General features: G+C 71.5%; 98 protein-coding genes and 4 pseudogenes. 54 read left to right on the forward strand and 48 right to left on the reverse strand.

All coding sequences use genetic code 11. From position 1 onward, the window contains the following. Positions 1 to 347: 347 nt before the first annotated feature. Complete coding sequence (locus IPQ09_22975) at positions 348 to 1,013, forward strand: hypothetical protein (GenBank protein MBL0197038.1); 666 nt, start codon at positions 348 to 350, stop codon at positions 1,011 to 1,013. 1,442 nt (positions 1,014 to 2,455) lie between these two features. Here the strand turns inward: IPQ09_22975 and IPQ09_22980 are convergent. The 3 genes and pseudogenes from IPQ09_22980 to IPQ09_22990 form a co-directional block, all read right to left on the reverse strand. Beyond that, positions 2,456 to 2,831: pseudogene (locus tag IPQ09_22980) on the reverse strand (AAA family ATPase). Positions 2,832 to 3,129: 298 nt separating this feature from the next. Then, positions 3,130 to 3,600 (reverse strand): annotated as a pseudogene (locus IPQ09_22985) (hypothetical protein). Next, positions 3,536 to 3,757: a hypothetical protein gene (locus IPQ09_22990; protein MBL0197039.1), complete on the reverse strand. Its 222-nt coding sequence runs from the start codon at positions 3,755 to 3,757 to the stop codon at positions 3,536 to 3,538. The pseudogene IPQ09_22985 and the gene IPQ09_22990 overlap by 65 nt, the downstream one beginning before the upstream one ends. Positions 3,758 to 5,451: 1,694 nt before the next feature. Here IPQ09_22990 and IPQ09_22995 point away from each other — a divergent pair. The 12 genes from IPQ09_22995 (at position 5,452) to IPQ09_23050 (ending at position 12,027) form a co-directional block, all read left to right on the forward strand. Next, entirely contained in the window at positions 5,452 to 6,207 is a 756-nt protein-coding gene (locus IPQ09_22995; GenBank protein MBL0197040.1) for a hypothetical protein, read from the forward strand. Beyond that, positions 6,188 to 6,691: a hypothetical protein gene (locus tag IPQ09_23000; protein ID MBL0197041.1), complete on the forward strand. Its 504-nt coding sequence runs from the start codon at positions 6,188 to 6,190 to the stop codon at positions 6,689 to 6,691. Before IPQ09_22995 ends, IPQ09_23000 begins: the two co-directional genes overlap by 20 nt. A 60-nt stretch (positions 6,692 to 6,751) precedes the next feature. Beyond that, the gene (locus IPQ09_23005; GenBank protein MBL0197042.1) at positions 6,752 to 7,468 is read left to right on the forward strand and encodes an efflux RND transporter permease subunit; all 717 of its coding nucleotides are present in this window, start codon (positions 6,752 to 6,754) and stop codon (positions 7,466 to 7,468) included. A 117-nt stretch (positions 7,469 to 7,585) separates the two neighbouring features. Then, positions 7,586 to 7,771 (forward strand): efflux RND transporter permease subunit, encoded by a 186-nt coding sequence (locus IPQ09_23010; GenBank protein ID MBL0197043.1) that lies wholly within the window; start codon positions 7,586 to 7,588, stop codon positions 7,769 to 7,771. Between the two features lie 45 nt (positions 7,772 to 7,816). Next, entirely contained in the window at positions 7,817 to 8,515 is a 699-nt protein-coding gene (locus IPQ09_23015; protein ID MBL0197044.1) for an efflux RND transporter permease subunit, read from the forward strand. Further along, positions 8,484 to 8,711, forward strand: a complete 228-nt coding sequence (locus IPQ09_23020) for a hypothetical protein (protein MBL0197045.1) — start codon at positions 8,484 to 8,486, stop codon at positions 8,709 to 8,711. The genes IPQ09_23015 and IPQ09_23020 overlap by 32 nt, the downstream gene beginning before the upstream one ends. A gap of 40 nt (positions 8,712 to 8,751) precedes the next feature. Beyond that, the gene (locus IPQ09_23025) at positions 8,752 to 9,012 is read left to right on the forward strand and encodes a hypothetical protein (GenBank protein ID MBL0197046.1); all 261 of its coding nucleotides are present in this window, start codon (positions 8,752 to 8,754) and stop codon (positions 9,010 to 9,012) included. Between the two features lie 266 nt (positions 9,013 to 9,278). Further along, entirely contained in the window at positions 9,279 to 9,563 is a 285-nt protein-coding gene (locus IPQ09_23030) for an efflux RND transporter permease subunit (protein MBL0197047.1), read from the forward strand. Between the two features lie 21 nt (positions 9,564 to 9,584). After that, on the forward strand, positions 9,585 to 9,803 hold the full coding sequence (locus tag IPQ09_23035; GenBank protein MBL0197048.1) for an efflux RND transporter permease subunit: 219 nt from the start codon (positions 9,585 to 9,587) through the stop codon (positions 9,801 to 9,803). A gap of 66 nt (positions 9,804 to 9,869) precedes the next feature. Then, positions 9,870 to 10,838, forward strand: a complete 969-nt coding sequence (locus tag IPQ09_23040) for a hypothetical protein (GenBank protein MBL0197049.1) — start codon at positions 9,870 to 9,872, stop codon at positions 10,836 to 10,838. A gap of 281 nt (positions 10,839 to 11,119) precedes the next feature. After that, entirely contained in the window at positions 11,120 to 11,359 is a 240-nt protein-coding gene (locus IPQ09_23045; protein MBL0197050.1) for a sigma 54-interacting transcriptional regulator, read from the forward strand. 50 nt (positions 11,360 to 11,409) lie between these two features. Then, positions 11,410 to 12,027 (forward strand): sigma 54-interacting transcriptional regulator, encoded by a 618-nt coding sequence (locus IPQ09_23050; protein ID MBL0197051.1) that lies wholly within the window; start codon positions 11,410 to 11,412, stop codon positions 12,025 to 12,027. Positions 12,028 to 12,251: 224 nt separating this feature from the next. Here IPQ09_23050 and IPQ09_23055 read toward each other — a convergent pair whose 3' ends face one another. The 3 genes and pseudogenes from IPQ09_23055 to IPQ09_23065 all read right to left on the reverse strand — a co-directional run bounded on the left by IPQ09_23055 (position 12,252) and on the right by IPQ09_23065 (position 14,624). Then, a complete protein-coding gene (locus tag IPQ09_23055) occupies positions 12,252 to 12,464 on the reverse strand; it encodes a hypothetical protein (GenBank protein ID MBL0197052.1) in 213 nt (70 codons plus the stop codon). A gap of 253 nt (positions 12,465 to 12,717) precedes the next feature. Continuing rightward, positions 12,718 to 12,948 carry a hypothetical protein gene (locus IPQ09_23060; GenBank protein MBL0197053.1) on the reverse strand — a complete coding sequence of 77 codons (231 nt, stop codon included), beginning with the start codon at positions 12,946 to 12,948 and terminating at the stop codon, positions 12,718 to 12,720. 401 nt (positions 12,949 to 13,349) lie between these two features. Beyond that, positions 13,350 to 14,624, reverse strand: a pseudogene (locus IPQ09_23065) (acyl-CoA carboxylase subunit beta). A 466-nt stretch (positions 14,625 to 15,090) separates the two neighbouring features. Here IPQ09_23065 and IPQ09_23070 point away from each other — a divergent pair. From IPQ09_23070 to lspA, 7 genes are all read left to right on the forward strand, one after another. Further along, positions 15,091 to 15,447, forward strand: a complete 357-nt coding sequence (locus IPQ09_23070; protein MBL0197054.1) for a hypothetical protein — start codon at positions 15,091 to 15,093, stop codon at positions 15,445 to 15,447. A 738-nt stretch (positions 15,448 to 16,185) separates the two neighbouring features. Next, positions 16,186 to 16,404: a hypothetical protein gene (locus tag IPQ09_23075; GenBank protein MBL0197055.1), complete on the forward strand. Its 219-nt coding sequence runs from the start codon at positions 16,186 to 16,188 to the stop codon at positions 16,402 to 16,404. Positions 16,405 to 16,689: 285 nt separating this feature from the next. Then, a complete protein-coding gene (locus IPQ09_23080; GenBank protein MBL0197056.1) occupies positions 16,690 to 17,340 on the forward strand; it encodes a hypothetical protein in 651 nt (216 codons plus the stop codon). Then, on the forward strand, positions 17,337 to 18,524 hold the full coding sequence (locus IPQ09_23085) for a PEGA domain-containing protein (GenBank protein ID MBL0197057.1): 1,188 nt from the start codon (positions 17,337 to 17,339) through the stop codon (positions 18,522 to 18,524). Before IPQ09_23080 ends, IPQ09_23085 begins: the two co-directional genes overlap by 4 nt. Before the next feature lie 82 nt (positions 18,525 to 18,606). Further along, entirely contained in the window at positions 18,607 to 19,545 is a 939-nt protein-coding gene (locus IPQ09_23090) for a hypothetical protein (protein MBL0197058.1), read from the forward strand. 355 nt (positions 19,546 to 19,900) lie between these two features. Continuing rightward, positions 19,901 to 20,953, forward strand: a complete 1,053-nt coding sequence (tsaD, locus tag IPQ09_23095) for a tRNA (adenosine(37)-N6)-threonylcarbamoyltransferase complex transferase subunit TsaD (GenBank protein MBL0197059.1) — start codon at positions 19,901 to 19,903, stop codon at positions 20,951 to 20,953. Positions 20,954 to 21,017: 64 nt separating this feature from the next. Then, positions 21,018 to 21,530 (forward strand): signal peptidase II, encoded by a 513-nt coding sequence (gene lspA / locus IPQ09_23100; protein MBL0197060.1) that lies wholly within the window; start codon positions 21,018 to 21,020, stop codon positions 21,528 to 21,530. Positions 21,531 to 21,547: 17 nt separating this feature from the next. Here the strand turns inward: lspA and IPQ09_23105 are convergent, their stop codons facing one another. The 3 genes from IPQ09_23105 to IPQ09_23115 form a co-directional block, all read right to left on the reverse strand. After that, positions 21,548 to 23,371: a PilZ domain-containing protein gene (locus IPQ09_23105; GenBank protein ID MBL0197061.1), complete on the reverse strand. Its 1,824-nt coding sequence runs from the start codon at positions 23,369 to 23,371 to the stop codon at positions 21,548 to 21,550. Positions 23,372 to 23,599: 228 nt separating this feature from the next. Next, positions 23,600 to 24,064: a hypothetical protein gene (locus tag IPQ09_23110; protein ID MBL0197062.1), complete on the reverse strand. Its 465-nt coding sequence runs from the start codon at positions 24,062 to 24,064 to the stop codon at positions 23,600 to 23,602. Positions 24,065 to 24,117: 53 nt separating this feature from the next. After that, on the reverse strand, positions 24,118 to 24,546 hold the full coding sequence (locus tag IPQ09_23115; protein MBL0197063.1) for a hypothetical protein: 429 nt from the start codon (positions 24,544 to 24,546) through the stop codon (positions 24,118 to 24,120). Between the two features lie 75 nt (positions 24,547 to 24,621). Between IPQ09_23115 and IPQ09_23120 the strand changes: the two genes are divergently transcribed. Together IPQ09_23120 and IPQ09_23125 are read left to right on the forward strand one after the other, a co-directional pair. Next, positions 24,622 to 24,870, forward strand: coding sequence for a hypothetical protein (locus IPQ09_23120; protein ID MBL0197064.1), 249 nt, complete (start codon positions 24,622 to 24,624; stop codon positions 24,868 to 24,870). A gap of 163 nt (positions 24,871 to 25,033) precedes the next feature. Continuing rightward, a complete protein-coding gene (locus IPQ09_23125; GenBank protein ID MBL0197065.1) occupies positions 25,034 to 25,177 on the forward strand; it encodes a hypothetical protein in 144 nt (47 codons plus the stop codon). Here the strand turns inward: IPQ09_23125 and IPQ09_23130 are convergent. Continuing rightward, positions 25,161 to 25,991: an OmpA family protein gene (locus IPQ09_23130; GenBank protein ID MBL0197066.1), complete on the reverse strand. Its 831-nt coding sequence runs from the start codon at positions 25,989 to 25,991 to the stop codon at positions 25,161 to 25,163. The two genes, IPQ09_23125 and IPQ09_23130, sit on opposite strands and share 17 nt — an antisense overlap. Positions 25,992 to 26,379: 388 nt before the next feature. On the opposite strand from IPQ09_23130, the gene IPQ09_23135 reads away from it, so the two are divergent. Then, positions 26,380 to 26,739 (forward strand): hypothetical protein, encoded by a 360-nt coding sequence (locus IPQ09_23135; GenBank protein MBL0197067.1) that lies wholly within the window; start codon positions 26,380 to 26,382, stop codon positions 26,737 to 26,739. A 199-nt stretch (positions 26,740 to 26,938) separates the two neighbouring features. Here IPQ09_23135 and IPQ09_23140 read toward each other — a convergent pair whose 3' ends face one another. The 3 genes from IPQ09_23140 to IPQ09_23150 form a co-directional block, all read right to left on the reverse strand. Beyond that, positions 26,939 to 28,522, reverse strand: coding sequence for a hypothetical protein (locus tag IPQ09_23140; protein ID MBL0197068.1), 1,584 nt, complete (start codon positions 28,520 to 28,522; stop codon positions 26,939 to 26,941). Further along, on the reverse strand, positions 28,522 to 29,334 hold the full coding sequence (locus tag IPQ09_23145; GenBank protein ID MBL0197069.1) for a TrmB family transcriptional regulator: 813 nt from the start codon (positions 29,332 to 29,334) through the stop codon (positions 28,522 to 28,524). The genes IPQ09_23140 and IPQ09_23145 overlap by 1 nt, the downstream gene beginning before the upstream one ends. A 97-nt stretch (positions 29,335 to 29,431) precedes the next feature. Then, positions 29,432 to 30,769: a replication-associated recombination protein A gene (locus IPQ09_23150; GenBank protein MBL0197070.1), complete on the reverse strand. Its 1,338-nt coding sequence runs from the start codon at positions 30,767 to 30,769 to the stop codon at positions 29,432 to 29,434. Between the two features lie 100 nt (positions 30,770 to 30,869). Here IPQ09_23150 and IPQ09_23155 point away from each other — a divergent pair, with 100 nt between their 5' ends. Further along, on the forward strand, positions 30,870 to 32,819 hold the full coding sequence (locus IPQ09_23155) for a tetratricopeptide repeat protein (protein ID MBL0197071.1): 1,950 nt from the start codon (positions 30,870 to 30,872) through the stop codon (positions 32,817 to 32,819). A gap of 26 nt (positions 32,820 to 32,845) precedes the next feature. On the opposite strand, the gene pcnB is transcribed toward IPQ09_23155, so the two are convergent. Then, entirely contained in the window at positions 32,846 to 34,171 is a 1,326-nt protein-coding gene (pcnB, locus tag IPQ09_23160) for a polynucleotide adenylyltransferase PcnB (GenBank protein MBL0197072.1), read from the reverse strand. 384 nt (positions 34,172 to 34,555) lie between these two features. Between pcnB and dnaK the strand changes: the two genes are divergently transcribed. From dnaK to IPQ09_23185, 5 genes are all read left to right on the forward strand, one after another. After that, complete coding sequence (gene dnaK, locus IPQ09_23165; protein MBL0197073.1) at positions 34,556 to 36,460, forward strand: molecular chaperone DnaK; 1,905 nt, start codon at positions 34,556 to 34,558, stop codon at positions 36,458 to 36,460. 672 nt (positions 36,461 to 37,132) lie between these two features. Beyond that, a complete protein-coding gene (locus tag IPQ09_23170) occupies positions 37,133 to 38,206 on the forward strand; it encodes a 23S rRNA (adenine(2503)-C(2))-methyltransferase RlmN (GenBank protein MBL0197074.1) in 1,074 nt (357 codons plus the stop codon). Positions 38,207 to 38,274: 68 nt separating this feature from the next. Continuing rightward, positions 38,275 to 39,837 (forward strand): sulfatase-like hydrolase/transferase, encoded by a 1,563-nt coding sequence (locus IPQ09_23175; GenBank protein MBL0197075.1) that lies wholly within the window; start codon positions 38,275 to 38,277, stop codon positions 39,835 to 39,837. Positions 39,838 to 39,886: 49 nt separating this feature from the next. Further along, positions 39,887 to 41,455 (forward strand): sulfatase-like hydrolase/transferase, encoded by a 1,569-nt coding sequence (locus IPQ09_23180; GenBank protein ID MBL0197076.1) that lies wholly within the window; start codon positions 39,887 to 39,889, stop codon positions 41,453 to 41,455. A 124-nt stretch (positions 41,456 to 41,579) separates the two neighbouring features. Further along, positions 41,580 to 42,854: a hypothetical protein gene (locus IPQ09_23185; GenBank protein ID MBL0197077.1), complete on the forward strand. Its 1,275-nt coding sequence runs from the start codon at positions 41,580 to 41,582 to the stop codon at positions 42,852 to 42,854. Positions 42,855 to 42,875: 21 nt separating this feature from the next. Here the strand turns inward: IPQ09_23185 and IPQ09_23190 are convergent, their stop codons facing one another. From IPQ09_23190 to IPQ09_23205, 4 genes are all read right to left on the reverse strand, one after another. Further along, entirely contained in the window at positions 42,876 to 43,589 is a 714-nt protein-coding gene (locus tag IPQ09_23190) for an SCO family protein (protein MBL0197078.1), read from the reverse strand. Then, positions 43,579 to 43,737, reverse strand: a complete 159-nt coding sequence (locus tag IPQ09_23195) for a hypothetical protein (GenBank protein MBL0197079.1) — start codon at positions 43,735 to 43,737, stop codon at positions 43,579 to 43,581. Before IPQ09_23195 ends, IPQ09_23190 begins: the two co-directional genes overlap by 11 nt. 81 nt (positions 43,738 to 43,818) lie before the next feature. After that, positions 43,819 to 44,127, reverse strand: a complete 309-nt coding sequence (locus tag IPQ09_23200) for a hypothetical protein (GenBank protein MBL0197080.1) — start codon at positions 44,125 to 44,127, stop codon at positions 43,819 to 43,821. Between the two features lie 5 nt (positions 44,128 to 44,132). Further along, positions 44,133 to 45,020 carry a YHYH protein gene (locus IPQ09_23205; protein MBL0197081.1) on the reverse strand — a complete coding sequence of 296 codons (888 nt, stop codon included), beginning with the start codon at positions 45,018 to 45,020 and terminating at the stop codon, positions 44,133 to 44,135. Positions 45,021 to 45,300: 280 nt separating this feature from the next. On the opposite strand from IPQ09_23205, the gene IPQ09_23210 reads away from it, so the two are divergent. Further along, complete coding sequence (locus IPQ09_23210; protein MBL0197082.1) at positions 45,301 to 46,071, forward strand: Uma2 family endonuclease; 771 nt, start codon at positions 45,301 to 45,303, stop codon at positions 46,069 to 46,071. Positions 46,072 to 46,300: 229 nt separating this feature from the next. On the opposite strand, the gene IPQ09_23215 is transcribed toward IPQ09_23210, so the two are convergent. The 4 genes from IPQ09_23215 to IPQ09_23230 all read right to left on the reverse strand — a co-directional run bounded on the left by IPQ09_23215 (position 46,301) and on the right by IPQ09_23230 (position 52,020). After that, positions 46,301 to 47,173: a hypothetical protein gene (locus IPQ09_23215; protein ID MBL0197083.1), complete on the reverse strand. Its 873-nt coding sequence runs from the start codon at positions 47,171 to 47,173 to the stop codon at positions 46,301 to 46,303. Further along, a complete protein-coding gene (locus tag IPQ09_23220; protein ID MBL0197084.1) occupies positions 47,170 to 48,807 on the reverse strand; it encodes a hypothetical protein in 1,638 nt (545 codons plus the stop codon). The genes IPQ09_23215 and IPQ09_23220 overlap by 4 nt, the downstream gene beginning before the upstream one ends. A gap of 79 nt (positions 48,808 to 48,886) precedes the next feature. Next, positions 48,887 to 49,468, reverse strand: a complete 582-nt coding sequence (locus IPQ09_23225; protein MBL0197085.1) for a hypothetical protein — start codon at positions 49,466 to 49,468, stop codon at positions 48,887 to 48,889. An 89-nt stretch (positions 49,469 to 49,557) separates the two neighbouring features. Next, entirely contained in the window at positions 49,558 to 52,020 is a 2,463-nt protein-coding gene (locus tag IPQ09_23230; protein ID MBL0197086.1) for a TonB-dependent receptor plug domain-containing protein, read from the reverse strand. 134 nt (positions 52,021 to 52,154) lie between these two features. Here IPQ09_23230 and IPQ09_23235 point away from each other — a divergent pair, with 134 nt between their 5' ends. Then, positions 52,155 to 52,310 (forward strand): hypothetical protein, encoded by a 156-nt coding sequence (locus IPQ09_23235; protein ID MBL0197087.1) that lies wholly within the window; start codon positions 52,155 to 52,157, stop codon positions 52,308 to 52,310. 104 nt (positions 52,311 to 52,414) lie between these two features. On the opposite strand, the gene IPQ09_23240 is transcribed toward IPQ09_23235, so the two are convergent. Further along, positions 52,415 to 52,705, reverse strand: coding sequence for an Rrf2 family transcriptional regulator (locus tag IPQ09_23240; GenBank protein MBL0197088.1), 291 nt, complete (start codon positions 52,703 to 52,705; stop codon positions 52,415 to 52,417). Between the two features lie 242 nt (positions 52,706 to 52,947). Between IPQ09_23240 and IPQ09_23245 the strand changes: the two genes are divergently transcribed. From IPQ09_23245 to IPQ09_23255, 3 genes are read left to right on the forward strand one after another with little or no spacing between them, the layout of a single operon-like run. After that, complete coding sequence (locus IPQ09_23245; protein ID MBL0197089.1) at positions 52,948 to 54,189, forward strand: HlyD family efflux transporter periplasmic adaptor subunit; 1,242 nt, start codon at positions 52,948 to 52,950, stop codon at positions 54,187 to 54,189. Beyond that, the gene (locus IPQ09_23250; GenBank protein MBL0197090.1) at positions 54,189 to 56,903 is read left to right on the forward strand and encodes an ATP-binding cassette domain-containing protein; all 2,715 of its coding nucleotides are present in this window, start codon (positions 54,189 to 54,191) and stop codon (positions 56,901 to 56,903) included. The genes IPQ09_23245 and IPQ09_23250 overlap by 1 nt, the downstream gene beginning before the upstream one ends. Further along, the gene (locus IPQ09_23255; GenBank protein MBL0197091.1) at positions 56,900 to 59,044 is read left to right on the forward strand and encodes an ABC transporter ATP-binding protein; all 2,145 of its coding nucleotides are present in this window, start codon (positions 56,900 to 56,902) and stop codon (positions 59,042 to 59,044) included. Before IPQ09_23250 ends, IPQ09_23255 begins: the two co-directional genes overlap by 4 nt. A gap of 162 nt (positions 59,045 to 59,206) precedes the next feature. On the opposite strand, the gene IPQ09_23260 is transcribed toward IPQ09_23255, so the two are convergent. The 8 genes from IPQ09_23260 to IPQ09_23295 form a co-directional block, all read right to left on the reverse strand. Continuing rightward, the gene (locus tag IPQ09_23260; protein MBL0197092.1) at positions 59,207 to 59,911 is read right to left on the reverse strand and encodes an ABC transporter ATP-binding protein; all 705 of its coding nucleotides are present in this window, start codon (positions 59,909 to 59,911) and stop codon (positions 59,207 to 59,209) included. Positions 59,912 to 59,919: 8 nt separating this feature from the next. Further along, positions 59,920 to 61,131 carry an ABC transporter permease gene (locus IPQ09_23265; protein ID MBL0197093.1) on the reverse strand — a complete coding sequence of 404 codons (1,212 nt, stop codon included), beginning with the start codon at positions 61,129 to 61,131 and terminating at the stop codon, positions 59,920 to 59,922. After that, positions 61,128 to 62,309 (reverse strand): efflux RND transporter periplasmic adaptor subunit, encoded by a 1,182-nt coding sequence (locus IPQ09_23270; protein MBL0197094.1) that lies wholly within the window; start codon positions 62,307 to 62,309, stop codon positions 61,128 to 61,130. The genes IPQ09_23265 and IPQ09_23270 overlap by 4 nt, the downstream gene beginning before the upstream one ends. Before the next feature lie 3 nt (positions 62,310 to 62,312). Then, positions 62,313 to 62,894, reverse strand: a complete 582-nt coding sequence (locus IPQ09_23275; GenBank protein MBL0197095.1) for a cytochrome b/b6 domain-containing protein — start codon at positions 62,892 to 62,894, stop codon at positions 62,313 to 62,315. Further along, positions 62,891 to 63,520, reverse strand: coding sequence for a TetR/AcrR family transcriptional regulator (locus IPQ09_23280; protein MBL0197096.1), 630 nt, complete (start codon positions 63,518 to 63,520; stop codon positions 62,891 to 62,893). Before IPQ09_23280 ends, IPQ09_23275 begins: the two co-directional genes overlap by 4 nt. 165 nt (positions 63,521 to 63,685) lie before the next feature. Next, the gene (locus IPQ09_23285; protein MBL0197097.1) at positions 63,686 to 64,195 is read right to left on the reverse strand and encodes a DUF2202 domain-containing protein; all 510 of its coding nucleotides are present in this window, start codon (positions 64,193 to 64,195) and stop codon (positions 63,686 to 63,688) included. 325 nt (positions 64,196 to 64,520) lie between these two features. Next, positions 64,521 to 65,450 (reverse strand): TolC family protein, encoded by a 930-nt coding sequence (locus IPQ09_23290; GenBank protein ID MBL0197098.1) that lies wholly within the window; start codon positions 65,448 to 65,450, stop codon positions 64,521 to 64,523. Between the two features lie 629 nt (positions 65,451 to 66,079). Further along, positions 66,080 to 66,505, reverse strand: a complete 426-nt coding sequence (locus IPQ09_23295) for a chalcone isomerase family protein (protein MBL0197099.1) — start codon at positions 66,503 to 66,505, stop codon at positions 66,080 to 66,082. 232 nt (positions 66,506 to 66,737) lie between these two features. Here IPQ09_23295 and IPQ09_23300 point away from each other — a divergent pair, with 232 nt between their 5' ends. From IPQ09_23300 to IPQ09_23310, 3 genes are read left to right on the forward strand one after another with little or no spacing between them, the layout of a single operon-like run. Further along, a complete protein-coding gene (locus IPQ09_23300; protein MBL0197100.1) occupies positions 66,738 to 67,166 on the forward strand; it encodes a hypothetical protein in 429 nt (142 codons plus the stop codon). A 20-nt stretch (positions 67,167 to 67,186) separates the two neighbouring features. Further along, positions 67,187 to 68,329, forward strand: a complete 1,143-nt coding sequence (locus IPQ09_23305) for an efflux RND transporter periplasmic adaptor subunit (GenBank protein ID MBL0197101.1) — start codon at positions 67,187 to 67,189, stop codon at positions 68,327 to 68,329. Continuing rightward, positions 68,326 to 71,844, forward strand: coding sequence for an efflux RND transporter permease subunit (locus IPQ09_23310; protein ID MBL0197102.1), 3,519 nt, complete (start codon positions 68,326 to 68,328; stop codon positions 71,842 to 71,844). Before IPQ09_23305 ends, IPQ09_23310 begins: the two co-directional genes overlap by 4 nt. A 101-nt stretch (positions 71,845 to 71,945) precedes the next feature. On the opposite strand, the gene IPQ09_23315 is transcribed toward IPQ09_23310, so the two are convergent. After that, the gene (locus IPQ09_23315; GenBank protein ID MBL0197103.1) at positions 71,946 to 73,151 is read right to left on the reverse strand and encodes an arginase family protein; all 1,206 of its coding nucleotides are present in this window, start codon (positions 73,149 to 73,151) and stop codon (positions 71,946 to 71,948) included. Between the two features lie 325 nt (positions 73,152 to 73,476). Here IPQ09_23315 and IPQ09_23320 point away from each other — a divergent pair, with 325 nt between their 5' ends. The 5 genes from IPQ09_23320 (at position 73,477) to IPQ09_23340 (ending at position 77,870) form a co-directional block, all read left to right on the forward strand. Beyond that, positions 73,477 to 74,187: a hypothetical protein gene (locus IPQ09_23320; protein MBL0197104.1), complete on the forward strand. Its 711-nt coding sequence runs from the start codon at positions 73,477 to 73,479 to the stop codon at positions 74,185 to 74,187. Positions 74,188 to 74,295: 108 nt separating this feature from the next. Continuing rightward, complete coding sequence (locus tag IPQ09_23325) at positions 74,296 to 74,724, forward strand: hypothetical protein (protein MBL0197105.1); 429 nt, start codon at positions 74,296 to 74,298, stop codon at positions 74,722 to 74,724. A 93-nt stretch (positions 74,725 to 74,817) separates the two neighbouring features. Next, complete coding sequence (locus IPQ09_23330) at positions 74,818 to 76,488, forward strand: acyl-CoA dehydrogenase family protein (GenBank protein ID MBL0197106.1); 1,671 nt, start codon at positions 74,818 to 74,820, stop codon at positions 76,486 to 76,488. 135 nt (positions 76,489 to 76,623) lie between these two features. Further along, positions 76,624 to 76,956: a DUF4398 domain-containing protein gene (locus IPQ09_23335; GenBank protein ID MBL0197107.1), complete on the forward strand. Its 333-nt coding sequence runs from the start codon at positions 76,624 to 76,626 to the stop codon at positions 76,954 to 76,956. An 11-nt stretch (positions 76,957 to 76,967) separates the two neighbouring features. Continuing rightward, complete coding sequence (locus tag IPQ09_23340; GenBank protein MBL0197108.1) at positions 76,968 to 77,870, forward strand: DUF4398 and OmpA-like domain-containing protein; 903 nt, start codon at positions 76,968 to 76,970, stop codon at positions 77,868 to 77,870. A gap of 110 nt (positions 77,871 to 77,980) precedes the next feature. Here IPQ09_23340 and coaD read toward each other — a convergent pair whose 3' ends face one another. The 6 genes from coaD to IPQ09_23370 form a co-directional block, all read right to left on the reverse strand. Further along, positions 77,981 to 78,460 carry a pantetheine-phosphate adenylyltransferase gene (gene coaD / locus IPQ09_23345; GenBank protein MBL0197109.1) on the reverse strand — a complete coding sequence of 160 codons (480 nt, stop codon included), beginning with the start codon at positions 78,458 to 78,460 and terminating at the stop codon, positions 77,981 to 77,983. Continuing rightward, positions 78,457 to 79,866: a hypothetical protein gene (locus IPQ09_23350; protein MBL0197110.1), complete on the reverse strand. Its 1,410-nt coding sequence runs from the start codon at positions 79,864 to 79,866 to the stop codon at positions 78,457 to 78,459. Before IPQ09_23350 ends, coaD begins: the two co-directional genes overlap by 4 nt. Next, positions 79,863 to 80,720, reverse strand: coding sequence for a 3'-5' exonuclease (locus IPQ09_23355; protein ID MBL0197111.1), 858 nt, complete (start codon positions 80,718 to 80,720; stop codon positions 79,863 to 79,865). The genes IPQ09_23350 and IPQ09_23355 overlap by 4 nt, the downstream gene beginning before the upstream one ends. Before the next feature lie 3 nt (positions 80,721 to 80,723). After that, positions 80,724 to 81,935, reverse strand: coding sequence for a thiolase family protein (locus IPQ09_23360; GenBank protein ID MBL0197112.1), 1,212 nt, complete (start codon positions 81,933 to 81,935; stop codon positions 80,724 to 80,726). A gap of 86 nt (positions 81,936 to 82,021) precedes the next feature. Continuing rightward, positions 82,022 to 83,095, reverse strand: a complete 1,074-nt coding sequence (locus IPQ09_23365; GenBank protein ID MBL0197113.1) for a polysaccharide deacetylase family protein — start codon at positions 83,093 to 83,095, stop codon at positions 82,022 to 82,024. Positions 83,096 to 83,326: 231 nt separating this feature from the next. After that, entirely contained in the window at positions 83,327 to 83,584 is a 258-nt protein-coding gene (locus IPQ09_23370; GenBank protein MBL0197114.1) for a hypothetical protein, read from the reverse strand. Between IPQ09_23370 and IPQ09_23375 the strand changes: the two genes are divergently transcribed. From IPQ09_23375 to IPQ09_23390, 4 genes are all read left to right on the forward strand, one after another. After that, positions 83,583 to 83,798 (forward strand): hypothetical protein, encoded by a 216-nt coding sequence (locus tag IPQ09_23375; GenBank protein MBL0197115.1) that lies wholly within the window; start codon positions 83,583 to 83,585, stop codon positions 83,796 to 83,798. The genes IPQ09_23370 and IPQ09_23375 overlap by 2 nt on opposite strands. Before the next feature lie 76 nt (positions 83,799 to 83,874). Further along, positions 83,875 to 84,837, forward strand: a complete 963-nt coding sequence (locus IPQ09_23380) for a LysR family transcriptional regulator (GenBank protein MBL0197116.1) — start codon at positions 83,875 to 83,877, stop codon at positions 84,835 to 84,837. 64 nt (positions 84,838 to 84,901) lie between these two features. Then, a complete protein-coding gene (locus IPQ09_23385) occupies positions 84,902 to 85,285 on the forward strand; it encodes a hypothetical protein (protein MBL0197117.1) in 384 nt (127 codons plus the stop codon). Positions 85,286 to 85,288: 3 nt separating this feature from the next. Further along, on the forward strand, positions 85,289 to 86,158 hold the full coding sequence (locus IPQ09_23390; GenBank protein ID MBL0197118.1) for a ferritin-like domain-containing protein: 870 nt from the start codon (positions 85,289 to 85,291) through the stop codon (positions 86,156 to 86,158). A 41-nt stretch (positions 86,159 to 86,199) separates the two neighbouring features. On the opposite strand, the gene IPQ09_23395 is transcribed toward IPQ09_23390, so the two are convergent. The 5 genes from IPQ09_23395 to IPQ09_23415 form a co-directional block, all read right to left on the reverse strand. Next, positions 86,200 to 87,348 (reverse strand): metallophosphoesterase, encoded by a 1,149-nt coding sequence (locus IPQ09_23395; protein ID MBL0197119.1) that lies wholly within the window; start codon positions 87,346 to 87,348, stop codon positions 86,200 to 86,202. Further along, positions 87,345 to 89,471 (reverse strand): serine/threonine protein kinase, encoded by a 2,127-nt coding sequence (locus tag IPQ09_23400; GenBank protein ID MBL0197120.1) that lies wholly within the window; start codon positions 89,469 to 89,471, stop codon positions 87,345 to 87,347. Before IPQ09_23400 ends, IPQ09_23395 begins: the two co-directional genes overlap by 4 nt. 141 nt (positions 89,472 to 89,612) lie before the next feature. Beyond that, on the reverse strand, positions 89,613 to 89,936 hold the full coding sequence (gene trxA, locus IPQ09_23405) for a thioredoxin (GenBank protein ID MBL0197121.1): 324 nt from the start codon (positions 89,934 to 89,936) through the stop codon (positions 89,613 to 89,615). A 156-nt stretch (positions 89,937 to 90,092) separates the two neighbouring features. Next, positions 90,093 to 91,457, reverse strand: a complete 1,365-nt coding sequence (locus tag IPQ09_23410) for a hypothetical protein (GenBank protein ID MBL0197122.1) — start codon at positions 91,455 to 91,457, stop codon at positions 90,093 to 90,095. A 71-nt stretch (positions 91,458 to 91,528) separates the two neighbouring features. Further along, positions 91,529 to 93,799 carry a M3 family metallopeptidase gene (locus IPQ09_23415; protein MBL0197123.1) on the reverse strand — a complete coding sequence of 757 codons (2,271 nt, stop codon included), beginning with the start codon at positions 93,797 to 93,799 and terminating at the stop codon, positions 91,529 to 91,531. 181 nt (positions 93,800 to 93,980) lie between these two features. On the opposite strand from IPQ09_23415, the gene IPQ09_23420 reads away from it, so the two are divergent. The 4 genes from IPQ09_23420 to IPQ09_23435 are packed head-to-tail and all read left to right on the forward strand — an operon-like array spanning position 93,981 to position 98,215. Then, the gene (locus IPQ09_23420) at positions 93,981 to 96,071 is read left to right on the forward strand and encodes an SDR family NAD(P)-dependent oxidoreductase (protein ID MBL0197124.1); all 2,091 of its coding nucleotides are present in this window, start codon (positions 93,981 to 93,983) and stop codon (positions 96,069 to 96,071) included. After that, entirely contained in the window at positions 96,068 to 96,304 is a 237-nt protein-coding gene (locus IPQ09_23425) for an SCP2 sterol-binding domain-containing protein (protein ID MBL0197125.1), read from the forward strand. The genes IPQ09_23420 and IPQ09_23425 overlap by 4 nt, the downstream gene beginning before the upstream one ends. Next, on the forward strand, positions 96,301 to 97,002 hold the full coding sequence (locus tag IPQ09_23430) for an SCP2 sterol-binding domain-containing protein (protein ID MBL0197126.1): 702 nt from the start codon (positions 96,301 to 96,303) through the stop codon (positions 97,000 to 97,002). The genes IPQ09_23425 and IPQ09_23430 overlap by 4 nt, the downstream gene beginning before the upstream one ends. 34 nt (positions 97,003 to 97,036) lie before the next feature. Next, positions 97,037 to 98,215 (forward strand): lipid-transfer protein, encoded by a 1,179-nt coding sequence (locus IPQ09_23435; protein ID MBL0197127.1) that lies wholly within the window; start codon positions 97,037 to 97,039, stop codon positions 98,213 to 98,215. Positions 98,216 to 99,372: 1,157 nt separating this feature from the next. Here the strand turns inward: IPQ09_23435 and IPQ09_23440 are convergent. From IPQ09_23440 to IPQ09_23450, 3 genes are read right to left on the reverse strand one after another with little or no spacing between them, the layout of a single operon-like run. Further along, complete coding sequence (locus tag IPQ09_23440; protein MBL0197128.1) at positions 99,373 to 100,191, reverse strand: glycosyltransferase; 819 nt, start codon at positions 100,189 to 100,191, stop codon at positions 99,373 to 99,375. Next, positions 100,136 to 102,226: a glycosyltransferase family 2 protein gene (locus tag IPQ09_23445; protein MBL0197129.1), complete on the reverse strand. Its 2,091-nt coding sequence runs from the start codon at positions 102,224 to 102,226 to the stop codon at positions 100,136 to 100,138. Before IPQ09_23445 ends, IPQ09_23440 begins: the two co-directional genes overlap by 56 nt. After that, on the reverse strand, positions 102,226 to 102,864 hold the full coding sequence (locus IPQ09_23450) for a hypothetical protein (GenBank protein MBL0197130.1): 639 nt from the start codon (positions 102,862 to 102,864) through the stop codon (positions 102,226 to 102,228). Before IPQ09_23450 ends, IPQ09_23445 begins: the two co-directional genes overlap by 1 nt. Positions 102,865 to 103,152: 288 nt before the next feature. Between IPQ09_23450 and IPQ09_23455 the strand changes: the two are divergent. From IPQ09_23455 to IPQ09_23470, 4 genes and pseudogenes are all read left to right on the forward strand, one after another. After that, positions 103,153 to 103,739: pseudogene (locus IPQ09_23455) on the forward strand (Uma2 family endonuclease). 106 nt (positions 103,740 to 103,845) lie between these two features. Further along, the gene (locus IPQ09_23460) at positions 103,846 to 104,421 is read left to right on the forward strand and encodes a DUF2269 family protein (GenBank protein MBL0197131.1); all 576 of its coding nucleotides are present in this window, start codon (positions 103,846 to 103,848) and stop codon (positions 104,419 to 104,421) included. Between the two features lie 349 nt (positions 104,422 to 104,770). Further along, a complete protein-coding gene (locus IPQ09_23465; GenBank protein MBL0197132.1) occupies positions 104,771 to 105,145 on the forward strand; it encodes a hypothetical protein in 375 nt (124 codons plus the stop codon). 215 nt (positions 105,146 to 105,360) lie between these two features. Further along, positions 105,361 to 106,191, forward strand: a complete 831-nt coding sequence (locus tag IPQ09_23470) for a hypothetical protein (protein ID MBL0197133.1) — start codon at positions 105,361 to 105,363, stop codon at positions 106,189 to 106,191. A gap of 29 nt (positions 106,192 to 106,220) precedes the next feature. On the opposite strand, the gene IPQ09_23475 is transcribed toward IPQ09_23470, so the two are convergent. Further along, complete coding sequence (locus tag IPQ09_23475) at positions 106,221 to 107,141, reverse strand: hypothetical protein (protein MBL0197134.1); 921 nt, start codon at positions 107,139 to 107,141, stop codon at positions 106,221 to 106,223. Positions 107,142 to 107,225: 84 nt separating this feature from the next. Continuing rightward, positions 107,226 to 108,074, reverse strand: a complete 849-nt coding sequence (locus IPQ09_23480) for a hypothetical protein (protein MBL0197135.1) — start codon at positions 108,072 to 108,074, stop codon at positions 107,226 to 107,228. Positions 108,075 to 108,871: the final 797 nt, after the last annotated feature.

A 108,871-nucleotide genomic window follows, 5' to 3' on the forward strand; every position in this document is an offset into this window, starting at 1 on the left:
TCGCGTCGGAGGGCACCCTCCGTCGCTGATGTGCTGTTGCGCAAGGGGCGACATCGTCACCGCCGCCTCGAGCCTGGAGGAAGAGTCGCTGGTGGCCTTCCTGAACCAAGCGGGGGCTGAGCTGCCCCGTGACGTCGCCCGCGGCTTCGGCCCAAGCTGCCTCCCTACGGCCGCCACCCGAGGCGGCGCTAATTGTACGCACGGCCACCTCGTGCAGGACCAACTCTGGCCCGGTAGCCCCCCGCCGCCGAGAGTGGGGTCTTGGCGGCGTGCCTGCGTGTGGCGGGTGGCACCCGCGACGCTGGAGTCGAGCTCACGGGGCGTTTGGGGGCTAAGGCCCAACGTGATTGGCGGCGCCCAGCGTCGCGACATTCGTCGAGGCGGTCCGCAGCGTCTTCGATCCGCGGTGGCGGCGGGAGCGCCTCGGCGTGGACGTGAAGCTCGCCGACGGGCCCAACGCGAAGCTCGTCGTCGAGGCCCACCTCGCCCCGACGACCCGCGGGCGCTGGACGCGGCGAAGGGCCGCACCGTGGCCGAGGTCCTCCGGGTCGAACGCCGACGCGCTCCCCATCGCCTTCGCCCTCGTGCTGCTAGCCGCGCTCGTCGTCGTGCGCGCTCAGCTACACTGCGCCGCGTCGGCGCAAATCGAGAGAGCGGCTCGAGCGCGACCGCGCCCGCGAGCGCGACCGCAGACGACGTCCCCGAAGGCGATATCCTCGCCACTCGACGAGGAGGCCATCCGCGCCCGCGTGCGCTCGAATGCGCCGGTCGAAGACGGCGACTACTTCGCGGTGCTCGGCCTCGGCGGTCACGACGCGACGGGCTACGGTGCGGCGCGCTTTACCTCGCGCTACGCCGCGAGTTCAGGCCCCTCTCGCATGCTCACGGCAGCCACGGCCGACCTCCGCAGACGTCAGGCACATGCCCGCGGTGCTCGGGGAAACCTGCCGAAATCCTTCCGGATCCCGCTCGTCGCGAGGCGCTACCAGCGCGCCATCACGCTCGCCCCTTGAGGGTCGGGCTGGCGAGACCAGAATTCGCATCTGGGCGACTTCAGGAGCACAAGCTCAGGGGAACGGGGGGCAGCCGCGGGCGCAGGCGGCAATGCGGCGTTCGCAGCCCTGGATGCCGCACGGGTAGCAGCACTCCAGAAGCCGCCCGCGCACTCGCTCGTGTCGGCGCAGGTGTCGCCGTCTGGCGCCCCGCCCTCGACCGGCGCGACCGCTTGCACGCCGGCGGTAGTACTGGAGTCGCGGTGAGCTGCAGCCCGTCTTGCGGGGATGTTCGTCCCGACGGCGAAGCACGGCCGAGGTGGTGCCGACGCCGCCGCGCGGTGCTGCGCCGCGGTGCCCGGCGCCGGAAGATCGAGCACCGTGAGGCTCGTCAGGCGGGCGGTCGAGTTTATTGCCCTGCCGGAGGCTGGGGCGGGGCGCGCACCCACCCACGACGCCGGACGCCTCGACGCGATAGGACGTGCCCGCCGACGTCGATGGATCGTCGACCGTGTCGGCGTCGGGGCTCCACACCTCCGGTCGCCTGGAAGACGCTGAAGCGGCCGATGCCCGGAGTAGGTCTTGGTGCCGATCTTGCCCGCGGTAGAGCGCCTGCGCCGTGGGGACCTCGGCCGCACGTCCGCGGGGAGCCTGGTCTCCGGGACGCGCACTCGGCCTGGCAGGTGCCGTCGGAGCAGCGGGTGGAGGGGTGAGTCACGCGTCGGACCCACGCGCCGCCGCCTTAGGGCGAGGCGCAGCGGCGATCGTCGTGGCGCGCGAAATAGAACGTGGACCGGCCGTCCGCCTGGGGCGTCCTCCGTTCCGGCCGTGACTCGTCGCTGACCTCGCCTCCGGTCGGGACACCGCTGGTCGAGCCACAGGCGAGGAGCAAGAGCAGGGACCCAAAGAGCGGAAACAAGTGCAGCGTCCATGGAGCGGCCGTCTAGCGCACACCAGAGCACCCCGCAACACCTCGGCAGCACGCGTCGCGTGCGCCCGAACGCACAGCGGCGCCAAACGCGGGGTGGCGGGCGCCGGCGGAGCCGAGGTCGCGCTACAGGGAGATCGAGAGCGGCGCGTCGCGGGGCGCAGGTTCGCGGCGCGTGCAGAACAACATGCGGTCGCGCTCGAGCCGGTCTGGGCCGCGTCGCCCCGCGCGTGAGGTCGCCGCGGAGGAGAGCATCTCGGCCACGGCGCCTCGACGAGGCGTCCCGAGGGTACGCCTGGCTGGCCTCGCGCCGAGCGTACGGTCGAAGCCGCCCGCGTCGAGGAGCACCTCGATCGCGTCCTCGGAGATCGTGGAGCGACACCCCTCGCGCTGCCGCCCGAGGTCGCCCGAGGCCCCGACATGCGCTGCGCGACCCGGCCACGTCGGCTCGAGGGCGCGAACGCGAGCACCTCGTCGAGGCTGTATAGCCTGCTTCAGGCGGCGCCTGGCGCGCGCGGCCTCGGCCATCGCCTCTTCATGGCGTGTGGCGTCCCGAGGGGTCGAGCCGCGCTTGCCGAAGCCGATCCGGCCGCGCTCGCGGGTCTCGTCGTCGGAGACGTGCGCGCCGATTTCGAGGTGAGGAGGAGAGCACCGTGTTGGTGAAATCGACGCGTGCGCCCGGGCGCCCGTCGGTGAGGCGACCCTCGTCGAAGACCTGCAGGAAGGCCTCGAGCACGTCGCGGTGGGCCTTCTCGATCTCGTCGAGCAAGATCACCTGATAGGGCCTGCGGCGAACCGCCTCGGTGAGCTGGCCCCCGAAGCTCTGGCCACGTACCCGGGCGGCGCGGCGCCGACGAGCCGGGCGACCGCGTGCGCCTCCGCGTACTCGCGCTCATGTCGATGCGGGTCATCGCGCTCTCGCTGAAGAACAGGCACTCCGCGACCGCCTTCGCCGTCTCGGTCTTGCCCACGCCGGTCCCGGCCGAGCAGCAGGAGGAAGGTGCCCACCGGGCGTTCCCGCAGGAAACCCGGAGGCGTTGCGGCGGAGCACCGTGGCGACCTTCGCGAGGGCCGACGAGTGGCCCACGATCGCTCGGCGAGCAGCTGCTCCAAGCGGAGCAGCCGGTCGCCGTCGGCCCCGGGCAGGCGCCGCTCTCGGGCACGCCCGACAGGCTCCGCCACCACCTCGACGCCCTCGGCGTGATCTCGTGGCTGCCGCGCCCGCGCGGCGCGCGCGCCCGCCAGATCGAGGATGGAGATGGCCTTGTCCGGGAGCGCGCGGCCCGGCAGGTAGCGCACGCTCAGGTCACCGCCCGCGCGAGCGTCCTTCGGCTGGTACTTCGCCGCGTGGTGCGCCTCGTAGAGCGGCGCGACCTGCTCGACCGCGAGGAACGTTCTCCTCCGGGCCGGCTCGACGACCTCGACCGGGGTGATCTCCGCGCGAGCGCGGATCCGTCGATGAACCGGCGGTACTCCCCCGGTCGGTCGCGCCAATGCACGGCAGCTCCCCCGCGCGTGAACGCGAGCTTCGAGCCGGCCTGGGCCTCGTCGCCGGCGTCGGGCCCGAACAGCGTGTGCACCTCGTCGAAAAACACCACGACCTTGCCTGCGCGCTTCACCTCCGCGCGGAGCTGCCGAGGCGCTTCGCGGCGAGGCGGCCTGTACGCCCGTGCCGGCCAAGGGCTAGGGCTGGCTCGATTTCGATGACCAGCCGGTCATCGAGCGACGCCACACCCTCGCCCGCGGCGATGCGCTGGGCCAGCCCGCGCACGACGCTGGTCTGCCGACGCCCGCCTGGCCGATGAGGCAGGTTGTTGGCGGTGCGGTTGGCGAGCACGTCGAGCGTACGCTCCGACCTCCTCGTCGCGCCCGACGACCGGGTCGGAAGCGCCCTCGCGGGAAGCTTGAGAGGTCCGACCAAGGCGTAAGGCATGGAAACTGCTTTGGATCCCAGCCCGTGCGCGGGGCAGCGCTGTGCGCTTCGGCCCGCCGCGGCGTGGGGCGCCCGCGTCCCCACGACGGGCCGGGCCCTCCTGGCAGCGAGGTGGGGCCGGCTGAGGCCCGGGGCTCCGCCGGAGAGCGCGGCGCCGGGCGGGTGGGGGCCGCGGTCCTCGTGAGCGGCGCTGGAGCACGCTGGAGCTGGGTCGTCGGGCTGGGGGTTGGGCGCTGGGGGGCTGGGGGCGGCAGCGTAAGGCCTCGGGGCAGGCTCGCCCGTCGCGAGCTGGAGCGCCGGGGGCGCACCTTCGAGACGTCGGTGCCGCACTGGACCATCGCGCGGTACGCGGCCGACGTGGTGTCTTGGCAGAGCGCGAACAGGATGCAGCGCGTTCGGCGCCCGGCCGGTTCTTTCTCGCCGCGCGAGCGAGCAAGGCGCGCTGGACCGCCCGCTGCGCGAAGTCTTGCGCGCGGGTCACGGCGCGGAGGAGCGCGTCGGGCGAGCCGTCGGTCGCGCGCGCGGCCCGCAGCAGCGGCGTGCCGTCGAGCCGCCTGTCGGCCAGGGCTGCGATACGTCCCCGGCCTGGCCGAGAGCGCCGCGACGCACGTGCGCGGTCGAGAAGCGCTCGCCTCGCCCCTTCGCGAGGCTCCTCGCGGCGCCTTGCGGATCAACGAAGGCTCCGGGTGCGGCACGACTGGTCATCGGAGTAGGTGGTCGCACGCGCCCGCCGGGGTGGGCCAAAAGAGAGGGCGACGAATGTGTCGCCCTGGCGCCTCCGCCCCGGAAGCGTGCCTATAACTGACCAGCCGGTCACAATGTCTCGCGTCGCCGATCCGACCGCCGCATCTCGCTGCTCCGCGCCGCCGAGGAGGTCTTCGCCAAGAAGGGCCTCCCGAGTCCGCGAAGGTCGAAGAGATCGCGCCTCGCGGGCGTCTCGAAGGGGCGTTCTATCTGCACTTCTCCGGGAAGGAGGAGGCGTTCCTCCAGGTGGTGGAGGCGTTCCTCGCGTACGGTTACGCGGCAGTTGCCGCGCAGCCCTTCGGCTGAGCTGCTCGACAGCAAGCAAAGACAAGACATCGCGGAGTGTGGCGTCGACGAGAACGTCGGCTCTTCGAGTTCTTGTGGCAAATCAGCGATTTTGGCCATTTCGCACACCTGCAAGGGGCGACTACGCCTACCCCTTCGAGGCGTGTTTCACCGCGATCTCCTCAAGCAGACGCGAAGGGCTGGGTCAACGCGAGCTCTTCATGCGCTGCGGCCTCTACCGGGCCGACCTCGACCCCTGCTCGTCGCGACGCTGATCGTGGGCGCCCACGGGAGGATCTCCAAGGCCATGCTCGCGAGCGAGCGGGAAGCCTCCGCTGCGCCGACTGGATGCTTTCGCCACGCACCGCGCGATCTTCGCGCTGGGGCTCACCGCCGACCACAACGCGAGCGCACGATCCCGAGGGCCCACGCTTCCCGGGTGACCCTGCCGACCTCAGAGTCCAGGCCACGCGCGCGGCAGGCGCGCAGCGGGCGCCGCGCGGCCGAGCACCGTCGAGCTGAGGCCCCCCAGTCACCACCGCCACAAGCACGAAACTACACAGAAAACCATGCACAGGCAGCCCCAGTTGGAGCCCGGACACTCTTACCCCACCACCTCGTCCGAGGCGCCCGCGCCCTCGAAGAGCGGCGGCCGCGTCGTGCTCATCGTCGGTCTCCTGGCCGGGCTCGGCCTCGCGGGGATCGTGGGCCTCCAGGTGACGCAGGCCCTCCAGAAGCGGAAGGACACCTCGGAGGAGCGGCACCGTCGCGGCCGCCGCGCTGGCCAAGCGCCCGCCGGTCTCGTCGTGTCGCCCACCCCCATGCGCTGGAAGCCGCGGGTCGAGCCTCACGGGCACGCCTTGAAGCCCTGGCGAGAGGCCGAGATCGGCTTCCGAGACCCCGGGACGTTTGGTGAAGCTTTCAACGTCGCCACCGGCGACACGGTGAAGGCCGGCGCGCTGCTCGCGGTGCTCGACGCCTCGCGCGCGGGCGCACAGGTGAACCAGGCCGTCGCGCAGACCAAGGCCGCGGAGGCGAACCTCGCCATCGCGGAAGACAACCTCCGCCGCACCGACGCGCTCATCGCCACCAAGTCGATCCCCGAGGCCCAGGCCGAGCAGGCGCGGCAGCAGGTCGCGCTCGCGCGGGCCCAGCTCGAGGGCGCGCGCGCGACGACGAACCTCGCGCAGCAGGGCGCCGGCATGCACTCCATCGTCGCTCCCTTCGCGGGCGTCGTCACGCGGGCCCCGACGGCGATCGGCAGTGTGGTGAACCCGGGGCGTCCCGCTGATTCACCTCGAGGACGTGACGCGCTTTCCGCCTGAGCGCCACGCTGAGCGAGCAAGACGTGGGCACGTCGCCCGGCTGACCGTCACGGTCGCCTACCAGGGGCGCAAGGTGGTGGGGAAGGTCATCGCGCTCGTGCCCTCGCTCGACCAGGCCACGCGCCGCGCGCCCGTCGAGATCGAGGTCCCCACCGACGCGAGCACGAAGCTGTCGCCGGCTACCGGCTTCGTGCGCGCAGACCGACGGCAATTCGAAGTGGCCTTACGCGTGCCAGCCGCCGCGCGGCGGGTCGGCCCGCAGAACGAGGGTGGTGCAAGTCGTGGGCGGGAAGGCGCAGCGCGTGCGGGTGATCCAGCTTCAGGACACCGACGGCTCGTGGATCGTGACGGGCGGCCTCGCGCCGACCGACCAGCTGGTGCTGACCCCTGGACGACCTGCAACGAGGGTGACCCGGTGGAGATCGCCGCGCCCTCGCCCGAGAAAGTGACGCGCCAGACCACGCCTCTGGAGATCTGCCCGTGAACATATCATCGATCGCCATCAATCGCCCGGTCTTCACCGTGATGGTCACCCTGGCCCCTCATGGTGCTCGGGGTGATGGGCTACACCCCAGCTCGGGACCGATTCTTCCCGGACGTGGCGTTCCCCGTCGTCGCCGTGACCGTGCCGTACCCCGGCGCAGCGCCCGGCGCGGTCGAGCAGCTCGTCACCCGGCCGCTCGAGGAGGCCGTCGTCTCGCTGAACGGCATCGACCGCGTGAAGACCTACTCGCGCGAGGCGCGTCGCAGGTCATCGTCCTCTTCAAGCTCGACGTCGACATCCAGCAGGCCGCCACCGAGGTGCGCGAGCGCGTCGCGCAGACCCGGCAAGCTCCCCACCAAGACCAAAGAGCCCATCATCAGCCGCATCGATGTGGGTGCAGCTCCGGTCATCACCTACACGCTCGAGGGCGGCGGGCGCTCGCTCTCGGAGACCGCGAAATTCGCACGCGACGTCATCAAGCCTTCGCTCGAGCAGGTCGACGGCGTCGCCGCGGTGAACGTGCTCGGCGGCGCGGAGCGCGAGGTGCACGTCGACCTCGACCTGGCCCGCATCGACGCGCTCCACCTCTCGCCGATCGCCATCCTCCAGCAGCTGCGCGCGCAGAACCTGAACGTTCCGGCCGGTCACTCGACGAGGGCGCTAGGAGATCAGCGTCCGCACCGTGGGCGAGCCTTCCACACGGTGGAGGCGATGCGCGACACGATCGTGGCGACCACGAAGGACGGTGCTGGAGCGTGCGCTCTCCGACATCGCTAAGGTGGAGGACGGCTACGAAGAAGGCTCCGCATGCGCATCCGCGCGAACGGCTCGCAGGCGTGTCGTTCGAGGTGGTGAAGCAGTCGGGCAAGAACACCGTCGCGGGTCGCCGACGGCGTGCAGGCGAAGCTCTCGGGGGCTGGAGCGCACCTTCCCCGAGGGGTACAAGGGGCCTCGGTCATCGTCGACCAGTCGAAGGTCATCCGCGAGAACGCCCACGAGGTGGAGGTCGCCATCCTCTTCGGCGGCGCGATGGCCATCCTGGTCATCCTCTTGTTCATGCTCGACCTGCGCTCGACCTGATCAGCCGGTCGCGCTGCCGACCAGCGGGTCTCCACGTTCTTCGTGATGTGGTCGCTGCACTTCACGCTCAACACGATGACGCTGCTGGCGCTCTCGCTGGCGATCGGGCTCCTCATCGACGACGCGGTGGTCGTGCGCGAGAACATCTCGAAGCGCCTGGAGCGGGGAGGAGCCCGGCGCGCGGCGCAGGAGGGCACCGCGAGATCTCGCTCGGCGTGCTCGCGACCACGCTTCACGATCGTCGCCGTGTTCGTGCCCGTCGCGCTTCATGAGCGGCATCTGGGCCAGTTCTTCTCGCCAGTTCGGGCTCACCGTCACCGCGGCGGTGCTGGTGTCGCTCTTCGTGGCGTTCACGCTCGACCCCATGCTCTCGAGCCGCTTCTCCCGAAGGCGCACGCGGCCGGCGCGAAGGACCCGTTCATGCCCCCCACGCGGCCGTTCCTGGCCGTCTTCGAGGGGATCGAGGGCGTCTACCGCCGCGTGCTCGGGTTCGCGCTCCGGAACAAGATCGTCGTCGGGCTCGGGGCGTTCCTGGCGCTGTTCTCGATCGGCCCCGTCGCCGGCCTCATGGGCAACGAGTTCGTCAACCAGGAGGACCGCGGCCAGTTCGTGCTCGAGGCCGAGCTGCCCGCCGGCACCAAGCTCGACGAGACCGCGCGGCCCTCACTCCCCGCCGGGTTCCAAGGTGCTCGAGGACCAAAGGTTCATCACCGTGCTTCTACGCTCCGGCGGCGGGCGAGGTGAACAAGGTGCGCTGGCCGCGTGGTCACCGTGCCGAAGAGCCAACCGAGACGTTCCGCTCGCCGACCTGAAAGACCGCGCCCGCGACATCGCGTACGCCGCGATGCCCGGCGCCAAGATCACGTCACCGACCCGCCCTTCGCTGGAGGGCGCCGCCACCGAGGCGCCCATCACGGTCCAGGTGCGGGGCGCCACCTGACGACGAGCTCGCCCCGCCCGCCCACGAGTTCGAGCAGGCGATGCGCGCCATCCCCGGCATGGCTGACCTCCAGTCCAACATGGCCGGGCAGCCGAGCGTCCGCGTGCGCGTCGACGCGACAAGGCCGCGCGCGCCGGCGTCCCCGTGGCGCAGATCGCCCTCGCGCCCGCGCCTCGGTTTCGAGGGCGACGAGGCCGGCAAGATGCGGCAGGGCAAAGACCAGGTGCCGATCCGCGTGCGCCTCGGTCGGGCGACCGCGCCACGGTCGACGACGGCGGTACCACGACCGTGCAGACCCTGAGCGGCCGAGGGAAAACGCGGATCCGCGACGGTCGAGCGCGGCGAGGGCCCCAGCGTCATCGAGCGCGAGGACCGCGAGCGCCAGACTCGTGATCTGGGCCTCGACCGATGGGCCGTCGCTCGGCGAGATCGTGCCCGAGCTACCGCCGCGTTCGCGAAGATCAAGCTGCCCCCGGGCGCGAGGCTACCACTTCACGGGCAGATCCGTCAGAACTGACCGGACACGAACGGCTCGATGGGCGCGGCCATGGGCCCGGCATCATCTTCATGTACCTCATCCTCGCGTCGCAGTTCGAGAGCTTCATTCGCACCCCGCTCACGATCATGCTCACGCTCGCGCTCGGCCTGGTGGGCGCGTTCACGGGCTGTTCATCGCGCAGCGCACCATGGCGATGGGGCGATGATCGGCATCATCCCGCTCATGGGCTCGTCACCAAGAACGCCATCCTGCTGCTCGACCGCGCGGCGTGCGTGTGCGTGAGCACGGCGACACGCCGCCTCGAGGCCATCCTCGCGGCGGGGCCCCGGAGCGCCTCCGGCCCATCCTCATGACCAGCGCGCGATAGTCCCGGCATGCTCCCGACGGCGACCTCCAACGGCGAGGGCAGCGAGTTCCGCTCGCCGATGGCCATCGCCGTCATCGGTGGGGTCATCAGCTCCACGATCCTGTCGCTCGTGGTCGTGCCCGTCGTGTACCTCACGATCGAGAACACAAAGGGCCACCTCGCGCGCATCTTCGGCATCAAGCCGTCGCCGGCGCGCCCGAGCGAGGCGCCTTCCCCGGCCGAGTAGCCGGGCCCGCCCAAAGCCGTCAACCCACTTGACCGCGCCGCGCGAGAGTGTCCACCATTCGGACACATGTCCCGCGAACGATCCCGCGCCGCGCGGGCCGCCCGTCCCGGGCGCCACCTGCGAGGACCTCCTCGTGGCCCGCGCAGGCCGCCCTCGACCGCGCAGACTTTCGCGGCACGCGCGCGCGGTGGAGCGCGCGGTGGCGCGCGCGCCGATCGTGACCCGCGCGACGGCGCCCGCGCCGCGAGCCGCCGGCTGCTCGCGACGGCGCTCCTGCTCGACGACGACGCGACCGAGGCCGAGCGCGTCGCGGCCGAGGCGGTGCGCGTCGCCCGGACCGCGCGCTCGTACCGCGACGAGGCGCTCGGGGAGCTCGTGCTCGCCGACGTGCGCCGCGCGGCCGGCGAGTACATCACGGGGCTCAAGCACGCCGCCCGCGCGCGCACGCTCGCGGCCCGCGCGAAAGCTCCCGCGACCGAGCGGGTGGTGCTCGCCGACCATGCGCTGCTGCTCGGCCGGCTCGGCGATCACAGGCGCGCCCGCGAGGCGTTCGAGCTGCTCCTCGCGACGCCGCTCGACGACCTGCCGCCGTCGCGCGCATTTCGTGTACTCTACAACCTGGCGGGCGTGCCGCGCCGCTGGGCCGCTTCTCGGAGGCCTTCGTTGGTGCTCCGGCCGGGCCGCGGACAGGCGACGCTCGCGCTCGAGGGCACGGGCGACCCGCGTCGCGCCGTCGCGCTCGCCGAGCAGGGGCTCGCGCTCCCCGCGCTGCTGCGGCCCGTGCGGTTCGCGCTGGAGAAGCGCACGCGGACGCCCACCTCGCTCGGCGGTCGCGCGAGGGCGGAGCGCGTGGGGATCTCTCGCTGGGGCCTCAGGCGAACGCGGGCATTCGCCTACACGCCGCCGAGGCCCTCGCGCTCGCGGCGCGCGCCGGACCGCCTGGCGCCTGGCTCCTCCGCTGGCTCGGCGCGCTCGCGATCGCGGGGAGCGGCGCGGCGGGCCGGGTGGAGCACGAGGCGTGCGCCGCCCTCGTGAGCGAGCCCGACCCGATCGGGAGCCTCGCCCGCGCGACGCTGCTGCCCGTGTTGCGCTCGCCTCGTCGACTGCACGCCCACCGAGCACCGCGCCCTTCCGGGCGCCTTCTCCGCCGCATCGAACGCCGCCTCGCCGAGCAGCGCCCGCAGGGGCCTCCACAGCCGCGGACGCGCAGGTCCAGTGAGCCGGTGCGCCGCGCGCGATGACGAGCGTCGGCCTCGTGGGCGAGTCTCCCGCTCTCAGGAGCGTCGCGCCCTCGCGCGCCGCCCTGCGCCGCGAGCGTGCTGCTCCTCGGCGAGACCGGCGCCGGGGAGCCGTTCGCGCGCCTCGTCCACTCAGGATCTCCGAGCGCGCCCGAGGGCCCTTCGTCGCGATCCAACTGCGGCGCCGTGCCCGGAGCCGCTGCTCGAGGCGGAGGCTCTTCGGCCACGAGCGGCGCGTTCACGGGGGCCGAGCGCGCCTGCCGCGGGCTCCTTCGTCGAGGCCGAGGGCGGGACGCTCTTCCTCGACGAAGTCGCTGAATGGCTCCACAAATGCAGGTCAAGCTGCTCCGGTCCTCGAGGACCGGGAGGTGCGCGCTCGGGGTCGCGGGCCTGCAAGGTCGACCTCCCGGGTCGTCGCGGCGACGCACCGCGCGCTGCCCCGGGCCTCGTCGAGCGGGGCGCGCTTCCGGCAAGACCTGTACTACCGGCTGGCCGCGTTGACCGTGCCCGTGCCCTCGCTCCGCGAGCGCATGGAAGGACATCCCGCTGGTCGCGCGGGCCCTCCTCGCCGCGCGAGCCCAGCACCCTGGCTCCACGCTCGACGTGCCGGCGCTCACCTCTCTCTCCCGAGCACGCGTGGCCAGGAACGTCCGCGAGCTCGGCAACGTGCTCCGCGCGGCGGACGGCCTCGCCGACGGCCTCCTGATCGCCGCCCCGACATCGCCGCCGCGATGGCGCGCGCGCCCGCAGAGGGTCCGCGCGCCAGAAGCCCGAGCTCCGCGAGACCACGCTCTCGGCGCTGCGCGCGAGGCGCCCAGGCCGAGCTCCGCGAGTCAGTGGGTCGCGCGATCGCCGACGCCGACGGCAACAAGCGCGAGCCGCCCGCGCGCCCTCGGCCTCAGCCGCCAAGGCTCTACCGTGTGCTCGAGCGCGGCGAGGTGGCGACGTCGCGTCGAGCCGCGCCGAGCTCGCGCACCGCGTGGTAGCCTGGTCTCCGAGGCGACGTCAGGAGGGGCGCATGGCGACACCCGTGACCCAAGGACAGGCGCGTCGGAACGCGCGGGAAGTACCTCCTCGAGGAGCATCATCGGCCTCGGCGGGATACTCACGGTCTACGCTGGCCGACGACCGCGGGCGCGCTTCGCGATGAAGGTCCTCCACCGCCCGCTCACCGCCGACGACGTGGCGGTCGCGAGATTCTTCGAGAGGCCTACCTCGCCAACAGCGTGAAGCACCCCGGCGTGTGCGTCGTGGTCGACGACGGCGTCTCGAGGCCGACCGGTGCCCCTACCTGGTCACGGAGCTCCTCGCGGGCCAGACCCTCGAGGACCGGCTGGCGGAGGAGGGGGTGCCTCACGATCGGCGGCGCCGACATCGCCATCGCGCTCGCCGACACGCTGAGCCAGGTCCACGGCGCGGGCATCGTCCACCGCGACCTCAAGCCCCGAACGTGTTCCCCACCGTGGCCGGCGTGAAGCTCTCGACTTCGGCGTCGGCAGAGCCGCGCGATCGCCATGAAGACCGCGGCCGGGTCGCTGCTCAGCACCCCCACGTACATGGCGCCGAGCAGGCGCAGGGCGCGAGCGTGGTTGACGGGCGCGCCGACGTCTTTCCCGCTGGGGGCGGTGCTCTTCCCAGTGCCTCGTGGGCGAGCGCGTCCACGAGGGCCAGGACGACTACTCGGCCTGGTTCGCCGCGGCCACCAGCCGGCGCGCTCCCTCACGGTGCCCCGCCCCGAGGGCGCCGCCGGCCTCGTGACCCTCGTCGCAGGCCTCGCCTACGACCGCGAGCAGCGGTGGCCCACCGCTGGCGAGCTGCGCGTCGAGGCGCTCCGCGTGCGCGCCACCCTGAGCGACGAGCAGGCGCAGTCGCGCCGCGTGGGCCCGCGACGGCTCGTTCTTTCGCATGCTCGACGACCTCCACGTGCCGTCCCTCCGCGAGCCCAAGGGGTGAGTCTGGCTGGGGGTGGGCTGGCGCGCCTTGGCTGAAGGAGCCGCTACTTGCAGCTCTTGCTCGCGTCCCGCGCTCGTGCGGCCAAAGGTGCATGCACCTCCGACTACCAACCGCCGCGCGGCCGCCTCAGAAGAGCGGTACGTGCCGCACGCGGCGGGTTGCCAGCCGCGCTTGTCCTTCAGCAGGTCGAGCAAGCGCGACAGCCGCGCGCGGAGCGTGCGCGGTGGATGACCTCGTCGATGAAGCCGAGCCTCCGCGGCAGCAGGGTTCGCGAAGGTGTCTTGTAGTCTGCAGTGAACTCGGCGCGCGCGGCCGCGGGATCGGCGGCGCGCGCGATCGCTCTTGCGCACGATGTTCACCGCGCCTCGGGGCCCATGACCGCGATCTCGGCGGTGGGGAAGGCGAGGTTCACGTCGGCGCGGAGGCGCTTGAAGCCATGACGCAGTAGGCGCCACCGTAGGCCTTGCGAGTGATCACGGTGAGCTTGGGGACGGTCGCCTCGGCGTAGGCGTAAAGGAGCTTGGCGCCGTGCTTGATGATGCCGCCGTACTCCTGCTGGGTGCCGGGCAGGAACCCGGGCACGTCGACGAAGGTGATGATCGGGATGTTGAAGCAGTCGCAGAAGCGCACGAAGCGCGCGACCTTCATGCTCGCGTTGATGTCGAGCACGCCCGCCAGCACCGCCGGCTGGTTCGCGACGACGCCCACGGGTCGCCCCCCACGCGCGCGAACCCCACCACGATGTTGGGCGCGTACCGCCCCGCGATCTCGAAGAAGTGCGCGTCGTCGACCACCGCCGTGATGACCTCCTTCACGTCGTAGGGCGGTTTCGACTCGAGGGGATCATCGCGTCGAGCTCCGGCACCTCGCGAAGCGCCGGGTCGTCGGTGGCTTCCCCGGCGGGTCTTCCGTGTTGTTCGACGGCAGGAACGACAAGAGCTCCCGGAGCTGCGCGATGCCAGCACGTCGCTCGGCGAGGCGAGGTGGGCCACGCCGCTCCGCGAGGCGTGGGTGGCGGCGCCGCCGAGGTCCTGCCGAGTGACCTCCTCGCGGGTCACGGCCTTGATGACCTCGGGCCCGGTGATGAACATTAGCTCGTGTTCTCGACCATCAGGATGAAGTCCGTGATGGCCGGCGAGTACACGGCGCCGCCCGCGCACGGGCCCATGATGGCGCTGAGCTGCGGCACGACGCCGCTCGCGAGCGTGTTGCGCAGGAAGATGTCCGCGTAGCCGGCGAGCGACTCGACGCCCTCTTGAATGCGCGCGCCGCCCGAGTCGTTCAGGCCGATGACCGGCGCGCCGACCTTCATGGCCATGTCCATGATCTTACAGATTTTTTGGGCGTACGCGCCGGAGAGCGAGCCGCCGAAGACGGTGAAGTCTTGGGCGAACACGAACACCTTCCGGCCGTCGACGAGGCCGTGGCCCGTGACGACGCCGTCGCCCAACACCTTCTGCTTCTCCATGTTGAAGTCGGTGCAGCGGTGAACGTGACGGAACCTCCCGATCTCCATGAACGAGCCGGGGTCGAGCAGCGGCTCGATGCGCTCGCGGGCGGTGAGCTTGCCGTTCTTGTGCTGGTGCGCGATGCAGGCCTCGCCACCGCCGAGGAGCGCCTTCGCGTCCATCGCGTCGGGCGTTGCCGCGGGATCCGGTGCGCCTCGACCGTGGCCGCGGGTGGGGTTAGCGAGTCGCTAGGCGTCTTGCTCATGGCGGCCACCTATAGCCAAAAGCGCCTCTTCGATCGCCCAGAAATCCGCGCACCTGGCATCCTCGGCCAACCCTCCCCTATTGTGGCTGTTCCAGTGGCCTTTGATCAAAGTCGGCCTACCCCAGCCCGGGGAGGTCATCGACGGCAAATACCCAGGTCGACCGCATCCTCGGGCAAGGCGGCATGGGCGCCGTCGTGCGCGCGTACCACCTGCTCTTGCGCGCGCCGGTGGCCATCAAGTTCATCAACCCGACGCAACGTCGACGTGCCCGGGGCGGTCGACAGGTTCCTGAACGAGGGCGTGGCCGCGAAGGCCATCGTCAGCGACCCGTCGTGAAGGTCGACGACGTAGGGAAGCTGCCCTCGGGTGCCCCTACCTGGTGATGGACTGCCTCGACGGGCGCGATCTCGCGCAGGTGCTCGAGGCGGAGGGCGCCCGGGCATCGCGCCCGAGCGGGTCGTTCTGTACGCGCTCCAGGGTGCTGCGCGCCCTCCAGGCCGCGCACGCCGCCGGCATCATCCACCGCGACATGAAGCCGTCGAACTGCTTCGTGGTCACGAAAGACGGTGACTCTGGCTTCGTCAAGATGCTTGACTTCGGCATCAGCAAAGTCCAGACCCGGGCAGCGAGTCGCTCACGCAGACCCACTCCGCCCTGGGCACGCCGCTCTGCATGTCGCCCGAGCGAGCGGGAAATCGCCGAAAGAGGTCGACGGCCGCACCGAGCGTCTACTCGGTGAGCGTCATCATGTACGAGCTCCTCTCCGGGCGCACGCCGTTCTCCACCGAGAGCGGCCAGCTCACCGGCTGCTCTTCAAGCTCTTCACCTGCGATCCCGACCCCCTCGAGACCCTGGCGCCGCACCTGCCGGAGGCCTCGCGGCCGTCATTCACAAGGGCCTCGCCCGCGACCTGACGCGCGCTACTCGTCCGCCTTGGCCATGGCCGAGGCGCTCGAGCCCTACGCGGACGAGCGGGGCCGCGCCCACATCCAGCGCATGCGGGCCTACGTGCCACCGGAGGACATGGGGCGACACTCGCGCGACATCGCGCCCGTCCGCCCTCGCCTTCTCGGAGCTTGGTCGCGGGGCGGTGTCGGCCTCGGACCGGGCGTCCTGGTGCCGGTCCCGCCGCTCGAGCGCAAGGTCGAGATGCCCTCGGGCCCCACCGGCACAATCGTGCTGGGGAGCCGAAGCCGCGCCCGCCGAGCCACCACGACGGGCTCACGATGGCCGAGCCCGTCGGCGTGTCTCACCGGAGCACCCGCGACGCCGCCGAGCCCTTCGCGCGGCCGAGCATAGCGGTCGCGTCGGTCACCACGCCGCCGCCCGCGCCCACGCTCGCGACCACCGACTCCGAGGCCGCCAAAGGAAGCCCAGCCAGCCGCTGCTCACGGGCGCGGGCATCGCCCTCGCGGCGGTCGTCGTCGCCATCCTGGTCACGCGGCCGAGCGGCGGTCAGCAGGCGACCCCCGACCCCGTGCGAGGCGTCGCGTCCGCCGTGGTGACCGCGGCCCCGCCGCCTTCGGCCGTCGCCCCCCCGCCGTCGGCCGTGGCGAGCGCCGCGCCGAGCGCCACGGCTTCGAGCGGCCCGACCAACCCGGCCGGCCAGCCCAAGGCCGCCACCTCGCCGGGCGCCCCGAGCGCGAAGCCCGTCTCGTCGGCGCTGCGGGCCGTCCAGCAGGGCCTGGCGAACTGACCGGTTCTGCAGGTCCCATCTCTGCACGCACCCGCGGGCTTCAGCCCGCGGGGAGATACCGCGTCGCTGACTGCCCGCAACCTGGGATTCGCGCTCGTGAGCTCGTGAGCTCGTGAGCTCGTGAGCTCGTGAGCGCGATCAACCTGCGGATTTTACCCCGCTCCGCGCGATCCTCCGCTACAACCAGGGGGAGCACCTGTGCGCCGCTCGCGGGATCGCGCGATCCCCGCGACGCGCGCCGTCCGCCGCCCGCTTGCTCCGCACCCCGACCGAAGAACGAACCCGATGCGATCCCTCCTTCGACTTCCGTTTCAGCGCGCGGTCACCTGCGTACTCCTCGGCTCGGTCCTCGCCGCGTCGCTCCCCCCTGGCGCTGGCCCAGCCTCAGGCCGCCAAGGTGAAGCCAAGACCATCCGCGAGGACCTGCCGGCGTCGGTGCACTCCAAATGGGATACGGCGCTCGTGCTCTTCGGCGCCGGAAACTGGGGCGCCGCGCGCACCGAGTTTCTCGACGTCTACAACGAGTCGAAGAACCCCCGCGTGCTCTTCAACGTGGCCATCTGCGAGAAGAACACGGGCCAGTACGCCCGCGCGATCGCCACGCTGAGCGGCGAGCTCGCCGAGGCCGCGGGCGGTCAAGCTCGAAGCGACCGAGGAGACCCGGGTGAAGGACACCGCGGCCGGCCTCAGGACGTTCGTCGTCGAGGTGCCCATCACTGTGTCCAGCCCGGCGCGAAGGTCTTCGTCGACGACGTGGAGGTGGGCGTGTCTCCGCTGCCGCCGCAGCGCGTCGGCATCGGCGAGCGTCACTTCGCCGCGAAGAAGCCGGCTTCATCGACGCCGCGGCCGTCCGCTCGCCCCGCAGGGCAAAAGCCCGAGCCCATCAGGCTCAAGCTCGAGGCGGTGGCCAGCTCACCACCGTCACCGTGCAGGTGAGCGGCGCCCCGAACGCCACCGTGCGCGTCGACGGCAAAGAGGTGGGCGCGGCGCCGTACACCGGTCGCCTCGTCGTGCGCGCCGAGCCCTACGTCGTGGAGGCGTCGGCGCCCGGCTTCTCCACTGCCAAGCAGTCGGTGTTCCTGAAGGAGGGCGAGTCCGCGGCCGTCACGCTTGGGCTCTCGAAGGAGCAGCGCCAGGGCAAGCTCGTGTTGACCACCAAGCCGGAGGGGCGGTCATCCTCATCGACGGCAAGGTCGTCAGGTCGACCCGCTTCGAGGGCGCGGTCGACGCGGGCCCCACGTCGTCACCGCCAAGAAGAATGGATATTACACCTTCAACCTCGACGTCGAGGTGCCGAAGGGTGGCGAGCGCCCGGTCACGGCCGTGCTGAACGAGGACAAGCAGCCGAGCTTCGTGCCGTGGCTCATCGGCACCGTGGTGGTCATCGGCGTGGGCATCGGCGCGGCCGCCGTGCTCTTCGCGCCGAAGGACCAGGAGCCGTACCGTGGCACGCTCTCGCCTTTCATCGTAGAGCACCAGTAGGCCTCGTCCTCGTCCTCTCGCCCCATATTCTCCCCTTATCCTCCTGTCTCCCGCCCCTCTGGAGAGTTTGCACCATGAGCCTCCGTCGCGCCGTTACGCTTGGCATCATCTCCCTCGCAGGGCTCGCGTGGTCGGGCTGTGAAGGAAAGAAGCAGACCGAGTTCGTCGCCGGCATCTCCACCCAGGTGCGCGTCCCGAAGGACCTGAAGACCATCCGCGTCGACGTCCTCGTCGGCGGCACCCAGGTGAAGTGCGACAGCTACCGCGTCTACGACGGCAAGGTGCAGCTCCCAAGACGCTCGGCAGCGCTCCCGATCAGCGCCGACAACCGCGGTCTCCCCGTGACCATCACGGTGGCTGGCTACTCCGAGGAGCGCCTCGAGTCGACCGCGGTCGACCAGTTCGCGGACTGCGTGAACACGCGCATCGAGCTCGGCACGAACGCCGCGAAGGGGCGCATCCTCCGCTCGACCCGCCAGACCTACTCCCCGACAAGATCATCTTCTTGCCGATGCCCCTCTCGTTCGCGTGCTTCGACAAGATCGACTGCAAGTCCGAGGAGACCTGCAAGGCCGGGCGCTGCGCCCCCATGGACGCCGACCCCGCGAAGCTCACCGAGTTCTCGGAGGCCATGGTGAACGGCGCGGCGACCACGTGCTTCAGCGTCGAGCGGTGCATCACCCCCACCGGGCAGACCCCGTTCGTGCTCGATCCCGCCAAGTGCCTCTACGCGCGGGCTCGGCCGGCGCGCCCTCGCTCCCGGCGCCGGCGCCCGCGATCCCGAAGGACGGCGACGGCCTCAACGTCCGCGCCTTCTTCGACGGCGGCGAGGTCGCCGAGGTGCTCGATTTCGACGCCGACGAGGGCTACTTCGTCCCCGACCCGGCCAAGCCCCAGCAGTTTCAGCTCGCCCCCGGGCTGTGCGACTTGGTCAAGGGTGTTGACGACAAGGGCAACCCCACCGCGCACCGTATCAGCGGCCTGCTCAGCGCCGGCCTCTGCCAGTCCAAGTCGCAGCGGCAGCCCATCTGCGAGAAGGAGGCCAACAAGCTGATGGCCGGCAACGAAGCCGGGACGGTCACGCCGCGCGAAGGTGTCTGTCAGACCTTCGAGATCAAGGCGACGCCGAACGCGCTCCTCGTGCTGCTGGACGGCTCCGTGCGTCTCTCCGACTTCTACAGCGACACGACGGTGTCGCGCGCCCTCGGCCTCTCGCTCGCCGATCCCGCGTTCGAGGCCACCCAGCTCGGCCTGAAGATCATCCCGCAGGGCGTCGACTGCACCAACCGCGTGTTCCCCACGCTCGACGTCCCGCTGCAGCCCGCGCTGAAGGCGCAGACCGCCATCGCGCTGAAGATCGCCGACTTCGTCTCCAAGAAGTCGGTGCTCGAGCCCATCGCCACCCCGCTGAAGCTCGACGCCGCGCTCGACGCAGCCTACTCCAAGCTGAACGAGGCGACCTTCGCGAGCTTCAGCCGCAAGGGCGTGCTCATCCTCGGCAACCGCGACTTCGCGTCGACCAAGTGCACCGCGGGCACCAAGCTCGTCGACGTGGTCAAGCGCGGCAAGCTCAACACCTACGCGCTGCTCCTCGGCGACTCGGCGGCCCCGGCCGATCCGGGCTCGTGGAGGCGGCGTCGTCCGCCGGCACCAACCTGAAGCTCTACGACTCGCGCAAAGACCAGGTGAAGGGCTCCGACGCGTTCAGCCAGGTGACCCGCGACCTCACCTCGTGTCTCTACGACGCGCCGAAGGGGGCCATCGACGAAGGCCGAGGTCTCGTACTACGATCCCGTCCGCCGCCAGACGGTCTCCATCAAGCCCTCGCAGGGCTGCGCCGAGCCCACGGGCTGGACGAGCGAGGGCGGCAAGGTGCGCTTCTGCCCAGGCGCGTGCGACAAGCTCGTGAGCACGCTCCGCGACCGCTCCGACCTGGCGCTCGCCCTCAGGAAATACGGCGCAGGCCGTGCCCATCTTCGCGTCGGTCAACTGCAAGTGGGGCGGAGCCTCGCCCATGCTCGTGCTCGGCCTCGAGACCTCGTGCGACGAGACCGCGGCCGCGCTCGTCGACGCGCAGGGCCGCGTGCTCTCGGACGTCGTGCAGAGCCAGGTCGCGCTCCACGCCCCGTACGGTGGGGTCATCCCCGAGCTCGCGTCGCGCGACCACCTGACGAACCTCCCTCACGTCGTGTCACTGGCCCTCGAGCAGGCGGGCGCGACGCTCGCCAGCGTGGACGCCGTGGCGGTGACCTGTCGCCCGGGCCTCGTGGGCGCGCTGCTCGTGGGCGTGCAGTTCGCGAAGGGCCTCGCCTGGGCCGCCGGCAAGCCGCTCGTGGGGGTCGACCACCTGGTGGGGCACCTGTTCGCGTGCCAGCTACGGCGGGGCGCGGACGCGCCGACTTTGCCCGCGCTCCCGTTCGTTGCGCTGCTGGTTTCCGGTGGACATACCGCTATTTACCGAGTCGAGGGCGTCACCCCGGAGGCGGTCTGTGAGCTCGGCGCCACCCGAGATGACGCCGCCGGCGAGGCCTTCGACAAGGTCGCGAAGCTGCTCGGCCTCGGCTACCCGGGAGGCCCGGCGATCGACCGGCTCGCGCGGGAGGCCGTGCCCGAGCCCGGGCTCTTCACGCCGCCGATGGCGAGCACCAAGACCCTCGACCTCAGCTTCTCGGGCCTGAAGACCCAGGTCGCCGCGCACGTGGCGAAGCACGGGGTGCCCGAGGGGCTCCGGCTGGCGGTCGTGTGCGCGTCGTTTCAGGCGGCGGTGACGACCGTGCTCACCAACAAGCTCATGGCCGCGGCGAAGCGCGAGGGCGTGCGCGACGTGGTCCTCGGTGGCGGTGTCGCCGCCAACCGCGAGCTCCGGGCGCGCGTGTCGGAGGCGAGCAAGCTGCTCGGGCTCCGGGTGCACCTGCCCGATCTCGCGAGCTCGACCGACAACGCCGCGATGATCGCGTACGCAGGCGCGCTCGCGCACCGCGCCGGCGTGTCCCACGGGTGGGATCTCCTCGCGACGAGCGCCACCTCGCTGCCGCGCGCGACGCGCAAGGGTCGGGGGACGCGCTAGCTGGCAGCCCGCGCGAGGCGCGCGCCCGCGGGAATGGGCGACGTCGCTCGCGGGTCTCGAGCGCATGCACCGCCCGTCAGACGCGCCCACTCGCCGGATCAGCCCCGTCGTGTCTGTCGTGTCGCTCCTCTCCGTCGCCGGCCTCGTGGGCTGCGACCACGCGACCAAGGCCGCGGCGACCTCGTGCCTCGCGTCGCGCGTGGCGCGGCCGGTGTTGCCGGGCGTCGACCTCGCCTACACGGAGAACCACGACGTGGCCTTCAGCCTGCTCCGCGGCGTGGACATCCCCGCGCGGCCGGTGGTGCTCGCCGTGCTTCCCGCAGTCGCGACGCTCCTGCTCGCGGTGCGCGTGGCGCAGCGGCGTGGAGCGCCGCGGCGCGAGCTCGTCGCGTATGTCCTGCTGCTCGCGGGTGCCCTCGGGAACCTGCTCGACCGCGTGAGCCGCGGCTTCGTGGTCGACTTCATCTCGGTGCGCCCGTGGCCGGTCTTCAACGTGGCCGACGTGCTCGTCGTCGCGGGGGCGGGTCTGCTCGCCCTCGAGGCGCTGCGGCGCTCGAGCCGCGCGCGGCGCGCGTGAGCCAAACGCGCGCGCGGTCAGGCGCCAGGAGCTCCAAGCGCGACCTGCTGAGCTTCGCGAGGCATCGTCCATCGTGGGCGCTCGAGCCGCGCGCGGCGCGCGGGAGCCCACAAAATGCGAAAGAGCCGGTCGGCGCTCTCGCGCGGCGGCTCTGTCGCAGCGGGTCTCCCCGCGTGGCTTCTCAGTGCTTGTTGCCGTGGCCCTTGGGGCCTTCCCGCAGCCGGCCGGCTGTGGCCCTTCTTCGCGGGCTTCGCCGCGGCCGTGGCGGCCTTCTCCTTGGCGAGCACCATCTCCAGCGTGTCGCCCTTCGCGCGGACCAGGTAGTTGGGGACGCCGTCCTTGAAGGTGACCGTCAGCTCGGCGCCGCCGCCGTCGTTGGCGATGCGGATCCCCGCGATGCGCGGGTCCTTGGCGGCGAGGGGCGAGGCGGCCTCGAGGGATCGGCGGTGCGGAAGGACGACCGTGAAGCCCGTGGGCTGCGGGGCCCCCTGCAGGCGCTCGATGGGGCCGTCCATCTTGAGCTTGAGCACCGTCCCGTGCGCGACGGGGCCGTTCGAGAAGGGCTTGGGCTTGCCCTTCTTTCCGGGGGTCGTCTCTTCGTCTTCGGCGCCTAGCGCAGGGCTCGCCTCGCCGACGCTGGGCTGCGCGGCCGCGGCTACGATCGGCGGGGCCGCGGGGGCCGCGGGGGCCGCGGCGGGCGGAGGGGCCGGGGCGACCGGAGCGGGGGCGACCGCGGCCGCCGAGGCGACGGGCTCGGCCGGGGCAGCGGCGAGCGGCGCCGGCTCGTGGGGCTTGCGCATCGCCACGAGGCCGAGAATCAGCGCGACGCCGACCGCGCCGGCGATGCCGAGCTTTCGCTTGTCGAGCTTGGGTGCGGGCGGCGCCTCGGGCTCGTCGTCGCGCTCGCGCTCCCCGCGGACGACCTTGCGGCCGGCAGAGTGGAGCGCACCGCCCGGCGCGGGCGCCGTGGTGCGGCGCGCGGGCGCCTCGTCGCTCGCGTCGGCCTTGCGCTTCTGCGCCAGCATGCCCGCGGCGGTCTTCGCGCGGAGCAGCGCGGCGCCGATGGCGGGCCCGAGCTTCTTCAGGCCTGCGCCCACCGTGCTCGCCACGCCCTTCGCGCGCTCGCCGAACTCGTGCTTCATGCCGTTCGAGTCGCCGTCGCTCTCGTCTTCGGCCTCGGCCGTTCGGCGCCGGGGCGCCGCGACGGGCTCGCTGAGCTCGCTGGCGGTCGCCGCGTCCTGGTATTTCATCGTCACCACGAGCTGGGGGACGTGGGCCTCGTTGGTCTCGACCTCCACGCGCTGGATGCGCGCCGGGCGCTTGTCGCCGGTCTCGGCGTCCTCGAGCTCGAGCAGCTTGCCCGCGGTCAAGTACACGGGATCGCTGGTGGCCGTGACCTTCGCCGTGGAGGCGTCGCGCACCCGCGCGCGCATGGGCGCGCCGAGGCCGTCGATGTGCAGCCGCACGCGGCCGACCGGAACGCGCGGGGCGGCGGCGCCAGGATCCGTCGCGTCGCCGGCGGGAAGCAGGCGCGACAGCGTGGCGAGCGACTGCGCGTCGAGCTGGCCGAACGAGAGGCCGAACTCGCCGCCGTCGGGCCCGTCTTGGCACCAGGTGACCTGGCCGGCCGCGAGCACGGACTCGCCGCTCTCGGTCTCGAATTGGCAAGTGAGCGGCTGCCCCACCGCGGGGAGGTATCCCGCGCGGAGGGCGATGCCGGTCGTGGATACATTCAGCGCCTGCGCCTCGAAGGACGGGCCTTGCGCGCCGCCAACCTCGACCATCGCGTCGAAGGGAATGCGCGTGGCGTCGGGCGCGCGTCGATCGGTCTGTGAGCTCATCGAATCCTCCGGGGACGAACGAGCGGCTCCCCCTCGCGCACTGCGAGGGCCGGCTTTCCGCGTCCCCCTCGCTTATGTGGATTCCGATTGACGGGCCAAATTTGTGTGCGCGTTCATGGCGACACCGCGCCTTCGGCTCGGGCTCGCCATCGACCTAGGGTTCAGGGGCCGCGGGGCCTTCGGCTCGGGCGGGCGCCTTGGTTCGCCCCTTCGGGGCTCACTGCACGTTCAGCGGCAATCGCAGGGCCCGACGCGGGCCTCGCTCTCGCCGAGCGTGCGGGTCGCCTCGACGCACCGAAGGTCCTCGCTGCCCGTCAGCTCGCAGAGGGCGCCCACGGCGCGCCGCATGGACGCGAGGGCTCGGCAGGGCGAGGCGCATCCCGCGTCTGCTCCTGCGCTCGGCGCGGTCGGACGCTCCGCGTGTGGAGGCGCGGGCGCGGTGGGCACCGCCGGCTGCGCGGGCTCCGGCGCGGCGCCCGGCGCGGGACGCCCCGCGCGATCGATCTCGGCGCGCGCCCGCGTGATCGCGGCCTGGGCCTCTTCGATCGTGCGTGGCGCTTCGTCCGCTCCCTTGCGCCCTGCGGGCGCCGCTGGCTCGCGTCCGCCGGCCGCGCCACCGCACCCGAGCGCCCCTGGAAGGCACGCGAGCCCCGCGAGCGCGAGGAAGACCCACGAAGAAGGCGAGTGGCGCACGTCGGAAGTGTCCACCAAGGGGCCGCGCGTCCACCGTCGCGTCTCTGTCGGCTCTAGCCGAGCAGCGCCTGCGCGAGCCCCCAGCGCACGCCGCGGTCGGAGACCTGCAGGGTCGAGGCGCCTAGCCTCTCGAGCACCGCGAGCACCACGTACCCGCCCGCCACGATGACGTCGGCGCGCGCCGGCGCGATCCCGGGGACCCGCTTGCGCTCGGCCAGCGTGAGCCCCGCCAGCCGCTCGACCACGGCCTCGACCTCGTCCACCCCGAGCCGCACGCCGTGCACACGCGCGCCGTCGTACACTTCCATGCCGAGATGCGCCGCCGCGAGCGTGGTGACCGTGCCCGCGATGCCCACGGGCACCTCGCCGGGCGCGAGCCTGGGCGCTCCCGCCAGCGCCTCGACGGCCGCGCTGCGAAGGCGTGCCCGGTCGCTGCGAGAGAGCGGCTCATCGAACGGGGCGAGCCGCTCGGTGAGGCGCACCGAGCCGACGTCGCTGGCGATGCGCGAAGCGCGCGGGCTGCGCGAGCTGCCGTGGCGCGGCGGTGACGATCTCCGGTGCTCCCTCCTCCGATGTCGAACACGGTGACCTCGCCCGCGCCGACCTCCGAGAGCCCGCGCAGGCCCGAGAGCGCGCCGCGAAAGGTGAGCTCGGCCTCCTCGTCGCCCGTGAGGACCTGCGCCTCCACGCCGAAGAGCTCGCGCACCCTCGCCACGAGCCGCTCGCTGCCCGCGGCGTCGCGCATGGCGCTGGTGCCCACCACGCGCACGCCGTCGGCGCCCAACGCCTTCACGGCCTGCGCGTAGTCCTCCAGGCACGCGACCGTGCGCGCGACGGCCTCCGGCGCGAGCCTGCGTGTCGCGTCCACGCCCCTGGCCGAGTCGGGTGATCGTGGCCCGCTCCTCCACCGCGTGCGGGCTCCCGTCGGCGTCGCGCTCGGCGATGAGGAGGAGCACCGTGTTGGTGCCGATGTCCACGGCTGCCACCTTCCGAGGCGCGGGAGGCGCGGCGGGCGGCGGCGAGGGCGCGGGCTTGCTCATCTCGTGGCTCTCCTCGCGCTCCCTGCTCGCTGTCTCGAAGGTTCTGTCGGTGCTCGTCAGCGAATGTTGCTGAGGTTCAGCATTTCCTCGACGTTCGGCTGAACGACAGGCTCGACGCGACGGTTCTTCTGCATTTGCTCGCGGGTCTGCGCGGCGATCGTGCCCTCTTGGGGATCGGTGTCGCCGTAGCCCGCCGCGGCCCAGCGCTGCGTGTCGAGACCGCCGCCGTCCGTCGGCTTCTTGCCGAGCGGGCTGACGAGGAAGAGGAGGACCTGCCGCGAGCGGGCGAGCGAGAGGCCCCAGTTGTCGTGGAAGGGGCCGCCGCCGTACTTGGCGTTGTCGGTGTGGCCGGCCACGACGAAGTAGCGGCTCGCGAGGTCCTTGTCGGCGCGGACGATCTCGGCGACCTGCGCGAGCGCCTCGCGGCCCTGCGGCTTGAGGGCGTCCTTCCCCGACTCGAAGAGGATGTCGCCCGGCAGCTGGATGACCATGCGGTTGCCGCGGACGACCACCTTGAGGCCGATCGAGTTCAGCTTGTCGAGCTTCGTGCGCAGGAGGCGGAAGCGCTCCTCGATGACCGCGAGGCGGTCGGCGCGCTCCTTGTAGTCCTTCAGCGCGGCCGCGAGCTTCGCGGCGTCGGCCTTCGTGCCGGACAGCTCGCTGCTCGTCCCGGCGAGCTGCTCCTTCATCTTCGCGATCTCGGCCTGGGCCGCGTTGTAGCGGGCCTGGTCCTGGGCCATTGGTCCTTCGCGGCGGTCATGTCGGCCGCGAGCTTGTCGATCTCGCTGCTTGGCGGCCATCTCTTCGTCGCTGTGGCCGCAGCCGACAGTCATCCCCGAGCTCATCACCGAAGCGAGCCCAACCGCCACCAACCAACTCGTGCGCATCGTAGACAAGGGGAGCCTCCTTTGGGTCGCGCGTCGCTCACGCGCGCTGCGTCGACGACGGTACGGAGGGCCGCGCGACCCGTCAAGCCGGTCGAAAATCCGCTCGAGTGCCATTTGGGCGAAAAACCATGTTTCGATCAAACATTGTGATTCGCGTGTATCGAAGCGCCAAAAAAGCCCGAAAAACACACCGAGAATCCGGAGAAACACGTGCGATAACAAACGCTTATGATTCACAGATGTCCGCTAGAGGGTCGCCATGGCGCACCAGGTCGGCCCTGTCAACCAGCAAAGTTTTTATCGTTTGACAACTGACGTAGGTGACCATATAACCAGTGACGTAGCTGACCATATAGGTCACGTACATCCTCAACAGGAGGGATTCAGTATGGCTGCAAAGAAGAAGGCCGCTGCCAAGAAGGCGCCGGCGGCGAAGAAGGCGACGACGAAGACCGTCAAGAAGGCGGCCCCCAAGACCGCGAAGAAGGCGGCCCCCAAGGCTGCCGCGAAGAAGCCGGCGGCGAAGAAGCCGGCGAAGAAGGCCGCTGCCAAGAAGCCGGCCGCCAAGAAGGCCCCTGCCAAGAAGGCCGCTGCCAAGAAGCCGGCCGTCAAGAAGGCCCCTGCCAAGAAGGCAGCCGCCAAGAAGCCGGCCGTCAAGAAGGCCCCTGCCAAGAAGGCCCCTGCCAAGAAGGCCCCGAAGTCGATGGCGCCCCCCGCGGCCGCCCCCTCGGACGACGGCGAGGAGTGAGGTAGAGACCGTCAGCTACTCTGTCGCAGATTCGGGTTCGTCCCCACTCAGCGACGCCGAGGAGGACGGTCCCGGAACGAAGGGCGCACCGCGAGCGGTTGCGCCCTTTGTGCCGTTCTGCGCCCTTGTGCCACACGCGGGCGCGGAGGCCCCGGAGTGCGCTGGTGTCGGTATATCGGGTTGGTTGTGGGGAATTCGGCTACTCGCCGAGGTAGAGTCGCAGGGCCATGGCGGCCGCCCGGCGATCGAACGGCTGGTCGCGTAGCTCTTCCCGCGCCGAGATGCGCTCGAAGAGGTCGCTCAGGAAGAACGTGAACTCCTCGGCCTCGGCGACCGCGTCGTCGAGACGCTCGGGGCTCGTGAGGTCGGACTCGCGCAGCGCGGACAGCGCCTCGATGAATACGTCGAACCGCGGGTAGTCGGCCTGGCGAAGGAGCGGGTAGCCCATCGCCTGGAAGTACGAGAGGAACTCGCGCACGAACTGGAGCGACGACGCGCCCGCCCAGCGCTCCTCGGTGTCCGGCAGGGCGCGCGCCTTCGCGCCGAAGGCCCGCAGGATCTGGGCGAACATCCACACGTCCCGACGAAGCCGCTCGGACAGCGCGCGCCGCGCCTGCGCGTCGTCGAAGACGCCGTGCTCGTCGAGGCGCTCGCCCAGCACTTTGCCGAGCACGAGGATCGCGTTCTGGAGCGCCGGTCGCAGCGTGGCGATGACGCGCCGCACGGCCACCTGCAGCTCCGCCTCGGTGGTCGGCGTCTCGGGCGCGGGCAGCTCGTGCTCGAACGCGCGTCGGAGCTCGAGCCGGAGGTTGGCGGCGATGCCCCCGAAGGCCGCCTTGAGCTGGATGAGGCGATGCCCCTCCTCGCGGAGGCGATCGAAGCGCGCGCCGAGCTCGTTCGCGGGGCGCCGCAGGAGCAGCGCCTCGTAGCCCTCGGCGAGCTGTGGCCCAGCCCGCTTGCTGAGGTGGCTCGTGAGCGCCCGGGCGTCGGAGCGCAGCACGCTGAGCACGAGGTAGACCGTGCCGCTCGCCGAGCGCGTCTCCAGCAGATCGAGGTACTTGAGCATGCGGAAGAACGCCAACATGGTGAGCGCGACGAGGCGCCGCGCGCGCTCGTCCCCCACCTGCCGCGTGAGCTCGAGCAGGCGAACGTTGGTGATGCGATCGAACTCCGGGCGAAACTCGAGCGCCGAGAGCGGATTGAAGAACGCCGACGACGAGATCTCGCTGTGGGCGACGCCGAGCATGGCGAAGAACGTGCGGAACGGCACGCGCGAGAGCCGGCAGATGCCGCCCGCGACCTCGAGCAGGTTCGTCATGGCGTGGCGGAGCTGGAAGAGAGACTCCTCGGGCGTGTCTTGGGCCTGCGCGGCGCGGACGAGGCGGGTGCGCGCGCCGTCGTCGGGCAGCACCGTCTCCAGGTAGCGCTGGAACACGAACGCGCGCTCTTGCGCGCCGAGCAGCACCTTGCAGAGCGCGACGACCCGGGCCAGCGCCTCGCGAACGACCCCCGTGGGGCCGTGGTAGTCGCTGGTGACGACCGACGCGCTCCTTCGTGGATTGCCCGGGTGATTCCGTGGGTTTGCGAAACACGCGAGCCCCTTCAGGAGCGCCTCGAGCTCGAAGAGCAGGGCCTCTTTGCCCTCCACCTTGAGCCCCGCGAGCCACGCCTCGCGCTGCACGGACTGTTCGCGCCGCAGCCCTCGCGTGTCGCGCAGCAGGTCGGCGTAGGGGTCGACCGCCAGCGCGGAGCGCAGCGGCGGGTGGCTGGGCGCGCCGGCCACTACGCCCCCCGGCGCTGCGTGAGCGTGTCGAGGCGCCCTACCCGTGCACCCAGCATCCGGGCCATGACCTCTTCGGTGCTGCGCTCGCTGCGCTGGCAGAGCAGCGTGATGTCGAGCGCGACCTGGCTCGTCGCGATCTCGGCGATGGCCGCCGTCTCGCTCAGCACGGCGCTGTCGGTCGGGAGTCGCTCGGTGGCCCCGACGAGGCTCGCGCGGTCGTCGGCGACCACCACGAGCCGGTGCTTCCAGAACTCCTCGAGGTCGCGCTCGTCGAGGTTGTACGAGAAGAGCTCCCCGGGCATCGGGGGGAGCGCCGCGTGCGAGAACACCACGACGTACACCTTCCGCTTCACGGCCGCCTTCAGCTCCGGGACGAGGGCGGCGAGCTCGCGCGGCCAGCCGCTCAGCACGAGGCGGTCTTGGGCGCCGCGGACGAGGCGCTCGGCCTCTTCGAGGATGCGCTCGTAGCCACGCACGCTGAAGGCGTCGGGCACCGAGGGCGCCGTGTCCATCCGGGCGATCGCCGCCTCGAGCTGCTCGACCGACGCGTCGAACCGCTTGCGGAGCACGTGGACGACGTCCTCGGCCGGGCTCGGGGCGAAGCGCTCCGGCGTGCCCGCGATCGACCGCGCGGCGCCCGCCTTCACCAGGCGGCGGAGCACGCCGTACACCGCCGAGCGCGGGATTTGGGCCCGCACGCCGACCTCGTACCCCGTGGACGGGCTCTCCTGGAGGAGCGCCGCGTACGCGCGGGACTCGTTCAGGCTAAACCCCAGCGCGACGAGCGCGGGGACCACGTCAGGATCCGACATTCCCGCATTTTCCCACGACTGCCGCCCCACACCCAAGGATCTCGCGGCGAGCGCCCCGGGGCGTGACCGCGAAGGCTTCGCAAGTGACTACAATCGCTCAGCTATTTCGCTGCTCTGAGCGCCGCGACCCGCGCCGCCATGCGGGCCCCTCGCCGTGCGAGGTGGGCTCGTAGAGCGGCTCGCCGGTCAGCGCGTCCGGCAGGTACGACTCGTGCCCCGCACCCGGCCCCGGGCCGGCGTCGTGCGGGTTGCGGTATCCGTCGCCATGCCCCTCCGCCCGGGCGAGAGCGCTCACGGGGTTGCGGAGGCGCTTCGGCACCGGCAGGGCCCCGTGCTCCTCGATGAGGGCCCGCGCCCGGGAGAACGCCCGGCCCACCGCGTCCGACTTGGGGGCGCAGGCGAGGTAGAGCGCAGCGTGGGCGAGCGGGTAGAGGCCCTCCGGGAGCCCAAGCCGCCGGAAGGAGGAGTCGGCGGAGGTGACCACCACCAGCGCGCGCGGATCGGCGTTGCCCACGTCCTCGCTGGCGAAGATGAGCATGCGGCGCAAGAGGAACAGCGGGTCGTCGCCCGCCTCGACGAGGCGCATCAGGTAGTAGACCGCCGCGTCGGGATCGGAGCCCCGCATCGACTTGATGAACGCGCTCGCGATGTCGTAGTGGGCGTCGCCGTTCTTGTCGTGGAGGAGGGGCGCGCGCTCGTCGAAGTCAGCGAGATCGGTGAGATCGAGCGCCGCCTTTCCCCGGGCGAGGGCGTCCTCCGCGATGGACTCGAGGACCGAGAGCGCGCGTCGCGCGTCGCCCCTCGCCGCTCGCGCGAGGGCGCCGAGCACCTCCGGGTCCGTCGTGAGCCCGCGGCCCCCGAGGCCGGTCGGCTCGCGGAGCGCCCGCTCGAGCAAGGACACGAGGCTCGCCTCGGTGAGCGGCTCGAGCCTCACCACCTTGCACCGGGAGAGCAGCGCCGCGTTCACCGCGAAGGCGGGGTTCTCGGTCGTGGCCCCCACGAGCGTGAGCGTGCCGGCCTCTACGTGCGGCAAGAACGCGTCCTGCTGAGCCTTGTTGAAGCGGTGGATTTCGTCGACGAAGACCAGGGTGCGCGCGCCGCGGTAGGCCTGGTCTTCTTTCGCGCGGGCGACGATCTCGCGGAGCTCGGCGAGGCTGCCGAGCACGGCGCTGAACAAGACGAACGACGCCTGCGTGCGTGAGGCGATCACGCGCCCGAGCGAGGTCTTGCCCACGCCCGGCGGCCCCCAAAGCACCATCGACGGCACCCGATCGTTCGCGATCGCCCGCGCGAGCGGCTTGCCCGGCGCGAAGAGGTGCTCTTGGCCTACGTAGTCTTCTAGTCGCGTCGGCCGCACGCGCTCGGCCAGCGGCACCGACCCCGGCGCGCTCGCGGCAGCGAACAGCGTGGGGAGCGTGGGCGCGCGGCGAGCCATGCTCTCAGGTTACCACCCACCCAAGGCGAGCGCGCGCCTTGACGCGCCGCGCGAGACCGCCGGGCTTGTGAAGCCGCGCCGCCTCGGCAACTATGGTCGCATGGCGAGCGCTCCCACGGCCGCAGAGGCGAGCGCGTCGAGCCAGCCGGTCCGCGCCGTGGTGGTGCCGTTCGCCGTGCCGGAGGAGGCGCGCGATCTCGGGGTCGGCCTCGCCGCCCTGATCCACACCTTCGCGCGGGTCGAGGGGGAGAGCGTCGCCCTCGCGCAGCTGCTCACGCGGGAGCCCGGCGCCGAGGCCCGCGCGGTGGAGGCGCTCGTCTCGCCCGCCACGTGGCGCGAGCTGTCGGGCCGTGCCCCCAGCGAGGGCGAGCGCGTCAGCGTGGTGCTCACCGGCGTGCTCGAGCCCCCGCTCGATGGTCGCGGTCACCTCCAGCTCGTCGCGTTCGACGCAGCCACCGGGCGCCGCCGCGCCGAGCAAGAGGTCAGCCTCGACGCGGAGACCGCGGGCGCCAGCGTCCTGCGCGCGGTCGAGTCGCTCTGCGAAGAGCTCTCTGGCGAGGCCTCGCAGTTAGCCGATCTCGCGGAGCTCGACTGGGAGGCGCTCGAGGGCGTGCTCCGCGCAGAGAGGTGTATTCTGCACAATCCTCTCCGTGGCGGGCCCCACGACCGGCTCGCCGCGCTGCTCCACCTCGGCCGCGCGGTCGCCGACGCGCCCGGCACGCGCCTGCCGGCCTCGCGCCTCGCCTCGGTGGCGCTCGACGCCGTGCTGGCGCAGCCGACCGACACGAAGGTCGCCGCCGCCTCGCTGCGCGCGCTCGAGCGGGCGATCGACGACGCGCCGACCCACCCCGATCTGCGCGAGGCCGCCGCGGCCCTCCGCCACCGCGCGGGCGACCACGACGCGGCCGAGGCGCACGTCCTCGCGGCCCTCGAGACTCACCCCGAGAGGCCGCGCCTGTACGCGCTCCTCAGCGAGGCGCGCCGCGGTCGCGGAGATCTCGCCGGCGCGGAAGAGGCGATCGATCGGGGGCTCGCGCGGTGCCCACTCGAGCCGTCGTTGCTCACCGAGCGAGGCGCCCTGGCCCTCGCGCGAGGCGAGCCCGACGTGGCGCGGGCGCGCTTCTCCGAGGCCCTGGAGCGGGCGCCGGGGCACCCCGCCGCGCTCTTGTCGCTCCTCGAGATGGGGGCTCGCAGCTCGGATCCCGCGCTGCTTGAGGAGGTCGCGTTTCGCGCGTGCGCGGTCGAGGGAGTCCCGGTCGACGTCCTCCGTCGGACGCTCCGCCTCTATGGCGGCCTCGCGTCTGGCAGCGCGCCTCGCGCGGCGTCGGAGCGCGCGGGGTGCTTGCGCCGCCTCGCCGAGCGGGTCGTCCGCGACGGACCCGACCCGTGGGCCGAGCTCACCCTCGCCCGCGCCGAGCTCGAGCTCGGGCTCGACGAGTCGGCGCGCGCGCATCTCTCGCGAGTCGAGGCCTCTGCGCCCGACAGCGCCCTGGCCGCCGAGGCCCGCCGCGCGCGCTTCGCGCTCGATCACCCTCAGACCGCGCGTGAGCTGGAGGAGGTCGTGCGCGAGGCCCCGACCCAGACCCGAGACGAGCTCGCTGCCTCGACCGAGCGAGCGCGGGCGCTCGCAAGCGAGAACGACGTGTGGACCGCCCACTTCGCACTCGGCCTCGTCGAGCGCCGCCGCGAGCGCTGGGAGCAGGCGCGCGCGGCGCTGGAGCTCGCGCTCGCGAAGAGCCCCGGGGCCACCCCTGCGCACATCGAGCTCGTCGCGGTCCACGTCGCGCTCGGGCGCCCCACCGAGGCCCTCGCGCACGCCGATCGCGCGTGCGCGCTCGAGGGCGAGTCGGCGCGGACCCACGCCGTCCGAGCCACCGCGCTGCTCGCGGCCAAGCGCCACGCCGACGCCCGCGACGCCATCCAGAGAGCGCTCGCCCTCGACGCGAACGACGCCGACCACCGCGCCCTCGCCGATCGCATCCACGCGAGCCTCGAGCCCGTCGGCGCATTCGAACGGCTTCGCCAGGCGCTCCGCTTCAAGAAGCGCTGAGCGGGGCGTTCCACGGGCTCACGAGGTCAGCGTCGGCCCGGGCGTCGGCCCGCGGGCCGCGTGTGCACGACCGGCACCGGGGCTTGGCTCGCCAGCTCGGCCCGCATGGGCGCGAGCGCGGCCGTGGAGGCTCCGCGCGCGAGAAGCTCGAGCTCGAGGGCGTCGAGCGCGGGGCCCGCGAGCTCGGTGCGGCCCACCCGACCCAGGCGTCCCTGCGAGAGCTTCGGCAGGAGCGCGAGGATGCGGCGGACGCCGTCGGCGATGCGGCGGGGCATGGCGATGCGCTCGGCGATGAGATCGAGGAACTCGGTGGCCGCGCGGAGCGTGTCCCGCACGCCGGACACGTGCTCGGCGAGGGGCTCGCCGAGCAGCGCGCACCACATCGCGAGGTCGTCGGGGGCACCCCGCTCGCGAACCACCCGGTCGATGGCGCGCATGCGGGCGAAGAATCGCTGACCTGCGCCCTCGTTGCCCTCTTCGTCGTCGAGAAACGCCGAGAGCTCGGGCAGGAGCACGGACATGCCACCGAGCTCCCACAGGAGCCACATCGAGCGGTGCGCGGCGCCGCCGCGGAGCAGCCGCGACACCTCTTCGAAGATGCGTGGGCGCGCAGCGCGGCCGAGCTCTTCCCGGCTGTTCACGAGCGCCTCGTACACCTCGGGGTCGATGCCCACGTCGAGGCGCGCCGCGAACTTCACCGCGCGGAGGATGCGTACGGGGTCTTCGCGGAAACGAACCGTGGGCTCGCCGATCGTGCGAATGACCTTGCCGCGGATGTCGTTCATCCCGCCGCACCAGTCGAGCACCTGGCGCCGCTCGAGGTCGTAAAACAGCGCGTTGATTGTGAAATCACGTCGCAGCGCGTCTTCGTGGGCCTCGCCGAAGACGTTGTCGTTGCGGATGAGCAGGTCCTCCGCGGGCTCGTCCTCGTCGACCTCCTGCGGCTTCTGCCGGAAGGTGGCGACCTCGATGATCTTGCCGCCGCCGAAGAGCACGTGCGCGAGCCGGAACCGCCGCCCGATGATGCGGCAGTTGCGGAACAGCTGCCGCACGTCCTCCGGGCGCGCGCTCGTCGCGATGTCGAAGTCCTTGGGGCTCTTCTCCAGCAGGAGATCGCGGACGCAGCCACCCACGAGGTAGGCCTGGAACCCAGCCTTCTCCAGCCGCCGCACGACGCGGGCGGCGTCGGCGTCGAGGCGGGACTCCTCGAGCGCCACATCGTGGCGGACGAGCCCGGTGCCGGCGTGTCGCTCTTCGGTGGGGGAACCTTGCGAGTCGCGCTCGACTGTGAGCTCGACGGTAAACTTGGGGAGCTCCGGCGGGGGCGGGAGCGGGTCTCTGGGTCGACGCATCGGGGCCGAATCGGCGCCCGCTCGGCGGAGCCGGGGCGCATGGGGAGCCGCGGGCCCCGGTAGGGCCCAAACTGACGAATTATTGCAGGTTACCAGGATCGGGCCGACTTCGCAAATCGGAGGTGCCCGCGGCCGGTGGGTTCCCGCGCCTCGGCCGCTCGGGCCTTTCACGTTTCGTGCCGACCCTCGTTGACGACCCGAGCCGTGTGCTTAGCTTGGCGGCGTCGAGGTCGCCTCCTGCGGTGCAGGGGGGGCTCGGCGAGAAGAAAAACGTGGCTGGTGTTCTCACGCCAGTCGCTCTATCGAGCGGTTCGGGTTCTGGGGCGCGGGTACCGCGCACGCCGGGAACAGCGTCCCTCGTAGAAAGGTGTTGGAGGAGCAGCCATGGGCAGAATCATCGGCATCGACCTTGGAACGACGAACAGCTGCGTGGCCGTCATGGAGGGCCGCGAGGCGAAGGTCATCGTGAACGAGGAGGGCGCGCGAACCACCCCGAGCGTCGTCGCTTGGGACGACAAGGGCGAGATCCTCGTCGGCCAAATCGCGAAGCGCCAGGCCGTCACGAACCCCGAGAACACCATTTTCAGCGCCAAGCGCTTCGTGGGGCGCCGCTTCGAAGAGGTGGCCGAGGAGCTGAAGCGCGTGCCGTACAAGGCCATGCGCGCGGCCAACGGCGACACCGCGATCGAGGTCCGCGGCAAGGCTGTCTCGCCGCCCGAGGTGAGCGCCAAGATCCTCCAGAAGCTGAAGAAGGCGGCGGAGGACTACCTCGGCGAGAAGGTCACCGAGGCCGTCATCACGGTGCCCGCGTACTTCAACGACGCCCAGCGCCAGGCCACCAAAGACGCCGGCCGCATCGCCGGCCTCGACGTGAAGCGCATCGTCAACGAGCCCACCGCGGCGGCGCTCGCCTACGGCCTCGACAAGAAGAAGGACGAGATCATCGCCGTCTACGACTTCGGCGGCGGCACGTTCGACATCTCGATCCTCGAGGTCGGCGACAGCGTGGTGCAGGTCATCTCCACCAACGGTGACACCCACCTCGGCGGCGACGACGTCGACAACCTCATCATCGACTGGATGGTGGCCGAGTTCAAGAAGTCCTCGGGCATGGATCTCGGCAAGGACAAGATGGCCCTCCAGCGCCTCAAGGAGGCCTCGGAGAAGGCGAAGATCGAGCTCTCCAGCGTGCAGGAGACCACCATCAACCTGCCGTTCATCACGGTGGGCTCGGGCGGCCCGGTGCACCTCGATCTCCGCCTCTCGCGCGCCAAGCTCGAGCAGATGATCACGCCCCTCGTCGAGCGCTCGATGGAGCCCGTTCGCAAGGCCCTCCAGGACGCGAAGAAGTCGGCGAACCAGGTCGACGAGGTCATCCTGGTGGGCGGCTCTACCCGCATCCCGCTCGTGAAGGAGACGGTGAAGAAGTTCTTCGGTCGCGATCCCGACCAGAGCGTGAACCCCGACGAGGTCGTCGCGGTCGGCGCGGCGGTGCAGGCGGGCGTGCTCTCCGGCGACGTGAAGGACATGGTCCTCCTCGACGTCTCGCCGCTCTCGCTCGGCATCGAGACCCTCGGCGGCGTCATGACCGTGATGATCCCCAGGAACACCACGATCCCCACGCAGAAGAAGGAGACCTTCTCCACCGCGTCGGACAACCAGCCGAGCGTCGAGGTGCACGTCCTCCAGGGCGAGCGCACCGAGGCCCGCTACAACCGCACCCTCGGCAAGTTCCACCTCGAGGGCATCATGCCGGCCCCGCGCGGCATGCCGAAGGTCGAGGTCACGTTCGACATCGACGCGAACGGCATCCTCTCGGTCCACGCCCGCGATCAAGCGACCGGCAAGGACCAGAAGATCACCATCACCGCCAACTCGGGGATCACCGAGGCCGACATCCAGCGCATGGTCAAGGAGGCGGGCGAGCACGAGGCGGAAGACAAGGTCCGTCGTGAGCAGGTCGAGCGCCGGAACAAGCTCGACAACCTCTGCTACACGATGGAGAAGACCATCGGCGAGAACCGCGAGAAGCTGGTCGACTCCGACGTGGCGACGCTCGAGGGCCTCATCAAAGAGGGCCGCGCGGCCATCGAGAAGCAGGAGGACGACAAGATTTCCGACGTCCTCGACCGCCTCGAGAAGGAGGCGCACCGCCTCGCGGGCAACATGTACGGCGCGCAGGGCGCCGGCATCGACCCGAACGGCGCGCCGCCCCCCGGCGGCCCGGGCGCGGCCCCGGGTGGCAAGAAGGACGGCGTGATCGACGCCGAGTTCGAAGAGTCGACCTGACCTCGGCCCGAGGGCGCTCGCTGAAGTGCGAGCCCTCGGCGTGACAAGACGGCGCGGGGCGAGAGCCTCGCGCCGTCGCTCGTTTGTCTCGGCCGCCGCCGGTCGGCTGGGCGACCCGTGCTCACGCACGGGCCTCAGCGCTCGTGGTTCTGGGCGGCTGCCCGGAGGGCGGGTGGTTCACAGATCTTGAGTGTGTTCGGGGTCGTCGCGCTCATGGGCGCAGCGTTCGCCGCAGGGCGCGGCCCGTCCCCGGCCACGCGCACCCGGGCGTCGTCCGGCCGCTCTCAAGAGCTCGCCGGGCCTCGCGCTGCGCTCGAGGCGAGGCCTTCAGGGGCGCGCACGCGCGATCGCTCAGCGCCCTCCGTCCCCCGAGGCATCCCGCGCTGAGCGTGTCCCGGTAGCTCGCGTAGGGGCGGCGGACGCCCGCGAGCGCCGAGTCGTCGCCCGTCGTGCCATTTGGTGTATGATACACGCTTGGTCCGGAGCGTAGATCGAACGGCCCGACCCCGAGCCCGGCGACGGCCAAGTTCTCGGGCGGGGGCAGCGCGCGGTAGCTCTTCGGTGGGCCCTGGGCTGTCCCTCGCCGAAGCGCGGGTCCTCGGGTAAAGAGCGACGTCGGGCGCCGCCGCTCGCCGCTCGCATCCCCGCTCGCGTCCCCGTTCGCAGCCGCAAATGACCCGCCGCAGCTTCGCCGACCTCACCCTGAACGAACTCGAGGCGCTCGGCCCGCCGGGCTCCGCGCGCCACCTCCTCGGGCGGCTCCACCGCGTCGGCACATGGGTGCAGTCTACACGCAATGGCGAGGGCCTCGTCCCCGACGTAGGCCGCGCCGCCCGCGCCTTCGTGGAGGAGCACCTCGACCTGACGCTCCCCGAAATCGTCGGGCGCGAGCCCTCGGCCGACGGCGCCACGAAGCTGCTCATTCGCCTCGCCGACGGCGCGACCGTGGAGACCGTGCACATGCCGCGCGCGGTGAAGAACCCGCGGGTCACGCTCTGCCTCTCGAGCCAGGTCGGCTGCGCGATGGGGTGCACCTTCTGCCGCACGGCCGAGATGGGCCTCGTGCGAAACCTGCGGCCCGACGAGATCGTGGGCCAGGTGCTCGCGGCGCTGCTCGCGCTCGGCCCAGCCGACCCTGGGCGCGTGTCCCTCGTGTTCATGGGCATGGGCGAGCCGCTGCACAACGTGGCGAGCGTGACGCGCGCGCTCGAGGTGCTGTGCGACGAGGCGGGGCTCGGGCTCGCGCCGATGCGCGTGACCGTGTCGACCTCGGGCCTCGTCGCCGGGATCGAGGCGCTCGCGCGCGCGCCGCGGCGCCCCTGCCTCGCGCTCAGCTTGAACGCGACCACCGACGAGGCGCGCTCGCGCATCATGCCGGTCACGAAGAAGCACGGCCTCGAGGCGCTCCGCGAGGCGCTGCTCGCCTACCCGGCGAGGCCCCACGAGAAGATCACCCTCGAATACGTGCTGCTCTCCGGCGTGAACGACACCGCCGGCGACGCGGCCCGCATCGCCGCGTTCGCCGCGGGCTACCGCAGCGTGGTCAACGTCATCCCTTGGAATCCTTACCCGAGCGGGGGGTTCGAGCGCCCCGACGACGGGGACGCGGCCCGGTTCGCCGGGCTGCTGCACGACGCCGGCTGCCTCGTCACCGTGCGCCGCTCGCGAGGCCGCGACGTGGGCGGCGCCTGCGGCCAGCTCGCCACGACCTCGGCGCGCGCGCCGCGCCGGGCCAGACCAAGCTGAACCTTACCTCACCGCAAACGATGTGCATTTGACTCGACAGCGCGTCCTCGGGGCGAAAGGCTCGTATCATGGGAAAGCTCGTTCCACTTCGTCGCGCCGTGCGGAGCGGCCTGTTTCTCTCGTGCGCGCTGCTCGCGGGCGCCCACCTCGCGAGCGCCTGCGGCTCCGAGCCCGGCGCCGCGGGGGACGCCGGGCCAGACACGACCGCCACCGGCACGGGGGTCGCGCCGCCGCCGCCACCGCCGCCACCCCCGCCACCCCCCCCTGACGCGGGCGACGCTGGGGCGAACGACGCAGACGCGGCGGTCGACGCCGGCGGTGACGCGGCGGTCGACGCCGGCGGTGACGCGGCGGTCGACGCGGGCGGCGACGCGGGCCCCACGATCCCGCCCAACATCCTCCTCGTCATCGGCGACGACATGGGCGTCGACTCGAACGTCTGCTACGCGGTATCGGCCAACCCGGGCCGCGCGCCCCGCATCGCCGCGCTGTGCGCCGCGGGCGTCACCTTCGACAACACTTGGTCGATGCCCCTCTGCTCACCCACGCGCGCCACCATCATGACCGGGCGCCACGGGTTTCGCACTTCCGTCGGTTTCGCGGGCAACCCACTCCCCAGCGCCGAGCGCGCCCTCCCCCGCGCCCTCACCGAGGGCAACCCCGCCTACGCCGCGGGCGCGGTCGGCAAGTGGCATCTCTCCGGGGCGTCCAACGGCGGCGCGAACCACCCGAACCTGGTGGGCTTCTCTTCCTACGCGGGCAACCTGCAGGCGCAGGTCGCAAACTACTCGAACTGGACCCGCACCGTGAACGGCGTGAACGGCCCCGAGACCGGGTACGCCACGACGGTCACCACCAACGACGCGCGCGACTGGATCACCGCGCAGACCACGCCGTGGCTCATGTGGCTCGCGTACAACTCAGCCCACGCACCTTTCCATACGCCGCCCGCCGCGCTCCACACGTACCCCGAGATCATCGGCGTGGCGCCACCCGCGCGGCCCGTCACGCACTACCACGCGATGCTCGAGGCGATGGACATGGAGCTCGGGCGCCTGCTCGACGGCCTCGACCCCGCGGTGCGCGCGCGCACGTGGGTCATCTTCGTCGGCGACAACGGCACCCCGGGGGAGTGTACGCAGGCGCCTGTTCCCAGCGGACACGCGAAGGGCACGCTCTATCAGAGCGGCGTGACCGTGCCGCTCACCATCTCGGGCCCCGGCGTGGTGGGTCCCGGCCGACGCGTAGGAGCGCTGGTCCACACCGTCGATCTGTTCAAGACGATCCTCGAGCTCGCGAACGTCGATCCCGCCCTCGCCCTCCCGGCGGGCGGCGCCACCGTCGACTCCGTGAGCCTGGTCCCCTACCTCAAGAACCCCGCGCAGGCGCCCCTGCGCACGTGGGTGATGACCGAGCAGTTCGGGGGTGGTGGCTTCGGGCGGCCGGGCAAGACCATCCGCGACGCCTCGTTCAAGCTCATCCGCTTCGACGCGGGCGACGTCGAGCTCTACGATCTCCGGGTCGACCCGCAGGAGCTCACGAACCTCATGGCCGCGCCGCTCTCGGTCGAGGCCGCCGCCCACGAAGCGTCGCTCACGGTGGAGCTCGACGCGCTCCTCGCGAGCCCCTGATCGAGCTCTGTTCCACGCGCGTGCGGCCACGGCCGGCCGAAAGGACCCCATGACCCCCTCAGCTCCCTGGCCTCCCCGGCGCCGCAACGTCCGGCGCGGCCTCTTGCTCGCCTGCGCGCTCCTGGCGGGAGCCCACCTCGCCAGCGCGTGCGGCTCCGACCCTGGCGTCGTCACGGACGCCGGTCCCAGCCCGAGCGCGACCGCCACCACGACCACGACGACGCCCCCCGTTCCCACCGCCCCGCCCGACGCGGGCGACGCGGGCGCGCGTGACGCGGCGTCGCCGCCCGACGCCACGCCCGCCGACGCGAGCGCCGACGCCCCGGTCGACAGCGGCGGTGACGCCGCGGTCGACGCGGCCCCACCGATCCCGCCGAACATCCTCCTCGTGATCGGCGACGACATGGGGGTCGACTCCAACGTCTGCTACGCGGTGTCGGCCGACCCGGGCCGCGCGCCTCGGATCGCCGCTCTGTGCGCCGGCGGCGTGACGTTCGACAACGCGTGGTCCATGCCCTCGTGCTCGCCCACGCGCGCCACCATCATGACGGGTCGGCACGGGTTCCGCACCACCGTAGGCTTCGCGGGCCACCCCCTGCCGCCCGGCGAGCGCGCGCTCCCTACGGCGCTCACAGAGGGAAACCCGACCTACGCGGTGGGCGCGGTGGGCAAGTGGCACCTCCAGGGGCCGCTGAATGGTGGCGCCAACCACCCGAATTTGGTGGGCTTTCCGACGTATGTCGGCAACCTCCAGGGCGGCGTCGCCAACTACTCGAGCTGGACGCGCACAGTGAACGGCGTGAGCGCCCCCGAGACCGGCTACGCCACCACGGTCACCACCAACGACGCCCGCGACTGGATCAACGCGCAGGCCACGCCCTGGTTTCTGTGGCTCGCGTACAACTCGGCCCACTCGCCGTTCCACACGCCGCCCGCCACGCTCCACACATACGGCGAGATCAACGGCGTGCCGCCGCCAGTGCGCCCCTATACGCACTACCATGCGATGCTCGAGGCGATGGACATGGAGCTCGGGCGCCTCCTCGACGGGCTCGATCCGGTCGTGCGCGCGCGCACGTGGGTCATCTTCGTCGGCGACAACGGGACGCCTGCCGAGGTGGCGCAGGCCCCCATCCCCACGGGACACGCGAAGGGCACGATCTACCAAGGGGGCGTCCACGTGCCGCTCACCATCTCCGGCCCCGGCGTCGTCGCCCCCGGGCGCCGCGTTTCGGCGCTCGTGAGCACGGTCGATCTGTTCAAGACCATCCTCGAGCTCGCGAACGTCGATCCCGCCCTCGCGCTCCCGGCGGGCGGCGCGACGGTCGACTCGGTGAGCGTCGTGCCTTATCTGAAGAACCCGAGCCAGGCGCCGCTCCGCTCGTGGATCATGACCGAGCAGTTCGGCAACACCGCCGGCTTCGGGCGCACCGGGAAGACCATCCGCGACGCGTCGTACAAGCTCATTCGCTTCGACGCCGGCGACACCGAGCTCTACGATCTCCGCGTCGATCCGCAGGAGCTCGACAACCTCATGGCCGCGCCGCTCTCGGTGGAGGCCGCCGCCCACGAGCAGTCACTCACGATGGAGCTCGACGCCCTCCTCGCGAGCCCTTGACCCCGCGCTGATCTGCTCCGATCGCGCGCCGCTCAACCCCGTCCACCGACGGCTCGCCGCGCCCGCCCGGCCTCTCCCCATCTCCCACGTTGTGCTCGGGCCCGGTCGGCGCGAGGCTTGAGAGGTGATCTCGGTAACCTCCCCGCCCGACGCGCCCCTCGCCGAGTCGCCGCTGCACACGCGCGCGCTCACGTACCTGTTCGCCGTGGCGCTCGGGCTCACCCCCGCGCCGTTCGCGTTCGTGGGCGCCGGCCTCGGCGGGATGCTCGGCGCCTTCCTGAGCGTCCTCGGCCTCCTCGCCCTCGCGGCGTCCGTGGTAGGGGCCGTCACCTTCACCCGCCGCGCGGGCCGCCGGGGCGCGCGCTACGCGCGTCAGCTCGTGGTGGGCGCGCTCTTCTTGGTCGCGCTCCCCGTGTTCGGCCTGCTGCTCAACGCCGCCGCCGATCCGTGCACGACGAACCAGTGCGACCCGAACTTTCGTCCCCTGAGCTCGCCCGAGGTCTACGGCCTCATCCCACTGCACGTCGTGTCGGTCGTGGCCTATTTCATCCACGCGCGGAGGAGCGAGTCCCTCGGGCCGCGCGCCGAGGCTGTCGTAGGGGCCGCGCTGCTCGCCGGCGTGGTGCTCCAACTCGTGCTCGCGGTTCAGTTCGCGCCCGCGGTCCCGCTCATCATCTTCGTCATCACCGCGCCGGTGCTCACTCCCTACGTGAGCGTGTTCCTCTTCGCGAGCGCGTTTCTCGGCCGTCTGCGCGCGCGGGGCGAGGAGACCGCCGCCGCCATCGCCGCGCGCTCGGCGCGCGAGGCCGAGGAGGCCGCGCGGATCGCCGCCGGCCAGGCCCCCGTGTATCGGCGCCCCGCGGAGCCCGACGCGCCGGTCGAGGGGGTCGCGCACGAGCCGTCGAACCCCCTCCACGGCCTGCTCGGGCTCCCGGTGCTCCTCGGGGCGCACGCCGTGCTGAACGCCGCGATCTTCGCGAGTCCAACGGGCGGCGTCGACACCTTTCTCCACACCTGCGGATACCCCCTCTCGCAGCTGGCCAAGCCGCCCCCGAGGGACTGCCACTATCTCTGCACGGTCGCCGCGCAGGGGAGCCCAGGGCTCGTACGCCCGCTCCGCTGGGGAGTGCGCCGCGGCCGGCCCATCGTGGTCAATCGTCAGCTCGCCCTCGCCAACGCCTTCGAGGACCTCCTCCACGAGCGCTGGCCGGCGTTCGGGCGGTTCGCGCGCCGCGTGTACGACGCGCTCGCCTTCCCCCTTTCGCAGCACCTCACGCGCCGGTGGATGGCGAACGCGCTGTACCTCGCCATGAAGCCCGCCGAGCTCGTCTTCGTCGTGGCGCTCTTGCTCTTCGATCCGCGCGATCCGGAGGAGCGCGTCGAGCGCATGTACCGGTGATCGCGCCCGTCGGGGTCCTCGTCAGGGGAGCTCGCGGAGGAGCTGTCGCAGCTCGTCGATCGCGCGGTCGGCCTCGACCGGGAGGGTGGCGTTGAACACGCCCCGGAGCCGCCCCTCGCCGTCTACGATCAGCATGTTCTCCGTGTGGAGCAGCTCACGGTCGCTCTTCCGGAGGCCGGCGCGCTTCTCCGCGAAATACGAGCGTCGCGCCAGCGCGTACACAGTCTCCTTGTCGCCCGAGACGAGCTTCCACTTCTGCCCGTCCACGCCGTTCTCGCGGGCATAGCGGCGGAGCACGGCCTCCGAGTCGACGCTCGGCATGACCGAGTGCGACACCAAGATCACGCGGGGCTCGTCCTGGAAGGCGCGCTGAACGCGGCGCAGATTGACCAACATCTTCGGGCAGAGCGACGTGCACTGCGTGAAGAAGAAGCTCGCGACGTAGAGCTTTCCGCGGAGCGACGCGTTCGATACCAGCTCGCCCTGCTGGTCTCGCAGCGAGAACGGGCCGACTCGGTGGATGCGCGCGTACCTCGGGTCGACGGGGGCGAGCCACTCTGCCGTGAAATCGGCCGTCGAATAAAAGGGGATCAGCGAGGCGCCTCCCCCCTGGGCGGGCGTGCCCTGCGTGGCCACCGCCGCGGCCCGCTGCGAAGCAGGCTCGGTCGCCCCCGCCCGCGCGCGGAGCACCAACAGGAGCACCGCCACGAAGGCCAGCAGGAGACTAGTTTTCATGAACCGTGACGCAGTCAAGCCGTCCGACGATGCCATAGCGCTTCCCGCCTTTGAACGTGTAGTTGACGCCGACTCGGCCCTCCGAGTCCCACGTGGTCTGCTGGCCCTCTTCGTGGCCGGCGACGAAGTGTCGGAGCTCGGCGCGCACGCCGTTCTCGTGATACCCGACCTGTTCGCCGTCGAAGACGTCCTTCGCATAGTGATAGACGAACTGCGGTCGGCCGTTCGGCTAGGTGCCACGGTGAGTGCCCTCACGCGCCCCACCCACGAAGGTGCGCTCGAACGCGGGCGCGCCGCCCGGGTGAAATCCTCGCGCGAGGCCGAGCCGCCGCCCGGCCTCGTAGGGTGTTCGCGAGACCACCTCGCCTGCGAGCCCTCGCTCCACGACGAACCCTGCGAAGGGTTCTTCACCGCGGAGGAGCACGTCACCGCGGTAGTGGAGGCTGGGATCGCGCAGGTCGAGCTCGGGCAGAGGAGGCCGCGCGTCGGCGGCGGTGAGGGGGAGCGCGAGCGCGAGCGTGGCGAGGAGGAGGCGCATGGGCGTCACCGAGTCGCCGTGCCGGGCGTGCCGTAGTACGCGTCCCCGTTGAGCCACGGCGCGTCGTCGGTGAAGTGGTAGTGGTAAATGCCGTTCGGGTACTCGGGTGTCGGGTGCTCGTGCCCGTGGTACGCGTCGAGGTCGGCCGAGCGCAGGCGCACGCCGTTCTCCTCCGGTCCGTACACTGGGAAGCCGTCGAGCAGATAGGCCATGAGGGCGTCGGCGCCGAGGGTCTTCGTGAGGTGTACGGGCTCGACGTGGTAGTGATACTGAAGCGCGGGCGCCGGCGTGGGGTGGCCGCCGTATTGGTCCATGTTGTTGAACTCGAGCGAGTCGAGCAGCGCGCGGCGTCCGTTGTACTGGTTGTAGAGGACCACGCCGTTCACGGCCACGCCGATGGCCCCGAGCCCCGTGGCCGTGTGGGTGGCGGCCACCTTCGGGTTCTTGGGGATTCGCAGGGTGATGTCTTGAGCCTTCAGCGTGGGGTCGGAGACCATCCCCATCAGGTTGATGGCCGTGTTGAACGACGGGTTGTCGCCGTTGTAGGCCTCGTACTTCGGGCTGGTCTTGCCGAAGAACGGGCTCTTGTGGTCGGGCACGTCGGTCGTGCGAATGATGACGCTCGTGGCGTCTGTGGTGATCGACGTCACGTTGTAGAATCCGCGAAACCCCGCGGGCACGCTGGGGTCGCTCGCCGCGGCGGAGCCAGGCGCGCTGGTGCCGGGTGCGGTGCCCGGCGCGCTTCCGGCCGCGCCGCCAGCGGGCGTCGGGCCCGCGGGGATCTCGCACGCCATGAGCGTGGCGAGGAGGGCCGTCCACCGCAGCGTGCGCGGGAGGCGCGTCGCGAGGGAGGACCGAGGGGCGGGCGGACAGGGCTTCGAGCGCATGGACATGGGGACCCCTTCGCGGCCGGGAGAGGCCGCGCGAGCGAGTGGGTAGGGTGCGGGTGGGGAGCGCGTGCGCGCCGCACGGGGTGCGGGCGTCGGCTGCTTCACGAGGTCTGTATCCCGGCGACCTCGAAACGATCACCGACATGTCGTTATTTCTCTCCAAGCCGCGCGGGAGGCTCGCGTGCGCTCCGTGCTCGGGCCCGCCTCCCGGTGTGCCCCTGAGCCCGCCGGGCGACCGGACCCCGTCGGATCCCGTGCTAGCCTCCCCGGAGGAGTGCACACCATGGTCTTGTCCGCAAAGAAGCGCGCGCGCGACGACCTCTACCCCGCGAGCGACGACATGGGCGAGCACGAGATCCAGCGGCTCATCGCCGAGCTCCTCCGGCCGCTCCTGGCGCGATTTCTGGCCGAGCACGCCAGGCCGGGGGAGGTGGCGCACGTGGGCGCCGACCAGTTCATCTATTGGCAAGAAGGCAAGCCTGGCAGCCGCCTCGCGCCGGACGTCTATGTCCTCCCGGGCATCGATCCCGACATCGCGATTCGGTCGTGGAAGATCTGGGAGACCGGGGTCGTGCCGAGCCTGGCTTTCGAGATTGTCGGCGACGACGTCACGAAGGACTACGAGGACGGGCCGGCCCAGTACGACGAGCTGGGCGTGGAGGAGCTCGTGGTGTTCGATCCCCACGCGACGGCGACGAGCCGCACCCGCGTGCGCTTCCAAGTGTTTCGGAGGCTGAAGCGCCGGGGCCTCGTGCGAGTCGACGCCACCCAGGGCGACCGCGTGCGCTCGAAGGTGCTCGGCGCCTGGATCCGCGCGGTAGGTCATGGCGACGCGGTTCGACTGCGCCTCGGGCTCGGGCCAGAGGGTCAGACCCTCTATCCCACCGAGGCGGAGGCGGAGCGGGCGGCGAAGGAGAGCGAGCGGGCGGCGAAGGAGAGCGAGCGGGCGGCGAAGGAGAGCGAGCGGGCGGCGAGGGAGGCCGAGCGCGCGGGGCGACTGGCGGCCGAGGCCGAGGTCGCGAGGCTACGAGCGCTCCTGCGCAAGCCCCGCTGACGCGCGGGAGCTCGCGCCCATCGTCCCAGGACCCGAAGTGAGTTGCCAGGCCTTCAAGGATCTGGGATCGTCTCGAGTATGAAGATCAAGACCCACGTTCGCGCCGGCTGGATTGAAGATCATGTCGTGAACCGCGGACGCAACTAGTACGAGTTACCTCGGCCCGCGGTGTTGGCGCGGAGCTCGCCCTTGGAGTCTCCGTGTCGCGAGCGCGAAGCTCGCGAGCCGGTCAACGCGAGCCTCCGCCGAGCCTCGGCCCTACGCGGGGCCGCGGAGGCGCGCCGCCTGAAGGGAGCCCCGGCTCGCCGGGCGCCCGAGACAACGCGAACGCGACCGTCGCGCGCTCTTCCGGTCGCAGCGAGCGCGGCGACGTGGCCCGCCCCAGCGTGGAGACGATCGGCACGGCGAGCACCTGCGGCGCGGCGAGGTCCACCGTTCCGGGCAGGCTTCCCGTGTTGACGACGAGGAGGCCGGCGCCGACGATGTCGCCGCTGAACGTGCCAGTGAAGCGCGTCCAGCTCCGGCCGCTGGCTTGACGAGGTGGCGATTGGTCGGGCGCAAGGGTCGTGGCCTGGTCTGCGGCGGGCGCGAGGATCGTGGCCGAAGGTCCGGTGGGGCCCCACGGGCGCGCCGCGCCCTCGGGGTCGCGCGCGGCCATCCACACCTCGGCGACGAACGGACCCTTGCCGCCCGTAAAGCGCAGGACGACCTCGATCGCCCTCGGCAGCGGCACGGTCGCGTTGGAGAGCGCGAGCACGTTTCCGCCGTGGCCGGCGGGCGAGGCGGAGTCTGGCACCGCCACGGGCGTGAAGCGCGCGAACGTCTTGGCGAAATAGGCGAGGAAGCCCCCGGCCCCTTGCTCGCCCTGCTCCGCACCCGAGAAGCCCGGATCGATGAGCAGATTTTCCGGCGAGCCGGGGCGCAGCGTGCCCGTGACGAGCGTGCGCGGGGGAGGCACGCTCGGCGGCGGGGCGGGCGGTGGCGGCGGCGAAGTGACCGACGCGCTCGGTGCCGGCGCGGGCGGAGCGGGCGCGGCACCCTCACAAGCGCTGAGCGCGGCGAGGAAGAGGGCCGCCGCGGCGGCGCGACCGACGGCCATCATGGTGCCTCCAGCCAGGCGCGGGCGACTCGCAGGAGGGTGTCCTCACCGGCTAGGAGATCCGAGAGGCGCTGGGCGACCACCTCGTCGGGCTCCACCCCGCGCCCGCTCTCCCACGGGGCCGCAGCCACCCCGCTCGGGCTCGCGGAAAAACGTGTGTCCTGAACCTGTATCGCGCCCTTTCCCGTGATGCCTGGGAGCGGGGGGATCGAGACGACGAGCCCGAACGAGCCCGACGTGGGGTGCGGAGCGAAGACGCGAGCGCGGGAGCGCCCCTTGACGAGCCGAGCCGCGAAGTCGTTCGCGGACACGTCGTTCGTGTTCAACCAGGCGATCTTGGAGGCCCCTCCAGGTGGCTCCGCGTTCCCCGTCGCCTGGAACATGGAGTCCACCCCGAGGCCGTAGCAGGCGCGGTCGTCGCCAACGCCTTCGGCGCACGGTCGCGCGAGATCCAAGAGGCGGGCCGAGTCGGCCGCGTCGTGTCCTGCGCGCAGCACGGAGAAGAAGCCGAGCGGCTCCGCGGGGCCACGAACGAGAGAAAGCAGCGTCTTCAGAGCGCCATACTGACCGCCACGACCGACCCGCGCGTCCATCAGCACGCGCTCGGGTCGCGCGTTGAAGACGCCCCGAACGGCCGCGTCCCAGGCCGCGCCGCCGGAGAAGCCGTCGAACTGCACCGACACCTCGCCGTCCGGGCGCAGCTCCGCGTCTACGGCGTCCTCGGCTCCGACGCGACCCCGCGGGCTCGCGACCGCGTCCCGCAGGCGCGGAGTGCACGCGAACGAGGTCGCGGCGCTCGCCCCGCCGAGCAGCGCGCGGAAGGCCTCGTCCGCGACGGCGACCGTGACCGTCGCGCGATCGGCGCCTTCGCACGGGGTCCCCGGAGCGCAACGCGTGAGGGTCACCGTGCGAGCGCGCGTCACGAGCAGCTCGGCGAGCGAGGTGGCGCTGGCGCCCCAGTCGGCGCGCGGATCGCCGGGCACCGTTGGCGCGAACGACGGATAGTGGCGATCCACCCACACCTTGGGCTCTTGTCCGTCGATCGACGCCACGACGTCTCCCACGCGGAGCGGGCCGTCGGGGGCCGCGCGGAAGACCCCGTACCCGTAGCCGCCGCCGAGGAGATCCCTCTCGACGACGCCGAAGCAACCGAGCCCGTGGTCGACGGAGCTCCCGAGCCGTGGATCGAACGGCGTCGAGGGCAGCGGGACGCCACCGAAGGAGTTGTGCTTGTTGCGCAGCCCGTTCACGAGCCGGGCGAGGCCGCCTTGGAGCTCGCGCGACGACCGCGCCTCCGTGGCGAGCCGGGTCGCCTCGACGGCGAAGGCCGCGCCCCGAGAGGCGCCTGCGCGGTCCCCGAGGACGTGCGTGGCGAGGTGGATCCATGTCCGCACGAGCTCGCGGCGCATCTGCGGCGTAGGGAGCGGCCCCCACGTGATCGAAGCGGGCACGCAGCGCCCATAGAGGCAGTCGCCTTCTGGCCCGCACGAGGTGTCGACGTCGTCTTGCGAGCACGCGCGAGGTGGGGTGACGCGGTCGTCGACCTTCCGGATCTCGAGCGCGTCCACCAAGAACGATCCCCCGACCGCCCCGAAGCGGGGGAGCATCGCGAGCGCGCGCACGCCGACGCCGTGCACGGGGGGGGGGGGGGGGGGGGGGAAGGGGGGGGGGGGGGGGGAGGGGGGGGGGGGGGGGGGGGGGAGGGGAAACGCGCCGCTAGAGATCGAGCCCGACGGGGCGCCCACACACGGTCCCGGTGAGGCGATTGCCATTTTGCGTGAACGCGACCACGCAGCTCTCCCCTCGGTAGGCGATGGCGGGCTCGTGGACCGTGCCGGCGAGCGTGAGCGCTGGGCTCCTCATGACGAGCGCGGTCGAGCTCCCGGGCTGCACGGCGAGGACGCCCACCTGCGTGAGCGTGCCCGAGAGCGTCATGGCGTAGGTCTCGTCCACGTCGTCGTCGCGCTGCGTGTAGGCGCACGCGGCGAGCTCGTAGGTGAGCGTCACCGCGGTGGTCCCCTGGTCGGCGTTCGAGGTCGCTTCTCCGTAGACCCTCGCGCGGCCCCCATTCGGGCAGTCGACGGTGGCGTCTTGCCGGCCGACGGGCTTGCCCTGGAGGGTGAGGTTGTAGACGAGCTTCATCGTCTCGCGCACGGCGCGCGCGGCGCCGTTGTCTTGGCAGGCCTGATCGCAAGGGGGCGGCCCGGCCTCGACCGCGCTCGAGGTCCCGCACGCCGACGACGTGAGCGCCGCCACGAGAGACAGCAGCGCGGGGCCGATGGAGCGAGCGAGGGTCACAGTGGCCTCTCGATTAGCACCGCGTGGAGCGCCGGGCGATCGTGCGCACCGCAAGGTGCGAGGGGCGAGACGCGCTCGCGACCGCGCGCTCAAAACCCGCCCTCCAGCCCGAGGCTCGGGATCGTCACCGGGCCGATGAACTGGGACTCGCACCCCGCGAGCGTGCAGCGCGTGGCGATCGCCTCCTTCGTGAGCGTCGCGTTCAGCCACTCCGCGACGACGGCGACGTGCGCCGTCGCGCTGAGGGCCCAGCGCTTCTCGAGCCGCAGATCCACTCGGAAGAAGGGAGGCAGGCGCTCGCTCGGCGCGCCGTCGTCGCCGGAGGCCTGCGGGACCCCCGTGTAGAACACCACGCGGGTCCCCGCACGCCAGCGGCGGCCGAGGTCGAGCGCCACGGCCAGGTTCAAGACGTGCGCGCGGTCGAACGTGGCCACGTACTCGCGACCGCCGTAGGTGCGAGTCGAGCGAGACAGCGTGTACGAGAAGAAGCCGCCGAGCCGGCTCGTGAGGCGCTTCTTCAAGAACACCTCCACGCCGTACGACCGGCCTCGCGTGCGCACCTCCAGCGCGGCCGCGTTGCGCTGCGCGGTCGCGCTGTCCGCGCCCTGTCCACCGCCCCCCGAGCGGTCGGGCCCGAGCGCTCCCTCCGCGAAGCGCGGACCGCACGTGCCCCCCGTCGGGCCGGGGTCTGTCACGCGGTCGCCCGCGAGCGTGCCGGTCGGCAGCGAGCCCGGGGGGCACCCCTGCGTCGCGCGAGGTGTGGCCCCCAGCGGATCGCTCATGTCGAAGAAACCATTGTGGAATCCAGTCAGCGTGAGCGTGGTGTCCGGGAGCAGATCGACCGAGAGGCCCAGGCTCTGCTGGACGGCCTTCTGGAGCCCGCCGCGGAGCCCGCCGGGCTGGAGCCCCGGCACGGGGACGACGAAGGCCGGTGCCTGGTGGGCGAGCCCCGCGGCGGACAAAATCGAGACGCGGTCCGTGAGGCGCGTGCGCGTCGCGAGGCGGGGATCGATCGCGGCCGCCACGGCCCCCTCCGAGGTGAAGAGATCGACCCGCGCCCCCGGGACCACCTCGAGCCGCGAGTGCGCCTGGAGGACCACGTCGGCGCGCGCGCCCATCACGAGGTCGGCGCGCGAGGGGAAGAGTGACGCGACGGTCGCCGCAGAGGGGCTGAGGTCTGCGAGGCCGCTCCGCACGTCGTAGGAGTCGAGCTGCAGGTCGGCGCCGGCGCGGACGAGCGCGGTCGGCGAGAGTCGGTATTCGAGCTCGGTGCGGGTCCCTACGAGCCTGTCGCGCGTGCTGCGGTCCGCGGAGATCACCGAGGAGTCGACCCCGAGCGTGACGGCCTGGCGCAGCCGCCCGTGCCCTCCGAGGCGCCGCTCGTAGCGCAGGTCCAGCCTGTGGAACTCCGCGCCGAACAGGGTGAGCGGCTCGGCGTCCGGCACCTTCTGCGCGAGGTAATCGTACGACCCCATCGCGAGCACCGAGACGCGGTCGTCTTCGGAGAGCGCGAAGCTAGCGCGAGCTTGGTAGTCCCAATACTGGAGGAGGGTCTCGGGCGAGAAGAGCGAGAAGAGCGCGGCGGTGTACGAATAACGACCGCCCACCCCGACGCTCCCGCGGCCGCTCCCGAACGGCGTCTCGACCATCGCGCCCACGTCGAACAGTCGAAGGTTGAGCTCGCCGCGTGGCCGCTCGAGCGGCTCGAGCAGCTCCCCCGCCACCACGCCGCCCGCGAAGCGGCCGTAGCGCGCGGGGTACCCGCCCGGGTAGAGGTCAACCTGCTGTACGAAACCGGGGTTCACCACCGAGGGGCCCGCGCCGACGTGAAACAGCACAGGGACGCGGAGGCCGTCGAGGAAGTACCCCACGTTCCCCGGCGGGGCACCGCGCACGAAGAAGTACGGCAGCCCCGAGACGATGGGCGTGACGCCGGGCATGATCTCGACGGCCCGGAAGGGATCGCCGAAGGTCCCCGGCACCTGACGAACCTCGGCGCGCGAGAGCGAGGCCGTGCGCCCCGCCTCGGCCCGCAGCCCCGTGATCCGCGCCTGCTCGACGATCGGCGCGCGAGGCGGGGTCGCGCCGGGGATCGTCGGGGTCGCGGGCGTCGTTGGGGTGGCGGGGGTCGTCGTCGGGGCCGCCGCAGGCGTGGGCTCCGTGAACCGCACGAGCACCTTGATCTTCGCGGCGACGGCCCGCCCCTCGCGCGTCGCGGGCGCGTACTTCCAGGTGCGCACGGCGGTGACCGCGGCCTCCGCGAACGGGCCGGCGGCGCCGGCCGTTCCGTCCGTTTCGGCCTGGACCTCTCGCACCGCACCCTCGGTCGTGACGACGAGCGTCAGCGTCACGGTCGCGTCGCCGCGCGCGCTCGACGGGTAGGGCAGGAGAGGCACGGAGATCAGCCGCGGGGGCGTCACGGCCGAGCTTCCGGGCGCCCGCGTCGTCGGCTCCGCGCGCGGCTGGGCTTGGGCCCTTCCCGCCCCCGCGGTGGCGAGCGCGACGACCAGCGCTGCATGGAGCGCGGAGAGGCTCGGCCGACGCGCGGGCATGGCGGCTCGATGTAGCGCACGTGGTGTGTCGACGCACGAGCTGGCGGCCTCAGCGCCCCAGCGCGTCGACGAGGAACCTCACGAAGGCGCGCGCGTTCGCCGAGGTCGCGCGGGTGCGGCTCATGAGCGCGTGAATGGCGGGCCCCTCGGCCGAGAAGCTCTGCAGCACCTCGACGAGGGCGCATCTCACCAACGCGCGCGCGACCGAGATGTACGTGGTGCTCTGGGCCCGCATCTACGGCGCGACCCAGAATCCCATGTTCAACGTGAAGGTCGTGCGCGCCGGCTGAAGAGCCGCGGCCGAGGTAGGCGATCAGCCGGGACGGGGCGCGGAGGGTGCTCGAGGACACCTCTTCGGGGCGCTCCGTGACCTGCGACGGCGCCTGCGCTCCGGTCAGGCCGCGACGACGGCCGCCGGGGTGACGCGCGCCTTGCGGACGCGCTTCAGCGTCGACTTGGCGAAGGCGCGCGCGAGGGCGAGCCCCGACAAGGTGAGGCGCATGCGGAGCGCGTCGACGTGACCTTCGGCGTGAAGCTGTGAGACGATCCCGCGGACGTCGCCGCGCCGGACCTTCACGGTCTCGGCGAGGTCGGCCACGGTCAGCGTCCTTCCGGCGCGGGCCGCGCCCGCGAGCGCGACGAGGACGTGGGCAGCGAGGGCGTGACGGTCAAGGACTGCGCTCATGGGGACCTCCGGAGAACGGGGTTCGGAACATCGATCCTGCAACGGCCGCCGCGCGACGTACTGGCGGCAAAGGTAGTAAGAAGAAGCGGGTCGAAGAAGTACAGTTTCGTGCGTCGATTTTCCGGGCCGCGCTCCGGCGGCGCGGCGCGGCGGCCCTCGAGCGGGGCCCTCGAGCAGGTCGCTCGACCGCACAAAAGGAGGCCATTCGGCGCGCATTTGGTAGATCTTTGCCGCTCCGCCGCATGTCCTCCTCGTTCCCCACCACGATGCGCTCGTTGGCGAGCCAGTCCTCGGCTGGCGCGCGGCTCCTGCTCGTGTCGGCGGCGGCGCTCGCGTGCGGGTGGGTCGTGTGGTTCGTGCGCGCGCGGGTGCCGGTGTACGCGGCCTCGGAGCACGCGCGCCTCGAGGTGGAGCGGGCGACCCACCCCGTGGACGCCCAGGTCACGGGGCGCGTGGTCGCCGCGCGGCTCGCGCTCGAGGCCCATGTAGCGGCGGGCGACGTGCTGGTGGAGCTCGACGCGGTCGCCGAGCGACTCCAGCTCGCCCAGGCTCGCGCGAAGCTCGGGGGGCTCGCGACCGAGCTCGAGGCTACGCGGCGCCAGGTGGCGGCCGAGGAGCGCGCGGTCGTGGCGTTTCGTCAGCAGCTCGGCGCCGCCCTCGGCGAGGCAGAGAGTCGCCTCCGCGAGGGGCAGATCCTCACGCGCGCCGCCAAGGCGGAGGCCGAGCGCAACCGCCGCATGCACGCCGAGGCCATCGTGTCGCTCGCCGAGCTCGATCGCGCGCAGGCCGAGGCGGATCGTCGGGCGGCCGCGGAGGTGGGGCTCCGCGCGACCGTCGACCGCGTCCGTCGCGAGTCGACGACCGGCGAGGCCGATCGTCAAGCGCGGGTGGCGACCCTCGAGCGCGAGGCCGCGCGGCTCGAGGCCGAACGTTCCGCGCTCACGGCGAGCGTGCTGTCTCTCGAATACGAGATCGAGCGGCGCACCATCCGCGCGCCGGCCACGGGTCGCGTGGGCGAGATTGGCACGGCCCGCGTGGGCTCGGTGCTCGCGCAAGGCGCGCACGTCGCGACGATCGTGGCCAGTGGTGGGCTGCGGGTCGTCGCCTCGTTCGAGCCGGCCGGAGCGCTCGGGCGCGTCCGCCCCGGGCAGCGCGCGCGCGTGCGTCTCGACGGCTTTCCCTGGACCGAATACGGCGCGGTCGACGCGACCGTGACCGAGGTCGCCACCGAGCTCCGTGACGGGCGAGTGCGCGTCGAGCTCGGCGTGAGCCCTGACCCGTCGTCCCGAATCCCGCTTCAGCACGGCCTCCCCGGGGTGGTGGAGGTCACGGTCGAGGAGGTCACGCCGGCGACCCTCGTGCTGCGCGCCGCGGGCCGGTTCGGCGCGAAACCACCGCCGCCCCTCGCGCCTGCTGCACCTCTCGCACCCGCCGCACCCGCCGCACCCGCCGCCCCTCTCCAGGGTGCGCCGAAGGCCCCGTAATGGCGACGGCGGCTGACGCTGAGAGAGAGAGAGGGTTCCGACCGACGTTCTTCGCGCCCGAGGTGGTGCAGACCTCGGCGATGGACTGCGGGCCCGCGTCGCTCAAGTGCCTCCTGGCGGGGTTCGGCGTGGACGTGAGCTACGGGCGACTCCGAGAGGCGTGCCAGACCGACGTCGACGGGACGTCGATCGACGTGATGGAGGAGGTGGCCAATCAGCTTGGGCTGCGCGCCGAGCAAATGATGCTGCCGCTCGATCACCTCCTGCTGCCGGAGACCGACGTGTTCCCGGCCATGCTGGTGATCCAGAACCCGGACGGAAACACGCACTTCATCGTCGTGTGGAGGCGCCTCGGCGGGCTCGCGCAAATCATGGATCCTGCGACCGGTCGCCGCTGGATCCCCGAAGAAGAGCTCCTGGCGAGCGCCTACCAACACGCGATGCCGCTCCCCGCCGACGCGTGGCGCGAGTGGGCCGGTTCGAGCGACTTTCTCGCGGCGCTCCGCGCGAGGCTCGGCGCGATCGGCGCCTCCGTCGAGGGGAGCGCGCTCGTGGCCCGAGCCCTGGAAGACCCCACCTGGAGGGGGCTCTCGGCGCTCGACGCATCCACCCGAATGACCGCGACTCTGGTGCGCTCGGGGGCAGTCGATCGAGGGGCGGCCGCGGCGCGTATGCTCCGCGCCTCGTTCGAAGAGGCCTGGGCCGAGCTCGCCGCGGGGAGGCTCGAGACCTCTATCCCTGCGTCGTTCTTCAGCGCCGGACCTCTCGACGCCGACGACGAAGGGAGCGAGCGCGTGCTCCTCCGCGGGGCGGTCCTCGTCCAGGTCCGCCGCGACAGAGCCCCGGTCGGGCGCGACGCGGGCGCTTCGGGCGAGGCCCCCGCGCTCTCGCCCGAGCTCGCGGCGGCGCTCCACGAGGCGCCCGCCGCGCCGCTCCGCGGCCTCGTGAAGATGCTGCGCGAAGACGGCATGTTGACCCCGCTGCTCGTCGCGGGCGCGGCCCTCTTCGCCACCGTGGGCGCGGTGCTGGAGGCGCTCATCCTGCGGGGCCTCCTCGACGTGGGGCGCCACCTCGCCACGTGGGAGCAGCGCGCGGGCGCGCTCGCGGCGCTCGTGATCTTCTTCGCGTGCCTCGTGGGGCTGGAGGTGCCGCTCGTCGCGAGCAGCCTCCGTATGGGACGAGACCTCGAGACCCGCCTTCGCATGGCGTTCCTCGCGAAGATTCCACGGCTCGGCGATCGGTACTTCCACAGCCGCCCGACCTCCGACATGACCCACCGCGCCCACGCCATCCACGCGGTGAGGCAGCTCCCCGCGCTCGGGTACCGCCTCCTCCGCTCGGTGGCGGAGCTCGTCGTCACGGCCGCGGGGCTCGTGTGGCTCGATCCGGCGAGCGCGCCGATCGTGCTCGCCGCGGCGACCGTCGCGGTCGTCATCCCGTGGGCGATGTTGTCCACGTTGGTCGAACGAGACCTGAAGGTGCACGCCTATCAGGGCTCGCTCACACGCTATTACCTCGACGCGCTCCTCGGGCTCATGGCGCTCCGCACGCACGGCGCCGAGCGCGCTCTCCGACGCGAGCACGAGACCGTCCTCGGCGAGCTGCGCCGCTCGATGCATGGGCTCCTCAGCGCTTCGGTGACCGTGGAGTCGCTGGACGGGCTGGTGGGCGTCGTCGTGGCGGTCTGGCTCCTCTTTCACTATCTCGGCGGTGGACGAGAGCCGGCGGGCGCGCTCCTGCTCGTCTTTTGGGCGCTCCGTCTGCCGCTCGTGGGCCAGGAGATAGCGATCTCCCTGCGGCAATATCCGTCGGTCCGGAACCTCACGCTGCGCCTCCTCGAGCCCCTCGGCGCGATCGAGGACGAGGCCAGCGTCGCGGCTCCGAGCGCTCCGCGCGAGGCCACGGGCCCCGTCACCGGCGTCGCGATCGAGCTCGAGGGCCTGTCGGTGCGGGCCGCCGGGAAGACCATCCTCGAGGACGTGAGCCTCCGCGTCGCGCCGGGGGAGCACGTCGCCATCGTCGGGCCCTCTGGCGCAGGCAAATCGAGCCTCGTGGGCCTCCTGCTCGGGTGGCATCGCCCGGCCGAAGGCGACGCGCGGGTCGACGGCGCCCCGCTGCGTGGAGAGCGCCTCGACCTCCTCCGCCTCGAGACCGCGTGGGTCGATCCCACAGTGCAGCTGTGGAATCGCTCCTTGCTCGAGAACCTCCGCTACGGCGCGCTCGCGGACAGCCCCGCGCTCGCGACCGTGCTCGAGGACGCGGGGGTCCTCGGCATCCTCGACGGGCTCCCGGAGGGTCTCGGGAGCTCGCTCGGCGACGGCGGCGCGCTCGTGTCGGGCGGGGAGGGGCAGCGCGTGCGCCTCGCCCGCGCGATGCTCCGCGCGAAGAGCCGCCTCGTCGTCCTCGACGAGCCCTTTCGCGGCCTCGATCGCGAGCGACGGGGCGCTCTGCTCACGCGATCGCGCGAGCTGTGGAGCGCGGCGACCCTGCTCTGCGTCACCCACGACGTCGGCGACACACTCGGCTTTCCGCGGGTGCTCGTCGTCGACGAGGGACGCGTCGTCGAGGACGGGCCTCCGCACGAGCTCGCCGCGCAGGAGGGCTCTCGCTACCGCGCGCTGCTCGACGCGGAGCACATGGTGCAGCGCGGCCTGTGGCAGGATCCGAGCTGGCGCCGGCTCACTCTCCGCGGCGGGCGGCTCGAGGAGCGATGACGCGCGCGCTCTCGGACGACCTACGCGCGTCGTGCTGGCCGGTCGAGCTCGCCGGCGAGGCGCTGTCGGCGCTCGCGCGCGCGCCCGGCCTCGGGCTGACCGCCGGGACGGGGGCCTCGCCCGGGGAGCCGCCGCAGGGGGTCCTGCGCGAGCCCGCGTCGTTCGGGCGGTGGATCGACACCGCGGCGCGCTCGCTCCAAATCGAGCTCGAGCCATTTCATCCGACCTATCAGAAGCTCGAGGTCGAGCTCGAGAAGACGGGGCCGAAGGTGCTCTCGGTCTCCCACGAGGGCAGCGCGCACCTGCTCCTCTACGTGCGAAGGCGAGGGGCCTCGGCGTGCCTCCTCGGTCGCGATGGCGCCTTGCGCGCGGTGCTCGCGAGCGAGCTCTGCGCGGCCCTGCGTTCCGGCCTCGACGTCGAGTCCGAGCGTCGCGTCGAGCGCTTGCTCGATCGAGCGAACGTGGTCCCCGCGCGGAGGAGCCGGGCGCGCGACGCCATCCTCCGCGAGGCGCTCGGTGGGCGGGTGCTCGAGGCGGGGTGGATCGTGGCGCTGCCGCCGAGCGCGCCCTTCGTGGATCAGCTCCGGCAGGCGGGCCTGCCCCGGCGCGCCGCCGCCATCGTGGCCTGCCAGGTCGCGCTTCAAGGCCTCGCGATGCTCGCGTGGTGGGTGGTCGGCAAGGGCGCCCTCGAGGGGCGGCTCGAGCCGGGGTGGCTCGTGGCCTGGGCGCTGCTCCTCACGACCGCCGTGCCTCTCCGGAGCCTCACCGCGTGGTGGCAAGGGGCGGCGGCGCTCGAGGTCTCGGTGCTGCTCAAGCGCCGGATGTTGGCCGGCGCGCTCCACCTCGAGCCCGAAGAGACACGCCACCAGGGGTCGGGCCAGCTCCTCGGCCGCGTCATCGAGTCGGAGGCGCTCGAGTCGCTCGTGACCACGGGGGCGCTGGGGAGCGTGCTCGCGATCGTCGAGGTGCTGGTCGCCGTGGTGATCCTCGCGAGCGGCCCCAGCGGCCTCGGAGGCGCCGCGCTCTTCGCGGCGTGCGCGGCGGTGGTCGTCGTCCTCTCGTGGGGCTTCTTGCGGAGGCTGCGCGCGTGGACCGTCGCGCGCCTCGAGATGACCCACGATCTCGTGGAGCGCATGGTCGGGCACCGCACGCGGCTCGCGCAGGAGCCGCGCGCGACGTGGCACCTCGAAGAAGACGCGCAGCTCTCGCGCTACGTGGAGCGCTCCGCCGCGATGGACCGGCTCTCGACGGTGCTCGCGGCCGCGCCGGGCGTCTGGCTGCTCGTGGGGCTCTCGTCGATCGTGCCGTCGTTCGTGTCCGGTCAGACCACGGGAGCCGGGCTGGCGCTCGGAGTGGGCGGCGTGCTCCTCGCGCACGGAGCGCTCGCGAAGCTCTCCGGAGGTGTGGGCTCTCTCCTCGGCGCGCAGGTCGCGTGGTCGCAAGCGGGCGAGCTCTTTCGCGCGGGCGGGCGCGAGGAGCAGGCGCGCCGCGCCGCGCTCGTCGCTGTCGGGATGGAAAGCGCTGCGGGCGGCGCCCTCGTGGAGGCGCGCGATCTCACCTTCCGCTACCCGTCGCGCCCGGAGCCCGTGCTTCGAGGCGTGGGCCTCCGCGTCCAGCTCGGCGATCGGCTGCTCTTGCAGGGGCCGTCCGGGGGAGGGAAGTCGACCCTGGGCGCCTTGCTCACCGGGCTCCGCGCGCCGGAGACCGGGCTCCTCCTGCTCGGGGGCCTCGACCGTCACACGCTCGGCGGCCACGGCTGGCGTCAACGGGTCGTCGCGGCGCCGCAGTTCCACGAGAACCACGTGCTCTCGGCCACGTTCGCGTTCAACCTGCTCATGGGGCGAGCCTGGCCCGCGCGACAGGAGGACCTCGACCTCGCCACGACGGTCTGCGAGGAGCTCGGCCTCGGGGGCCTCCTCGAGCGCATGCCCGCGGGCCTGATGCAGATGGTGGGCGAGACGGGCTGGCAGCTCTCGCACGGAGAGCGGAGTCGCCTCTTCATCGCGCGCGCGCTCCTGCAGCGCGCGGACCTCGTCGTGCTCGACGAGAGCTTCGCCGCGCTGGATCCCGTGACGCTCGAGCGCGCGCTGCGGTGCGTGCTGGGGCGCGCGCGCACCCTGGTGGTGATCGCGCACCCGTGAGCGCACCCGTGAGGGCGGCGTTTCTACGCCGCTGATCCCGCCCCCCCCGGGAAGTCGGCGCCCACGATGCGCGGGGCGCGGCGGCGTCGACGATGGGGAGGGCTGCTCACGGATGGAGCCGCGGCCCCAGGAGCTCTGGGTCGACGTCGGGCTCGCGGGCGCTCATGCCCCTCGCGCGTGACCGAGCTCGCTCGGGCGGATGCGCCCGTCCTCCATCTCGTAGAGCGCGTCGAACACGTCGAGGGCGCGGTGATCGTGCGTGACCACCAGCACCGCCGCGCCGCGCTCGTGCGCGACCTTCTGGAAGAGCTCCATGACGACGCGGCTCCGGACGCTGTCGAGGGCCGCGGTCGGCTCGTCCGCGAGGATGAGCGAGGGATCGTTCGCGAGCGCGCGCGCGATCGCCACGCGCTGCTGCTCTCCGCCGCTCAGCATCTCGGGGTACGAGGCCTCGCGATTGCCCACGTCGAGATACGCGAGGAGCTCGCGCGCGCGGCGACGGCCGTCGGTCTTGCCGCCGAGCTCGCAGGCGATCTCCACGTTCTCGCGCGCGGTGAGGAACGACGTGAGGTTCGCCTTCTGGAAAACGAAGCCGAGGTGGCGTCTGCGCAAGAGGGCGAGATCGGCGAGGGGCACGCCGTCCTTGACGACGAGGCGCCCCTCGAAGAACACCTCGCCGGTGTCGGCGGGCGACACGAAGCCGAGCGCCTTGATGAGCGTGGATTTTCCCGAGCCGCTGGGCCCGAGGAGCGCCACGACGGTGCCGGGCGCGATCGTGAGGCTCACGTCGTCGAGCGCCACCACGCTACCCGAGCCGGCTCCGTAGGTCTTGGTGAGGCCCACCGCCCGAACTGCGTCCTCCACCATGGTTCCCCCTATCCTTCCAGCGCGCGCGCGGGATCGATGCGCATGACGTGGTTCACGCCGAGGAAGCTCGCCAGCGTGACGATCGCGAGCGTGGCCATCGGGGCGACGAGGCTGATGGTCGGCGTGATGAGCACTCGTCTCGGAAAATTCGGATAGGCAATTTCCCCCAGGACGAAGGCCACCATGTAGCCGAGCGCGCCGAGCAGCCAGGCCTGCTGGAGCACCAGCCCGAGGAGGCGGGAGCCGGGCGCCCCCATGAGCTTGAGGACTGCGAGATCGTGCGTCTTCTCCATCGTGAGGTTGTACATGACCATCATGACGATCACCGCGGCGGTGAGCGTGAGGATCACGGTGAAGAGGCCAATCTGCATGCGAGCACGCTGGACCACGCCGCCGAGGAGCAGCGCTTCTTCTTCGTCCTGGGAGTACACGGTCACGTCTCCCCAGCGCCGCAGGGTCGCTCGCACTTCTTCCACGCGGTGCGGATCGGTCTCGAGGAGCAGCGCCGCGACGGGCGGGGACGAGAGCGCGGGCGGCCTCCACCGCGGATCGGTCGCGAGGTCCTCGAGCCCCGGCTGGCTCCGCCCGAGGTCGGTGCGGCGGAGGCGCTCGACGATGCGATGACGCTCGAGGATGGTCGCCTCGGAGGGCTGGTCGAACGCGACGAGCTGGGTGTCGGCGGCGGTCATGAACGCGACGGAGTCTCCCCCCGACGTGAGCGCGTTCTTCGTGAGCCCCACGACGCGGTACGTCTCGCCGGCGAGCTCCAGGGTCTCTCCGACTCCAAGGCCGAGCGACCCGTCGACGATCATCTCGCCGTGGGGCTGCGTCAGACGTCGGCCGCGCACGAGCGACAGCGAGCGCCCCGAATCGTCCGGCCAGCCGAGCCCCACGAGCGCGATGCGCATCACGGCGCCTCGATGCTCGCGCTGGATGAGCTGGTAGGTGTAGGGGCGCGCGCTCCGAACGCCCGGCACCGCCGCTGCGCGCGCTTCAATGCTGGGGTCGAGACGCGACCCCTCGGCGAAAGGCCCGCGCGTGTCGCGCTGGACGACCCACAGATTCGCGTGCATCGCGCGCGTGAGGATGGTGGCGTCGTCGACCATCCCAGCATAAATTCCCTGCATCGCGATGACGACGGTCAGGAGGAGACCGAGCCCCGCGGCGGTGCCGATGAAGCGCGCGAGGTGCCGACGAACGTCTCGTATCGCGAGGTTCATGGGCTCACCGCCGTCACCCACCGGCGCCCGACCACGAGCGGCGCGCCCGGCTTGGGTGCGCCAAGGAGCCTGTCCCCCTCGACGAGCCCCTCGAGCACCTCGACGTGGTCCTCCCCGGTGAGGCCGAATCGCGGGCGAACGATGGCAATCTTTCCGCCGCTATCGACGTACACGAAGGGGCCCGCCTCGTCGTGATGCAGCATGCGGGTCGGGGCACGGAGCACGTTCTCGCGCCGGCCAAGCTCGATGCGCACGTCCGCGCGTTGACCGATGGCCACACGTCGATCGGCGCGGTCGGGCGTGACCTCGACGAGGAGCTCGTGCGTCTGACGGTCGGCCTCCCACGGGATCCGCGTCACCCGGCCCGGCACCGGAGACGTCTCGCGGGGGAAGAAGATGCCGCTGCGCTGGTCCAGCGCGAGGGAGGGTAGCACGGTCTCGTCCACCGCCGCGCTCACGTACACCCGGCTCGTGTCTACGATTCGAAGGACGGTCGAGCCGATCGAGACGGTGTCTCCGGGCTCCCGCAGGCGTCGCGTGACGAGACCGTCGAACGGTGCGAGGAGCGTGGCGCGCACCATGGCGATGCGACGCTGCTCGGCGCCGCCCGCAGCGACGTCGATGCCGCGCGTGGCCTCCGACCGCAGCGCGAGGACACGGTCGAGGTCCGCGCGTGCGAGCCGGAGGCGATCCACGCCGTCGTCGCGCTGCTGGCTCGTGATGGCGCCGCCGGCGAAGAGGGTCTGCGTGCGCGCAGCTTCCCGATCGGCGGTCGAGAGGAGCGACCGCGCGCGCTCTTCTTCGGCCGCGAGCCGCGAGAGCGAGGAGCGCGCCGCGGCCACGCCGGTCTGCGCGGACCGGAGATCGGCCTTCGCTTGGTCGGTCTCGAGGCGGGCGAGCTCTTGCCCGAGCGTGACGCGCGCCCCCTCCTCGACGAGGACCTGGCTCAGGCGACCCACGAGATCGAACCCCACCGCGGCCTCGCGCTGGCTCTCGATGGTCCCCCGACCGAACGCCTCCTGGATGATGGTGCCTCGCTCGACGCGAGTCGCCTCGACCTGCACAGGAGAGAAGATGCGGAACCAAACGACCACCGAGACGACGACGAGCAAGAGCAGCGGAAAGAGGCCGCGCCGCACCAGCGCCAGGCCACGACGCAGGAAGGAAGGGAACGCCATGGCTCAGTCCCCTTCCCGATCGGAGGTCTTGCGGGCCGGAAGCATCCTGGGGAGCGCGTCGCCCCCTCGCAGCTGCTGCACCATCACGCCTCCCACATGAAGGGCGAGCAGGCCGAGGAGCACGAACACGAGGACCTCGTGGGCCTCCCGTGACGCGACGTGCCCGAGATCGGGGACCGTGGCGATGTCCCCGCGAAGGTACGACGGCCACGCGGTTCGAAGGCCCGTGACGAAGCCGCTCAGCCCAATGCCGAAGGTCGTCGCGTAGAGGAGGCCGTGCACCACGCCCACGCCCCGGCGATGGACCGCGGGGAGCGGCAGCGGCGCGGGGCTCCGTCCGCGCGCTCGAACCACCAGGCGCGCCACGGTGAGGACCATGAGCGCCATGCCCGAGACCGTGTGCGATCTCGACAGGAGCAGTCGAAGACTCGAGTCCGGCGGGAGGTCCGACATGACGAGCCCCGCGCCGGCGAGGCCGAGGATCATCGCGGCCGAGGCCCAGTGGATCACGATGGTGGTCGTGGGCCATCGCTTGGGCTCGGTCGGTACCGAGGTGTCGGTGGGGTGCGAATCGCTCGGCTTCATGTGGACTTCCTCTTGTTACCTTTCGACCGGGGCGCCTTCGGAGCCGGGGGTCGCAGCAGCGTCAGCAGTCCCTCGCGTACGGTCCGGGCCTCGTCCCTGTGCTGCCTCGCGGTCGCGGTCGCCAGCGCGAGCATCTGCATGGTCCCCATCACGACGGTGGCGAGAGTGCCCGCGTCGAGGTCCGACCGGAGCTCGCCGGCCTCTTGCCCTTCTTGGACGGCGGCGCGGATGAACTCGCGAGTCTTCTGCCGGCAAGCAGCGAGCCGGGCCGATCCGCCCTCCGGGAGGGCGAGCAGGAATTGATCGGACAACATCAAACGTAGAATCCCGACTTGACTGCCCACGGCCACGGTGCGCGCTTCGATGAAGCGCTCCAGGCGCTCCCGCGGCAGAAGCTCGGGCGGCGGGTACGTCGCCTCGAGCACCGCCTCGACCCGACCGACGACGGCGTCGAGCACCGCCTCGAGCGAGGCGAAGTGGCGAAAGATGGCGCCGCTCGTGAGCCCGACCTGTTCGGCGAGGCTACGCGTGGTGAGCTCCGAGATGCCGCGCGTCGCGATGATGTGGAGCGCCGCGTCGGCGAGCTCGACCTGACGCAGTTCCGTGGAGCGACGAGCTTCAGCCATGCCAAGCAAAGTAATCAATTACTTACTGACGGTCAAGGGCCTTTCACGTCCGTCCGATAGGCCGCCGGGAGCGTCGCGCTGTCGTCGATCGTCGCGTGCCACACACGAATGCGGGGGAAAGGAACCGGATCCTTGCCCCCGCCCTGAGAGACTCCTGCGATCCCGTCAAGGCCCGCGCTCCATGGCCGAATCGACGATGGCCTTGAACGACGCGGCGTCGAGGTGCTTCGGGGTGTAGCTCCCGCCAGCCGCCACGAGCTTCCCGTAGAACGAGCGGAGGTGGTTCCTCGAGCCGCGCGTGAGCGTGTCGTAGGTCGCGAGGACGTCCGCGTGCGTGACGTCCTTCTTCGCGAGCTCGATGTCGAAGATGTCGAGCTCCTCGATCTCGACGCCCACGGCGAGCGCGCTCAGGTTGGACCGAGCCCCCTCTGCCACGAGCGCGTCGTAGAGCGCCTGCAGCGTGGCGTTCGAGAATTTCCCTGGACCGTTCGTACCGACAGGGTCCGGCAGGCCATACCGGGTGAGCAGCGTGGCGATCGCGTCCATGTGGGTCTGCTCGCTCTTGCCGATGTTGGAGAAGAGCGGATCTTTGGCAGAGAGCGCGCCGTACACGTCCCTCGCGAGCTTCTCTTCTTCACGCGTGAAAGTGAGGGACTCGACCTCGCGAGAGGACAACGCGCCGACGGTCGGGCTCCCAGTCGCACCACCTTCCCCATCCCCGATCCCGGTCGCGCCAGCGTCCGCGCTCGAGTCCGGGCTCGCGGTCCCGTACGGGGAGGTAGCTCCGCCGGAAGGCGAGCTGCACCCCATCCAAACGAGCGCCCCGAGGCCCATCGCCAACGGTCCAAGTACGCTGAGTGTTTTCATGATTCCGTCGTCCCTTCCGCTTGGGTCCCGCCGCGACCTACGTCGATCGGAGCGGGGCCAAGTCGAGTGGCTTCGCGTTCTCGGGCGGGCCGCTCGTGGGAGCCAGCGGAGTGTCGTAGGGGTTCGGCGCCGATCAGCGATCGTCGCCACGCGCATCGCGCCCGAGGGCGTGCTCCAGACGCACCCGCGCGACCCGCGCGTCGATGCGCGCATTGAGGCGCTCGAGGCGTGCCCGCGTGAGGTCCGTCTCGGCGTCGGTGAGCATGGTCGACGTCGCCCGCCCGTTCGTGAACAGCTCGCGCGCTGTCCGGTACGCCTCCTCCGCGCTTGCGAGCTGACGCCTGCTGGAGTCGCCCGCAAAGTCCGCTTCGCGCACCGATTGAAAGGCCTGCGTGACCTCGAGCTCGATGCCATCGCGGATGGCGCCGCGCTGGGCCTCGATTCCCGAGACGCGGGCCTCCAGGTCGCGTGACGAGGCGAGCGCACCGTAGGCGTCGTTCGGGGTCCAGGTGAGCTGCACGCCGAGCGCCCACGTGCCGAACCACTCGTTCGTCAGAGGAATGCGTCGGGGGTTTGGGTTCGAGTAGTTGGCCGTGCCGAAGCCGGCGAGCGACGGGTACGCCCCGCCGGCGAGTGCTCCCGCCTGTTTTCGGGCGGCCTCGGCGTTCGCGTCGATGCTGCGTATCTCGTAGCGGCTCGCCTTCGCTTCGGCCACGAGCTGCGCGAGGCTCCCAACGAAGGGCGCGACCTCTGCGTCGCCGCTCTCGCCCGGCGCGAGCGCCTCACCCTCCTTCGCGTGCATCGCGATCGCCACCTGCTTCTGCGTCAGCTCGGCGAGGTTCGCCGCGCGCTCCAAGGCGAGCTCGGCGCCCGCCACCGCGGTCTCGGCGCGGAGCGCGTCCGCCCGCGAGGCGTTCCCCGCGGCGACCTGGGTCTTCGCGTCCCGAAGGTGAGTCTTGACGGCCTCGAGGCTCTGCTTCGCGACGACCGCGGCGCCCCGCGCGCGAAGCCACGCGTAGTATGCGAGCTTGCCCTCGGTCGCCGATCGGGACCGCGCGGCCACCAGGTCGTGTCGCGCGGCCTCGGCTCTTCGTCGCGGCGGAATACCCTTGGCTGATGCGCAGGAAGTAGTCCGATATCGGCACGACCAGCTGGGCCTCGAGGGTCCAGTTGTCGGGCACGATGGGAAACGCGAGGCCGACCGCCTGGGTCGGCGTAGGGTTGGGGGTCCCCGCGGGCTGCGGGGTGCCGACGAGCGAGCCCTCTCCGAACGTGCGCGGGGTGAACTCCGACAGACGACTGTACGAAAACCTCGTCGAGAGACGCGGAAGGAAGGCGACCCACGCCTGGTCGACCCGCGCCGCGGCGGAGCGAACGGACTCCTGCGCGGCCTTCGCGACGTAGCTGGTCTCGGCGGCGCGGCGACCCACGATCTCCGCAGTGAGCGCGCCCGACGGGGCACCTCCCTCGAGCGCGAGCGGCGAGACCTCGGCGACGGGCGCGGCATCGGCGCGTGCGGGGGAGGCGGGCGGTGGAAGCACCGGCGTTGGCGAGCCCTGGGCCCGTGCGAGGCGACAGAGAGGGAGCGACGCGAACGCGAACGCGAGGGAGAGCAGCAGCCGGGCCGACCGGCGCGCTCCGACGAGACGGCACGATGGGGTGTCGTGGACCTGGGACATCGATCGAGCTCGCTCAGATCCTGCTGATCAGCGCGTCGCCGAGCTGCGGCTGATCGGTCTTGCCGAACCAAAGGCTCCACGTCGCGCGCATGAAGCCGAGCCCGCGGAGCGTGGCCGTTCCCCCGCCCTGGGTGGCCACCGTCGTGGCCTGGCTGGCCGAGTCGTACGAGATCGTGGTCACTTGCTTCTCCTTCAGGTCGGCGGTGAACACGGCCACGAAAGCGCCAATCGCCGCGGCGTCCGCGTAGCCGTTGAGCGCGTACGCGTCCCGGAACATCTTCTTGATCTTGTCCGCGCCGACGTCGCGCAACATCTGAAAGCTCAGGCGCTTCGGAGTATCCAGATCGATGACTGCCTGCTTCGACCTCGAAGAGGGCAGGGTCTTCATGAAGTGGTGAATCGTGTAGGCCCGGATCTCCACGAAGACGACGGTCTTCACCCGAACGCCAGAGCCGGTGTGGAACCATCCGTCACCTCCGGGTTCCAGGGCGTGCGCGGCGGCCCCCCACGCGCCGACCAGCGTCGAGGCACCCACGATCACCGCTTTTCGCCTGGAGAACTGCATGACTACGCTCCCATTCATCGAGTCGAACCAACGAGAAGCTCGCGGGTCGTCTCCAAGTTATGCATTCGCCCTTGCAAGCAAGCAAGCATTTACTTACATTTGAACGATGAATACTTTACCGCAACCTCGGCGATGGACCTCCGCCACCTTTCTTGGCATCGCCGCGGTGGTCTTCGGGGCAGCGACCCTCAAGGAAGGAGGGGGCGTGCTCTTCGGTGACGCGGCCACACGCCTCGCGGCGGGGCACTACGTCCCCTTCGTGCTGTGGGTGAACTTCGTTTCGGGCTTCGTCTACGTGGTCGCGGGCGTCGGAATCGCGCTCGGCCGTCTCTGGGGCGCGAGGCTCGGTGCCGCGCTCGCGGTCGTCAGCGCCGTGACGTTCGCCGCTCTTGGCGCACACATTGCGTTCGGTGGAGCCTTCGAGTCACGCACCGTCATGGCGATGACGCTGCGATCGCTCTTCTGGGTCGCGGCGACCTGGCGAGCTTACGCGTGCATGGACGGCGGCTCACGCGGTCGGCGGTCGGCGCGATGAAAACCTCGGAAGGGTCGATCATGCGAAAATTCATCTTCTCCTTCGCCATCGTCGTGATGGCGGGCCTGACCACCGGGTGCGCCAAGCGAGAGCCCGGCCCGCCGCCAGGGCCGCGCGCCGTTCGCGTCGCGCTGGCTCGCACCGAGTCGGCAGCCACCGGGGGCTCCTACGCCGGCTCGCTGGAGCCTCGCACGAGGCTCAATCTGGCCTTCGGCGTCCCCGGGCGAGTTCGCTCACTCGGTTCCGTGAGGGACGGAGGCAAGGAGCGCCCCTTGCGCGAGGGAGACCGCGTGACGAAGGGCCAGGTGTTGGCGCTCCTCGACGACTCGGATCTCCAGCACCAGGCGGCGTCCTCGTCGCTCGCGATGAGCACGGCCTCCGCCGATCTGGCCTCGTCGGAGGCCTCGCTCGCGCAGGCCGAGGCTGACCTTGTGCGCGCGCGAGGGCTCGCGGCGAGCGGCGCGGTGCCCGGAGCCGAGCTCGAGCGCGCCGAGACCCTCGCAAAGGCGGCGAGAGGTCGCACGGCCGCCTTGCGCGCACAAAAAGGCTCTCGAGGCGAGCAGGTCGCCATCGCGCGCCGCGCCGCCTCCGACGCTCGACTGCTCAGCCCGATCGAAGGCGTCATTGCGCGCCGCATGGTCGACGCCGGCGAGAGTGTCGGGCCATCGACGATTGCCTTCACTGTCATCGACACGAGGGAGATGAAGCTCGTCTTCGGCGTGCCCGACACGAGAATTGGCGCCGTCCACCCGAACGATCTGGTGCCGGTGCACGCGGAGGCCCGTGGCGCAGCCCCGCTCGCCGGTCGGGTCGTGGCGATCCAGCCTGTCGCCGATCCCACACTTCGCACGTTCGCGGTCGAGGTCGCCGTGGACAACGCAGGCGGCGAGCTTCGGGCCGGAATGGTCGCGAGCGCGAGCCTCGGCACCGACGGCGGGCCCCCCGCGCTGCTCGTGCCACTTCGCTCGATCGTCCGAAGGCTCGATGGCAAGCTTGGGGTCTTCCGAGTCGAACGTGACGTCGGGCGCGACGTGGCGGTCGAGCTGGGAGACCTCGTAGGCAACGATGTCGTCGTCCGCGCAGGCCTCGCGACGGGAGACCGCGTCGTGACCGACGGCGCCCCCCTGCTCAAGGACGGCGAGCGCGTCGAGGTGCTTCCATGAACCTCTCTCGGCTGTTCGTCGAAAAGCGGCAGGTCGCGTGGGTCGCGCTGATCGCGACTCTCCTCTGGGGCATCGTCGCCTATGGGCGCCTGCCACAACGAAAAGACCCCGAGATCGTGATCAAGACCGCGGTCATCACGATCGTGTGGCCCGGCGCGAACGCCCAGGATGTCGAGCAGCTCGTGACCCGCGCGGTCGAGCAGACGGCGCGACAGGTCCCGAAGGTCGACAAGGTCGTCTCCACGACACGCACCGGAATCTCCACGGTGTTCGTCACGCTCGAGGACACCGCCAGACGTTCGGACGTCGACGTGGCGTGGGCCGACCTCCGCGCGCGCGTCGACCTCCTCGCGGCGAAGCTCCCGGTCGGGACGGCCGCGCCGCTCGTGAACACGAGCTTCGGCGACACCGCCACGATGGTCTTCAGCGTGGCCAGCCCGCTCGTCGACGACATCGAGCTCGACATTCGCGCCGATGCGATTCGGCAGGCGATCGCCGCACGCCGGGCCCTCCGACCCAATGGCAAGGATCGCGTGGCGACGGTGTTCCTTCCTGCCGACGGCCTGCCGCGCGCGTCGGTGGCCTCGGCGGTGGATCGTTACTTGGCACTCGGCGTCGAGCGGCGCGTGCTCGTCGATGCGGAGATCGTTCGTGGCTCGAGCTTCATCGCCGTCGATGCGGCAGAGGCGAACGACGAGGCGCTCCGCGAGCTCCTCGCGGACTTCCGGGCGAACGCCCTGGGGGGCGAGGTGCCCCATCCCGACGCCTGGGGAGCCATCCACGTGCGAGGTCTCGACGAGCTCCGTCCGAAGCTCGCCCTGGCTGCGCACGAGAAGTACGGCTATCGACAGCTCGACGACTTCACGGCGGCGATGCGCGACGAGCTCGCTCGCGTCCCCGAGGTCGCTCGCGTGGAGCGCTACGGCGTCGTCCCGGAGGTGGTCTATCTCCTCTACGCCCAGGAGCGGCTCGCGGCTTTCGGACTTCAACCGGCGCAAATTTCCCTGGCCCTCAGGGCGCGAAACCCGAGCATGCCAGGCGGCGCGATTGGCACCGGGTATCGGGCCGTGCTCGTCGATCCGTCCGGCTCGGTCACCCGCCTCGACGAGCTGCTCGACGCGGTCGTCGGCACCAGCAAGGAGGGCCGCCCCGTCTACCTCCGGGACGTGGCAGACGTGCACCGCACGTACGAGACGCCGGCGTCGGACGCGAGCTGGCTCACCTGGCGCGACGACCACGGCTGGCACCGAACACGATCCGTCGCGGTCGCCGTCCAGGTGCGCTCGGGCGTCCAAGCGACGGCGGTCGGGATCAAGCTCGACGCGGTGGTCGCGGGGGTCATGAGCACGCTGCCCAGCGATCTTGTCCTTCGCAAGACGAGTGATCAGCCTGCGCTCGTGCGCGAGAAGATCGGGGACTTCCTTCGCGCGCTCGGAGAGGCCATCGCGATCGTCATCGCCATCGCGTTGGTCTTCATGGAGCGCCGAAGCGCGCTGTTGGTCGCGGCGAGTATTCCGCTCACGCTCGCGCTCACGTTCGGGCTCATGGCGCTGTTCGGTCTCGATCTGCAGCAAGTGTCGATCGCGGCGCTCATCATCTCGCTCGGGCTCTTGGTCGACGATCCGGTCATTGCCGGCGACGCCATCAATAGGGAGCTCGCGGCGGGGAGCACGCGGGAGCGCGCTGCCTGGGAGGGTCCGACGAAGCTCGCGAAGGCGATCCTCTACGCGACGCTCACCAACATCGTCGCCTTTGCGCCCCTGCTGCTCGTCACCGGAAGCATGGGGGAGTTCATTTACTCGCTCCCGATGGTCGTCGTCCTGTCGCTCGTCTCGAGTCGCATCGTGTCGATGACCTTCATGCCCCTTCTCGGGTATTACCTTCTTCGAGGCCAGAAGGGCTATGAGGCGGCGCTCCAAGGCACCGGGACGGCCGCGCGGTTCGCGCGCGGGTACAATCGGGCGACCGAGTGGGTGCTCGAGCACAAGGGCAAGAGCATCGTCGGCTTCCTGCTCTTTCTCGTCGTCGGGCTGGCACCCGCATCCCAGATTCGCACGCAGTTCTTCCCCGAGGAGGCCCTCGAGCGATTCTACGTGCACGTGCGCTTGCCCGAGGGGTCCGACGTTCGCGCGACGGCCGCCGCCGCGCAAGAGGCCGAGACCGCGGTCGTCGAGAGCGAAGGCGAGCGCGTGGAGCAAGTGACCACGTTCGTCGGGAACGGCGGCCCTCGCTGGTGGAGCAACGTCAGCCCGGAGCCCAAGAACCCTGCCTACGCCCTGCTCATCGTCAAGGCGCGGCACGCCGACGACTCGATGGCCATGATTGGCCGACTCCAGCGATTCCTACGAGGTCGCGTCGCGGGGGCGCGGACGGAGGTCTACCGCGTCTCGTCGGGAAAACCCGCCGTCACACCGGTGGAGGTTCGCGTCGCCGGCCCGGACGTAGCGGAGCTGCGCAGGCTCGCCGAGCAGGTGAAAGACGCCCTGCGGGCCTCCCCGCGCACGTACGATGCGGGCGACGACTGGGGGGCGGACAACCTCAAGTTGACGGTGAAGATCGACGTGGCACGAGCTGCGAGCGCTCGGGTCTCCAACGCGGACATCGCCTCGGCGTCCGCGATGGCGTTCTCGGGCGCGAAGGTCACCTCGCTGCGGGAGCAAGATCGCCTGATCGACGTCGTCATGCGCCTTCGACCGACGGAGCGCAGGGATCCCTCGCGCCTGCGCAATCTGTACGTGTGGAGCACACAGACGGGAATGGCGGTTCCGATCGAGCAGGTCGCCCGGCTCAGCACCGAGTTCGAGCCACAAAAAATCGTCCGCCAAGATCTCGAGCGAACGATCACCGTGGGGGCGGTCACCAAAGACGGCGAGCTCGCCTCCGCGCTCTTCGCCGACGCCAAGCCAGCCATCGATCGCATCAAGCTCCCCCCTGGCTATTCCATGACCTTCGGCGGCGAGCAGGAGATGCAGGCGAAGGCGTTCGCGTCGGTGAGCATCGCGCTCAAGGTGAGCGTGGCGCTGATCTTCCTCACTCTCGTGTGGCAGTTCGCGAACGTGTTCAAGCCGCTCATCGTCTTCGCCGCGATTCCGTTCGGCATGGTGGGGGTCGTGCTCGGGCTGGTCGTGACCAAGACGAACTTCGGCTTCATGGCCTTTCTCGGCGTGACGAGCCTGATCGGCGTCATCGTCAGTCACATCATCGTGCTCTTCGACTTCATCGAAGAGGCCCGAGAGCACGGCACGGAGCTTCACCGGGCCGTCATCGACGCCGGACTGGTACGCCTGCGCCCCGTGCTCGTGACCGTGCTCGCGACGGTCGGCGGTCTGGTGCCCCTCGCTCTCGAAGGTGGCCCCATGTGGCGACAGCTCGTCTACGTCCAGATCGGGGGGCTTCTGCTCGCGACGCTGGTCACGAAGGGCGTAGTTCCGCTCCTCTACGTGCTGTTCGTGGAGACGCTGCACCTCGTCGAGTGGAAGAACGAACAACCCCACGACACCGGTGGTGGCCAGTGAGACGAGCGGCTCGAGCGCGCCCAGTGCAGCAGGGTCCTTCCGGCCATCCACGTACAGGCCCCGGCCACCGGCGGGTGACGACGCCTCGGCCTCGCCCGTGCTCACCCCGGTGAACGCGGAGTGCCCAGCTTCGAGGGCCGCAGGGTCGTGCGCCGGCACCGCGCGAGCAAGAGCTCGGTGAGGATTCGGCCGGTGGCCATGGCCGCCGCGTTGCGCTTCGTGGGGGCGGTCGCGACTTCCATGAAATCGGCGCCCACGATGCGCAGGGCGCGCGCGGCGGCGTCGACGATGGGGAGCAGCTGCTCCACGCGCAGCCCCCCCGCCACGGGCGCCCCGGTCTCGGGGGCGACCTGCGGATCGAGCACGTCCACGTCGAACGTAAGGTAATACGGCAGGTTACGCGGGAGGCCGCGCAGGACCTGCGCAGGGGAGAGGCCACTGCCCACTTCGCGCGCGGTCACCCACGAGAGCCGACGATCGGGGATCACCCGCTCCCAACCCGTGAGCACTTCGTAGGCGCGCACGCCGACCTGCCGGAGCGCTTTCACCTCGGGTCGCGCGAGCGCGTGGAAGAACACGTTCGCGTGGTTCAACCACGGGGCCGTGCCGTTCAGGTCGAGGTGCGCGTCGAAATGCAGAATACCGATGGGGCCGTGTTTGGCGATCACGGACTCGAGCGCGAAGTGCGTGAGCGCGTGGTCGCCCCCGAGCACGATAGGCACCATCGCGGCGTCGAGGACCGCGTCGACCACGTGTCGGAGGCGCGCCCCCACGGCGTCGAGGCCTTCTTGCGGGAGCGCCTGGAGATCGCCCAGATCGAGCACCCGGACGCCCTCGGTCGAGACGCGTCGTCGCGCGTTCACGTCGAGGAGCGTGGCCGGAAAGCGCCCCTCGGGATCGGTCCCGATCGGCATGGCTGTGCGTATCTCGCGAGGGCCCCCGCGCGCCCCGCCCTCGCACGTGACGCCCAGCTCGAAGGGGGCCCCGACGATCGCGAACGTGCTGTCGCGCCCGCGCGGCGCCGTGTCCAGATCGCGGAGGTAGGTCTTGGCGCCAAACGGCGCGCCCGCGCCCTGCAGCAGCCCACCGCGGAGCACCCCGAGCTTGGCTGGATCCACGAGGACCGCCTGCCGCTGGAGCTCGTCGAGGATCGCCGGGTCGACGTCGAACGACTCGAAGAACGAGGCGACGGTCGCGGGCTCACGAAAAAACGACAGGATCTCCAGGACGTCGTCGGACGCCTCGAGGAGGGTGCCGTGGCTCTGGTTGGCCAGCGTAACACCGCCGGCCCGGCCGTGGCGATGCACGACCAGGCCAGGGAACGTGATCAGCGAGGGCGAGGCGCCGCGACGCCGGCGCGTCACGCGGTGCGGAGGGCGCGCTTACCGGCGCGGACGCCGGTGCGGACGACGAGGGTCACGGACAGCTTGCGGGCCTTCTTGGTGGTCTTCATGGGCTTCGACGGTAGCGCCTCGCGGACGCCGCGCAAGGCGAAAGTGTACTGCCGTGTAGGATACCGGATCTCGGGCGTGCTCGGCCCTCGCGCATCAGAGAGTCTGCCTCCCGATGCATCAATCCGGGGGTGGGCTCGTCCAAGGCCGAGCTTGATGCGCCAAGCAGAAGGAGGGCACGATGCCGGTCACAATGACGACAGCTACGGTTCGCTGGGTGTTTGCGGGAGCCTGGTTGTTCGCTGGAGGAGTCAGCGTCTCCGCGAGCGCGGTCGCGGCTCCACCCCCCGACTGCGGCACCGGCCTCGTGTGCGCGGGTGGCCCGACCGCCGGCGCGAGCGCCTGCCGCCAGCGGAACGCCGCCGCGGCCACGGTCTACTGCTGTCCAGCCGGCCAGCGCATCGACAACGGCAAGTGTGTCGCCTCCGCCCCGGTCTGTGGCCGTGGCCTGTACTGCGCGGGCGGGCCCACGCCTGGCGCGAGCGCGTGCCGCCAGCAAGAGAGCTCGACCCGCGAGGTGTTCTGCTGCCCCGAGGGCCAGCGCATCGAGAACGGCAAATGCCTCGACGCGCGCACCGCCGAGATCACCTCGTTCTACACGGACATCTTGCACCGCGCGCCCGCGCCAGAGTGGCTCGCGCGCCACGTGAACGGGGGCCTCCCCACCGCGAAGGTCCGAGAGTCCATCGCGAAGACCCCCGAAGCACGCGGCCTCGTCAACAAGGCCTACAAGGCGTACCTCGGCCGCGAGGGAGAGGCCGGCGGGCTCGACAGCTGGACGGACCACCTCGTCCGCGGCAAGACGCTCGACTGGGTCTGGGAGCAAATCCGCACGAGCGAGGAAGCGCGCCGCAAGAACGGCGGCCAGCCGCCCCCGGTGACGCTCCGCTGAGCCTCGCGTCGTCGCGAGTCTCGAGGGAGCCGGACGGGAGCCGGGTTGTTCGGGTGACCCTCGTGCGGACTCGACTGCGCGGTGGCTCAAGTTGGGTACACTCCCCTCGTGAGATCCACTGTCGCCCTGGTCCTCAGCGCTTCGCTCCTCTCCGCTGGCGCGCCCGCGCGCGCCGAGCCTCCGCGGGCGGGCCCGCCTTCGGCCGCGGCCGGCGAGCGCCCCTCGAAGGGCACGGGGTTCCTCGTCACCGGCGCGGTGTTCTTGGGTGTCGGCGCGGTGCTGGTCATCGGCACGCCCTCGATCTGCGCCCAGGGAGCCGGCACGGCCACCACCGGCAAGACGAGCGCGGGGTGCGAGCGCTTCGGCTACATCTTGGGCGCCTCGTTCGCGGTGGCGGGCCTCCCGCTCCTCATCGTCGGCATGGTGAAGCGCTCGAACTACAACGCGTGGCTTGCCGAGCACCCGGTCGCGAGCCGCCTGACGGTGTCGCCGCTCGCGGGAGGCGGCGGGGCGCTCGGCTACGCGACCACGTTCTGAGCGCCGGCGCGTCGCGTCAAGACCCGAGCCTCGCGCAGCATTTTCAAGCACGTTTTCCTCGCCCCGCGCGCGAATCGGTAGAAAGATCGCCGGATGGCGTTCTTCCAGACCCCGCCCGAGCTGCCCCGCGCCCTCGACGACGACGCGCTCCTCCTCCGCTGGCTCCGCCGACACATGCCCGGCGACGCGCTCGCGGTGGTCGAGCCCGAGCTCCGCGCGGCGCACGGCGACGCGCTCGCGCTCTACGCGGCATCCCAGGTGGACCCCCACGAAGCGCCGCGCCTCACCTCGTGGGACGCGTGGGGAAAGCGTGTAGACCACATCGAGCTCACGTCGCTCTGGAAAAAAGCCCAGCGCGTGGCCGCCGAGCGCGGCGTGGTGGCCACGGCGTACGAGCGCAAGACCGCGGAGCACTCGCGGGTGCACCAGTTCATGCTCGCGTACGTGCTCGAGCCGTCGTGGCACGTGTACTCGTGCCCGCTCGCGATGACCGACGGCGCCGCCAAGACGCTCCTCGCGTCGGGCAACGCGGCCCTCGCCGAGCGCGCGCTACCACGCCTCCTGAGCCGCGATCCCGCGCGCGCGTGGACGAGCGGTCAGTGGATGACCGAGCGCACCGGCGGCTCCGACGTCGCCATCAGCGAGACCCTGGCGCGCCCCCGCGACGGCGGCTCGTTCACCCTCCACGGCACGAAGTGGTTCACCTCGGCCACCACCTCGGAGATGGCGCTCACTCTCGCGCGCCCCGAGGGCGGGCCGCCCGGCGGCAGCGGCCTCGCGCTCTTCTACGTGGAGACCCGCGACGAGGAGGGCCGGCTGAACGGTCTGCAAATCAACCGCCTGAAAGACAAGCTCGGCACCCGCATGGTGCCCACGGCGGAGCTGCTCCTCGAGGGCACGCTTGCGACGCCGGTGATGGGCCTCCGCGACGGCATCAAGAACATCACGCCCATGCTCGCGGTGACGCGGACGTGGAACTCGGTGTGCGCGGTCGCGGCCATGCAGAAGGCCGTGGGCCTCGCGCGCGACTACGCCCGGCGCCGGGTCGCGTTCGGCGCGCCGCTCGCGGACAAACCGCTCCACGCCGACACGCTGGCGTGGATGGTCGCCGAGACCCACGGCGCGTTCTGCCTCGCGTTTCGAGTGGTCGAGCTCCTCGGCCGCGACGAGGTGTCCGTGGCGACCGACGCCGAGCGGGCGCTCCTGCGTCTGCTCACGCCCATCGTGAAGCTCACCACCGGCAAGCAGGCCGTCGCCGTCGCGAGCGAGGCGCTCGAGGCCTTCGGCGGCGCGGGATACGTGGAAGATACAGGTTTGCCGCAGCTGCTCCGCGACGCGCAGGTGCTCCCCATCTGGGAGGGCACGACGAACGTGCTCTCGCTCGACGTCCTGCGTGTGCTGGGGCGCGGCGCCACCCTCGCGCCGCTCCGCGCGGAGATCGAGCGCGCCACCGCCTCGGCGCCCTCGGGCCTCGAGGTGCCTGCGCGCGCGGCGCGTGAGGCGCTCGCCCACGCGGAGGCCTGGCTCGCGGACACGCTGCAACGAGGGCACGGAGGCGGAGGCGCCCTCGAGGCCGGCGCCCGCCGCTTCGCGCTCACCCTCGGCCGCGCGACGGAGCTCGCGCTGCTCGTCGACGAGGCCGCGCACGCCGAGCGTGCCGGCGAGCTGCGCCTGTCGGCGGTCGCGAGGCGCTTCGCTCGTTCCGCCATCGACCTCGTCGACGACGGGCTCGTCGAAGGGGACGCCGCGCTCATCCTCGGGTGAGCGCGACGTGCCCGAGGAGAGCTCGACCAGGGGCCGCGCCACCCCACACGGCGTGTCTTCTCCGGGTCACCCCGAGGTGGTACCTTCGTGCCCGGGCAGAGGAGCACCATGACCAAATTGTTCTTGCGGTTCGCGTTGTTGGGCGTCGCGGTGGCGTCGGTGGCCTGCGCCGGGAGCTTCCCGCCGCCCTCGGAGCGCCTCTCCTCGGCAGAGGCCGCCTCGCGCAGCGCGCGCGAGATGGGGGCCGAGAAAGATCCCAAGGCGGCGCTCTACCTGAAGTACGCCAACGAGCAGATCGACCAGTCGAAGGCCCTCATCGCGGCCGGTGAGAACCGCCGCGCCGACGAGATCCTCTCGCGCGCCAGCGCCGACGCGGAGCTCGCCCTCCAGCTCGCGAAGGAGCAGACCATGCGCGCCGCGGCCAAGGAGGCCATCGACAAGCTCAAGGCCCTGCGGGCCGGGAAGTGACGGAGCCCACCATGCGCACACCCACGAAGTCACTCGTCCTCTGTCTCCTCGGCTCGGCGGCCCTGTTCGTCGCCGGGTGCGGCGCCGCGCTGCCCCCGAAGGAGCTGCTCGACGCGCGCGCCGCCTACAAGACCGCCACCGAGGGCCCGGCGGCGAAGGAGAGCCTCGTCGAGCTGCACGGCGCCAAGCAGGCGCTCGACTCGGCCGAGCTCGCGTTCCTCGAGAAGGGCGACGGCCAAGAGACCGTCGATCGCTCCTACATCGCGGTGCGAAAGTCCGAGTTCGCGTCGGCCTCGGCGCGCACGGCCGTCGCCGCGCGCGAGAAGAAGGACGCCGAGGACGAGGCGCAGCGCGCGCAGATGGACGCGCTCAAGAAGACCCAGGCCGAGCTCGCGAACGCGAAGAACGATCTCTCCGCGACCAAGAGCGACCTCACCAAGACGAAAGAGGCCCTCGAGCGCGAGGCCGCGGCCCGCGCCGAGGCCGAGAAGCGCGCGGCCATGGCGCTCGCCGACCTGCAGAAGATCGCGGCCGTGAAGAAGGACGACCGCGGCATGGTCATCACGCTCTCGGGCGGCGTGCTCTTCCGCACCGACAAGGCCGATCTGCTGCCGCCCGCGATGGTGCAGCTGAACCAGGTGGCCGAGGCGCTCGTGCGCAACAACCCCGACGCCCGCATCCAGGTCGAGGGCCACACCGACAACCAGGGCCAGGCCTCCCGCAACGACGAGCTGTCGAAGCAGCGCGCCGAGTCGGTCGCGACCTACCTGAAGTCCCGCGGCATCGCGGCCGACCGCGTGAGCGCCGTGGGCCGGGGCTCGTCGAAGCCCGTGGCCGACAACACGAGCGTCGAAGGGCGCGCGCTGAACCGCCGCGTCGAGATCGTGGTCGAGCCCCCGAAAGAGTCGAAGTAGCGGCCGGTCCGGCCGCGCGCGATGTGTGAGGAGTGCGCGGTTACACGTGCACTCTGCATACAATTCACGAGGGTGGAGGCGGCCCGACCGGGCCCGCCGACCGCGCTGCGCTACGCGAACTTCTTGGCCAGCGCCGCGCACACGACCGGCGGCGCGTAGCGCGCCACGTCGCCGTGGTGGCTCGCGATCTCGCGCACGAGCGACGCGGACACGAAGCCGTAGTTCGTGCGCGTGGGCAGGAAGATGGTGTCGATGTTCGGCTGCAGATCCGCGTTCGCGTGGGCGATCTGGAGCTCGTACTCGAAGTCGGTGGCGGCCCGCAGGCCGCGCACGATGATGCGCGCGCCGCTCTTGCGGCAGAACTCGATGAGCAGGCCGTCGAACGACTCGACCGTCACGTTGGGCAGGTCGGCCGACACCTCGCGCAGGAGCCCGAGGCGCTCGTCGGCGGTGAACAGGGGCTTGCGCGTGGCGTGGATGCCGATGGCGACGATCACCCGGTCGAACAGGGCGGAGGCCCGCTCGATGAGATCGCGGTGCCCGTTGGTGACCGGGTCGAAGCTGCCAGCGTAGACGGCGAGGCGGCTCATGGCTTCTTGGCTCCTGGCGCGGGCTTGGCGGGCTTCGCGGCCTTCTCGGGGTTCTTTCCGGCCTTGGGCGGATCGGGTGTCATGGGCGCCGGCGGCGGGCCAGGGTCGGGCGCGCGCCGCTCGGGCCGTGGCCGGGCGGCCTCGGTCATCGCGGGATCGGGCTCGATCCACATGAACCGCCCCCCGTCGCCCAGCGTGACGCGGAACACGGCGAGCAGGCTCGAGCCAAGCACGCCGGCGATGTCCATGTCGAGCTGGGTGCGCAGCTCGGGGAGCTCTTTCGCTTGCATGGCGGGTACTTGCGGCATGTCGAACGAGCCGATGCGCAGGTTCGGGAGGGTGCCCGTGCGCACGTTCGGCGCGCTCGGTTCGGCGGTGAGCTTCGTGGGATCGACGCCGGCCTTTCGGAAGAGGGCGTCGTCGACGGCGAGCGGGAACATCGCGGCCGAGTCGACGAGCATGGGGAAGAAGCCCTCGTCTTTCGTGGCGAGCGTCGCGCGGACGACCATGCCGCCGCCGCGGACGTAGTAGAGCGGCACGCGGCTGCCGTCGGGCGGCGGCGTGGGGTCCGAGCGGCGCACCACGAACTGCGAGCCGCGCCGGTCGAACGTGACGTGCAGGTGGCGGAGCAGGTTCACGCCGAGCATCGCCTTGATGGGCACGCCGAGCTGGTGGGAGATGCCGCTCAGGTCCTGCGTGAAGGCGGGCACGTCCTTCACCTCGACGTCGCCGTGCTCGCCGAAGCGGAGGTTCACCCAGGCGGGCTCCTTGCGGCTCGACGAGTCGACCACGAGCTCACCCACGGCCGTGGACACCAAGCCGAGCACCGGCTCGCCCTCGATTTCGCACGGCACGATGAGCGCGGGGCCCGCCGGAGGCATGGCGACCGCCGCGAGGAGCGCGCCCTCGAGCGCGAACGGGTGCCGGCCCTGGCCGCGCCGCGAGAGCTTCGCGACGTCGCGCGCCCACGGGTCCTTCACCTGCGGATCGCGGAGCATGGTCTCGAGCTCCTCGGCGGTCTGCTCGAGATCGCCCGAGTACCAGAAGGCGCGCCCGCGCACGGCGTGGGCCTCGGTCGAGGTGAGGCCCTCGGTGAGCTTGATGGCCTTCCCGAAGTCGAGCCGGGCGAGCGCGACGCGCGCGGCGAGCACGCGGATCTCCGGGTCCTGCGGCGCCACCTGCACGCCGCTCTCGGTGGCCTGCGTGGCGTCGTCGAAGTCGCCCGCGCGAAAGCTCGCCTTGGCGCGCGTTTGCCACTTGTCGGCGAGGGGCGAGCGCCCGGGCGTGGTGGCCTCGGGCCCACCGCAGGCGACGAGCCCCAGCGCGAGGGACGCGAGCGAGGCGGCGGCGAGCGGGGCGAGCGGCGCGAGCGGGGCGAGCGGGGCGAAGGGCTTCGGCAGAGTCATCGGCTGTCCAGATCGGGTGGGCTCGCGGGGAGAGGCTCGATGCGCAGGATGCGATCGGCCCGGAGCTCCCTCCGGCCCCGCCCGGGGAGCAGATAGCCGATCGCTCGGGGCGGATCCACGTCGGAGAGGATCTCGGTGACGACGACCACCACCTCGCGCGCGGCTTTGCCGGAGGGGCGCACGGCGATTTTCACGGGCAGGCCCGACGCCTGGGCGGCCACGAGGCCCTCCATCACGGCCGCCCGCGCGTGCTCGGAGGGGGTGAGACTTTCCCATAAGTCTCGCGGGGATACGGGGCGAAGGACCTCGACGCAGCGGCGGAAGACCTCGCGGAGCGCGGCGACGTCGCCGCTGGCGCGGTGCGAGCCGTCGGCGTCGAGGCCGAACTGGCCGCGGAGCGCCGCGAGCGAGTGGGTGGGGAACAAAAAAGAGCGCCGCGAGAGCCACAGGGTGTCGATCCAGTGCTCGAGGTTTAGGTCGAGCTCGAGGCGCGCGAGCTCCGCGTGCAGGAAGCGCTGATCCCACGAGGCCGCGTGGGCGACGGGCACCGCGCCCGCGAGCAGCTCGTTCACCCGCGGGGCGAGCTCGGCGAACGTGGGCGCTCCGCGGAGCGCGTCGCAGGTGAGCCCGTGCACCTCGCTCGCGCCGCCCGCGCGCTCTTCGCCCGGCCACACGAGCGACTCGAGGCGCCCGACACATGCGCCCCCCACGACGCGCTCCACGCAGATCTCGACCACGCGATCGCGCTCCACGTCGAGGCCGGTCATCTCGAGATCGACGAACGCGAACGGCGCCTCCGCGCACGGGAGATCCCACGCGGGGTGGGAGGGCGCGGGTCGCCTGCGGTCGGCCATGCGCTACTGGGGCCTCTCCAGCGTCATCGCGATGCCTTGCCCCACTCCGACGCACAGCGCCGCCATGCCGCGGCGCTTGCCGAGCCGCGCGAGGCCGTGGGCGAGGGTCACGAGCACGCGGCAGCCGCTCGATCCGATGGGGTGCCCGAGGGCGATCGCGCCGCCTGTGGGGTTCACGCGGTCGCTCGCGAGCTCGAGGCCGCGGACGCACGCGATCGACTGCGCCGCGAAGGCCTCGTTGAGCTCCACGAGGTCGAGGTCGCCTACACCCCAGCCCGCGCGCGAGAGCGCCTTCTTGCCGGCGCTGATGGGTCCCTCGCCCATGAGGTTCGGCTCGACGCCCGTGGCCGCCTGCGACACGACCCGCGCGAGCGGAGTGAGCCCCTCGGCGGCGAGGACCTCTTCGCTCACGACCGCGACGAGGCTCGCCCCGTCGTTCAGCGGCGAGCTGTTCCCCGCCGTGACGCTGCCGCCCTTGCGGAACACGGGGGCGAGCTTCGCGAGGCCCTCCGGCGTCACGTCGCCGCGGACCGACTCGTCGCGCGAGAAAAGCGCCGTCTCGCCCTTCTTTGTGCCGGGCACGGGGACGGGGACCACCTCGGCGTCGAACGCGCCCTCGGCCCACGCGCGCGCTGCTTTCTGCTGCGACTCCAGGGCGAAGGTGTCTTGCTCGAGCCGGGTGATTCCCCACTTGTCGGCCACGTTCTCGGCGGTCTCGCCCATGCTCTGCAGCGGGAAGCGCGCGGCGAGCCGCGGGTTCTCGAAGCGCCAGCCGAGGCTCGAGTCGAACACCTTGGGGGGCGTGCGTGGGAACGGCTCGTCGGGCTTGCCGAACACGAACGGGGCCCGCGTCATGCTCTCGACGCCGCCGGCGAGCACCACGTCGGCGTCCCCGGTGGCGACGCGTCGCGCGGCGTCGCACACCGCCTCGAGCCCCGAGCCGCAGAGGCGGTTCACGGTGACGGCTGGCACCTCGTACGGGAGACCGGCCAGGAGCGCCGCCATGCGCGCGACGTTGCGGTTGTCCTCGCCGGCCTGGTTCGTGGCCCCGAGCACCACGTGCTCCACGCGCGCCCAGAGGCCCGCGTGGCGCTCGCCCACGGCGCGGAGCAGGTGCGCGGCGAGGTCGTCGGGGCGCACGCTCGCGAGGCCGCCTCGGTGGCGACCGATGGGGGTGCGGAGGGCGGCGGCGAGGTAGACCGGGCGGAGGCTCATCACCCGCGAGGGTACCGTGGGAAGCGCCTCGGCGGCCCGGGAAATGAGCGCAGTCGCGCGAGCGCGCGAGCGCGCGACGGCCCCGCTCATGGCGTGACCGCGATCACCTCCGAGAGCTTCGCGAACGTGCGCCCCTCGGCGCGGAGCGCCGTGACCAGCGCGCGGAGGCCCCGGGGATCGTTCCCCCAGCCGTACGGCCCGCCCAAATGCGCCAGGACCACGGTGGCGTCGAGGCGGGGGTTTCGCCGCGCGAAGGCCAGCACGTGGCGGGTCTGACGCTCCGCGGAGAGGCACGCGGCCCCCGCCTTCACGGCGCGGCAGTCGGGGATGCCCAGCGCGTCGAGGGCCTCCACGTTCCACCCGAAGTGGAACGGATATCCGGCGGCCGCTGCCTCGGTGAGGGCGCGGTCGTCGTACTCCCCGTACGGGGCGCGCCAGTAGGGTCTCAGCCCGGCGTTGGGCGGCGGCGCGTCGCCGTAGATCGCGCGCACCGCCGCGCGCCACCCGCGCGCGAGCTCGTCGAGCTCGCGGGTCCACGGGGTGCGCGTGTTGCCGTGAGGGTGGGTGTGCGTGTGGTTGGCCACCTCGTGGCCGTCGTCCAGGATGCGGCCGATCATGCGCAGCGTCGCGTCGTTCGGCGGCGTATCGGCGCGCGCCGGGGTGGTCTTGAAGACGAACGGCCCCGCGATGAAGAACGTGGACTTCACGCCGAGCTCCCGCAGCGCGTCGAGCACCGCGAGGCCGCTCGCCTCCGGCACCCAGCCGCAGTCGAATGTGAGCGCGACCTCGGGGCTCGCGCCTCGCCGACGAAAATACGTGTACTTTGCAGGGTCGACGACGGTCGTCGCGTGGGCGTAGTGGTCGTGGGTGTCCACGTAGCGCACGGCCCGCCCCTCGGGCGCGGCGCCGCCGGCCACGTCCGGGCCTCTCTCGCCGTCGGCAGGCGCGGTGCGGGGAGACTCGGGCGCGATCGTCGCCTCGCGCGGCTCGGCCACGATGGGCTCCGGCACGCGGGTCGCGCGAGGTAGCGCGAGCGCCCCGAGCAGCAGCGACAGCGCCCCGGCGAGACCGAGGGCGCGCGTGGCGCCTTCGCGCAGCGGCGAGCGCGGCGAGCGTGGCGAGCGCGGCGAGCGCGGCGAGCGCGGAGGCGAGGACACCATGGGCGAGTATGCCCGAGTACGCCGCGCGCCGAGGCGGGATTCCCAGGGCCCCGAAGGGCCCACGAGCGGAGCGCGCTCCGCGCCTACTCGGCCCGGCGACCGGGAGCCGCTCGTCGACGCGCGCGCGTGCGGGCTCGTGGGCTGCGCGCTGGGCGCGAGGACTCCGGCGAACGGCTCAATTAACGAACGTGACCTGCGCGCGTGGCGGCTCGCCGCGGAGTCCCGCCGCTCTTACGGGCGGCAGCCGCGGCTGTAATTCGCGCACGACGGAGGACAGTCACTCGGATCGCACCGCGTGTTGCCCGACACGCCGCACGGAGGCACGCACTTGTCGGTCTGGCAGGTGCCCAGGTTCTTCCGGTTGGGGTACACCGAGAAGGTCGCGGGATCGACGCAGCGCGCGGACGTGTCGATCGGGTTGTCGATGCAGAAGAGGCAGTCGGGATCCTTGTCGCAGGCTTGCATCTCGGCGCAGCAGCGCTCGCGCATGCAGTCGAAGCAGCCCGCGGTGGTCGCCGACGTGATGTTGGCGAGCGAGCAGGCCGCCGCGCCGCTCGTGCTGCTCGTGCTCGGGGAAGGGCTCCCGCCGCCACCGCCTCCGTTCGTGGTGCTGCTGCAGCCGGCGACCCACGCACACGCGCCGACGACGAACAACAGCGCTCTCGACCAAACCTTGCCGCTCCCCATGCTTCCCATCGCTTGAGCTTACCCCGAGCCAAGCGTCGCGCCAGAGGCCTCTATTGGCGCGCCATCGCGCGCAATGTGGCAGCATTGTTCTCGTGGACACACCCGTGAGCTTCGAGGGCGTCACCACGTTCCTCGCCGTCGCCGAGACCCTCAGCTTCACGAAGGCGGCCACCCGCCTCGGCATCGCGAAGTCGGCCGCGAGCCGCCGGGTCGCTGACCTCGAGGACGCGCTCGGCGTGCGGCTCCTCCACCGCACGACGCGAAAGCTGCACCTCACCGACGCGGGCGCCGAGTACGCGGCGCAGGCGCGTCGGGCCGTTGGGGTCCTGAACGACGCGAACGAGGCCGTGCGCGATCGTGGCGACGCGGCGAGGGGCCGCGTGCGCATCACCGCGCCGGCGGATCTGGGCGCGACCTACCTGCCGAGCGTGCTCCAGAGCTTCAGGAGGAAGTACCCCGAGATCTCGATCGACGCGGTGCTGGCCTCGCGGCGCGTGGACCTCGTCGCCGAGGGGATCGACCTGGCGCTCCGGTTCGGGGCTCTCGAGGACTCGTCGCTCGTGGCTCGCAAGATCGCGACGGCGGCGTCGTACTTCGTCGCGAGCCCGGCGTACGTGGCGCGCCGGGGCGTGCCGGCGACGCTCGCGGACCTCGCCGCGCACGATGTGGTGCTCTTCCGTGCGCCGCGCGGGACGCTGCGCGTCGAGCTCGAGTCGTGCGATCGGCGCGGCCAGACCGAGGCCGTCGAGCTCCGCGCGATGCTCACCGGCGACGATCTCTCGTTCGTACACCGAGCCGCGCTCGACGGCGCGGGGCTCGCCCTCTTGCCGTGGTTTCTCGTGGCGCCGTACGTGGAGAGCGGGCGGCTCGTGCAGGTGCTCCCGCGCTACCGAGCGCGCGGGGCCGACGGGCACCTCGTGTATCCGTCCTCGCGCCTCCTGTCGAAGCGGGTCGCGCTGCTCATCGAGCACCTGCTCGCGGAGCTGAAGGCGCTGCGCGCCGAGCCCTCGGACCGGGCGCCGCGCGCGAACGCGAACGCGAAGGCGAAGTCGTGAGCCGCGCGACAGGGCGCCGGCGAAGCGCTAAGCTCGCCCCGTGCTACCGCACCGACTCGCGCGATTGTCTCGACTGACCCAGGGCCTCGCCCTCGTGGGCCTCGGGGTCTCGGCCTCGGCCTGCGCGCCCGCGCCGGCCAAAGAGCCCGCGCCGCCCGACGGCGAGCTTCACATCAACGCGCCCCCGACGCCGGCTACGGGCACGGCCGCGCCGACGGCCACGCCGCTCCCCTCCGCGGTCGTGGCGGAGACCGCCGACGCCGGGCCTGCCCCCGCGCTGCCCCTCTACGTCAACTCGCCGCCGCCCGACAAGCCGGCGCCGCCAGTGCGTCCCGGCCCGCCCGAGCGGGCGCCGCTGCCCGACCACGTCAACTCGCCGCCGCCCTCGAAGCCGGCGCTGCCCAAGCGCGTCAACTCGCCGCCGCCCTCGAACCCCTCGACCAAGTAGCGCGTGACCGCTTCGCGTGAGCTCTCGCTGGTGCGGCTCAGCGGCGAGGCGCTCGCGCTGACCGACGTCCACGAGCAGATCGTTCGGCCTCGCAAGGGCGTGGTGGAGTGGGACACGTTCGAGCGCTCCCTCTACGAGCCCGAGGCGCTGCGGCGAGCGGCGGACCTCTGGGAGTGCCGCGCGGTGCAGGAGTACGCGTCGCTGGCGCTCTTCACGCAGCTCGCGTCTCAGCTCCACCTGCTGGGCGCGCCGCTCGACTGGTCCGGCGCGTTCGCGCGAATGATCGCGGACGAGACCCGCCACACGGATCTCTGCCTCCGGATGTGCGACGCGATCGGCCACCCCGCCGTACCGCGTGTAGACGCCGACACGCTCCATTTGGCCGTGTCGAGCTCGCTCCGCGCGCACGTGCGGCACACCGTGATCGCCGCGTTCTGCGTGGGCGAGACCCTCAGCGGGCGCATGTTCCGCCGCGCCCTGCACCACACCACCGTGCCGCTGGCCCGGCAGGTGGTCTCCGCGATCGTGGTCGACGAGACATTCCACGGCGAGCTCGGCTGGGAGCTCGCCGCGCTGCTGATGCGCCCCGGGGCGCCGGACTTCGAGCGCGAACGACAGGCCCTCGCCGACGGCCTGCCCAGCATGTTCCGGCACTACGCGCGCCTCTGCTGCGCGAGCGGCGGTGCGGCGTGGGCTCGGCGCGCTCCTGAGACCGACCCCGGTCCGAACTTCGGCACTCTCAGCGACGCGGGCTACGCGCGCGCGTTCTTCGACGGGCTCGAGCAAGACGTCGTGCCGGGGCTCGTGGCCATCGGGCTCCCCGAGGCCGAGGCGGCCTACGAGGCGCTCGAGGGCGATCTGAAGCGGGTGTGACGCGCGGAGCCTCGCCCCGCGCCGCGCTCCTCGACGGGCCGCTACGTCGCCGCGCGGAGCGTGAGCCTCACCACGGCCGGCGCCGCGCCGAGGCGGATGGGCGGGCCCGTGGTGCCGAGACCCGGGTGCACGTAGAGCGTCGCGTCGCCTTCGCGGTACACCCCGACGTTGAACGTGTGGGCGAGGGTCGCGAGCGAGAAGCGCCTGGCGAGGAAGGGCACGGCGATCTGGCCACCGTGGGTGTGCCCGGAGAGCGTGACGTCGACCCCGCGGGCGGCGGCCTTGGGGAACATCTCGGGGTCGTGCGCGAGCAAGACGCACGGCACGCCGGCGGGGCGCTCGGCGAGGGCGAGGTCGAGGTCGGCGCGCCGGGTCCAGGTGTCGTCGATCGCGGCCAGGTAGAGGCGCGCGTCGCCGCGCGTGAGGACGAGGCCCTCGTTGCGGAGCACGCGCGAGCCGCCCGCCTTCAGCAGCGAAACGAGCGGCTCGCCTTCGCCAAAATAGTCGTGATTTCCCATGGTTACATACACGCCGTCGCGCGCGCGGAGGGCGCTCACGACCCGCGCGATGTCCTCGTGGAACGCCGTGCCGCTCGTCACCAGATCGCCCGTGACGACGGCGATGTCGGCGCCGAACGCGTTCGCCGCGCGCACCCAGCGGTGACCCCACTCCTCGGGGGTGAGGGCGCCGATGTGGAGATCCGAGAGGTGCGCGATGGTGAAGCCCTCGAACGCGGGCGGCAGGTCCTTCACCCGGACCTCGATGTGGATCTCCTGGAACACGCGCCTTCGCACGAGCACGCCGTAGGTGCACACCACGAGGCCGACGACGTAGACGACGAGGAAGCCCGAGGGAGGCACGCGCACGTCACCCACGGCGAGGCCGCCGAGGGGGCGGAGCACCAGGTAGAGCAGGTCGGGCACGAGCGTGAACACGCACGCGCACCAGTGCACGAAGTACGGAATGCGGAGGAAGCGCACGCGCCACGCGGGCGATTTGCGGTCGTCCAGGCCGCTTCGCACGAGCGCGACCATGCCCGCGTAGCCCACCAGCGTCACGAGCGCGGAGCCCGCGATGGGGAACGGCGCGCCGGCCAGGGCGAGCGCCCCGTAGGCGGCGGCGAAGAACCCCACGTGGGTGATGGCCGTGGCGACGAGCAGCGCCTTGGCGATGCGGCTGAGGCGTGTCAAACGAGGATGCGCCCTTCGACCAGCGCGCCGTCGGTGGTGACGGCGCGCACGGCGCTCTCGTTGGCGAGCACGGCGAGCACGTCGCCACGCGCCGGCAGCTCCGCGACCATACGGACCCAGGTCGTGGGGATGCCCGGCCCCGCCGTGCGTCGGACGATGCGGCCCGCCGCTCCGCCGGCCCAGGCCGAGGCGTCTGGGGCGATGGAGAGCGAGAGGAGATCGCGGGTGGTCTGCACGGTCTCGAGCGCGCCCTCGAACGGCGTGCGCACGAGGAGCGCGTGACCGCCGTCGCCCACGGTCACCGCCGAGCCGTCGGGGAGCGCGGCGATCGCCCGCAAATTCCCGTGGCAGAGGCTCGCGACGAGCGTTCCCCGGTCGAGCTCGGGCAGGCACTTCACGAGCGCGCCGCGGTGGCCGCACGCGATCGGCTCCCCGCCGACGCGCGCGATGTCGTCGAGGTGAGCGACCTCCGCGCAGGTCACCATGGCGTCGACGCGCCCCTTCACGATGCGGGTCGCGACGCCGACGGTGGTCTCTCCACGGGGGACCCGGCCCACGAGCCACGTCGAGCCGTCGGGGAAGCGGCGCGCGCCGCGGAACGACATGCCCGGCTCGGCGAAGTGGAGCGTCAGCGTCGAGCCCGTGGGCGCGACGATGAGGGCGAGCGAGCCTTCGCCGAACACGAGCAGCTCGCCGCCCTCGAGCCACAGCACGCCGCGCGCGGCGCGGGGATCGATCTCCGGCGGGAGCGCGACGGGCGTCCACCGCCCGCCCCCCCACACGACTACGCCGAAGGCGCCCAGCGTGGCCACGAAGCCGCGGTTCGACAGCGCGGCGTGGCGGAGCGTCATCGCGCGCGGCGGGGTGACGAGCGTCACGAACGTCCATGCGTCCGGCCGCGCGGCCACCGTCTCCGCGACGCGCTGCGGTCGCGAGAGGGACGCGACGCTGGACGCACGGGCCGCGCTGGGCGCGCTGGACGCGCTGGACGCGCTGGACGTGCTCGGCAGGCTCGGCGTCGACGCGCGCTGGGCCTCGTCGGGCCGTCCACCCTCGATCGAGTCGGCGAGCAACGACCGGTACGCCCCCGAGGGCGACGAGTTCGGCGAGGTCGCCTCGAACGGCGAGACGAGGCTGCGGGGAGCGCGCTCCAGATCTTGGAGGGGGGCGAGGGCGTGGTCGAGCTCGGCCACGAAGGCCCGCACGCTCTCCTGGCGGTGGGTTGGGTCGGCCGAGAGGGCCTTCGCGAGCACGTGGTCGACGTCGTGCAGCAGCTCGCGGTGTTGGGCGAGCTCGGCGGGGAGCGTCGTGAGACGCGCAAGCTGCGGTCGCGCGCCGCTCAGGATGCGCGTGACGATGATGAGCGGGTTCTCGCCCTGGGTGAACGGGAACGCGGCCTTGCCTGACAGCATCTCGTACGCGAGGGCGCCCAGCGCGAAGACGTCGGTACGGGTAGAAACGCGAGCGTTTCCACGCTCATACTGCTCGGGCGGGGCGTAGCCGAGGGAGGCCCCTGCCAGCGCCGAGGTGCTGACGAGGTTCAGCTCGGCGAGCTTCACCAGGCCGAAGTCGGTCACCTTGGCGATCTCGGTGCCGGCCTCGGTCGACAGCAGGATGTTCGAAGGCTTCAGATCGCGGTGCACCACCTTCTGCTGGTGCACGGTCTCGAGCCCCTGCGCGACCTGCCGGAGGACGCGTCGCGCGCGCCGAACCGCCAGGGCGCCGGTGGACTTCAGGACCTGCTCGAGCGTGGGACCATTCACGAACTCGAGCACCGTGAACGGGATCGCGATGACGGGCCCTCCGTTCGGGGAGACCTGCGCCACCGCGTGGTCGTAAAAGCGCACCACGTGCGGGTTCGGCAGCATCGACAGCATGCGGAGCACCTCCGCCTCCTGCTGAAACCGCCGGAGCGCCTCGAGGCTCACGGTGTCGGGGCGGAGCACCTTCGCGAGCACCGTCACGCCCTCGGGATCGTTCCACCGCGCGCGGAACGCCCAGCCCTGCCCGCCCTCGCCGACGCAGTCTTGAAGGTGGTACGTCACGCGGCCGGAGCCGGTGAGGACCTGTCCGACGAGCGCGTCGCGGAGTGACGCCATGCGTGGGTCCGAGCGGGCGGACATGCTGCGGAGGATACCTGAACGTCGACGCCCGCGCGTCGAAGGACCGCGTGAGCGCGCAAATGGTGCGGAAATGACGCGAGGCCCGCGGTCGAGGTCGACGCGCAGGCCCCGTGGCGCGCTGGCTAAGCTAGCCCGGTGCGATCACGCCTCCAGGAGCTTGATGAGGGTCTCCTTGTTGGTGACCCCCACGTGCTGGCCCTTCTTCTCGCCGGCCTTGAAGACCAGAATGGTCGGCACGCTGCGCACGCCGAAGCGCTGCGTGATGCGCGGCGCGTCGTCGATGTCGAGCTTGGCGACCTTGTATTTGCCTACGTTCTCGTTGGCGATCTTCTCGACGATGGGCGTCAGCATCTTGCACGGTCCGCACCAGGTCGCGGTGAAGTCGACGAGCACGGGGATCGAGGAGCTCGTAACCTCCGAGTCGAAGTTTTCGTCGGTGAGCTCGATGACGTTGTTTCCGGCCATGGACGGATCTCCTTACGAACCTAGGTCGACGCGACGGGCGCGTCTCGACGGGTGCGCGTGTGCGGTCGTGAATACGGTCGTGAGATGTGTCGTGGGCGCGGACACCTTGCCCGTCGCGCACGGCTTCCCAAAGGTAAGCAACACGGCCGAGAAAATCTATGGGGGTGCGCGACGAATCTGAGCGGGGGCGCCTCGTGGGGTGAGCACCTCGTCCGGCGCAGCTCTGCCGCTTGGCGCGGGAGTGGCGCTGGAGCTCGGCGCTGCGGCCGGGGCCTGCGGGCGCTTGTGCCCTACCTCGAGCATGCGCGCGATCCCGCGGGCGAGGTCGTCGGCCGAAGCGCGTAGCCCGACGGCCAGCGTCGACCCGCTCGGCTCGATGGTGACCGAGTCGATGGCGGCGCCGAGCCCGATGAAGCGCACCCACAGCTCCTTCGACAGCGCGAACCGCTTGCGTTCGAGTAGCCGGCTCAGCACGCCGACCGAAGCCGCGTCCTCGCACGAGAGCTCGCTGCGCGCCGTGACCTGCCCGTCGCTGCCGAGCGCGACGCCCAGCCCCGCCCCCGCGACCGAGAGGACCGCCGTCATGATGGCCTGCGGCGTGTCGCGCGCGTCGCCGCCCTCGGCCTGCGCGATCTCCGCGTCGAGCTCACCCCGGAGCCGCTCGCGGAGGGCCCGCGGTAGCGCGGCCGTGACGAGCAGCGCGGGGCTCTCGAGCCGCGGCGCCGACGTGATGGCGCGCGCGAGCTTCGCGTGCAGTTCGCCGCGGTCGGAGCCCGCCGCGGCCGGGTGGTCGGCGGCCTCGATCATGGCCGCGAGCCAAGCGCCCTCGGCCACCAGCAGGAGCCCACCTTCCCGAAAGGCGAGGCTCGGGTGCGACCGCGAGCTCGCCGCCGCCTCCAGCACGTGGAAGCTCCCGAGGGTCTTCGGCGCGGCCTGCCCGCCGCGGGCCTCCGCGATGCGCTGGGCGCAGGTGCCGAGCTCGCTCTCGCTCACCGTGACCTGCGCGGCCACCCCGAACGTGCCGCGGCTCTCGCCCTCGGGCAGGGCGACCACGAGCTCCTTCACGCGCGAGAGCGGGTCGAAGCCGCACGCCCGCGCGAGCTCGTCGAGGCCGAGCTGTTGCGACGCGTCGCCCCCGCCTAGCAGGGCGGAGAACAGCGGCGAGGCCCGGAGGGCCGGCACGTCGACCCGCGCGACGAGGAAGCTCCCCTGGGGAACGGCGGTGAGCGGACCGCCGCGGGCCCCCTCACGCTTCCAGGTGAGGCCGACGAGCGTGGCCAGCGCGAGGCACATGACGAGGGCGATCGCGATGGGGTTGTCGACGAAGGCGAGGTCGCGCGGCGGCGGGGTCTGCTCGGCGGGCGCGGGGAGCGGCGGAAGCGGCGCGAGCGCGCGCTCCGGCCGCGGGGCTCGGGAAAGCTCGGCGGGTACGACCTCGGCGTTGGCCGCGTCCGCGGGCTCCGCGCGCTCGGTGCCCGAAGCCTGGCGAGGCTTCTTCTTCGCTTTCTTCTTGGCGGCCATGCGGGTCGAGGCGAGCAGATCTAGCACGCTGGGCGAGGCGCGCCCGTTCGGGCCCGCTTCGCCGATTCGCGCTACTTCTTCTTGGGCTTCTTCGCGGCAGGCGCCGGCGCCGTCGCCGGCGTCTCGGGGAAGCCTCGCTTGCGCATGAGGGCGCTGACGCCCGCGTCGCGGCCCCGGAACTGGCGGTAGGCGTCCGCGGGATCGACCGTGTTGCCGGCGGAGAACACGCTCTTGCGCAGGCGCTCGGCGACCGCCTTGTCGTAGGGACCCTTGCCTTCCTTGAAGGCCTCGAACGCGTCGGCCGTCAGCGTGTCGGACCAGAGATAGCTGTAGTATCCCGCCGAGTAGCCGTCGCCCGCGAACACGTGCGCGAACTGGGCGGTGCGGTGCCGCATCACGATCTCGGCCGGCATGCCGAGGCTCTTCAGCGTGTCGCGCTCGAACGCCGCGGCGTCAAACGGCTGGGCCCCAGCCTGGGGCGCGAGGTGGAGCTTCATGTCGACGAGCGCCGCCGACAGATACTCGACCGTGCTGAAGCCCTCGTTGAACCTTCCGGCCTTGCGAATCTTCGCGACGAGCGCCTCGGGGATGGGCGCGCGCGTCTGGTAGTGCAGCGCGAAGCGCGAGAGCACCTCCGGGGTGTCGAGCCAGTGCTCGAGCAGCTGCGAGGGGAACTCGACGTAGTCGCGCGCCACCGAGGTGCCAGAGACGCTCGGGTACGTGACGTTGCTCGACAGGCCATGCAGCGCGTGGCCGAACTCGTGAAAGAGCGTGCGCGCGTCGTCCCAGCTGATGAGGACCGGCTCGCCGGGATTGCCCTTCACGAAGTTGGCATTGTTGGAGACGATCGTGGAGACCTCGCCCTTGAAGCGCTCCTGGTTGCGATAGGCGTTCATCCAGGCGCCGGAGCGCTTGCCGGGGCGCGCGTACGGGTCGAAATACCAGAGCCCTACGTGCTTCCCGCCCGCCTTCTCTCGCACCTCGTACACGGTGACGTCGGGGTGGTAGACGGGCACGCCGGCGGCGGGGACGAGCTCGAACCCGAACAGCTCGCCGGCCACGTAAAAAAGACCCAGGCGGAGCTGGTCGAGCTGCAGATAGGGCTTAATCTCGTTCTGGTCGAGATCGTACCGAGCCTTCCGCACCTTCTCCGCGTAGTAGCGGTAGTCCCACGGGGCGATCTTCGGCCTGCCGGGCTCCTTGTCGGCGATCGCCTGCATGTCTCGCACCTCCTCGCGCACGCGGAGGACGGCCGGCTTCCACACGGCCTCCATGAGGGTCATGGCGCGCTCGGGGGTCTTGGCCATGGAGTCTTCGAGGCGCCAGTGCGCGTGCGTCGGATACCCGAGCAGCTTGGCGCGCTCGGCCCGCAGCTTCAGGATCTCGGCGATGTGCGCGTTGTTGTCGTGGGCGTCGTGGTTGTCGCCGCGCTGCACGAAGTTCTTCCACACCTTCTCGCGCAGATCGCGCCGCGAGGAGAACGTGAGGAAGGGCTGGACCGAGGAGCGCGTGTTGGTGAACGCCCACTTTCCTTTCTGGCCCTTGGCCTCCGCGGCGGCGGCGGCGCCCTTCTTCACCGAGTCGGGGAGGCCGGCGAGGTCGGCCTCGCTCTCGAGCGTCGTGACGAAGCCCTCCTCGTCGGCGAGGAGGTTCTGGCTGAACTCGGTGTACAGCGTCGCGAGCCGCGCGTTGATCTCGGCGACTCGCTTCTTCGCAGGCGCGTCGAGGCGGGCGCCCGCGCGCGCGAAGTTCGTGGTGTGGAGCCACACGAGCCGCTGCTCTTCGGCCGTGAGCTTCGCCTTCTCCGGCGAGTCGTACACCGCCTGGATGCGCTTGAAGAGGGCGGCGTTCTGCGTGAGCTCGTCCGAGAACGCCGAGAGCACCGGCGCCATCTCCCGCTCCACGGCCTGGAACGCCTTGTCGTTCATCGACGAGCTCCAGATGCCGAAGAGCGTGTTCACGTCGTTGAACGTGCGCCCCGCGTCCTCGAAGCGCGCGATGGTGTTGGCGAACGTGGGCGCGGCGGGGTCTTCGGTGATGGCCGACACGTCGCGGCGGTAGGCGTCCATCGCGGCCGTGAGCGCGGGCTTGAAGTCGGCGACGCGCACCTTGTCGAGCGGGGGCACCCCGCCGTACGGGCCAGCCCATTTCGCCGTCATCGCGAGCGGCGCGCTCGCGGGGGGCGGCGCCGAGGTCGAGGCCGTCGCGGAGGCGGGCGCGGAGGTCGACGCGGCAGGCGCGACGGGAGGCGTCCCGTTGCCGCAGGCGGCGAGGCCGCAGGCGAGGGAGGCGAGCGAGACGAGGGACGCGAGGCCAAGGAGAGCGAGAGGCGGGCGCAGCATGGCACCACACGTGCCGCGTCTCGGCGCGGGAGTCAATGCGAGCCGCGCCAGCGTGGAGGCGGCGCGGCCCTTGACGAAGCCTCGCTCCGACCAGATACTTCGCACGCTAAAGGTTTCACCCCGTACGACCCCAGCTCGCCGAGCCGCGCGCGTCGGCTCCATCCACGAAGAGGTACCTCCCATGTCCGATCTCAGGTTCGACGGCCGCGTCGCCATCGTGACCGGCGCCGGCAACGGCCTCGGCCGCTCCCACGCCCTTCTGCTCGCGTCGCGTGGCGCGAAGGTCGTGGTCAACGATCTCGGCGGCGGCCACACCGGCGGCGGCAAATCGAGCGCGGCGGCCGACAAGGTGGTCGAAGAGATCAAGGCGGCGGGCGGCGAGGCCGTGGCGAACTACGACTCCGTGGAAGACGGCGCGAACATCGTGAAGTCCGCGGTGGACGCGTTCGGGAAGGTCGACATCGTCATCAACAACGCCGGCATCCTGCGCGACGTCTCGTTCCAGAAGATGACCCAGGAGGACTGGGACCTCATCTACCGGGTCCACGTGCTCGGCGCGTACCGCGTCACCAAGGCCGCGTGGGACCTCATGCGCGATCAGGGCTTCGGCCGGGTGGTGTTCACGGCCAGCGCCGCGGGCATCTACGGCAACTTCGGCCAGGCGAACTACAGCATGGCGAAGCTCGGCATCCACGGCTTCGCGCAGACACTGGCGCTCGAGGGCAAGAAGAAGAACGTGCTCGTGAACACCATCGCGCCCATCGCGGGGTCGCGCATGACCGAGACCGTGCTCCCGAAGGACCTCATCGACGCCCTCAAGCCCGAGTACGTGACGCCCCTCGTCGCGTACCTCTGCCACGAGTCGAATGAGGAGACCGGCTCGCTCTTCGAGGTGGGCGGCGGCTTCATGGGCAAGCTCCGCTGGGAGCGCGCGGAGGGCAAGGTCTTCAAGCTCGGGCGCGACATCACCCCCGACGCCGTGAAGAAAGCCTTCTCCGACATCACGAGCTTCGAGAAGAGCTCGCACCCCACCGACATCACCTCGTCGATGCAGCCCATCCTGGGTAACCTCGGCTCGAAGAGCCTCGGGGGCAACGAGCACATCGACGTCGATCAGGCGCTGGGCTACGCCTTCCCCGAGCAGTCGTCGTCGTACGACGAGCGCGATCTCGCGCTCTACGCGCTGGGCATCGGGCACGGCAAAGACCCGAACGACGCCTCCGAGCTGCAGTACGTGTACGAGAACTACGGGAACGGCTTCGTCGCCGACCCCACGTTCGCCGTCATTCCTGCCATTCGCCTCGTGTTCGAGAACGCCAAGAAGGGCGTCAAGGCGCCCGGCATGAACTACGGCTTCGACCGCATCCTGCACGGCGAGCAGTACACAGCGGTGAAGCGCCCGCTGCCGCCGAACGCGAAGCTCACGCACAAGGCGCGCGTGAAGGACATCTTCGACAAGGGCAAGAACGCCATCGTCGTCACCGAGATCAAGAGCTTCGACGAGTCGGGCGAGGAGCTCATCCACAACGAGCTCACCACGTTCGTGCGCGGCGCGGGCGGCTGGGGCGGCGATCGCGGCCCGTCGGTCGAGAGCAACGTGCCCCCCAGCCGCGCGCCCGACGTCGTCACCGAGGAGAAGATCAGCGAGAACCAGACCCTGCTCTATCGGCTCTCGGGCGACACGAACCCGCTCCACGTCGACCCAGGGTTCGCGCAGGCGTTCGGGTTCCCGCGGCCGATCCTGCACGGACTCTGCACGTTCGGGTTCGCGGGCCGCCACGTCATCAAGGCGTTCGCCAACAACGATCCGCGCCTCTTCAAGTGCATCAAGGTGCGCTTCTCCGAGAGCGTCTTCCCCGGCGAGACGCTCGTCACCGAAATGTGGAAAGAGAGCGACCAGAAGATCCTCTTCCGCTGCAAGGTGAAGGAGCGCGACAAGGTGGTCATCACCGGCGCGGCGCTGGAGCTCTACAAGGAGATCCCCAAGGCCAAAGCGAAGGGCGCGGCGAAGGCCGAGCGCCGCAGCCGCCGCCCCGGCGGCGCAGGGCGAGCCCACGAGCGCCGAGATCGTGGAGGTCATCAAGGACCACGTGGCGAAGAACGTGAAGGAGCTCACGAGCAACGTGAACGCGAGCTACGTGTTCAACCTCACGAGCCCGGCCTCGGCGTTCAGCATCGATCTGCGCCAGGGCCAAGGCTCGGTCGCGATGGGCGCGATGGCCAAGCCCGACTGCACCCTCGAGCTCACCGACAGCGGATTTCCTCGACATGACCAGCGGCAAGGCCGATCCGCAGAAGCTCTACTTCGGCGGCAAGCTGAAGATCAGCGGCAACGTCATGGCGTCGCAGAAGCTCACCTTCCTGAAGAAGATCGATCCGGCGGCGGCCAAGGAGGTCGTGGCCAAGCTCCGCGGCGCAGGCGGGGCGCGAGCGCCACGACGAGCGCCGGCGCGCCGCCGAGCGCGGACACGGGCGCGCCGACGAGCGCCGACGGCTTCGCGGTGATCGGCGATCACGTCGCCAAGAACCCGGAGCTCGCGGCCAAGATCGGCCACGTCTTCGTGTTCGCCCTCACCGGCCCCGACAGCGCGTGGACGGTCGACCTGAAGAACGGGGAGGGCGCGGTCTCCCCCGGCGCGGTCGAGAAGGCCGACTGCACGCTCACCCTCAGCGACGCCGATTTTCTCGACATGATGAGCGGCAAGGCCGATCCGCAGAAGCTCTACTTTGGCGGCAAGCTCAAGATCACGGGCAACGTGATGGCCTCGCAGAAGCTCGAGTTCCTGAAGAAGATCGACGCCAAGGCCGCCGAAGAGGCGGTGCGGAGGGCGCGTGCGGCCGGCGCCCCGAAGGCCGCGGCGCCCGTGGCCCAGAGCGCGCGTGAGGCGGCGGCCGGCAAGGTCTTCGCGGCGCTCGCGACGCGTGTCGCGGCCACCCCCGGCCTCGTCGCCGAGGTGGGCGCGGTGCTCAAGTTCACCGTCACGTCGCCCGACGCGGTGTGGACCGTCGACCTCAAGAACGGGGCCGGCTCGGTCACCGCGGGCGCGGGCGCGGCGGACGCCACGCTCACGTTGGCCGACGAAGATCTCGAGCGGCTCGCCAAGGGCGAGGACCCGCGAGGGCTCTTCCAGCTCGGGCGCCTGCGCATCGACGGTGATGTGCAAGCCGCGAAGAAGATTGGGTTTTTGAAGCAGCTCGCGTGAGCGTGCAGGCTCCAGCCATCGAAAGGAAGAGACCATGAGCAGGCGAGTCAACGTGATCGGCGTGGGCATGACGAAGTTCCAGAAGCCCGGCGCGAGCGACGAGTACAACGTGATGGCCGCGAACGCGGCGCGCGCGGCCCTGGCCGACGCGAAGGTGAAATACGAAGACGTCGAGCAGGCCTTCGTCGGCTACGTGTACGGCGACAGCACCTGCGGGCAGCGCGCGGTGTACGACGTGGGCCTCACGGGCATCCCCGTGTTCAACGTGAACAACAACTGCTCCACGGGCTCCACCGCGCTCATGCTGGCGCGCCAGGCGATCGAGGCGGGCGCGGAGTGCGTGCTCGCGCTCGGCTTCGAGAAGATGGAGAAGGGCGCGCTCGGGTCGAAGTTCACCGACCGCACGAACCCGCTCGAGTGGCAGGCGAACCTCATGAACAAGGTGCAGGGCTTCAACCAGGCCCCGCCCGCGGCGCAGATGTTCGGCGGCGCCGGCCGCGAGTACCGGTGGAAGTACGGCACGAAGCGCGAGACCTTCGCGAAGGTGAGCGCCAAGGCCCGCCAGCACGCCGCGAACAACCCCTACGCGCTGTTCAACAACGTGCTCAGCGTGGAGGAGGTGCTCGCCTCCGAGGAGGTGTTCGACCCGCTCACGCGCTACCAGTGCTGCCCGCCCACCTGCGGCGCCGCCGCGGCCATTCTCTGCTCCGACGAGTTCGCGCGGAGAATGGGCATCACGAAGCCCGTGTACATCGCGGCGCAGGCGATGACCACCGATCGGCCCTCGAGCTTCGAGGAAGACAGCATGATCAAGATGGTCGGCTACGACATGTCGAAGGCGGCCGCGAAGAAGGTCTACGAGCAGGCGGGCCTCGGCCCGAAGGACGTGCAGGTGGTCGAGCTGCACGACTGCTTCACCGCCAACGAGATCCTCACCTACGAGGCGCTCGGCCTCTGCGGCGAGGGCGAGGCGGAGAAGTTCATCGAGGAGGGGAACAACACCTACGGCGGCACCTTCGTCACGAACCCCTCGGGCGGCCTCCTGTCGAAGGGGCACCCGCTCGGCGCCACCGGCCTCGCGCAGTGCACCGAGCTCGTGTGGCAGCTCCGCGGCACCTCCGAGAAGCGCCAGGTCGCGGGCGCGAAGGTCGCGCTGCAGCACAACCTCGGCCTCGGCGGCGCGTGCGTGGTGACCATGTATCGGAACGACTGAGCGCCTGCAGTCGTGGCCCCGGCGCGACTCCGGGGTCTGGCCGGGCGCGGACCCCGGCGCCGCAGTGAGGACTGACGGCTACGGGCGGAGTGCAGAGAGAGCGAATAATTGTCCGACGATCTGCGCGCGTGAACGTGGCAGACCCCGCGCGCAGAGCGACGGGATGTGGCCCTTCTTGATGGCCCACGCTCGGCGGCCCCGCCGGCCTGGCGCCCGAGTAGCGCGTCACCTGGTCCCCGGGCCGTCGAGCTTCGACTCGAGATCGAGGGGGCGCGGACGTGTCGGGCGCGGCGCCGCAGCCGCCGAGCTTCGCCCATTGGCTCACGACGGCCTCGGCGCCGGGGTAGCTCCCGCCGAGATCGCCGCCGCCGTACGCGATCGTTCCGTCCTTCGTGCCGTGGATCTGGAGCACGCTCACGGGCTGCGTGGGCGCGCACTGCGAAGGATCCGAGCCCATGGAGCCCGCGAGGCTCACGATGGCGGCGATCTGCTCCGAGCGCGCGCACGCCATGCGGTGCGACATGAAGCCGCCGTTCGAGTGGCCAACGAGGAAGATTCGCTTCGGGTCCACCGTGTATTTTGCCTGGATCTCCTTGATGAGATCGCTCACGTAGGCCGTGTCGTCGACGCCGGTCTTCCCGAAATCGCAGCAGGCGTAGGTGCTGTTCCAGAAGCGCTTGCCGTCCTTGTCGACCTTGCCGTCGGGGTTCACGTACAAGAAGCCGCGGGCGTCGGCCGCGGCCTTCAGGTTGAAGTAGATCTCCTGCACGAGCCCCGAGGCGCCGTACCCGTGGAGCAGCACGACCAGCGGCGCGGGCACGCCGGGCTTGTACCCTGGCGGGACGTGCACCGCGACCGGGCGGTCGCCGCCCACCGGCCCGGGCTCGGCCGCGTCGACTCCCGCGGCCGCGTCGACCCCGGGCGTGGGCGTGACGCCGGCGTCGGTGGCGGGGGCTGGCGACGACGTGGAGGAGCACGCCGGGAAGAGCAGCGCGGAGAGCGAGACCGCGGCGGCAGCCGCGAGCGCGCGAGCGCTCCGGGGCGGGAGGGGCGAAGAGAACATGCGCGGGTACTTACAACGGAATCGCGCCGCGCGCCCGTCGGCGGTTCTTGCACGCCGGTGTGGCTCCCGTGACCCACGCCCACGCCACGCGCAGCTACGAGCTCGAGCTCACCCTCCCGATCGACGCGGGCGGAGGGAGCCGAGGGCCCGCCGTGTGCTCGATGTGCACGGGTGGCCGGACCTCGGTCGGCGCGAGCTCGCGCGGTCCTCGCGCTCCCTCGGCGGCGGCGCGCGCGCGCCGCGCGACCCCTTCGGCGATGCTGGCCCCCGTGCGCCGAAACAGCTCGGAGGAGAGCCCCGTCTGCAGAGAGTGCGTGAGGGAGTCGTCGCGAATGCCGTAGTACACGTAGGCGCCGGGCAACGTGTGCAGCTCGGTCGTGCACGCCGCGCGGCACGCGAGCTCCACGTCGGCGCTGACGCGCCACGCCGTGGAGAACCCGCCGATCCGCTCGATGAGCGATCGTCGCATGAGCGCGGCCGGATGCGGAGTCACGTAGTGACCCGTGCTCCGGGCCGTGGCGGCGCCCTTCGCGGGGTGCGCGCGGTACTGCACCAACACCGCGCGTTCGTCGACCGCGCACAGATCGGCGCCGACGAGCTCGGCGCCCTCTCGCTGGGCGAAGGCGAGCTGAACCTCCAGGCGGTCCACCGCGGACCAGTCGTCGGCGTCTTGGATCATGATCCACTCGTGGTCCGTCGCGTCGATCACGGCTTGTGTGAGCGCGTACGGTCCCACGTGCTCGCGGCATTGGGTGAATGTGACCGAAGGGAACTCGCGCAAGAGCGCGTCCGGCACCGCGTCGGCGGCGTCGGCCACCACGACGATGGTGTCGGGCGCGCGCGTCTGCGTCACCAGACTATGGAGCGCGCGACCGAGCCACCGAGCACATCGGTAATACGGCACGATCGCCAAGACGCGCGCGGTGGTCGCCGCGACGACCGGCGCGTCGTGCGCGTGGTGCGCGTCGGCGCCAAGCGCCGCCTCCCACACGAGGCGCGCGCTGGGATCGAAGGCCCGCGCGAGGAGCGTGTCTGCGGTGCGGGCCTCGGCGAGGAGCGAGGCCAACAAGGCACCTTCGAGCACCACCGCGGCGCCGCGAAGCTGCGCGAAGGTCACACGGTCCTCGCGGCGAAGGGGGATGTCGGGCAGCACGCGCGCCTGCCCGAGCGTAAGCGCCGCGAAAGGGACGAGGGGGATCGGCGCATCGGAGGGGAGCACGAGCCCGAGGCGCGCGGTCGAGGAGCGCCGCGGCCTCGGCAGAGCCGAGCTCGAGCAGGCCCCGCGCGACCGCCGCGGTGGCGTACGGCTGGCTCGGCTCGGGCAGCAGCACCGGCGAGAGGTTCTGCGCCCGGGCGAGATCGAGCACCTCGCGCGCGCGCCGCCGCGCCCCGGCGAGCGTCGCCGGCAGCCCGAAGCAGAGCACCGTCGTGCTCTCCGCGTCGTAGTGGGCGACGGGACGCCCGGCCAGCGCGGAGCCGTCCAGGCTCAGCATTCCCGAGAACACGAGGAGTCGGAGGGAGCGCGCCACGGCGTCCTCGGCGTCCGCCAGGGGGCGGCCGGCGATCGTGGCGAGCTCTCGCGCGATCTGCTCCGGCGAGGTGGGCTCGGCGAGCGATGCCACCACGAACGCCGACGTGCCGTGGAAGAACACCCGCTCGCCCTCGAGCTCGAGGACGAGGCCCCCGTCGCCCTGGTCCGTGAGCTCCGCGTCGGGAGGCAGCGACAGCACGCGGGTCGATCGCGCGAGGGCGCGGCCAGCGCTCATGGCGTCGATGCGTCGGCGCAGCTCCGGATCCGCGCAGAGCTCGCGCGCGAGACTCAACCGGCCGAGGGCGACGGCGGACAGCGCGCAGAGCTTGGGGAGCTCCTGCGCGAAGAGCGAAATAGGAACGCCTCGGCGCTCGGCAGGCGGCTCTCGGAGGAGCGCCAGGCCTCCCTCGAGGACCTCTTCATGTGCGCCGCGCGAGGCGAGATGCGCGATCTCTAGCCAGCGAAGGAAGTCGTCGCGAGGGAACGCCCCCCTCGCCTCCGCGAGGAGCCCTTGGCCCTCCGCGTCCAAGGTCCCCTGTCGCGCGAGCCTGTAGGCGAGCGCGCCTCCCAGCACTCCCGATTGCACCGCCTCGTAGGGCGGCGCGTTCGACCTCCAGCTCATCACGTCGAGGCCCCCGGCCGACGCTCGAAGCTCCGCCCGAGTGAGCGCTACGGCGCGATCCCACGCGACGGCCGCCTCGTCGTGGCGGTCGAGGGCGCTCAGCGTGTTCGCGAGCTCCATGAATATGTAGGACCTATCAGGTTGTTCGACGACCGCCGCCTCGAGCATGGCTAAGTCGCGCTGCCGCTTGCGGGCCTTCGCGTCGACGCTGTAGCCGAGGTGGAGGAACCGCAGCGGGACTTGGCCAAAGCCGAGGCCCTCGGTGTGCTGGAGGCGGTACGCGTCCACCAGGGGTGTCTCGTGGAGCGCGTTGTGCCAGCGGAGGTCGTCGCGCAGCGCGAAGAGCCGAGGCTCGTCGTACGGGAGGCTGTCCTCGCGGGCGATGAAGGAGACCGTGGCGCCCACGTGCGCGCGGGGATCGAGGTTGTCGCGCCAGCGCTCCTTCGCGTCGCAGAGGGCGCTCACGCGCTCGTCTGCGTCGACGGAGAGGAAGAAGTCGAAGCGCCCAACCGACTTGGCGACGGCGAGGGCGTGGTTCCGCGCGTCGTCGAAGCGACCGTTCCACGGGAAATAGCCCACGACGGCGCCCAGAGACGCGGCGATCTCGGCGGAGCCGTCGCGGCTGCCTGTGTCCACCACGACGATGGCGTCGACGAGGGCCCGGAGCGCCATCAGGCAGTCGTGGAGGTTGTGCGCCTCGTCACGCACGATGAGCACGGCGACGACGCGGACCGCGGCCGGTGGCGAGACCGTCGCTTCGCCGGACGCCGAGGGCATCACGGGCATCACGCGCATCACCGGGAGAGGACGGGCCGCGACCGCTTGCCGACCTGCCGCACATTGGCTGCCGCGGGCCGCGGAACGACGAGCGTGCGCAGCTTGAACTCGCTGCGATCGGTGCGCTGGAACGTGGCGAAGCGCTTCGTGCCGAGATCTTTGGTGTCGGCGTCTCGCAGGACGAAGACGGCGAGCCCGGTGTCGGTCTCGATGGCCTCGACGGGCGCGGGGCCGGGGAGGGTGGGCACGAGGGTGATGGGGGCCGCCGCGCTCCCCGGGGCCGGCGCAAAGGTGATGGCCGGGACGAGCACGGCGGCGCCGCCGACCGTCCAATCCGGGGCGTTCTCCGGGGAACTCGTGGGCAGTGGGAGCGCGGAAATGGGCGGGGCGCCCTGCGTGAGGGCTGTGAACACCACCCCTCCCTTCCCCACGGAGAGCCCATACTTGTGCGCGCCCACCACCACGCGCACGGCGGTGAGCCGAGGCAGCGCCCCTAAGGGCTGTTGGCGGAGGAGACCCCCGAGGATCGAGATGTTGCTGTTGCCCACGCAGCACTCGGCGAGGGCCTTGCCGCTGAACACCACGTCGCGAGCACCGAAGAGCGTGCCGCCGACGGCGAGCTGCCGCAGAAACTTCCGTCGATCGAATGAGGTCATGGTCGCTCTCTCCGGTGCGCGCGCGAACCTCGAGTATCCGCGGGGGCGCTCGGCGGGTCAAGCCGGGTCGGGCGGCTCTCGCCATTCTCGTCCGAGGCCGCGCTGAGCCTTCCCGCGCGCCGGATTCCTGGAGGACGACCCGAAGCGCATCAGGAGCTGGAAGAAGAAGCCTCGCGCGCTGACGAGCGTCCTCGCGGCGCTCGAAGAGGACGACTGCGACGACGGAGTCCACGGTCAAGTGGCGGGGGGCGTCGTGGAGGTGCACGCCGCATGGTACGCTGGGCACTCATGAGCACTGTCGGAGCCAAGAGGACAGGAGCCACCTTGGAAGACCTCTTGGCGATGCCGGAAGAGGGGCGGTACGAGCTCGTCGGAGGTGTCGTGGTCCCCAAGGAGGCGGGATCCCAAAAGCACGGCGCCGCGCAGATCCGCCTCGCTCGGAGCCTTGGCCCCTTCGACCGCCGCCCGGGGGCCCGCCGAATCGCCCTGGAGGGTGGTGGTTTGCCACCGAGGTCCTCACACAGTTCAGCCCGACCGAGCAGCGTCGTCCGGACCTGGCCGGCTGGCGGCGCGAGCACGTCGCAGAGACGCAGGCGCAAGTGCCGATGACCGTCTTGCCCGACTGGATCTGCGAGATCCTCTCGCCAACGAACGCGAGCAACGACACCATTCAAAAGATGCGTCTCTACCATGCGACGAAAGTGCCGCACTATTGGCTCGTCGACCCGATTGGAGAGACGCTGTCGGTGTACCGATGGACGCCAGACGGCTACTTGAACGTCCTCATCGCCGACCGCGGCGAGTGTGTGCGGGCCGAGCCATTCGATGCGATCGAGCTCGCCGTGGCTGTCTCTTTCGGTGACGACGAAGCTTAGCTGCCCGCTCAGCGTTGAGTTGCTCATGTCGACGAGCACCGTGAAGTGGACTGAAACGCCACCGCCGGGCACCTCCGAGAGACTCATGTGCACTGCGAGGAACCGAGTGAAGCTCCCAACACTGTCGACCTCCGCAAAGATATCGCTCGCGTCGAACGCCGTGGCGCTCGGGCTGCTCGCGATCGCGTGGCGCGCCCCGCTGGCAGCGCCGTTCAGCTACTCGACTCACAAGGTGCTGCACGTGCTCGGCGCGTTGCTCTTGCTCGGCAACCTGGTGGCCGGCCCGGTGTGGGTGATGCTGGCGTGGTTCGAGCCGGGGAGGCCCCACCTCGCCTTCGCCACGCGCGCGCTCTCCGCCGCCGACATCTACCTCACGACGCCGGGCGTGCAGCTGGCCGCGTGGAACGGGGTCTGGCTCGCGTCGACCTTCGGTGGGGTGCGGTCGCAGCCGTGGATCGTGGAGAGCGTGGCGATGCTCGTGGTCACGTCGCTCCTGTCGGTCACGCTCGTGCTCACCTGGCAAGAGCGGCTCGTGGACGCGGCCCAACGCGGCGATGCGCGAGGGACCCGCCTGGCGATGACGCTCTGGGGTGTGTTCGGCACCCTGGTCGGCGTCCCGCTGGGCCTCATTTTCTACGAGATGGTGACCAAGCAGCCGCTCGTGCTGCCGGCGGCGCCCTGACGCGCGGGGCGCCGGCGCTCACTCGGAGGCGACCGTACTTCCCGATCGCCCCAATCCGCACCGACCGGTCGAAGCTCAGTCGCGACCCCTCGGTGATCGACTGGCGCGAGTCCGCGGTCGCCCCGGTCCTCGCTGATCGTGTTCCGTGCGCGTTGACGGACCTCCGCGCGCGTGCGACGCACAAGCCATGCGCCCGTGGTGGGTTGTCGCCGTCGTGTCCACCGTGTGCGGTTGCCGCAAGGACAGGGAAGAGAGAGGGCCCGTCCCCGCCGCGACGTCGCGCGCCCCGCCGGTGTCGCGTGAAGCGGTCGAAGCGGCTCCCGGAGCGCCCGTGCCAGCGCCACCCGTTGTGCCGTGTGAGCGCCTCGTCGCGGTCGCGCTCCCGGAGATCCGTGGCTTCACGACCGTCGCGCGCGCCGGCGCCGCGACACAGATCGAGGCCTCGACGGCCGATCACCACGGCACCACCATCGAAGAGGTCGTCCTCGGAGGCTTCATCGTGCGGTATGCGATGAGCAGCCCCACGCCGGTCGGGCAGTGGATCGAGCTCCGCGCAGCCGGGTGTGATGGCCCTAGCGTTCGCGCGCAGCCGTACTGGAACGGCGGGCCGCTCACGCTCCTTCGTCGCGGCGATGTCTTCGTGGTCGCGTGGCGGGCGGGTGGCGGTCGGGAGGATTTGCCGCTGATCGCGTTCGAGCGAGCCAATCGAGCCGACGCGCGATGACCCAGAGTCGCGGAGCGGAGGGCCGAACGAGCGCTCGCGCTTCCCGGGCTCTCTTGCGAGAGCCGAGGGGCGACGGCAACTCATGGACTGCGACGGAAGCGGGGTCCCTCGCAGCTCTCGATGGCACGGCTCCATCTGGGACCCAGGCTCGTCGAAGGGCGACGAACACACCCGTTCGAGATGGCGCCTCGACGTCGCTGCACTACACTGCTCGGGTGCGATTCCACAGGTCGATCCTCCGCTTCGCCGCCACGCTCGCCCTCGTCGGGGCCACGCTCGCCGGGAGAGAGTCTCGCGCGGCTTGCCCGGTCGGGCTCACGGTGAGCGTGGACAACGACGTGCCCGGGAGCGGCTACTCCGAGGTCAAGCCGGAGAACTGGGAGAGCCACAACGTCGACTCGTGCCGCGGCACGTACCGGTACCTGAGCCAGTACATCGGCGACCGAACACGCAAGGGCAAGGCCACTTGGCAGCCCAAGATCACCGTCGCGGGCTTCTACGAGGTGACCGCAAGCTACAGGGGCTCGGTCAACCGCACGAATGATGCAGACTACACGCTCTACGACGACAAGGCGACGGTCTCGCGCGTCACCCTCGATCAGACGGCGACCTCGGGGTGCACGCGCAAGGTCGTCGGCATGGCGTTTTGCGCGGTGGGCGGCACGTGCCGACTCACGCTCGACGGGGACGACGGAAAGAGCGACGCGGCCGACGAGACGACGTTCGTCCTCAAGGCGTGCGAGGTCCCCGACGCGGGCGCCCCGGCAGACGCGGGCGCGCCCGACGCGAGCGCGCTCGACGCGAGCCGACCCGCACCGGGCGACGCGGGGTCGGGAGACGCCGGGGTTCCCCCGAGCCCCGGCGGTCCAGCGGCTTCGCCGGAGCCAGGCGTGCCTCCCGCCGAGCCAGCCGGGCTCGCGCCGCTCGACGAGGACGCCGGGTGCAGCAGCGGCCGCGCGGGTGTGGGCGCGCGCAGCACGACGACGGGGCTCGCTCTCCTCCTGGGCGGCGCTCTCCTCGTCGGCGCGCGGCGCAGGCGCCGCTGACCGCCAAGAGGCAATCCTGGGTTAGCTAGCTAAGGTTGCGCGGTCCGCGTCCAGATGCGAACGTTCCCGTCGGTGAGGGGCGTGGTGGTGTTGTGGTTGTAGCCCGGCGTGGACAGCCATACGCGCCGGCTGTCCGCCTCTGGCCACTGCGATCTCGCCCAGGCATCGTACTTGCGGCCCCCGTCGGCCTGGTTGGCTCGGTCGACCGACTCGCGGAACGAGTAGCCGCTCCGCCACGAGCTGAGGAAAGTGGGAAAGCTCGCAGCGCTGTCCGTGTGCACACCGAGCGCGCCTGCCGCCAGCGCGAAGCCTGCCTGGTGCCAAGCCGCGTTGTGGGACCGGCCGTAGCAGGCCGCCGAGTACACGACGCGGAGCTTGCGCCGCCGCGCGACCTCGCAGTCTCGGTTCGTGGCTCCGTTCTGCGCGCACTCGCGCTTGCGGTCTTTCTCGATCTCGCCCCCGAGCGAAGCGACGTCCCGCTCGCCGTTCTCGAACCAGAGCGTCCCGGGGCTTCCGTGCAAGGAGATGATGAGGTCGATCGCCAGCACGGACGGATCCGCTTGCAGTCTCCGGAGGCCCGACACGAGCGCGCTGGTCGTCGCGTTCGCGCCGCTGAGCTCGACGATCTCGCGGTAGTGCGCCGCCAGCTCGCCGCGGACGACGGCGCTGCCGCTGTCCTCGAAGAACTTGTAGAGGAGCCGGTACTTGTCGTCCCCGAACTTCACCGTGTTGTTCAGGAAAATCACCGCGCGCCCCTGCGCCTGGACGTCGCAGTTGGACGTGCAGCTCACGGGCGGCGGCGGCGGGAGCGCCGGCACCAGCGGGGGAGGCGGCAGGAGACTCGGACGGGCCGGGGCCGGCGGCAGCTGGGGGCCCGGTGGCAGCTGGGGGCCCGGTGGCGACCTCGGGGGCCAGGCGTGTGCGCTCGAGGTCGCAGCGAGGACGAGCATCCCGCCTAATAACGCAAGCCATCCCCCCGTCAGGCGACGGCTACGGACGATGTTCTTCATGGTGCCCCTCCTTCGGTCCGATCATCAGAAACACTTGCCGCTCGAGACGGGCTTGGTGCAGCGAAGCCAGCGGATCCCGTCTCGCACCAGCACTCCGTCGACGACCGTGAAATTGTACGTGCTCCCGCTCTCGAGCTTCGCGCTCAGGTTCGGGCACGCCAGCGAGTACGAGCACGCGTAGGGCGACGCGCCCGAGGTCGAGTTGTAATACTCGTAGTCGCACTTGCCGTTCTCGTAGAACTTGATCTGTTCGAGGATGCCGCCGCTCGCCGGCTGCCACCAGGTCGCCGTGAGGGTCGCCGTGTCGAGGCAGCCGCCACCGCCGCCGCCACCACCGCCGCCGTCCGAGCCACCCCCGGGCTTCGTGAAGGTCATGGTGAACGTCCAGTCGGCGGCCTGGTCCTTCGACAGCAACGCCACGGCGTATTTCCCGGCGGCGAACTGCGCCGTGCTCGAGACGGGCTTCGCGCTGGTGTTGTCGCCGCCGAGCACGTTCAAGTTGGCGTCGTAAACGAGCACGTCGACATCGGCCGTGCCCGTCCAGTCCACCTGCGCGGCGATGCTCCCGCCCCCGGCGGGCACCTCGAACGAGAACACGTCGAAATCGCCCGTGTAGCGCGAGCCGTCGTTGCCGCCGCTGGTGAGCCTGCCCGCGATCTTCAGGCCTTTGCTCGGGTCGAGCGCGCCGAGCGCCTGCATGCCGGCGAATTCCGGCCCGTCGTTGGGCTCCTGCTCGGCGATCTCCTGGACCTGCCCAGCGGCGCCAGCCTCTCCGCCGACTCCCCCGCCGGGACCTGCGACACTGGAGCACGAAGGGACGAGCAGCAGCGCCGCGAGGGATAGAGCGGCGGGAGCGACGACGAGCCAGCGCATCGCCTCAGCATATGGCACGATCGAAACGCCTCGCCATGACATTAATCAAGTGGCGATGGCGAACAGCACTAGCTTAGCTAGAGGCGTCATCCGCGCACGATCCGGTGGCCAGGGCCCGTGGGCCCGACCTTCACTGGGCGTCACCAAGGTGGCGGACACCACACTCATCCTCGTGTCCTGCGTTGCCGTGATTATCCTTGCACGTGATGATCCCCCTGCTAGCGTGACCCGCCGTTGCTGAGCTAGTTCTTCGGGGGTCATGATCATGCAAACAATCAAGAGCCATACAATCAAGAGCCATCGCGTAGTCCGCCTCATTGTGCTGGGGTTAGCCGGAAGTGGGATTGTTGCTTCGCTCGCGGCTGGCTGTTCGGCCGCCAAGACGACCGACCCGGGCTTGGACTCGGGCTTCGACTCGGGCGAAATCGCGAATAGTTGCGCAACCGTCTTCACGCCCGACAAAGCTTGCCCGTGTGTTCCCAATGATCCGCGTCCAGACTGCGCGCCGGACACCGGACCAGGAGATGCGTCGCGCGATGGGGACTTGGACGCGTCGCGCGACGCGAGCGGCGACGCCAGCCGCGACGCGGCGGACGCCGGATGTGTACCCAACGGAAAGCCCCCCGGGGGAGACGGCCCCTGCGAATCACAAAAGGCCGTCTGTTGCGCGAAGTCGTGCATGAGCCCGGAGCTCTGCGGCCCCCCTCCCTGAAGCCCGGAGACCACCGCCTCGTCACCGCACGGTGAGCGTGGCGACGAGCACGCGGTGGTCGACGACCTCGAGCGCCTGCGGGTCG

The sequence above is a fragment of the Myxococcales bacterium genome (assembly GCA_016720545.1).
GTDB lineage: Bacteria > Myxococcota_A > Polyangia > Polyangiales > Polyangiaceae > JAAFHV01.

What these genes read in the sequence shown, in the direction of transcription:
- IPQ09_22995 (MBL0197040.1), top strand. Translation starts at nt 5,452, where the DNA reads ATGCACAGGCAGCCCCAGTTGGAGCCCGGACACTCTTACCCCACCACC.
- IPQ09_23005 (MBL0197042.1), top strand. Translation starts at nt 6,752, where the DNA reads ATGGTGCTCGGGGTGATGGGCTACACCCCAGCTCGGGACCGATTCTTC.
- IPQ09_23015 (MBL0197044.1), top strand. Translation starts at nt 7,817, where the DNA reads ATGTGGTCGCTGCACTTCACGCTCAACACGATGACGCTGCTGGCGCTC.
- IPQ09_23025 (MBL0197046.1), top strand. Translation starts at nt 8,752, where the DNA reads ATGCGCGCCATCCCCGGCATGGCTGACCTCCAGTCCAACATGGCCGGG.
- IPQ09_23030 (MBL0197047.1), top strand. Translation starts at nt 9,279, where the DNA reads ATGTACCTCATCCTCGCGTCGCAGTTCGAGAGCTTCATTCGCACCCCG.
- IPQ09_23035 (MBL0197048.1), top strand. Translation starts at nt 9,585, where the DNA reads ATGCTCCCGACGGCGACCTCCAACGGCGAGGGCAGCGAGTTCCGCTCG.
- IPQ09_23040 (MBL0197049.1), top strand. Translation starts at nt 9,870, where the DNA reads ATGTCCCGCGAACGATCCCGCGCCGCGCGGGCCGCCCGTCCCGGGCGC.
- IPQ09_23055 (MBL0197052.1), bottom strand. Translation starts at nt 12,464, where the DNA reads ATGCCCGCGCCGTGGACCTGGCTCAGCGTGTCGGCGAGCGCGATGGCG.
- IPQ09_23060 (MBL0197053.1), bottom strand. Translation starts at nt 12,948, where the DNA reads ATGCGAAAGAACGAGCCGTCGCGGGCCCACGCGGCGCGACTGCGCCTG.
- IPQ09_23070 (MBL0197054.1), top strand. Translation starts at nt 15,091, where the DNA reads ATGGACTGCCTCGACGGGCGCGATCTCGCGCAGGTGCTCGAGGCGGAG.
- IPQ09_23080 (MBL0197056.1), top strand. Translation starts at nt 16,690, where the DNA reads ATGCGATCCCTCCTTCGACTTCCGTTTCAGCGCGCGGTCACCTGCGTA.
- tsaD (MBL0197059.1), top strand. Translation starts at nt 19,901, where the DNA reads ATGCTCGTGCTCGGCCTCGAGACCTCGTGCGACGAGACCGCGGCCGCG.
- lspA (MBL0197060.1), top strand. Translation starts at nt 21,018, where the DNA reads ATGCACCGCCCGTCAGACGCGCCCACTCGCCGGATCAGCCCCGTCGTG.
- IPQ09_23105 (MBL0197061.1), bottom strand. Translation starts at nt 23,371, where the DNA reads ATGAGCTCACAGACCGATCGACGCGCGCCCGACGCCACGCGCATTCCC.
- IPQ09_23125 (MBL0197065.1), top strand. Translation starts at nt 25,034, where the DNA reads ATGTCCACGGCTGCCACCTTCCGAGGCGCGGGAGGCGCGGCGGGCGGC.
- IPQ09_23130 (MBL0197066.1), bottom strand. Translation starts at nt 25,991, where the DNA reads ATGCGCACGAGTTGGTTGGTGGCGGTTGGGCTCGCTTCGGTGATGAGC.
- IPQ09_23135 (MBL0197067.1), top strand. Translation starts at nt 26,380, where the DNA reads ATGGCTGCAAAGAAGAAGGCCGCTGCCAAGAAGGCGCCGGCGGCGAAG.
- IPQ09_23145 (MBL0197069.1), bottom strand. Translation starts at nt 29,334, where the DNA reads ATGTCGGATCCTGACGTGGTCCCCGCGCTCGTCGCGCTGGGGTTTAGC.
- IPQ09_23150 (MBL0197070.1), bottom strand. Translation starts at nt 30,769, where the DNA reads ATGGCTCGCCGCGCGCCCACGCTCCCCACGCTGTTCGCTGCCGCGAGC.
- IPQ09_23155 (MBL0197071.1), top strand. Translation starts at nt 30,870, where the DNA reads ATGGCGAGCGCTCCCACGGCCGCAGAGGCGAGCGCGTCGAGCCAGCCG.
- pcnB (MBL0197072.1), bottom strand. Translation starts at nt 34,171, where the DNA reads ATGCGTCGACCCAGAGACCCGCTCCCGCCCCCGCCGGAGCTCCCCAAG.
- dnaK (MBL0197073.1), top strand. Translation starts at nt 34,556, where the DNA reads ATGGGCAGAATCATCGGCATCGACCTTGGAACGACGAACAGCTGCGTG.
- IPQ09_23170 (MBL0197074.1), top strand. Translation starts at nt 37,133, where the DNA reads ATGACCCGCCGCAGCTTCGCCGACCTCACCCTGAACGAACTCGAGGCG.
- IPQ09_23175 (MBL0197075.1), top strand. Translation starts at nt 38,275, where the DNA reads ATGGGAAAGCTCGTTCCACTTCGTCGCGCCGTGCGGAGCGGCCTGTTT.
- IPQ09_23180 (MBL0197076.1), top strand. Translation starts at nt 39,887, where the DNA reads ATGACCCCCTCAGCTCCCTGGCCTCCCCGGCGCCGCAACGTCCGGCGC.
- IPQ09_23190 (MBL0197078.1), bottom strand. Translation starts at nt 43,589, where the DNA reads ATGAAAACTAGTCTCCTGCTGGCCTTCGTGGCGGTGCTCCTGTTGGTG.
- IPQ09_23200 (MBL0197080.1), bottom strand. Translation starts at nt 44,127, where the DNA reads ATGCGCCTCCTCCTCGCCACGCTCGCGCTCGCGCTCCCCCTCACCGCC.
- IPQ09_23205 (MBL0197081.1), bottom strand. Translation starts at nt 45,020, where the DNA reads ATGTCCATGCGCTCGAAGCCCTGTCCGCCCGCCCCTCGGTCCTCCCTC.
- IPQ09_23210 (MBL0197082.1), top strand. Translation starts at nt 45,301, where the DNA reads ATGGTCTTGTCCGCAAAGAAGCGCGCGCGCGACGACCTCTACCCCGCG.
- IPQ09_23215 (MBL0197083.1), bottom strand. Translation starts at nt 47,173, where the DNA reads ATGATGGCCGTCGGTCGCGCCGCCGCGGCGGCCCTCTTCCTCGCCGCG.
- IPQ09_23230 (MBL0197086.1), bottom strand. Translation starts at nt 52,020, where the DNA reads ATGCCCGCGCGTCGGCCGAGCCTCTCCGCGCTCCATGCAGCGCTGGTC.
- IPQ09_23235 (MBL0197087.1), top strand. Translation starts at nt 52,155, where the DNA reads ATGGCGGGCCCCTCGGCCGAGAAGCTCTGCAGCACCTCGACGAGGGCG.
- IPQ09_23240 (MBL0197088.1), bottom strand. Translation starts at nt 52,705, where the DNA reads ATGAGCGCAGTCCTTGACCGTCACGCCCTCGCTGCCCACGTCCTCGTC.
- IPQ09_23245 (MBL0197089.1), top strand. Translation starts at nt 52,948, where the DNA reads ATGTCCTCCTCGTTCCCCACCACGATGCGCTCGTTGGCGAGCCAGTCC.
- IPQ09_23250 (MBL0197090.1), top strand. Translation starts at nt 54,189, where the DNA reads ATGGCGACGGCGGCTGACGCTGAGAGAGAGAGAGGGTTCCGACCGACG.
- IPQ09_23255 (MBL0197091.1), top strand. Translation starts at nt 56,900, where the DNA reads ATGACGCGCGCGCTCTCGGACGACCTACGCGCGTCGTGCTGGCCGGTC.
- IPQ09_23260 (MBL0197092.1), bottom strand. Translation starts at nt 59,911, where the DNA reads ATGGTGGAGGACGCAGTTCGGGCGGTGGGCCTCACCAAGACCTACGGA.
- IPQ09_23265 (MBL0197093.1), bottom strand. Translation starts at nt 61,131, where the DNA reads ATGAACCTCGCGATACGAGACGTTCGTCGGCACCTCGCGCGCTTCATC.
- IPQ09_23270 (MBL0197094.1), bottom strand. Translation starts at nt 62,309, where the DNA reads ATGGCGTTCCCTTCCTTCCTGCGTCGTGGCCTGGCGCTGGTGCGGCGC.
- IPQ09_23275 (MBL0197095.1), bottom strand. Translation starts at nt 62,894, where the DNA reads ATGAAGCCGAGCGATTCGCACCCCACCGACACCTCGGTACCGACCGAG.
- IPQ09_23280 (MBL0197096.1), bottom strand. Translation starts at nt 63,520, where the DNA reads ATGGCTGAAGCTCGTCGCTCCACGGAACTGCGTCAGGTCGAGCTCGCC.
- IPQ09_23300 (MBL0197100.1), top strand. Translation starts at nt 66,738, where the DNA reads ATGAATACTTTACCGCAACCTCGGCGATGGACCTCCGCCACCTTTCTT.
- IPQ09_23305 (MBL0197101.1), top strand. Translation starts at nt 67,187, where the DNA reads ATGCGAAAATTCATCTTCTCCTTCGCCATCGTCGTGATGGCGGGCCTG.
- IPQ09_23310 (MBL0197102.1), top strand. Translation starts at nt 68,326, where the DNA reads ATGAACCTCTCTCGGCTGTTCGTCGAAAAGCGGCAGGTCGCGTGGGTC.
- IPQ09_23320 (MBL0197104.1), top strand. Translation starts at nt 73,477, where the DNA reads ATGCCGGTCACAATGACGACAGCTACGGTTCGCTGGGTGTTTGCGGGA.
- IPQ09_23330 (MBL0197106.1), top strand. Translation starts at nt 74,818, where the DNA reads ATGGCGTTCTTCCAGACCCCGCCCGAGCTGCCCCGCGCCCTCGACGAC.
- IPQ09_23340 (MBL0197108.1), top strand. Translation starts at nt 76,968, where the DNA reads ATGCGCACACCCACGAAGTCACTCGTCCTCTGTCTCCTCGGCTCGGCG.
- coaD (MBL0197109.1), bottom strand. Translation starts at nt 78,460, where the DNA reads ATGAGCCGCCTCGCCGTCTACGCTGGCAGCTTCGACCCGGTCACCAAC.
- IPQ09_23350 (MBL0197110.1), bottom strand. Translation starts at nt 79,866, where the DNA reads ATGACTCTGCCGAAGCCCTTCGCCCCGCTCGCCCCGCTCGCGCCGCTC.
- IPQ09_23355 (MBL0197111.1), bottom strand. Translation starts at nt 80,720, where the DNA reads ATGGCCGACCGCAGGCGACCCGCGCCCTCCCACCCCGCGTGGGATCTC.
- IPQ09_23360 (MBL0197112.1), bottom strand. Translation starts at nt 81,935, where the DNA reads ATGAGCCTCCGCCCGGTCTACCTCGCCGCCGCCCTCCGCACCCCCATC.
- IPQ09_23365 (MBL0197113.1), bottom strand. Translation starts at nt 83,095, where the DNA reads ATGGTGTCCTCGCCTCCGCGCTCGCCGCGCTCGCCGCGCTCGCCACGC.
- IPQ09_23375 (MBL0197115.1), top strand. Translation starts at nt 83,583, where the DNA reads ATGCAGTCGAAGCAGCCCGCGGTGGTCGCCGACGTGATGTTGGCGAGC.
- IPQ09_23370 (MBL0197114.1), bottom strand. Translation starts at nt 83,584, where the DNA reads ATGCGCGAGCGCTGCTGCGCCGAGATGCAAGCCTGCGACAAGGATCCC.
- IPQ09_23400 (MBL0197120.1), bottom strand. Translation starts at nt 89,471, where the DNA reads ATGTCCGCCCGCTCGGACCCACGCATGGCGTCACTCCGCGACGCGCTC.
- trxA (MBL0197121.1), bottom strand. Translation starts at nt 89,936, where the DNA reads ATGGCCGGAAACAACGTCATCGAGCTCACCGACGAAAACTTCGACTCG.
- IPQ09_23410 (MBL0197122.1), bottom strand. Translation starts at nt 91,457, where the DNA reads ATGGCCGCCAAGAAGAAAGCGAAGAAGAAGCCTCGCCAGGCTTCGGGC.
- IPQ09_23415 (MBL0197123.1), bottom strand. Translation starts at nt 93,799, where the DNA reads ATGCTGCGCCCGCCTCTCGCTCTCCTTGGCCTCGCGTCCCTCGTCTCG.
- IPQ09_23420 (MBL0197124.1), top strand. Translation starts at nt 93,981, where the DNA reads ATGTCCGATCTCAGGTTCGACGGCCGCGTCGCCATCGTGACCGGCGCC.
- IPQ09_23425 (MBL0197125.1), top strand. Translation starts at nt 96,068, where the DNA reads ATGACCAGCGGCAAGGCCGATCCGCAGAAGCTCTACTTCGGCGGCAAG.
- IPQ09_23435 (MBL0197127.1), top strand. Translation starts at nt 97,037, where the DNA reads ATGAGCAGGCGAGTCAACGTGATCGGCGTGGGCATGACGAAGTTCCAG.
- IPQ09_23445 (MBL0197129.1), bottom strand. Translation starts at nt 102,226, where the DNA reads ATGCGCGTGATGCCCGTGATGCCCTCGGCGTCCGGCGAAGCGACGGTC.
- IPQ09_23450 (MBL0197130.1), bottom strand. Translation starts at nt 102,864, where the DNA reads ATGACCTCATTCGATCGACGGAAGTTTCTGCGGCAGCTCGCCGTCGGC.
- IPQ09_23475 (MBL0197134.1), bottom strand. Translation starts at nt 107,141, where the DNA reads ATGCTCGTCCTCGCTGCGACCTCGAGCGCACACGCCTGGCCCCCGAGG.
- IPQ09_23480 (MBL0197135.1), bottom strand. Translation starts at nt 108,074, where the DNA reads ATGCGCTGGCTCGTCGTCGCTCCCGCCGCTCTATCCCTCGCGGCGCTG.